Genomic DNA, 115,343 nt, shown 5'->3' with positions numbered 1-115,343 from the left:
ATATTCATTTTCATTAGAATTATACTCGGTTAAATGTACTATTATATCAAATATAGCAAGTCCTAAATTTGATTTTCCAACTCCATTATGACCATAAACTAGTGCATTATTAACTACATTGTTTTTAATACACTCTTTATTGAATTCATATCCATTTATTTCTCCAAGATTTAATGTGAAAGTTTCATTAAAACTTTTGAAATTTGTAACTGAAAATTTTGTTATCACAATATATGTTTTTTTCAAATATATAATAAATTAATGATTACCGTAATTTTTTTACGGGAATTAACATTAGTTTTTAATATGTGTAATGTCTTTATTACTAATTGATTGAGTTTGTTTTTTTTCTTCTTTTGATTATTTATAATAATGAATGATTGGAAAAAAGAGCTTTAGAAGGAAATTTTGATAGATTTTTTATATTTTTATTAGAAATATTGCTTTGAATTAAATATATTGACTACGAAAACAAACCTAAAACTACTTTTCTTAATCTCATTCATAACATTATCTAATTCCATTTTAGCAAAAACAGAAATAGATACAATTTCAAATTGGTAATTTTACAAAGATGCTGAGTTGTTATTAAAAGGAAATGAGTTTTCTTCTAGAAATCAGATTGTAACTATAAATTCTGAGGATAATTATAAAATAGATAAGCTTTTAAAAAAATATGTGGATAAAAAGATTGAAATTATATATTGGGAAGAAAGGTTTGTAAAAATAAATAGGATAGGGTATTTGATGTTGAAAAAATAAATATTAAAAAATAAAAGAGGAATGTTCTAACTAAAAAACATTCCTCTTTTACATGATTATCTAAATTGTTATATAAATTTAGTCCATGTGTTTCTTTAAAAGTTTAGCAATTCTTTTTTGACCTTTTTCTAAAGCCATATCGTAAGCCGTTTTACCTTCATTATTTTTCAAGTTAACATTTGCTCCGTTATCAATTAATAACTGAACCGTTTTTGTGCTACCTGTAATTGCTGCCATTGCCACAGGAAAATCTCCATCAGCATCTTGATTGTTTACATTAGCACCTTTTTCAATAAGATATTTTACAATCTCAAAATGTCCTTTTTGGGCAGCATGTTCAAGAGGAGTGGCACCATCCATTGCTCTAAAATCGATATCCGCTCCGTTTTCTGCTAAGTATTTTAAAATTTTAACATGACCTTGTTGCGCAGCAATTCTAATAGGAGTAAAATCTCTTCTTCCTTTACTATTTACATCTGCACCATTATCTACTAGGATTTTTACAATGTCAAAATAACCTTGTTGGCTTGAAAATGCAAGAGAAGAAATATTTGCTTCCAAACCTTTTGTTAATTGATTTACATTCGCACCATTTTCTATTAAAATATTGGTAATTTCAGAATCGTTATTAGCACAAGCAGACCATAATGGAAAAAAACCATTTTGACTGTATTCGTTTACATCCGAACCTCTTTTTAATAAAGATTTCACTTTTTTTGCTTTTCCTTTTTGTACAGCTGTATAAAGCTTTTGAGAATATCCAATTGTAGTACAGAAGATAAATAAAAGTAATAGTAATTTTTTCATTTTTAATTTAATTGTGTTTGTTATATTTCAATTTTTTGCTAAAACTAGTATTTTAACATAAAGTATACAAATGAAATTTCTTTATTTAGTAAAATTGAATTGAATCTGAGCTTTAAAATTAATAACAGATGGCAACAAAAGTTCTCAGGGTTTGTGGTTTTGTAGCGTCTCCTGTAATACAATCGATATAAAATATTTCAAAATCATATCTGATTTTATCTTGGAAAAGAATATTACGTACTTCCCAAACAAAAGTATTAGTTTTTTCATTAAAAATAACTTGTTTATATATTGGGGAATTAGTTTTTTTTAGTTTTTGAGATTGAATTATTTCATCAATTTTTGTTTCTTTCAACCAATTAGAAGACTTATTTTTTAAAATATATTTTGGAATTCGACTTAAATCAATAGGCTTTTTTAGATTTAATTTTTCATCCAATTCTATATAACAAGTTTTGAATAAATTATATTTTTTTAGATCAGGATGCATAAAAACAAATCGAACTTCTGCATTTATCAATTTATCTTTAGTTTTCTTATCCGCTTTAATTTTTTTGAATTTTGTTTTCTTATTTCTTTTCTGATACTCATAATAAGAATATTCATCAAATTTAAAATAGGAGAATAAATCTTCGCCAACAGCTTCTTTTAAATAAAATTCAGCTTTTTGTATAATTTCATTTGTATTATAAGTTTGAGAAAAAGATATTTGAAAAAGTAGAAAGAATAGGAGTAAAGTGATTTTTTTCATAGCGTTTAATTTTTATTTTTTTAAGATCTCCTAATATATAATTTTTTTAAACAAAAAACAGACTACCAAAAAGCAGTCTGTTTCTTCTAAAATTATTTTTAAAGATTTTTATTTCTTAAAAACAAATGAAATTAATCTTGGAAGTTGTTTGTTATCTTCATCAAACCATTCATTTAATTCAATCAAAGAAAAACCATTTTGTTTTGCTTGTTCTATATATTCTGAAATGTGGTGAATATAAACTTCTAATTCTTGGATTCCATCTTCTGTTTCATATTTTGCTTTACTTCCAGAATATTGTTTAAAAGGATGTAACTCAGAAATAAAAAAGATTCCTTCCTCTTTCATTTTTAAATTTGCTTGCGCAAAAATGTGATTTAAATCTTCGATATGTTCCAGCGTTAAACTTGAGGTAATTAAATCTGCAAAACCATTTTCTACATCCCAGTTTTTGGTCAAATCTGCTTTTTGAAAAATAATATTTTCATCATTAATTTTTTCTTTTGCTTTTTTAAGCATTTCATCAGAAAAATCTAAACCAATGATTTTCGAAGCTTTATTTAATAGCCATTGTGTATTTTTCCCTGTTCCACAACCTAGTTCTAAAACATTTTCGAAATTGTATTTTTCTAAAGTTTCAATTGTAGCTTTTTGATCTAAATCTCTTGTTTTATTTAGGTTAGAATCATATTGTTCTGCCCAACTATTATATGCTTTATCTATACTCATATTCATTATAATTTCTATTAAATATAATATTAAATTATTTATAGTTAATTACAATTGATTCTTTGTTTAAATATAAGATGTTCAATTAGGTTTTGTTTTTAAAGGAGATAAATCTTTATAATAGTTCTGATATTTTTTATTTTTAGACAAACTATCTAAAACGGATTGTAGATTTTCAATTAAAACTTCTGGAATATAATTTTTTGAAACCAAATATCTTCGTTTGTCCAATTCATTTTTTAAAACAGTTGAATCAGAGTTGTTTAAATGAAAATTTATAAGAAATATTTGTTCTTCTAAAATGTTGAATAACTCTTTAATTTCATTTTGATTTCTTGGATAATTCTCAATTTGCTTCAAAATGTCGTCAGGAAGAGCATATTGCCAATTATACAAACTATTATAGTTATAATATCTTGATTTTTTCTTTACATTACAAATAATCATTTTTTGCAACAGAATTGTGTCTAATGAAATTTTATAATTTTTTGAAAAGGAATATTTTATTTTTTGAATCTGTTTCCTAGATTCATTAGAATATTTTTTTTTCAAAGTTTTTATAGTTTCTTCACTAAGTAAAATACCATAATTGTTTTTAGCATTTAAAACTTCCAAATCAATATAATTATATTCATTTTCATATTTTTTGAAATAATTATTATTTAAAGTTTCAGGATTGATAGAAGATACATAATTAACACTTAAAGTTATGATTAAGAAAACTGGTAAAGAATAAAAGAACCATTTAATAATTCGATATTGAAGCTTTAAAATCAACCAGTTTTGATAAAAAAATACAATTGGAATTAAAATAAATAAATATTTGAATTCTTCAGATAAATTAAGATTCATATTGAATCCAAACAATCCATAAATAGTAGCAAGAGAATATCCTATAGTAAAAAAAGCCATTAGCGAAAGCCAAAAGAAATACAAGACTATACTATTCGATAATTGTTTGAAAAATCGAATTTTCATTCTTCCTTTAAAAGGTTTATATAACCAAATCCAGACTGTTAATGAAAACCCTAAAGAGATTGAAAAAGTTGAAACAAAAAGATTGTAGAAATTTTGTTCTTGTTCCGAAAAAACGATTAATTCTGAAGAAAAACTAGTTAAGTATCGATATGATTCTCTGAAATGATTTATAAATAAAGCAATAGAAAATGCTGAAAATACTCCCGATATAATTCCAAACCAAAATCTCAATTTCCCTATTTTTTGAATGGAAATAGGTTTCTTTTTAAAATTTATAGCGTTTTGATTGTAGCGCAAACTCTTTCTCATCTTTTTTACGCTAAACTACTTTATTAATTTTGACAATGCAAATATGTCTTTACACAAAAAAACAGACTACCAAAAAGGAAGTCTGTTTTTTTAAATATTTTAAAGGAAAATCAAAATTTATGTTTTATTGAAAACCAATTTCGATTTCGCTTAATTTCTAATTTTTTAACCAACCAAAGACTCTAAACTAGATTTTAAAGTTTCGATTTTAGCTAAAGCATCTGCTTCTTTTTTCTTTTCTAAAGCAACAACTTGTTCTGGTGCATTACTTACGAAACGCTCGTTAGATAATTTCTTTTGTACACCTTTTAAGAAACCTTCCGCACGAGTCAACTCCGCTTTGATTTTCTCAATTTCTTCTTCCACATTGATTGCTCCAGCAACAGGAATAAAGAATTCGTTTGCTTTCACACGGAAAGATAAACTTCCATCTAATTTCTCAGAAACTGTGTGAATCTCAGAAATATTTCCAAGTTTAGAAATAATCACATCAAAAGCTCTGTTGATTTTCTCATTTTCCATTACAGAAAGTTCGATAGCTTCTTTGAATGCGATGTTTTTGTCTTTACGAATTGTTCTAACTCCAGAAATAATATCTTTAATTTCTTCAAAATCAGAAACGATTTCTTTGTTGTAATTCTCGTCTAATTCTGGGTAAGAAGCGATAATTAAAGCTTCCTCAGCAGTTCTTTCAGAGAAATGTTGCCAAACTTCTTCCGTTAAGAAAGGCATGAATGGATGTAATACTTTTAAGCAATCTTCGAAAATCGCAACTGTTTCAGCATATGTTTTCGCATCGATTGGTTGTTGGTAAGCTGGTTTTACCATTTCTAAATACCAACCACATAATTCATCCCAAATTAATTTATAAATGCTCATTAAAGCATCTGAAATTCTATATTTAGAATAATGATCTTCAATAATTGCTAATTCACTTTGGAATTTCGCTTTGAACCACTCGATAGCTACTTTCGCAGATTCTGGTTGCTCAATTTCTTCAGAAACTTCCCATCCTGTTACTAAACGGAATGCATTCCAAATTTTTGTTGTGAATTTTTGTCCTTGAGAACATAAATCTTCATCAAAAGGTAAATCGTTTCCTGCAGGAGAACTTAATAACATTCCTACACGAACTCCATCCGCTCCGTATTGTTTCATTAATTCAATCGGATCAGGAGAGTTTCCTAAAGATTTAGACATCTTACGTCCTTGCTTATCACGAACGATTCCAGTTAAATATACATTTGTAAATGGTTTCGCATCTCCAAACTCATATCCAGCAATAATCATACGAGCAACCCAGAAGAATAAAATTTCAGGAGCCGTTACTAAATCATTCGTTGGATAGTAATATTTAAATTCTTCGTTATCAGGATTTCTTACACCATCAAAAACACTCATTGGCCATAACCAAGAAGAGAACCAAGTATCTAAAGCATCTGGATCTTGTTTTAAATCTGCTACTGTAATTTCTTTTCCTAATTTCTCAGAAGCCAAAGTTGCTGCTTCTTCAACTGTTTTCGCAACAACAAAATCGTTTACACCTTCACCATAGAAAAATGCTGGAATTTGGTGTCCCCACCATAATTGACGAGAAATATTCCAATCACGAACATTGTTCATCCAGTGATTATAAGTGTTTACGAATTTATTTGGAACTAAGTTTACCTCACCATCTTGCACTGCTTTGATAGCTGGTTTTACTAAATCTTCCATTTTTAAGAACCATTGCACAGAAACTTTAGGCTCAATTACAGCCTTTGTTCTTTCAGAAGTTCCTACTTTATGTACGTGATTTTCAACTTTTGCTAAGAATCCTTTTTCTTCTAATTCTTTAGCAATCTCTTTACGAACTACAAAACGATCTTTTCCTTCGTAGTGTAAACCATGAGAGTTTAAGCTTGCATCATCATTGAAAATATCAATAACTTCTAAGTTATGTCTTTCTCCAATTTCTTTATCATTTGGATCATGTGCAGGAGTAATTTTCAAACATCCTGTTCCGAATTCCACATCTACATATTCATCTTCAATTACAGGGATAGCTCTGTTTGCAATCGGAACGATTACTTTCTTTCCTTTTAAAGAAGCATATCTTTCATCATTTGGATTTACACAAATTGCGCTATCTCCAAGAATTGTTTCTGGTCTTGTTGTTGCAATTGTTACAAACTCTTCTGTTCCTTCAATTTGATAATTGATATGATAGAATTTTCCATTTCTTTCTTCATAAATTACCTCCTCATCAGAAAGTGTTGTTTTTGCTTCCGGATCCCAGTTTACCATTCTATATCCACGGTAAATTAATCCTTTATTATATAAGTCAACGAAAACTTTTGTTACAGATTCCGATAAATCAGGATCCATCGTAAATTTCGTACGATCCCAATCACATGAAGCTCCTAATTTTTTTAACTGACTTAAGATAATTCCACCATGTTTGTGTGTCCAATCCCAAGCGTGTCCTAAGAACTCCTCACGTGTCAAATCATCTTTTTGAATTCCTTCTTCACGTAATTTTGCAACAACTTTTGCTTCCGTAGCAATTGATGCATGGTCAGTTCCAGGAACCCAACAAGCATTGTAACCTCTAAGACGAGCTCTACGAATAAGTACATCTTGAATAGTGTTATTCAACATGTGCCCCATATGAAGTACTCCTGTGACGTTTGGTGGAGGAATTACAATAGTGTACGCTTCTTTCTCGTTTGGTGTCGATTTAAAATAACCGTTATCCATCCAGTAACTATACCACTTGTCTTCTACTTCTTGTGGGTTGTATTTTGTTGCAATATTCATTTTTAATAAAAAATTTATTTTAAAATATCCGCAAATGTACAACTTAAAAAAAAACTAAAGAATTTTGAATGCAGAAAAAAATAATTAATTTTACAACATAAAAAACTATTATCATGAAAAAATTTGTACCATTATTGGTGCTTTTTCTTACTTTCGTAGGTGTACAAGCACAACAAACTTCTACTGAAAAAACTGTAGATCCAAATGCCCCAATTATCACATTTGAAGAAACTGTGATTGATTATGGTAAAATTGAACATAAAGCAGACGGAAAAAGAGTTTTCAAGTTTAAAAATACTGGAAAGTCTCCTCTTATAATTTCAAAAGTAAAATCTTCTTGTGGATGTACAATTCCTAAGAAACCAGAAAAACCAGTTATGCCAGGTGAAGTAGGGGAAATTGAAGTGAAGTATGCTACAAACAGAATTGGAGGTTTCTCTAAAACAATTACTGTTACTTCAAATGCTAGCGAGCCTAGAGTGAAATTAAAAATCAAAGGTGTAGTAATGAAGCCAGAAACTACTTCTAAAGTAGAGAAAAAGAAAAGTATGATGGCAAACTAATTACTTTTTAAATAAAATATTTCAAATAGCAATCAATTTTTTGGTTGCTATTTTTTTGTTTAAAATTTACTTTCTAAAAAATAATCTATAAAATTTTATTTAAATCAAAAATGTTATTTTATTTGAAGTCTCTAAAAAATTATAGAGATTAATTAAAATAAAAATTAAATGAAACATAAAATTTTTCTATTTCTACTTTGTTTAAATGTGTTTTGGATTTATGCACAAGAGCAGGTTGTAGAAATTGGTAGAAAAGAATTAAAACCAAATGAATTGGTGTATTTGTTTGGAAATGATGTAAAACTTAGAGAACAACCAACTACAGATTCGGAAGTTTTGGCTTTGATGCCAATAAGTTCAGAACTACAATTTTTAGAAACAACTTCAGAGACGTATGAAATAAACGGAGTCGAGTATCCTTGGATAAAAGTGCAATACACAGATCAAATTGGGTATATCGTTTCTTACTTTTTGGCAAAAAAAGAAGTTTTGATTTATGGACATTCTTTTGTTGTAAACATCATTAAAGATAAATTGTATTTAAGAACTAAAAATGCACACAGCGAATTAATTGAAGAAGAGATTCCTTTAAAAGAGGATTATAAAAATTTAGTTATAAATCAATATGGAGATCGAAGATTAGAAAATGTAAAACATGTTTTTGAGATTGTTTATGAAGTGCAAAAAGGAGAAAAATTAAATATTTATAAAGAATATATTTTTTATAAAAGATCTACGTTTTTAAAGATTTCTTCAAGTAAAATAGAAAAAGAAAAAGATATCGAAATTCAAGAAGTTTATGCTTTTCCTGATGATGAAAATACAAGGTTTGGTTTTTTGACTTACTGTAAGTTTTATATTGATAGAAGTATGAAATACGGTTTTGAATCAGAAACTAGATATGAATATTATTATGCAATAGATTTTGATGAGCCAAACTATTTAGAAAAGTTAGCTAAAGCAAAAGAAAAAATTGAAAAACAATTAGAAAATAGATTAGAAGAATAGACTATGAAACAAAAATTACTTTTAATATTATTATTAATTCCAGCAATTCTTTTTGCACAAGGTGAAGATTCGGATGGATATTATTTTTTACCTAAAAGTGTGTTTAAAAAAGGAGATGAGGTACATCTTTTTGGAGATAATGTAAAACTTAGACAAGAACCAAATACAAATTGTGAGGTTGTAGATATGCTTCCGATTGGAGCTAAAGTAAAGATTATTGGTAAAACAAATTCTTTTTTGACTTTAGGTAAAGAAAAAACTCCTTGGTATTATATAGAGATTGATGGAAATAAAGGATATGTTGCAGGAGCATTTTTTGCCAATTATACTGCAGAATATAAGGATAATCAATTTTATTTTTCTTCTAAAATTCATGGAGATCCAAGTTCTATGTCATCTAAAAAAGAAATGTTGATCCGTGTAAAAGAAAAAGGAAGTACAGATTATTTAGAGTACTCTATAGAAGTAGAGGGGCAAAATTTTAGACCAAATGTTTATAATAATAAAGGATTGACAGGGATAGAAAATGTAATTTCTATAGAATATACTATGGAAGAATATTATTATGATTATACTGTTTTTATTGCTTTTACTGGTTCGAAGTTTTTTACTATTTATAAATGTACGTCAGGAGGTGATGAAGGATATTATTTTGTAGATGAATTAACTTTTCCGAATGATAGAAATGGGCAAGCTGGTAAAATTTTGTATTCCTATAAAGATATTGATCCAGAAGTGAATCCAAATGTGCTAGAAAAACACGAATATTTTAGAGATGTAAAATGGGAAAACTCTTCTTATCCATGGGAGGGAAAAACATTAATTATAAAAAAATGAAAAAGATTTTAATTGTATTGATTATTTTTTGTGTAAACATTGTAATTGCACAAGAGGATAAAAATTTTCATATAAGAGGTGTTGTTTCTAATGAGAAAAATCTCAAAGAAGATTCTTTTGTTTATTTGTTTGGAAATAATGTAAAACTAAGAGAGGAACCAAATACAGAAGCAAGCAATAAAATATTAGATACACTTCCAATGGGAGCCAAATTGGAAATTGTTGATATCTCTACTGAAAGCTTTACGTATAATGGAGTTGCTTATCCATGGGTGTTGGTTGAATATGATTATCAAGTAGGATATGTTTGTTCAGGATTGATTGCTGATCATAAAGTTACGAGTAATGGAAAGGATTATTTTGTTTTTTCAGGTAATTTTCCAAATGAAAAAGAACCTTATACACCTAAAGTAAAAGTTAGAACAAAAAATAGTAAAGATGAGGTGATTGAAAATGAAATTGACCTGCAGATTGAAAATGTAGAATATACTTTTACTTGGAGTAATGGTTCCGGAATTAATGGAGTTGAAAATATTTTATCTATAGATACTTCTGTAGAAGCTTGTGGTTATTCCTCTTCGTCTTATATTTTTCTAGATGATTCGAATTCATTTATAAAGTTTAAACCTTTAGAGTCTTATGCTGGTGTAGGTGGAGGAGAAGATATTGATCTTATTTTTCCAGGAGATGAAAATGGACTGAAAGATTATATTATTGTGTCAAAAAATAGAAACGCTATTGAAGAAGAGTTGAGTTATGATCCAGAAAATGAGGTGTTAATTGAAAATACTAAAGATTTGAAAGTGAAAATTCCTTGGCGAGGTATTTCTTCTGTAAAGGATGTGAATAAAGTGATTGAAGCAGAATTTTAATGATTTGCTTTAAACTTGGCTTAGGGATAGTAGCGGCATCCTTTTTTGCTTTTCTTCATAAAGTTGGTTTGCAAAAAAGATATAGCGGAAAGCCCGACCTTTTCTGAGTTTTTTTGAAACGAAGAAAAGGGAAGCTCCAAAAAAACATAAAAAGGGCAGTGAAAATTAATTTACCGCCCTTTTAAAGTAAAAATATAAATAGACTATTTTTTAGCTAATTTTCTTAAAGTTACCCATTGTTTAAGCATGTCTCTTGATTCACATGCAGGATAACCAAGTACTGTTTTTCCTGGAGCTACATCATTTAATACACCAGAACCAGCTCCAACTGTTACACCAGAATGAAGCGTTACGTGATCTTTGATAGAAGCACTTCCTCCGATAATTACTCCGTCACCTAAAGTAACAGATCCGGCAAGTCCACTATGACCAGCCATGATACAATAACGTCCCATTACAGAATTGTGACCAATTTGTACTAAATTGTCAATTTTACAACCATCTCCAATAACAGTAGCACTGAATTTTCCACGATCCACTGTTGAATTTGCACCAATTTCTACATTGTCACCAATTTCTACATTTCCGATTTGAGGAATTTTAACTAAATCTCCAGAAGACATATCAGGACGGAAACCAAATCCGTCAGCTCCGATACTTACATTGTTGTGGATGATACAGTTTTTTCCCATAATTGTTCTTTCACGAATAACTGCTCCAGACCAAATTGTTGTATTATCTCCAATTTCAGACTCATCTAAAACGGTTACATTTGGAAATAAAGTAACGTTTTCGCCTAAAATTACATCTTTTCCTACATAACAACCAGCACCTATTTTAGAACCAGCACCAATTTTTGCAGTAGTATCAATTACAGCAGTTGGGTGAATATCTGAAGAAAACTCTGGAAGTCTTGGAGCAAATATTTCCAAAACTTTAGCCATCGCTAGATCGGCATTTTTTACTTGAATTAATGCTTTGTTTTCTAGTTGTTCTACTTCTAAACCTTCATTAACAATGGCAACTGAAGCATCTGATTTTTTCCAAAGATTTGCATATTTAGCATTTCCAATGAAAGTAATATGATTTTCCTTTGCTTTTTCCATTTGCTCAGGTCCGTGGATTTCTTGATCTGTGTGACCAATTAAAGTACCATCTAATAAATCATTTAGTTGGTTGATCGTAAATGTATTCATTTAAAAGGGGTTATTTAAAAATTAATTAGTGTGTCTGTGTTAGTTTGATAACGAATAAAAAACTAACTTCTGCAATAATAAAGGAAAAAAATTGAATAATTCAAAAATATCTAACAAAATGTATTTTTTTGTGAGTTTTTGTCGAAAAACTATTCTGAATTTTAACATTTTAAAAAGTCTAATCTTTTGTTGAATAAGAGTTTAATAAGGGGATTGTTAAGATTTATGCAGATTTTGTAGATGATTTGTAAAAAGAAAAAAGTGATTTGAATCTCTCAAATCACTTTTCTATATTATTTTTTTAAGAAATAAAATGTTTACACACCCCTAGCCCCTCTCAAGAGGGGAACTTAAAATTTGCAAATCTTTTTATAAAAAGAATCGTAATGATGTTTATTATTTTTTTAAATTTTCTTCATAAAGAGAAATCCAATCTTGAACGGTCATTTTTGCTGTTAATTCACCTAAAAGTTCGTATGGAATTTTCTTTACATTTTTAAATCGGATACAGCTTTTTCCCATATCTAATTTGTTTGTACAGTGTTTTGGATATTCTTCTTGAAACCATTTTAAAAGTTCAGGGTTTGCATAAATCCCCATATGATAAAATCCTACAAAATTTTTCTGAGATGCAAAACTCATAAATGGAAGCGGTAATTTCGGATCACAGTGATATCCGTTTGGATAAATTGAGTGAGGAACCACATATCCGATCATTCCATAACTCATTGTTTCTTCAAAACCTTCTGGTAAGTTTTTCAAAATTACTGCACGCAGTTTTTCTAAGGCTTCTTTTCTTTCTTCTGGTAATTGTTCTAAATACTCTTCAGGATTCTTTGCTTCTATTTTCATTATTTTATTTGGTTGTTTTGGATTAAAATTCATTAAGAAATGTATAAAAATGAAGATGAATTTCTCTTCTTGAAACTTCAAATTTTATCTCTCATTGATTTTCCGAAAATAATAAAAAATAGTAGGAGCCTGTTTAAATTTATATCAAAAAAATTATATGCTTCTTAAAAACTCTTTTTTGTCTTTTTTAATCGTCCATAGCGATGCTATGCACTCAAAAAAAGTCGGCAAAATAGCATTTTAATAAGCTATAAAATAAATTCTGATACAATTTTAAACAGGCTCCAGAATTATTTTTGTTTTTTGTAGCGAGTTCTCTTTTCTAGTTTAAAAATTCTATCCTTAAAAATGATTTTAAGTTCTGAAATATAAGAGCTAGGATTTTTATAATTTTTCAAAACAAAATACAGATGAGAATCTTTTTCTTCCGCAAGCTGCGCTTCAATTTTCTCTTTTTTGTTTTTTAAATATTGCTCCAGAGCCTCAGGATTTTCACAAGATTTTTGTTCGCTAAAAGAAGTAAAAGCATTTCCGCTTAAAATATGATTGTATAGATTTTCTAGTTCTCGTAAATCTCCTTTTTGGTAAAGATCATTTAATTCTACCGTAAGATTTGCAGCTTTTTCCTGTACTTCTTTAGAATCGTTTGCATATTTGTCCGGATGAATTTTTACAATGGATTCTTTATAAAGTTGCTTCAAATTTTTGTCAGAAACTGTTTTAGTTTCCTTTTTTGAAGGTTTTGTTTTAGAAACAATACTTTCTTTAGGTTCTTTATAGTTTTTCCCTTTTTTCTTTTGAGCTAAACGCTTTGCTTTTTTAGCTAATTTTTGCTTTTTATAAAGCTTTTCTAATTTATTGATATGACGAATTTCATGAATCAATGCGACTCTAATTTCATTTTGAAATAGATTTAATTCCAAAGAAACTTTTTCCAATTCTTTTTCAAGAAGAGAAATTTCTAATTCCAGATTTTCTAGAATTTCCGATTTATTGCTGTCTACGATTTCTTTCATAAAATGGCTGCAAAAATACGGATAATTTGGAAGAATAAGATTGTTAAAATTGAATTGTTTAAAATGAAATTAATACAAAAGAAAATCAGGTTTTTTTAGTTTTTCATAATAATTTAAAAAGAGATAGGATTCCTTAGAAATAAAATTAGATTTGCGCTTTTTAAAACAAAAAATAGATGAAAGAAGAAGGTTTTGATTCTGGAAAAGATCAAAAATTAAGTTATAAAGAAGAAATTCAACAAGGGTTTGAAGATGCTTCTTTAGATGAAAAATTTACACCAGAGTTTCGTAAGAAAAAACTAATAATTTGGTTTGTAAGAGGAATTATTTCTGTGATTGTTTATTATTTTATCTGGGATTATTCTTGGACAAAATGGCTTTTGATGGTACATATTCCGCTTGCAGCAATCAATCTGTTTATGATTTTGTTTTTACATAAAATAATGAAAAATAAACTTGAAAAAGTAAAATCTAGATTAGACTAAAATAACAACCCCAATGATTAACTTAATTAAAAGAATAATTTACCGCTTTACGATTCCGAATGATAGAAATATTGGTTTTGGAATTGGTGAAATAGAAACCATAAAAAACTTATTATTAGAAGAAAATTATGAGAAAATAGGTCCGCTTTATGATCTATTAACCAATGCGGAAAAATCTATTCTTATTACAGAAATTGCACTTGATGAAGATTTTTCAGAACCTATCCAAAAATGGTTTTATGAAAATCAAGAAAGTTTTCATTCGAATCTTTTTGTAGGAGTAGTGTTTACTCGAATAGCTTGGGTAAAAAGAACAGGGAAATTTGCAAACGAATTGACAGATGAAGAAGTTCAAGGTTTTTTTCAATATTTAGAAAAAGCTTTTGAATGTTTGACTTTTGCAAATCAAGCGAAGCCTGAAGATTCGGAGCCATATGCAAGACTGATTCGAGTTTGTATGGGATTAAGCGAAAAAGAACAAGCTTGGAGATTTTATAATAAATTAAAAACTATGGATTCTCAGCATTTGCAAGCACATTTTTTTATGTGGGATATTTTGAAGGAAAAATGGTTAGGATCTGATGAGGAAGAAATGAAGTTTCTTCACATGTGTAGAGATTCGAAAAGTCAGACTTTGAGAGTGGTTTATTTAGATTATATATTTGATGAATTACTTGATATTCAAGAAAATTATTCTCTTACAAAAAGTTTAAATGTTTTCAAAGAAAGGTATCGTGAGGAAATAATTGATTTGTATAAGAAATATCGATTTGAATCCATAACTTCTAAAGACAGATATTATTTAGCAAATTATTTTTCTGTATTTTTTTATTTGATGGATGAAGATTATTTGAGAAATAAAGAAATTGATAAAATTGGGAAAAATATTTCCGAATACCCTTGGAGTTGTTTTGGTGCAGAAGGATTTAGAGATTTACAATTATTAAAATTATAGGTTTTGGCTTCGGTCATTTCAGTTATAAAAATTGCACGATTCAGTCGTGCTTTTTTGTTTAAAATATATTTGTGAAATCTTTGTGATAATATGTTTGAATGTCATGAAATTATGAAGAGATATTCGTAAATTTGCAATATGACAAATAATATGAAATCTTTTATCGCGCAACTACCAAAAGCAGAGTTGCACTTACATATTGAAGGAACTTTTGAGCCTTCTTTAATGTTCGAAATAGCCAAAAGAAATGGGCAGTTTATTCCTTTTGATTCTGTAGAAGAATTAGAAAAAGCTTACAAATTTGATTGTCTTCAAGATTTCTTAGATATTTATTATCAAGGTGCTGGAGTATTGATTCATGAGCAGGATTTTTACGATTTAACTTATAGTTATTTGGAAAAATGTGCAGCACAAAATGTCAGACATACAGAGATTATGTTTGATCCACAAACGCACACAGATCGTGGAGTTTCTTTCAAAACTGTGATCAATGGAATTACGAGAGCTTGTGATGATGCACGTGAAAAACTTGGAGTTTCTTCTTTATTGATTATGAGTTATCTTCGTCATCTTTCTGAGGAAGAAGCATTTGTTACTTTGGAAGATTCTTTACCTTTCAAACACAAAATTACTGCTATCGGGTTGGATTCTTCTGAGAAAGGAAATCCACCTTCAAAGTTCAAAAATGTGTTTGCAGCTTCTGTAAAAGAAGGATATATTCCATTAGCGCACGCAGGAGAAGAAGGAGATGCTGACTATGTTTGGGAAGCTATTGATGTTCTTGGAATTAAAAGAATTGATCACGGAAATAATTCATTGCAAGATGATAAATTAGTTGAAGAAATTGTAAAACGTGATTTAGCACTTACAGTTTGTCCGCTTTCAAATACTGCGCTTCAAGTTGTAAAAGACTTGAAAGATCATCCACTAAAAACGATGATGGAGAAAGGAATGAACGTAACTATCAATTCCGATGATCCAGCTTATTTTGGGGGACAAGTAAACAAAAATTACGAGGAAATTCAAGAAGCTTTAGGTCTTTCAAAAGAGGATTTATACAATTTAGCGAAGAATTCTTTCCAATATAGTTTATTAGACAATGTTTTAAAACAACAATATTTAAAAGAATTAGAGACTTTTTATCTAGCGAATAAATAATGCATTTTTTATTCCCCTCTTGAGAGGGGTTAGGGGTGTGTTATTTGTAGATTATTGATTTTTAAGTTATTTAAAAAAAATACTATTAGTGAAATGCACGATTATTTGTGTAAGATTACTTTTTAGTTTTAATAAAAAAATGAACGATTTCTTTTTGAGGTCGTTCATTTTTTTTGTTTTAATATTAAAAACATTACGATATTTTTGTAAAAAGATTCTATTTTTGGAATAAAATATAAAAATTGATATAGAAATGGGAATGTATTATTTTTTTGAAACGAACAATAATTATAAAAGTGAAAAACAATTTCCTTATGTTCTTTCTTATTTTTTTGAACAAATAGGAGGATATGATGATAAAAGTGTCATCGTTCAATTGGAAAAGATTTTAGAAATAGATTTTTCGATTTTTCAAAATACATATTTTGATGATGCTGATTTTGAATTTGATGAGTTTCTAGATGAAGAAACTAGAAAATCTATTGAGAATTCCAAAAATGTAAACTGGATTAAAATTGAAGAAATTCAAAATGTTGTTTTAGAATTTATAGAAAAAAGTAAAATAGCTAAAGATTATTTTTCAAAAGTAATTTTCAGTACAGATGAAGATGATGAAAAATTAAGAGGTATGAATTATTCAGAATCTTTAAAGTATGAAGAAGAAAATCCAAACTGTTTTTATCCTGTTAACAATAGTATTTTGTCAAAAGAAAACATTGAGAATGGTTTTCTAGAAATCAATGAAATAATGAATGAATTTAAAAATAATGAAGTAAAAGAATTGCGATTGAGATATGATTAAAATTAATATGACAGAAGAAAAATTTTGGGAGTTAATAAAATAGTTATGAAAAAATGAAAAAAACAACAATTTTTACTTTGATTAATATCGCTTTTTTTGTGATTTTTACTTTAGCTTATTTCAAATATGATAATTATACACTGTTTATGATGTTGGCTTTTATTCCTTATTTCATAAGTGGATTATTTCTTTTTAGAAAGTATTTGAAAAGTCTAGATGATAAAAATTTTGTCATGTTAACAAAAAGTAATTTTGATTATTTAAACATAGCTTTTTTACTTTTTATAATATCGTTAAGTTGGGCAGGTCAAGATATGTATCTGTATATTTTATCAAGTTTAGCTTTTATTTGTTTAGTATTAAATATTTTAATTTCAAAAAAGAGAATTTTAAACATCACAAAAGAAGGTGTTTTTGAATTAGGAAAAGGAAAACATCGAAAAATTGAAGAAATTACATCTTTAAATATTTTCCCGAATAATGTGGAAATTACATTTAATAAAAATGAAATTCTTCAAATAAATAAACACGAATTAGTGAAGCCAAAATGGGAAGAATTCTTAGAAAATATCCATGAAATGAATAATAAAAAAGAAAAAATAGCTGTAGAATAAGTCAAATTTATCTACACATTAAACTGAAATTCGCTTGATTATCTTTGACATAATTTTCTTCTGCATATTTTATGTTGAAAATCTCAATACATTTTAGTTCTGGATTGTTCGAAACATCGAAAAAATCGAAGTGTTTTCCATTATTTGCTTCCACAGTTTTTAGATCATTGTAAAAAGCATAAACATCTGTAAGCTTTTTGTTTTTCTCAAGATTCAAATCTGTAAGCTCATTATTATTGACAAAAAGTTTCGTCAATCCAGTTAATTTTGAAAGATCTAAAGAGGTTAGTTTGTTATTCGAAATTCCTAATTGCGAAAGTTTTACATTATTGGAAAAATTGGTTTTCGAAATCTGATTATTATGCGCATCAATGAAAGTAATATTTGGGTTTTTGCTCAAATCTAATTCTGTAAGTTGATTATCATGACAGTAAACAACTTTTACGTTTACAAAAGCTTCTATCCCTTGTAGAGATTTAATTTCTGAACCAGCCAATGAAAGTTTTGTAATACTTTTTACACTTTCATTATCAATCATTCCATTTTCAACATTGATATTAATTTCTTTTAGTTTTTTCTGGAAATTTACATCTGGAATTGCCGTCTTTTGAGCTAAAACAATACTTGGAATTAGCAACAAAATTGTATAGAAAATATTTTTCATCGTCTCACCTTTATTTAGCATATTGAACTCCTTTAAACTTTTTAACTCAAAATTCGTTTCAAGCATGTTCATTACTGGTTTGTGAAAAAATTTAACCATAACTAAGGCTATGCTGAAATTTTTTCACTTCACCATCAATAAACATCAGATAAAACTCTTAGTTTTGGCAAAAGAGTTTAAATGAGTTCATTAAAATTAAAGGTTTGTAATGTAAAATGTGGTTAAAAAAATCACAAACAAAAAAAGGAACCAAATGATTCCTTTTTTTGAGCATAGCCTGAAATGCCTCCCTATAACATTTAAAACAGGTTTTTAAACTTTTTCTTTTTCAATATTCTTTTCCCCTCAACTACTGATCGTAAAATTCAGTGGTTATTAAATATTGTTTTTCTTTTTCTTCACAGCAAAGATATTTCACTAAATCGCCAGTTAGTGTCGTAGTGAAATTAAATCAAAAAAAATCTCTTAATGAAAAGAGATTTTAATATTAGATATAAAGGTGTTGTTTAAAAAAAAGTAATTTTCAGACAGTTTCTTCATTCATTTTTTTCTTGATAAAAAAACGAATCAAAAAAATCAAGACTTTATTTTTAAAATCAAAAATCTACGAAATTTGAAAAAGACGAAACAAACTCGCTATCGCTCAAACAGTTTTTCGTCTATTTTTTTCAAAATTCTTGATTTTTACAATTTTAAAAATAGGTCGATTGAACTCCGGTAAACATAATAAACAAAAAAAAAACAGATTAATTCTTTCAAAACTACAGGACTACTCTTTAAATGATTTTAAAAATAAAATAGAAAAACTCTCCATATTACTCCAACAACCTTTCTTCTAAAGATTCTTCATAAAAAGTCTCTTTGAATTTACCTTTAGCATCAAGCTCGAATTTTTTGTTCATTATTTTATAAATCATAGGATCATTTTCCTCGGAAGGGAGTTTTTCTATAATTTCTTCATGAATTTCAATTTCAAAATTTTCAGAAATTTTTCCAGTTGAAAAATTACCTTCTTCAGTTTCATATTGAACAGAAATTTTATCGGTAATTGATAAATTATTTTTATTGATCATGATTAACTCAAAACCAGAACCTCCAGAACCATCTGAATAATCAAGGAAACCAATGAAATTTTCATTTTCATATACTTTTTTTACATCATAAAAAATTCCTTGTGCATCTGAATCAAATGTATAACTATTGATAAATTCAGTAAAAAAGATACTATCATTTTTGGTTAGAGGAATTTCTGAAGAAGTAATTCCAGAAATAGCAGAAAGTTTTCCAAAATCATTTTTATCTTTTCTAAAACTCAATGGAAGATTTAATGTTTCTGTTTTTTTAATTTTTTCATTAAAAACGGGCTTTAATTTTCTCATGAATTCATCCGTAAAGAAAGTTTCTTCTTTTTTTCCTTTCCAGATAAAATTACCGTCTTTTCCAACTTTTAAATTATAAGTTGTTTCGGTAGTTTTATCGTCGTTTGAAGTATCTACTTCTTTTGCATGAATAGAGGAATCAGAAAATACTATTTCATTAAAACTAGAGATGTGATCTATTTTTTCAAAATTATTTTTATTAAAATTCGCAATCTCTATTCTATTTTTAAAAATAAACAATGTAGACAAAATACTATCGATTTCCTGAATATAATACACTTTTAAAGGAGTACTTTGCTCGTATTTAAAAGCATTTTTGTCTAAAAAATGAACAACAAACAAAGAATCTTTTTCTGAAATTTCTTCTTTAGAATCTTTATTTTTTTCAATAATAAACTTTTGTGAGTTTATAATTCTTGGTAAATCTTTTGTGTAAGATGTTAAGAATTTACTTTTGTCAAACTTTTGTTCTTTAGCTGTGTTTTCTTTGATTTCTTTTTTTTCTGATTTATTATTACAAGCAAAAAGGAGTAGTGTAGAAAGTGCTAAAAGATTGTATTTTATTTTCATAAGGACTATTTTAATTCAAAACAAATCTAAGAAAATTCATAAAAATTATAGAATGTATAATGTTGTGAAATTGTAAGAATTTATCCAAAATCACTTTTTTATTTTAAGAAAATCCGAATTAGACTTTTGAATCTGAAAATTTCAAATCAGAAACTATTAAATGTTTTTAAGATTTTGTATCTTTGCAGAACATTTCAAAAACCCTTTGGATTATGGAACTATTTATCATAACAGCCGTTTTATTAGGAGTTGGAGTTGCAGGAATTGCAATCAAAATCTGGGCTAAAAAAGATGGAAAATTTGCTGGGACATGCGCTAGTCAAAGTCCTTTTTTAAATGAATCAAAAGAGCCTTGTGGATTTTGCGGTAAAATGCCAGAAGACTGCGAAAATAAATAAACCAATATTATATAGATTAAATGCTTGAATTCTTATTCATTACTTTTATAGTAATTGTAATCGTTCAACTTTTTTATTATCTATTTATTTTTGGAAGATTTACTTTTTCAACCCCCAACCAAAAGAAAAAGAGTCCAAACAAACCTCCGGTTTCCGTACTTGTTTGTGCCAAAAATGAAGCCGAAAATTTAAAAAAGTTTCTACCTTCAATAGCAAAACAAAATTATCCAGAATTTGAGATAGTTTTGATTAACGATGCTTCTTATGACGAAACCTTAGACATTATGGAAGAATTCCGTGATGAAAATGCTAAGGATTTTGAGAAAAAGAACATCAGTGTCAAAATTGTCAATGTATATGAAAATGAGCAATTTTGGGGAACAAAAAAATATGCACTTTCCTTAGGAATTAGAGCTGCTACACATGAGCATATGTTATTTACAGATGCCGATTGTGAGATTATTTCTGAGAATTGGATTTCAGAAATGCTTTCTAATTATCATGAAGAAAAATCAATCGTTTTAGGATATGGAGCATATAGAAGAATCCGAAATTCCTTTTTAAATAAATTAATTCGTTTTGAAACTGTTTTGACTGCAACGCAATATTTTGCTTATGCTAAAAACAGAATTCCTTATATGGGAGTTGGAAGAAATTTGTCATACACAGAAGAAACTTTTTTAAATGTAAATGGATTTGTAAACCATATGAAAATCAAGTCAGGAGACGATGATTTGTTTATCAATGAAGTTGCAAATAGAAATAATACAGCAATTTGCTTTACACCAGAAAGTTTTACAGTTTCTGAGCCAGAAACCAGCATGAAAAACTGGATTCGTCAGAAAAGAAGACATGTGAGTACTGCAAAACATTATAAATGGCTTCATAAAATTTTATTAGCTTTATTTTATATTTCTCAAGTAGGTTTTTGGTTTTTGGCAATTGTTTTGCTTTCAGAACAATACAAATGGGAAATAGTTGGAAGTTTAATTCTTTTTCGATTAAGTTTTCATTATCTTAGTTTAGGTTGTGCTGCTTTTAAGTTAAAAGAAAAAGATTTGATCCTTTTATTACCGTTTTTAGATTTTATTTTAATCGCGACACAATTATACGTTGCAGTAAGAAATTATTTATCAAAACCTAAATATTGGTGAATCCAGAAAATATAAATAAAGCAATAGAAGAAGCGAAGGAGGGAAGGCAAGCTGCTTTTAATTTACTTCTGAATACTTATTGGAAAGATGTTTATCATTTTCAGTTTTCTAAAACTAGAAATGAAGATGAAGCAGAAGATATTACCATCAAAACTTTTTCTAGAGCTTTTGACAAAATCGAGCTTTATAATTCTAAATTTGCTTTCAAAAATTGGCTACTTTCTATTTCTCATAATATTCTTATTGATCATACTAGAAAAAAGAAAACAGAAACTGTTTCTATCAATAATTCGCATGAGAAAAATGAGATTTATAGAATATCAGATGGTTCACCTTCGCCTGAAGATCGTTTAATTATCGAACAAAATCTTGCAGAATTACTTTCTTATGTGAAAAAATTAAAACCACATTATCAAGAAATGATTCAGTTGCGTTATTTCCAGGAGATGAGTTACAAAGAAATCTCTGAAACAATAAATGAGCCATTGAATAATGTAAAAGTAAAACTGCTTAGAGCTAAAAAATTACTTACAGAAATCATTAAAAAAGAGAAATAATCTTCTTTTATTTTGCTGCGATTTTGTTTTGATACGAAAGAAAATCATTCATGATATTATAACATTCTTCGATATAAATATCATGATTTAGTTTTTTGATATTATACTCAATTTTTACAATTTCACTTTGTGGTCTACTTGATTTTACTCCAGAATACTTTGGTGAATAAGAGTTTTGCGTATATTTTTTCAAAACATTGATTTTATCATACACATTTAATTTTACACGATAATCATTTTTAAATTTATTAAAGTTCAGATTATATGTATTTTGGTTTGTATACTGGTCATATTCTGGAATAATTTGTTCTATTAATTTAAAATTATTCGAATCATGTACTCGCCTTTTACTCAATAAAACCAAATGACTCATCGGAAAATTATATTTCTTTTTGAAGTAAGTTTTTTTATAAATCACATCGTTTACTAAAGCATTTGGTGCTTTACTTTCAGAATGTGCTGTATTTTGAAAATACATCGGAAGAGAGATATCTGGAGAAATCCCTTTTTTCTGAAAAGATTTTCCGTTAATTCTATAAAATTTCTCAACTGTAACTTTTACAAAATCATTTCCATCCGTTTCTTTTATTGGTAAAATAACTTGCATTGTACCTTTTCCGTAAGTTCTATTCCCTACAATAATTGCTCGATTATGATCTCTAAGTGCTGCGGCTAAAAACTCTGATGCCGAAGCGGTATAATTATTTACCAAAACAACAATTGGTTTATTAAAATAAGATCCAACAGAAACATCTTTCATGATTTGAACTTCACCTTTTTTGGTTTTAGTAATTCCGATAGGACCAATATTTGTAAATAAACTCACGATTTTACTGGCTTCTCGCATAGAACCACCACCGTTGAAACGTAAATCAATAATAAGTCCATCGATGTTATTATGTTTTAATCTTTTCAATTCTTTTTTGAAATCATAAGCAATTCCACTTTTTTTGTTCCCTTTACTTTGCGAATAAAAATTTGAAAAAGAAATGTAACCAACTTTCGGACTTAAATTGTTTTCTAAAACATAACTGTATAATCTATTCTCTTCGGTTTTTTCTAAAACTTTTGTAAGAGAAACGGAGATTTGTTCTTTATTTTTTTTCTGAACAATAATATTTAAATTTTGATTTTTATTTGAATCAATAATGTTCTCAATTCTTCCAGCATCAGGACATTGAATATCAATAATATCATCTGAATTGTTCCACTTTAAAGAAATAATTTTATCTCCCTTTTCTAAAGCAGAATTTCTTGCATTGCTATAATTTTTTATTTTTTGAATAATCAATTCATTATTATCATTTACTTTCAAATCCAAACCAAAAGTCTTTTTTTCTGAAGATAATTCTCCCTCAAAAGTTTCTTTTTCAGAGAAAGAAAAATAAGTTGAATTTGGATCAAACATATTGGTAATTGCCGTATAATAAATGTTTTCAACATAAGCATCCATACCGTTTGAAGGATTCATCAATCCATTGAAATAACAAATAATATTTGAATGCATTGTTTCCTGAACCATTTTCGCAATTTCTTCTTCGTAATTTAAATTTTCTAAGTCTGAAATATCATCTGTATTCATTTTAAAATAATTGACAAGCAAGCGATATTTCAAAAGACGATTCCATTTTTTCTTTAAAGCATCCATGTCTTTTGCATAAAGAACTTTTTCGTCTGTAGAAAAAGTATAAGTTTCTCCATTGTTTAATTTAAGGTCTGAAGCAAATATTTCATGAACCATTTTTTCTGTTTCTAAAACGTTTTTTTGGTAAATTGCCTTTACTTTATCAAGGAAAATACAAGAATTTTCTTTAATTTCATTATCCAATAAAGATTCGTATTTATAAAGTTCATCTACATCTTTTTGTGTGAAAATTAATCCATCAGAATCTAAATCTCTCAAGAAATTAGAAATTAGAGTTTTGGAGAAGTTATCATCAATATTTTTCTCTTTAAAATGAAAGTGATTAATCTGATCTACAATTTTTTTGGGTAGTTCACACGAGGGTAATTCTTCTTTTTTATCAAAGGAAAAAAGACCAACAGAAATATATAACAATAGGTATAAAATATGTAGATTCGCTTTCATAATTTCGGAGTTTTAAATGGAATTATTAAATTACAATTTTGTTTGTTAAGGATTTTGTAATTAAGAATTTAGGATGTTGTAATTAATTGTTAAAATATTGATTATCAGTTAATTTGATATAAAAATGTTAAAAAAATGAAAGTAACAGTACATAGAAAAGCTCATTTTAATGCCGCACATCGATTGCATAATCAAAATTGGAGCCAAGAAAGAAATACTGAAATATTTGGTCTTTGTAATAATCCAAACTATCACGGTCATAACTACGAATTGATTGTAAGTGTAAAAGGTGAAATTGATCCTTTGACTGGTTATGTGATTGATATGAAGATTTTAAAAGATATTATTTATGAGGAAGTGGAACAGCCTTTTGATCATAAAAATTTGAATTTAGACGTTCCAGAATTCAAAGATTTAAATCCAACTGCAGAGAATATTGTTGTTGTTATTTGGGATAAAATCAAAAAAAGATTGGATGCAAAATTTGACCTAGAAGTAACACTTTATGAAACTCCTAGAAATTTTGTAACCTATGATGGAAATTAAAATAAAAGATTAAAAAGATATAAATGAGCTTAAAAACGCCAAAAGATACCGCAATTGAAATTTCAGAATTGATGTTACCATCTTATTCAAATTTCAGTGGGAAAATTCACGGAGGATATATTTTAAATTTAATGGATCAAATTGCATTTGCTTGTGCTTCTAAATATTCTGGAAAATATTGTGTGACAGCATCTGTAAATACGGTTGATTTTTTAAATCCGATTGAAGTAGGAGAGTTGGTAACTCTTAAAGCTATGGTAAATTATGTAGGAAATACTTCAATGGTTGTAGGAATTCGTGTAGAATCAGAAAATATCCAAACAGGAATTGTAAAACACTGTAATTCATCTTATTTCTTAATGGTAGCAAAAGATGAAAATGGACATACAGCAAAAGTTCCGCCTATCAAATTAGAATCTAAAGAAGATGTTCGTAGATTTTTAAGAGCAGCACATAGGCTAGATGCAAAAAGAAAGCGTAAAATCGAGTTTTCAAAAGACGAAAAATTACCTGAAAATTATAAAGTTGCTTTAGAGCATTTTAATTGTGTGGTAGAAGAAAAATAATTCTTAATTTATTTAATATAAAAAATCCCAACTCGAGAGTTGGGATTTTCTTTTTGATGAAAACTTTATTATCGTCTAATTAAACTAAAGTGACCTTTCTTTGTATATCTTCTTGTGTTTGGAGTATCATCAACTGAACTACCTACAACTTTTACAATATCTAAAGTGAACCAATAATCTGATGAAGGAAGAGGATGTCCATTTTGTGTTAATCCATTCCAACCATTTTTAGGATCAAGTTTTGTAATTACTTTTCCATAACGATCATAAATATAGATTTCTACACTCACATAATCTCCACTTTCTAATCCTAAAATTTTCCACTCATCATGAATTCCATCATTATTTGGAGTGAAATATTTAGGGAAATCAATTACACCAAATGGAACAGAAGTAACTTCACATCCGCCATCCAATACATTTCGAATCATTAAAATATAATCACCACCAGGGACATCTGTAAATACTGGAGCAGTTTGCCAAGTTTGTCCTCCGTCAATTGAGAATTCATAATTTCCAAGATTTAATCCAGTTGTATTTACAGCAACTGTATTACTTCCAAATCCTTCTACATAACCTGAAACAGTAATATCTCTTTCTGTAAGATTTGCGATGTAAGAACCAATAACTTCAATAGTTTGAATTTCACTTTCACAATTATTTTCTCCAGTTTGGCTAATTGCTTTTACCGTATAAGTTCCTTCTTCTGTTATAGTAATTGACTCCTCTGTTTCTGCTAAAATAGTTCCATTATGTGTCCATTCATAAATATAATCTCCTTCTGCATTATAAACACTAATAATACTTTCAATTTGTGGGCTATCAGCAGTTACGATTTCTTTTAAACAAATGATTTCTTCAGCATTTGATTCGAAAACTGGAATTTCTTCCACTTCGATTTCAAAAGAGGTAACTACAGTACAACCTGTCAGATTATCTTCTACACTTGCCCAAATAGTTGTTGCAGTACTTTCGTAATTTGAAGCGTCAGTGATAGCTCCTTCTTCATTTTCAGCATCTATTTGACTTGTATAATAAGTTATCGAAACATCTCCAGGAGAAGTTGCGATATTTACATTTGAAAAATCGAAAGTTGCAACACCATCAAATCCACATTCAATATAATTAGAAATAGAAGCTTCAATTTCTGGATAACTTCCAACTTTTACTGTCAGCATAAGAACCGCAACACAACCTGTTTCTGTATTTTCAATTCGAACATATAAAACAGTTCCTGTAGAAGTAATATCGATAGGATTTACAATGAAATTTTGAGAATTAGCTTCTGCTTCCGTTTCTGAATAATAATATTTTACATCCATAGAAGAAGCATCTTCTAAAATTGAATCTGTCATATCATTCACATCAATAGTCATTGCTCCATCTCCGTCATCTTCACAGAAGTAATAAGTACTGTCTGTTAATTCTACAAATTCAGGAAGAGGATTCACAATGATTTCTAAAGGAATTGTCACAAAACACTTTTCTTCTGTATAATCATTTATAGCTTTTACATAAATTGTTTTAGAATTAGTAGCATAAGCTATTAAATCTGCATCGTCAATTAGTATTGTTAATTCTTCATCTTCATAATATTCTAGAACGATTCCAGCTGGATTTTGTCCATCTAAAATTTCTGCTTCTTTATCTTTTAAATTCACAATAATTACTCCATCCGTATCATCATCACAAGCCTCAAGTGGCGTAGGGTTCATCTCAACTTTAGGAAGTGGTTCTACTATTAGGGTTAAAGTAGAAATTGCATAACATCCTGTAGTTTGATTTTCAACACGAACATAAAGCTCTTGTGCGTCAATTATTGTATTTGAGAAATTTGTAAAATCTAAAATATCTTCAACATCATTTTCTGCATTATAAAGATTCGTGTGATAAGTTACAATTGTTCCTAATTGCCCAGCTAAATAATGAGTATCTTTTTGTGTTAAGTCAAAAGAAACATATCCATCATAATCATCATCACAAGTTCTTAAAGGATTACTTGCATCTCCAATATTTGGTATATTTTCTATAATTAATTCAAAACTAGTAATGATAAAACATTCTGCTCCATTTTCTACACGAACCCAAATAGTTTGTTGGTTTGCAACTGTGTTTAAGAATGGAGAATCAATATCAATTGGATATTCTTTGTCTTCTGCATTTTGTTCTGATAAATACATAGAGATTTCTAAATCAGGTTGCGAAGCTAAAATCCCATCTCTTACTGTGTCTAAGTAGAAAATTGCAAAACCATTATTAGTATCATCTTCACAAAGAACGTAATCTTCAATTGGATCAATTTCTGGAATTTCGTCAACTTCTAACTCTAATGGTTGTACAATATAACAACCTGTATCTTCATTTGTTACATTAATCCAAATTGTAGATGCTACAGAATAATATGGGCTAACAAGTTCGATTTGACCAGAATTTGCATTTTCTTCTGTAATATGATAAGAAATAGTGTATTCTCCAAATGGATCTAAAATTTCTGTAGCTTTATTTAAATCGAAGAAAGCATGCCCATCATAATCATCATCACAAGCTTCTAATTTGATTAATTCTTCTACAGCTGGAAGCGGATTCACGATTAAGTCTAAAATTACATAAGAATTACAACCTGTTTCCGAATTAGAAACAACTGCATAAACAGCTTGACTTCCAGCAGTGATATTTGTATAAGGAACAAGTTTGTTGATTACAGGCCCGTCGATAGCATTTTCATGATACACAACTTCACCAGTTGCCCCATTTAAGATTTCAAAATCCTTTTCATAAAGTAAGAAATTCTGATAAAAACCATTTGTATCATCTCCATCCACATCATCATCACAAGCTTCCAATGGAGTAGGTTGCGTTAAAATTGGATTTTCATTTACAATCAACTCTAATGGAACCACTTTTGCACAATTTGTATTAGGATATTCTGCTCTTACCCAAATTGTTTGTGGGTTTGTATCATTTACAAAAGCTGTAGGATTTAATATATATCCAACTCCTTGTGTAGTATTTGTAACATCTCCAGAAAGAGCAGCATCTTCTGTGAAATAATATTCAAAAGAAATACCTGTTTCCGCTACAATTTCTCCTTCACGTATAGTAAGGTCGAAAGTTGTAAATCCATCTGCATTATCGTCATCACAAAGCTCAATAGCTTCTGGAATAATTGCTGTTGGCGTTGGGTTTACGATTAATTCTAAAGGAACAATATCCGTACAACCTGTAATCACATTTTTAACTAAAACATAAATTACTTGATTGTTAATATCAACATTTGGATATGCTTCAGGATTACCAATTGAATTTTGATAAACTTCATCTTCAGCATCATCTAGTTCTTCAAAATAAGTTACTTCAACATCTCCAAGAGCATAAGTGATTTCTGTTTCTTTCAGAGTAAGATTAAATATTGTAAACCCGTCATTATTCGAATCACAAGCTTCTAAAGGTGTTGGAATGTTCGTTTCTGGAGATTCTAAAATTAAAACATCCATTGTTGAAACATCGTAACAATGTGTGATATTATTTTCTAAACGAACCCAAACTGAGAAACTATTTGGTGTTGCATTATTAATATAAGGCGAAGTAATATCATTATCTCCATTAATAGCATCTGTTTCTGTAAAGTGATATGAAACTATAATTTCAGGAGTAGATTCATTATAAAAATGATCTGCATCTGTAAGCATTACAGTTGTAATTCCATCGTTAATTTCATCCTCACACACTTCTAAAAGTTGAATATCTGTTGGAAACTCAGGTTGAGGTAAAACTTCAATATTAAAAGGTGTAACAGCTCCACAACCAGTGATATCATTTTTCAATACAGCATAAATTGTTTGCACAGGAGTTATTGTATTTTCAAAATTATCTGGTGTAGAAATGTAAGCAAAAGAACTTGTATTTCCGTTTACCATATCAGCCACAGCAACATTTGCTTCATTTAAATCCGTGAAATAAGATATGCTAATATCAAATTGGTTGTTTAAAATTTCTGAAGTTGTTTGAGCATTTGTCAAATCAAAAGGAATAATTCCATCACCATCATCACATAATTGGATTGTATTTACATCATAAGTTATAGGTTTTGGGTGAACAATTACATAAAAACTTGTCAATGCAAAACAATCATTTAATCCATAAAAAGCTTTTACCCAAACTTGATGTACATTTTGTGTTGCATTTTGATAGTTTACAATATTTGGAGCAATGATTTGATCTTGGCCTAAAATTGCATCGTTTTCATTATTATAATATTCAATAGTTATCTGATCAGGATTTGCTGTTGGAGCTAAAATCTCTGTTTCTTTAATTGATAAATTGAATAATGTAAATCCATCATAGTCTTCATCACATAATTCGTAATCTGCAATACTCATATTTAAAATTGGTGCAGAAATTACTTCTAAATGTATTTCTGTAACTGTAGAACAATTGGTGCCAATATCTGCTACTTCTGCAAAAATTACTTTCGTTGGTGAATTATAATTTACAATATCAATAATTGGATTACTAAACGTTTCCGTAGTTGGATCATAATTTTCAAAATAATCAATACTTAAATCTGTATTTCCTTGTGTAATAGTTTCTTTAAATTCTTCTAGATCAAAAATAGAATTATTATCAATTGGTAAATCATCACAAATTTTGAACTCATAATTTGGGTCTACAACAGGAAAAGGAGTAACTTCTAAATCAAATGAGCCAACATTTACACAATTATTTTGTGGATTAGTTAATACATAATGTATTGTTGAAGTTCCACTTTGATAAGAATTAAAGTTAGTGATAATTGCATCATCCAATCCATTTGCAGATTCTTGTGTTTGGTGATAAACGATTGTATACAATCCAGCATCTGTAAGAGTATCTTCAAAAAGAGTAAAGTCCCAAATTAAAAGACCATCAAGATCATCATCACAAACAGAATTTGTTGGGATAGCTGTGATGACAGGAGTTTGCTCAACAATAATATCAAAAGATAGTTCTAAAGGACAAGGACTAAATTGCTGCGAAACTTTTAAGTAGATAGTTTGTTGGTTTGCAATTGTATTTTGATAATTTTCAGGATTTGAAATAATTGAACCAGAATTATAATCAGCGTCTGTGAAATATTCAAATTCAAAAACATCAGGATTATTTAAATAAGTATTATTTGCTAAGATTTCATCTTTTTTTGCAGTCAAATCAAATTCTTCAATTCCATCAAAATTAGTTCCTACATCATTCGTGTCACAAGTTAAAATGTCTGCAATGTCTGTATTTACAATTTCTTCAAAAACTTCAATAGTAAATGGAACCACTGAGATACATTCAAAATCATCATCAAAATCAACTTGATCATTATTGTCATCATTTACAGCAACTCGAATCCAGATTGTTTCTTGAGAAAAAGCAGCATTATTGGTATAGTTTCCACTAATTTCAAATTTATCGTTATAAGCTCCATCTTCTGAGGCGTGGAAAGAAATATCATAAAGATCTGGATCTAAACTAGAGTGTAAACCATTTAACAAATTTTGCGTAATTGTATTTTCTAAATCAAAAGTTCCAAATCCTGAATTATTACAAATTCCTTGATTTGTAACACCAGAAAATACAGCTTTACTATAGATATATAAATTGTACAAAAACTCACCAACCTGATCTCCATCTTCATTCAATACTTCTAATTTATAAACTCCAGAATCTGTAGCTGTAATAGAACTTGTATTTGCTCCTGTTATTTCGGTAAATGTATATGTATCAGTTGGTGTATCATGAGGTTTGGAATACCAAATGTAAGTTAGATTATCAATTCCAACATAATATCCTTCTGGAAGTTCTAGTTCTTGAGAAAGATCGTCTAAATCACTAACCGTGAAAAAATATGTATCAATTAAATTTCCGTTGATATCATAAACTTCAGCTTTATAATCTCCTTCTGTATCAGCTATAAATTCGTGCGTAATTTCTCCTGTAATTTCTATAAAATTTCCATTATCATCTTGAAACCATTTGATATTTACACCATCCATACCTTCATAAGGATCTGTAGAGAAACTCAATAATTCTAGGTTTTCTTCACAAAGAGCAATAGTTTGCTCAGCTTCACATTGTGAACTACCTCCTCCTTTGATTTGAGAAACATTTGTCCAAGCATCCGGATTTTGAGCATAATTTGTTACCATTAAATGATAAAACATATATTCTTCACCATAAAAACTAAAAGTTTCAATAGCAGAAGCAGAGTAGCTACATTCCACGACATTTAAAGTTTCACAACCACCAGGAGCTTGATAATGTGTAAATGGTCCCCATAAAATAAAATCAACATCTTCAGGAGTTCCAGTCTGATCTGCATTTTGGTATTGTGTAATTTCAATTTCAATCATCCCTGGTTCATCTATTTCGATTGTATAGAATGAAGGCATTGGTTGTGACCATAGACAATCATAATCAACATTTGGAGGAACTGAAATTGTTGCATCATTTTGAAATAATAAAGGAGAATCTAAACATAATGGTTGAGGTGATACAAAATCTTGCATCTCATCAGGAATTGGGGTAATTGTGTTTGTGAATTCTACAACTTGATAACAATCAGAGATTATATTTCGAACTCTTAAATAAACAGTTTGTCCATCAGAAATTAATTGATATTTTCCTGGTACACCAAGATTATTTAAGTCATTTGCTTCATCAATAGTATAATGAAAAGTATATTCGTAGCTAGTATTTGAATCACCGAAAATTAAAGAAGTTTCTTCTCTGATGAATCTATTTAAATCAACTAAAGTTACGCCATCTACAGTACTATCATCACAAGTTGCTAAAGAATCTCCAAATGTAAAAGGTTCAAATTCTTGGAAAACAACTTTAATTTCAATTATTTTTTCACAACCAGTAGAAGTGTTTTTAGTCTTGGCATAATATGTTTTAAAATTATCAGGATCCGGATCAAAATCTCCTACAAAATATTCTAAAGTTCCATTTGTCAAGGCATTTGTTTCATTTTCAGCATCATTAAAAGTATCATAAAAAGTATGTTGGAAGATACTAGAACTTAGAATTTCATTGATTTCTTCTTCAAGATCTAATTCATAATGATCTGTTCCTCCGTTAAATTCTGGAAAATCATTCTCACAGATATATAATTCTAAATCGTCGATAAGAGGTTTTGGAGCAGAATTTAAAATAATTTCAATAAAAGACTCACAACCATTATCTGTATTTGTAGCTTTAACATAAACTAAAAATTGATTAGATGTATTGAAATTAGATTCTGGAAAATTAGACGGATTTAAAATTTCTGTAGTATAAGTGTTGTCGATATAATAATTAAAAATAATATTTGTAGTATTATTTACGATTGTTTCATTTATTTCAGTAATGTCAACTTCATAATTACTAGTTCCATTTTCAAAACAAACCAAAAGTTCATCACCATTATTCACTTCAAAAACTGGAGCAGGAAGAATATTTAGATTGAACTCTTTTTGTAAAACAACACTTCCATCTGCAACAAGTTTTACTTCCACATACACAATTTGTGTGTTAGGAGTAGTTGTTGTGAAATTTGTTGGATCAATTATTTGCGTAGAGTAAGTATTGTCAGAAAAATAAGTAAACGTATAATCAGAGAGAGTGGAGTTTAAAAGTAATAAAGGTTCAATTTCTGTTAAATCAAAGTCTCCAAACTCGGTTTCAGAACAAGTTTCTAAAGTTATTGGATCATTCAGAAGATGAATAATTGAAAAACTAGTTTTAGAAATACAACCTGAAGAATTTGCTGTGACTTTTGCCCAAACTTTACTATAATATGAAACATTAGAAAAATCTAAATCCGTAATTTCATTAGAATTGTTATCAAGATCATTTTCAGTTAAATAATATTGAATAGTTTCAGTTGCATTAATTAGGGTTGATAAATTAGAAGGAAGATTGTAGATATTTCCTGTCAAATCAGCATTTGTAATTTCAACTATTTGTAAATCATTGAATGTTGGAAAGGCATCTACAGTAAGATTAAATTGATCTGTTGTGAAAGTTCCAGCTAAATTATCAAATATTTTTACATAAATAATTTCTGAATTAGAAGATGGAGTATAATTAGAAGTGTTTGGAATCACTATCGAATTATTCAAATCATTCATACTTGTATGATATGTAACTGTAATATTTGCGTTTCCACCAGAATAAGCAGCGTCATTTTGGTTTAAGTTGAAAACAGCAGTTGTGAAATCATCATTACAAGTTTGTAGGTCATTGTTAAAAGTTGTGTAATTGCTTAAATTATTGGAGAAACCAATAAAAGAAAACAAGGAAAGTAGGATTAAAACATATTTTTTTTTCATAAAGCATTGGATGTTATACGTTTATTTGTTTTAAAGATATATATTATAACCGTTTTTTATGCTTTCTTTTTTTATGAATTTCTTGTTTTTTATAAAACACAAGTAGTTTTTTTGTAAAATCAGAGCTTATTTTTATAAATATTAGATTAGTATTATTCTTTTAACATTAGTATTTATAAGGGTTGAAGCTAATAAATAGAATCTATTTTGTAAAGATATGTTTTTGAAGGGGTTTTGTTTTATAAATTGAATCTGCTTTATAGGAATACTTTATTTTCTCAATGTTTTTTTAGTTGTAGCAATGAATTTTACAAAATAATAAAACAATTTTAATGCTAATATTTTTATGTCGAATAACATGAGTTTTAAACTAAATGTTAAATAGTATAAAAATTGTTAAAAAATAATTTGCTGATAAATTCTTCATTCAAAATTGGTTAACTTTAGGTAAATCGAAAAAAAACGACCATAAGATGATGAAAAAAAAAATTTATTTGATGATGATTGCTGTGATGGTTTTTACAACTTCGTGTAATGATGACGATGATTTTAATCCTAGGCCATTACCACCAACACCAACACCAATAGGATATGTAGGATTTTTATATACTTCCAATAGTGCTCCTGAAGGAAATGGGGTAATTTGTATGGGAAGATATGCAAATGGAGCAGTAGAAGAATTAACAGGATCTCCAATAGGAACTGGAGGAAAAGGAGCTGCAGACTACGGAATGATTGATTCTCAAAATGGAATGAAAATTATTGGAGATTATCTTTTAGTGGTAAATACAGGAGATAATCCAATTAATGGTTCTATTTCTGTTTTTAAAATGAATAATAATACTGGTGAGTTAATGAGAATTGACCAAGATCCAACAACGACTGAAGTTGATAATATTGATTCTCAAGGAATTCACCCTGTAAGTATAGCATATACTAGTCGTGGAAATGATATTTGGGTAGTTGTTGCAAATCAACATTCAAGTCCTTTATATATTGAAGGACAAGAAGTAAACTTTCCAATTCAAAATTCAGATTTAAGAAACATAGCGATGTTTAAGTTTGATATTGATACAGGAGTTTTATCTTTTGATAATATTGCTGTAACATACAATTCAGGAGATTATGGTGGGCCAGCTTGTGTTACCTTTAATACTGCTGAAACTAAGGTTGCTGTAACAACATGGGGAGTTCCAGATTTATTATCAGATACTGTAGATCCTACGAGATTACAACCTTCAAGAGTTTATTTCTATGATTTTGCTGATGGATTGCTTACAAATGAAATGTATAACGAAACTTCAGGAGTTGCAGGTGCTGTTGGAACAGCTTGGGCACCAAACGATAGATATGTTTACATCACAAGTATGAATTTAACAAGTAATCAATTAAGTAAAGGTTTAAGAACGATTGATAGCACAACAGGATTGGAAATTGAAAGTATCATGACTGGAAATGGAGGTGATTATGTTGGTTGGGCTATTTGTAGTAATGATTATTCTAAAGTTTTTACTTCTAGTTTTAAAAATAATACCGTGAGTGTATTTAACATTGCAACAGATAATACTTTGTACAAATCTTTAGATCCAAACTATTTTTTCAGAAGAGGAGAGGAAGCATTAGATAATAAAGACTTATTTGAATCACAAGATGGTTTCTTATATGTTTCAGGAGCTTATTCTGGATTAGATATTGGAGGTTACTATATAAATGCTGATGGAAGTTTGGTTGAAATTAGTAATTCACCATATAATGTTCCTTCTGCTAACGGAGTTACACCGACACAACAAACTTTTGTAGGTTTAGTAGGGGTGCAAAAGCCTTTAAAAAAATAAAATAATAATACATAATTTCAGTGAAACACTTAACTTAACCGTTAAGTGTTTTTTTGTACATTATTTTTCGGTTAAGCATATTGTTTAATTGTTAAAAAAGTATATTTTCGCCACAAAATTACATTTATGGCGAAAATCCTACTTAAATTACTTTGCTTTTTAATTTTTTTTAATTTTTTAAAAATTAATGCTCAATCACCTCGGAACGCAGTTAGTTTTGATGGTGTTAATGATTATATTCAAACAGAACGAATAAAAGGAGAATATCACACGATAGAGTTTTGGGTGAAATTTGATACACATGTTGATGGAGTTAATAATACATGGGGGAACCCTGTGATAACTTTTGATTCTGATCAAGGGAGACATAAATGGATCTGGGATAATAAATGTTGTTCAGGTTCATGGAGTAATGAAGAAAAATTAACCATTGCAAATGGAAATCATAATGGTGCTAATGGAGGAAATGGTGGTTTAACATATTATAAAGGAGAAACAATTTCTTCAGAATGGCATCATATAGCTATTGTAAGTGATAAAGACCCAAATCTTCCAATTGAAAATGTAAATGCAGACGGGAATTCTTATGTGAGCCCTTATATCTATTCTAAAATGTATATTGATGGAGTTGAGGTAGAACTTTTTAAGAGAAGTGGAGGAGCATCTGTTTATAAAGGAAGGGAAGTTTTTTTTGCTAAAAGAGGTGTGCCAGCAGATGATTATCATGAATTGAAATTTGATGAATTTAGAATTTGGTCAGTACCAAGAACACAAGAACAGATTCGTGAAAATATGACTAAAAAGCTTCAAGGTTCAGAAACAGGTCTTTTAGCATATTATCAATTTGATGAACCTACAGGAACTTCAATAATACCAGATGTAACAGGAAATTATGATGCTACACTTTATAATTCTAATGATGGGACTTTTGGGATAATTTCTTCTGGAGCACCAATTGGAGATGAATCAACATATCTATACACTTCTAATTTTTCAGGACAGTCACTTCAATTAGCATCAGCAACAGGAAATATTAAAATAGATGATTTTTCTGGTTCTTTTTCAGGAGTTCATTTGTATAAAGTTTCAGATATTCCTACTTCCTATGATGGAATGTATTCTTATTATACAGATAATGTAAATTATTATGGAGTATTTTTGGTTGGAAATAATTCTGGAGCTAGCTATGATATTGAATATGATTATTCCATGTATGCAACTGCTTTAAATAATCAATCTTTAATAGATCTTTATATAAAACCAGATAATTCAATAAGCTATTGGGGAATCACTAATTCTTTTACAGATATTGGGATTAATACACTGAAAAAAGACGTTTTATATGGTCGTTCAGAAATTATTTTAGGAGGAAGATTATCATCAACATCCTTTGTGGGAAAAGGACCAGGAGGAGTTGGAAATATTAATGGATCTTCTTCTTTAAGAATGTGGTTAGATGCTTTTAATAGATTAGGAATAAATCAAGAATCTAACCAAGAACAAGAAGCCGAATTTTGGAGAGATAAAAGTGGATTTTTAAGTGATTATATTCAGCCAGATGCTGACTTTAAGCCAAATTATAAATTAAATAACTCCTTTAATGGTTATCCTTATTTAAGGTTTGATGGTGATGATATTTTAAGAACTGTACAAGATGTTTCTTTTAATGAAGGACAGATTTATGTAGTATTAAGAGGAGAAGATAACTCAGGAGATATCTCAAAAATTATCAGTAATGATGTGACTTCTTTAAATTTTTATAAAGAAGGGTTTTTAACTGGAATTAAAAGACCTTCATTCACCTCAAATGGAACCAATTATTATGCAACAAGCTCAACTACAGAATTGAATACTAAAACGATTATTTCTTTCAGTAAAACTACAACTAGTAGTTATCGTTTTAAGTATGCACGAAATGATAATACAGAAGATACTGTATCTTTTAGTTATTTAGCTTCAAATGAATCGATACCTCTTCAAAATATTGGAGAATTATTTAAAGGAAATATTGCAGAAATTTTATTATATGATTCTCCTTTAAATGATACACAAGATATCATTGTTAAAAATTATTTATCAGGAAAATATGCTTATAGTTTAGATTCTGAAGATTTTTATTTGATGGATAATCCATCAAAAGGTAATTTTGATCATCATATTGCAGGTATTGGAAGAGTTTCAAATTCTGACAATCATACATTATCTGTAGGAACAGGTATTTTACAAGTTAGTAACCCATCAAGTTTAGGGAATAATGAATTTTTATTTTGGGGTTCAAATAAGCAAAGTATAAATGATTTAAAGCTTGAATTAGATACAAATGATTATAAAACTAATTTAAATTCAATATGGAGAGTTAGTGAAATAGGAAATGTAGGAACAGTGGATTTGAGTTTCGATTTTTCTACTATAGATTTATCAGATTTTGATAGCTCTTGCCAAGAGATGAAGCTTTTGGTTTCAGAGAATAGTGACTTTTCAGGAGGAACAGTTTATAATTTAACAAAAAATGAATCATCATTTAATGTTTCAAATGTAAGTTTTATTGATGAAGATTATTTCAAAGTTTATTTTGTGAATTTAATAGCTTGGAACGGAAATTCTTTCAAAAATGGTTCTGCTATAAATGGAGCTCCAAATATGTCTGATTCATGTTATAAGTTTATGGTTGATTCTCAAAGCCCCTCAGGAATGACTGCTACACTTACTGAAAATGCAACAATAAAAGAATTAGAAGTCAAAGAAGATAATATTTTAGTGATTGAAGATGGAGTGGTTTTATATATTGAGGAAGGTTTAATTTTAGAAGGTGAAATTAGACTTATAGGAGATGCACAGATTATACAAAAACATGATGGAACTTCTAAAGTTTCAGGAAATGGAGTTTTATATAGACAAAGAAGTTTAGAGCATCCAACAAAGTTTACAGTTCAGTATTTAAGTTCTCCAGTTGTAGATGTGGTTAATAATAATCATGATGTGAAAAATATTTTAAAAACAGGAGGGGATTACTCAATTTTGAATGGTTATGAGGGAATTACGGCAACTTCTACACATCCTGATTATGCTTATACTACAAGTCCGTATAATGCAGATACTTCACCAACTTTAAGTGATTATTGGTTTTGGAAATTTATAAATGGTTCGACTTATAATGATTGGCAATTTATCCGAAATGCTGGAATTAATGTGAATCCAGGGGAAGGATTTTCTATAAAAGGAACTGGAAGAGAAGAATTGTTTGTTTTTGTTGGAAAACCAAATGATGGAACATATTCGACTATAATTTCAGCAGATAACGAAAGTTTACTTGGAAATCCGTATCCTTCTGCAATTGATGCTTATGCTTTTATTCGAGCAAATACAGATATTACTTCTAATCCAGATAATAATTTAAGTAAAAAATCTATTAATGGAACTATCTATTTTTGGGATCATGTGAGTGCAACTTCGCATGAACTTTCAGATTATGAAGGAGGATATGCTACATTGAATTTATTAGGAGGAGTAGTAGCAACTCATATCAATAATAGTTCTGAAAATCTAACAGGTGGAAAAGTACCAAAACGATATATTCCAGTAGGGCAAGGATTTTTCGTTAAGGGATCAGCTACAGGAGGAAATATTGTTTTTAATAACTCACAAAGAATTTTCAAAACAGAATCTAGCAATGAATCAACTCTTTTAAGGAATTCTGAAAACGAAACTTCATTATTAAAGTTAAGTTTTGGACATTTTAAAGAAAATGGAAATATTGGTTTAAGACAAATAGCAGTTGGATTTAAAGAAGGATTAACTTTTGGTGAAGATTTAGGTTATGATAGTGAACTTATTGATGAAAAATCAAATGATTTTTATTGGAAATTTAATCAGAGTGAAAAAAAGTTTGTTATTGCAGGTGTTGAAGAATTTTATTTGGATATAGAACTTCCACTAACTGTAAAAGCTGAGAAAAATGGAGTTTATCAGTTTATTTTGGATGAAAAAAATAATATAGATGCAAAAGTATTTTTAAAAGATGTAGAAACAGGAATGTCTTACGAATTAGAAAACGAACCTTTCGAATATATTATTGATGAAGGAGTATATGAAGATAGATTTTCAATTATTTTTAAACCAAAAGAAAATCTAGATATAGATGATGAGGTGAAGTCTGAAATAAAGATGTATTATGCTGATTCTACGAATGAAATTGTTATTAGATCAAAAGAAAAAATAGATCATTTAAAAATATATAACACAATGGGGCAATTAGTTTTTGAAAAATCAAATACCATGGTTCAAGATGAAATTCGTGTAAAAATTCCAGCAACAATTTCTAGCGGAGTTTATATTTTAAATGTTTTCACAAATAACAAAGTTGAAAATTTAAAGTTTAGAATAAAATAGGACTAAAAAATAGTATTTGAAAGTAACAAATTGCTTTTAAATACTATTTTTGCTTTAAATAATAAAAAAGATAAAAATGAAAATTGTTAAAACAGCTATTTTAGCTTCTGTATTAGTTTTAGCTTCATGTTCTTCAAGTATGAAAGCACTTTCTGAGGACAAAAGAGATGCCAGTTCTGTAAGAAAAGCAGTAATTGTGAATAATGAAGACCAAGAATTTACGTATGCGAATAATATTTGTTCTGGTTGTGAATTTGTAAGTAAATCTATTATCTATAAAGATAGCAAACCTTATGATGTTTTAAAATACAAGAAACCAAATGGCGCAACTGTAAAATACTATTTTGATATTTCTAGATTTTACGGAAAGAACTTCTAAAATATTTTAGATAATTAATTTTTCCTCTTGAGAAGACTTAGCGGGTGTTACAAATTCTAAATGTTTTAGAATTAATGCTTAGAAATGTTTGTTAAAATAATAAGATTTGACTCCTATCTTTTTAATATATTTGAATTTATTTATGAAAAATGAGATAAGATGGAGAAAAAAGAAAAAGAAATTATTGAAGCTAAATCATCTTTTATAGCTTTATTGTTCAATGGTCAACCAATGGCAATATTGAGACCTTGGAGAATAAAAGTAGATACGAAGAGAAAATTACTAACAGTTAAAAGACGAAACTGGCATTTATTTTCTCATGATGAAGAAACACATGCTTTTCGTTCGATTAGAAATGTAAAAATTGACACCCACTTATTCGGTGCAGATTTATCTATACGAGTTTATGCCGGAAAATCAGAAGTTTTTTATTTAAGAAAGAAGAAAGCAAAAATGATCAAGGAAATTCTTCTAGAAAATGATTGGAATTTATCAGATGCAGATATTTTTGTAGACATGAATTAAAAATTCTCAATTTGAGTTTTTGACAATAAATTCAATTCTTTTTTGAAGAAAAAAATATTATAATAATATAATTTATTGAAGTCTAATGAAATGATTAATTAGGTTGCGTTTAAAATTGATTAAGTTCTTTAAACTTTATAAAAAAATAATTTTTTTCTGATTTTTTTCTCATTTCTGATAATTGATTATTACATTTGCTCATACGATTATTAAACAAAAATTAGTAATGAACTTACACGAATATCAAGGAAAGGAAATTCTTAGCAGTTTTGGCGTTAGAGTTCAACGCGGAATAGTTGCCGATAACCATAAAGGAGCTGTAGAAGCAGCAAAACAATTAACAGCAGAAACTGGAACAGAGTGGTATGTTGTTAAAGCTCAAGTTCACGCAGGAGGACGTGGAAAAGGTGGTGGAGTTAAGTTAGCAAAAAACTTACAAGAAGTTGAAACTATCTCTGACGAAATTATTGGAATGCATTTAGTAACTCCTCAAACTTCAGCAGAAGGGAAGTTAGTAAACCAAGTATTAATTGCAGAGGATGTTTATTATCCAGGAGAATCTGATCCAGAAGAATACTACATGGGAGTATTATTAAACCGTGCTACAGGAAGAAACATGATTATGTATTCTACTGAAGGTGGTATGGATATTGAAACTGTTGCAGAAGAGACTCCTCATTTAATTTTTACAGAAGAAATTGACCCATTAGCAGGATTACAAGGTTTTCAAGCAAGAAAAATTGCATTTAACCTAGGACTTTCTGGAGTTGCTTTCAAAGAGATGGTAAAGTTTGTTACAGCATTATATAACGCTTATGTTGGTACTGACTCTTCAATGTTTGAAATTAACCCAGTATTAAAGACTTCAGACAATAAAATTTTAGCTGTTGATGCTAAAGTTTCTTTAGATGATAACGCTTTATACCGTCACAAAGATCTTGCAGAAATGAGAGATTACCGTGAGGAAAACCCAATCGAAGTGGAAGCTAACGCTGCAGGATTAAACTATGTTGCATTAGACGGAAACGTTGGATGTATGGTAAACGGAGCTGGATTAGCAATGGGAACTATGGATTTAATTAAGCAAGCAGGTGGAGATCCAGCTAACTTCTTAGATGTTGGAGGAACTGCAGACGCTAAACGTGTAGAAACAGCTTTCAGAATTATCTTAAAAGATCCTAAAGTAAAAGCTATCTTAGTAAACATCTTCGGAGGAATCGTACGTTGTGATAGAGTTGCTCAAGGAATTGTAGATGCATACAAGAACATGGGAGACGATATCAATGTACCATTAATCGTTCGTTTACAAGGAACAAATGCTAAAGAAGCAAAAGAATTAATCGACGCTAGTGGATTAGCTGTACATTCAGTTGTAGAGTTCCAAGAAGCTGCTGATAAAGTACAAGAAGTATTAAGCTAATTAATATTTTTAAAATACATGAAAAAAGCTATTCATTTTTGAATAGCTTTTTTTGTTTTTATATTATATTGAATTAAAAAGATTTCATTTCGAATTCAATATTTTCTTTCGCCTTTTCTCCATAATTTTCTTGGAAATATTTTGTCTTATAAATACTCTCTTTTTCTAAGAAATTTTTCAATATTTTTTTTCTACCTCTTTTGTATAAAAAATCTGGATATCTGCTATATTCTTTTCGAATGTTAGTAGCGTATTCTTGATATTTTTCATCTGGAGTACCTAAAATAGCCAAATCAAGATCTATTAAATAAGAAGTATCACTACAATTTTCATTTTCATGGTATTTTGTAGCTATTATTTGTTCTCTACATTTTTCTATAATTAATTCGGGAACATTTAACTGTTTAAGATACTCTGAGGCCATTTCTGCACTTTTTTTCTCATTATCATTTCTTGAAACCACATAAACGATATCATGGAAGAAAATCGAAAATAAAAATGCATCAAAATCTTTAATTTCATTTTTAAAAAACATAGCCGAGTTTAACATAGACTCTATATGTTTTAAATTATGATAATGACGTTGTTTTTCAGAATAATTCTCTTCAATTTTTTTCCAAATATTTTGAATTAATTCCTTATCATCAGAATATTTTTCAGCTGTTTTATTCCATAGATTTTCCATCGTTTTTGGTTTTTTAAGGTTAATTGGACAATAAATTTAAGGAAAAGATTAAAATGAAAATAATATATTTTTATTTAATGTTTCGCGGATGTTGTATTTAAAAGTGTAATGTTAATATTTAAGATTATTTATTTTTAATACTTCTTTTGTTTATTAAATGTCTAGTAAAAACTTGTTTTATTTAAAAAAATCTTATTATGGGTTGGACTATATTCTACAAAGAAAAAATATAAATTATTAAAAAAATAAAATTATGATGACAGGAGGAGGACACATGCAGGACATGTTAAATAGAGTAAAACAAAATAGAGGATTAGGTTCTTCAAAAAAAAGAAAATTTAAAGGTAATAATAGAGAGCTTTTAACTTTAAAAGAAGAGCAAATTTATTCTTCTTATAGAGATAAAAAAGTTTCTCCAGAAAAATTAAAAGCTATAAAGCAAAAAATACGAGAAAGAGCAAATAAAGAAAATAGAATTGAATTAAGTTTATATATTATTGTTTTTATTCTTATTTGTATTGGAATATTTTATTTGGTCAAAAATTAATAGAAATAGATTTTAGTTTAAAAGTTGAAAAATAGAACAATAGCAATTTCTTTAGAAATATTAACGAATTCAAGAAAAAATATTAGTTAGAAAAGTGTACATTTGCAAAAAATGTGAGCCGTCTTATCGCTTCTTTATAGAAGAGGAAAGTCTGGACACCATAGAACAAGCATAGCGGATAACATCCGTCCAGCGAAAGTTGAGGACCAGTGCAACAGAAAGAATGTACAGTTCGGCTGTAGTGAAACCAGGTAAACTCTATGCGGTGCAATGTCATGTACATTGAAGTTTGAGGGCTGTTCGTCCGATTTCAAGGGGTAGGCAGATGGAGCTATTGAGTAATTGATAGCCTAGATAAATGATAAGAAATTAGATTTATATCTAATTACAGAATCCAGCTTATAGGCATACGTAATTTTAAAATGTGTTTTTGATAAAAAAACACATTTTTTTTTGTTAATACGTGAAATGCGGTGTGTTTAATAAATGTTTTGATAAAAATAAACTAAGGAAATTAACCTCTCGCTAAGAATCTTTTAAAAATCCTCAATATTTCGTACCTTCGCATCTTATAACTGAAAAACTAAAACAATTTTTTATTATGGCATTTGATATTGAAATGATAAAGGGTGTCTATGCTAGGATGGCCGAGAGAGTAGATGCTGCTCGTGAGGTTGTAGGTAGACCATTAACTCTTGCTGAGAAGACATTATATAATCACCTTTGGGATGGAAAAGCTTCAACAGCTTTTAAAAGAGGAGCAGACTATGTAGATTTTGCGCCAGATAGAATTGCTTGTCAAGATGCGACTGCGCAGATGGCATTATTACAGTTTATGCAAGCTGGAAAAGAAAAAGTTGCAGTTCCAACTACTGTTCACTGTGATCACTTGATCCAAGCAAAAGTAGGAGCTAAAACAGATTTAGAGAATGCTAAGCACACAAGCCACGAGGTTTTTGACTTTTTATCTTCTGTATCAAATAAATATGGAATTGGATTCTGGAAGCCAGGAGCTGGAATTATTCACCAAGTAGTATTAGAGAACTATGCATTCCCAGGAGGAATGATGATCGGAACGGATTCTCACACAGTAAATGCTGGAGGATTAGGAATGGTTGCTATTGGTGTTGGAGGAGCTGATGCTGTAGATGTAATGGCAGGTATGCCTTGGGAGCTTAAATTCCCTAAGTTAATTGGAGTTAAATTAACAGGAAAATTAAACGGATGGACTGCACCTAAAGATATTATCTTAAAAGTAGCAGGAATCTTGACTGTAAAAGGAGGAACTGGAGCAATCATCGAGTATTTCGGAGAAGGAGCTAAGTCTTTATCTTGTACAGGAAAAGGAACAATCTGTAATATGGGAGCTGAAGTAGGAGCTACAACTTCAACTTTCGGATATGATGAGTCTATGGAGCGTTATTTACGTGCTACTGGACGTGATGGTGTTGCGGATGCTGCAAACGAAATCGCTTCTTACTTAACAGGAGATGATGAAGTGTATGCTGAACCAGAAAAATACTTTGATGAAGTAATCGAGATCAACTTAGATACTTTAGAGCCACACATCAATGGACCTTTTACTCCGGATAGAGCTACACCAGTTTCTGAAATGAAAAATGTTGCTATTGATAACGAATGGCCATTAGCTGTAGAGTGGGGATTAATCGGATCTTGTACAAACTCTTCTTATGAGGATATTTCAAGAGCTGCTTCTATTGCAAAGCAAGCTGTTGAGAAAAACTTAAAGACAAAAGCTGAGTTTGGAATCAACCCAGGTTCTGAGCAAGTAAGATATACTATTGAAAGAGATGGATTCATCAAGACTTTCGAAGATTTAAATGCTAAAATCTTTACAAATGCTTGCGGACCATGTATTGGACAATGGGCTAGAGAAGGAGCAGATAAGCAAGAGAAAAACTCTATTATCCACTCATTCAACAGAAACTTCTCTAAGAGAGCTGATGGAAACCCAAATACACACGCATTCGTAGCGTCTCCAGAAATGGTAGCTGCAATTGCTATCTCTGGTCGTTTAGATTTCAATCCAATGACGGACACTATCTTAAACGAAAATGGAGAAGAAGTAAAATTAGACGAGCCAACAGGATGGGAATTACCTCCAAAAGGATTTGATGTTGAAGACCCAGGATACCAAGCACCAGAAGCAGATGGTTCTAGTGTGGAAGTAAGTGTTTCTCCAACTTCTGAGCGTTTACAATTATTAACTCCATTCAAACCTTGGGACGGTGAGAATATTACAGGAGCTAAATTATTAATTAAAGCGCAAGGTAAGTGTACTACTGACCACATTTCTATGGCTGGACCATGGTTACGTTTTAGAGGTCACTTAGATAATATTTCTAACAACTGTTTAATCGGAGCTGTAAATGCTTTCGGTGGAGCTACAAACAAAGTTAAGAATCAGTTAACTGGAGAATTAGGGGAAGTTCCTGCTACAGCTAGAGCATATAAAGCTGCTGGAGTACCTTCAGTTGTAATTGGAGATCAAAACTATGGTGAGGGTTCTTCAAGAGAGCACGCTGCAATGGAGCCTCGTCACTTAGGTGTTGCTGCTGTAATCGTAAAATCTTTCGCAAGAATTCACGAAACTAACTTAAAGAAACAAGGTATGTTAGGTCTTACATTTGCTAACGAAGCAGATTATGATTTAATTAAAGAAGATGATACTTTCAACTTTGTTGATTTAGTTGATTTTGCTCCAAACAAGCAATTAACTTTAGAAGTTGAGCATGCTGATGGATCAAAAGATACAATCATGTTAAACCACACTTACAACGCTCAACAAATTGAGTGGTTTAAAGCTGGTTCTGCATTAAACTTAATTAAAGCTCAAAATAACTAATATTTAGAGTTTTTAATCATAAAATAAAAAGCCAGAAGTTTTTACACTTCTGGCTTTTTTGTTTAGATAAATATATAATTTAAAATGCTTGTAAAGAAAAGTTTAAAAAGGGGGCATTATAAAAATAAGAATTTATCTAATTCTAATATAAAAGATAATTATAATTACATTCAATTATTGTTATAGTACACATCAAGAAGAAATTATTCTTCATAAGAATTTATACTTCTATTTAAAATTAAAGAGATTTGAAAGTGTATTGGATATGGATATTTTTTTATTTTTATTTCTCAAACTAGTGGATTTGAAATCAAATAATTGTAATTTCTTATACGCTTGAGCATACTTCTCCTTTTGTACAAATAAGTGATACTTATATACATTAGAACTATCATAGGTTTTAACTAAAGTTAAAATCCCACTAGCTTCAATTTCATTTTGAAGACAAATTAGTTTTTCTTTGCTTTTAAATGTTTTTAATAAGATCATCTTTATTTTATTTTTTGATGTGTTATTAATAATCTTAAAAAAAAACAACCAAGTATAACAACTTGTTTAATAAATCTAAAGGGGTTGATTATTTCGCACACTAAACTAGATAAATATTTTATTTTATCAAAACATTTTCCTAAAAAAGTGTTAAATATTTTAAAAAGTGTAAAATTTTGTATAAAATACTGAATTATCTTTTTTCTTTTTTTTCCCAACCTTTAAAAGGCATCAGCCAATCTTCATGGCCAAAATAATTCCATTTAACTTTTGTCAAATCAATTTCAGGATTAACCAATCTTTGGAAAGGTCTACCGTTTAAGCTCACTTTTCCGTCAGCATAAATAGATATATTTTCACCTTTATGCTCTTTTTTTAATCGTTGTACAAATTGCCATATAACATCTGGTTTTGTTGCAATCATTCTGCGTTGTTTTTTAGATAGGTAATCATCAAGATTTACTTTAGTTTCTTCTCCAGTATCGTTATTTTTTATTTTAAACTTTATGTAACCAGATTTTGATCTAAGCATCATTCTCCAACTCATTCTATGTCCCTCTTCTGTCCAGAAAACAGAATCTTGAATTGCTAAATTTCTCACAGGAAGTAATACTTGAACAACTAAATAAGTAACAAATATAGATTTTATCATTCCGCCATTTGATGGAACAGAAACAGTGTCTTCAGTATATAATTCTTTTTTCTTTAAGAAGATGTTGCGAACAGTTTTTGCATCAAAGAAAAATAACGAAAATGCTAACGATAAATATGGGAAAATTCCTACATGAAACACAAATGAATTGAATAAATGGAAAATAAAAGAAGCTCCAAAAGCATAAATTCTTGTTCTTCTCCAAAGTAAAAGCGGGATAATTAATAAGTCATAGAAAATCCCAGAATAAGCAATAAATAAATGAAAAGAATGATCTTTTAATAAATCAGCCATAAATGGTAGCTGTCTAGCTTTTCCTGATAATAGTAAACCTGTAAATGTTCCGTCTAACCAATCTGGATATAATTTTTGTAAAGCTCCATAGGTGTAAACAATCCACATTTGAAGAATTAAAATCCATTTTGCCCAATTAGGAATTGAAATAGATTTTTTGACTCTTCCGTGTTTTGCATCCAACGAAGCATAATTATTTGCTGGTAAAAAACACATAATTGCACTTAAAAGAACTAATAGGAAATAGTGATTGTTATAAGATGCTTTTTGCATAAAATATACTCCAGACCACATTACAGTGAAAGCTATTATTCCTAAACGATATCTATAACCCAACATTACAAAAAGTCCGAAAACTCCCATAACACAGTAGTAAACATACATCCAGTAACCATCTAGAGGCTGTAAGAAATCTAAACCAATGAAGTTGAAAGTGAATTTAGGCTCTATCATCGTTCTTTGAATCCAACCTGTAAAACAGGAACCAACAGATTCTAAGAAAATCAATAGACCGAAAATAATTCTGAAAACAACAAGTGCACTGTTGTCTATATTTTTAAATAAAAAATTATTCAATTTCATTTTAATTTATTTGGTTTAAATCTTATTAATTATCGAATCGTAAAAATAGTTAAACTTTTCATTTTATCAGAAAACAATTATCATGCAAATGCAAAAAAATAAGAATGTTAAAATTATTTATTTTGAAAAGTTTTTTAATTCTTTATTGCCAGAGTTTTAAGGTTGTTGTTTACTTTTTTCAAGGATTTCTATAACTTTTTAATAATGTTAAAATAAAAATCGCTTCAATTCTTGGCATCCTTTTTTCTATACTTTGCAAAGAAATAAAATAATTATTATTTAGATTGATTTAAAATAAAGAAATATATTTGCAAACCTAACCCCGATAAAACATGAAGACAGTAACAGATTTGAAAACAAAATTTTTAGGAGAATTATACAAAGTAAACGGAACAAAATTATTAAGATATAGTATTGGATTTATTTTTATTTGGTTTGGAGCTTTAAAGTTTTTTGACGGAATGAGTCCAGCACAAGATTTAGCAATAAATACAATTGATAAATTGACTTTTCATCTGTTTTCAGCAAATTCTATTCGTTACGGATTGGCTATTTTAGAAGTTGTTATTGGGTTAGGAATGTTTATACCAAAATATTTAAAACAAACTCTGGTTTTACTTAATATTCAAATGCTTGGAACACTGACTCCAATTTTCCTTTTTCCATCTATTGTTTTCACACGTTTTCCATATGCACTTTCGCTAGAAGGACAGTATATTTTTAAGAATTTTGTAATTATCAGTGCTGCAATTGTGATTGCAAAGACTTCTTTCAAGAAAAATTAGTTTTGTATTTTTAATGTATGAAAATACAATTAGAAACGAAAGATATTATCATTTTTGAAAGTAGTTTATATCGAACAACTTCAACATTAATTGATTCAGACGAAACAATATTTTTAGTAGATCCAAATTATCTTCCAGAAGAAATAAATTTTATTCATAAAAAAGTAGAAGAGAGGAGAGGTGGCAAGAAACTAGTTATCCTGATAACACATGCAGATTATGATCATATTGTGGGTGTGAATGCTTTTAATTATGATGAATTAATTACCACAGAAGCTTTTTTAACCAAAAGAAATATAAAGAAAGCTTTGTATGATTTAGAAGCTTTTGAGCAAAGTTTTTACATTCAAAGAAACTACGAACTGTCATATCCTGTTCCATCAAATTTGATTAAAGAAAATGAACAAATTTTTGATTTTAAAAGTTCAAAAATAAATGGATTACTAACTCCAGGACATACGATAGATAGCGGAGCTTTCCTTTTAAAATCATTTAAAGTTTTAATTACAGGAGATTATTTGAGTAACATAGAAATTCCTGTAATTGATGATAATTTAGAAGATTATAAAAAATCAATGTCTTTGTTTGAAATGATTATTGGAAATGAAGATTTAAATTATATCATAGTCGGACACGGAGACTATTCTACAAGCAAAGAAGAAATTTTAGAACGAATAAAACTTCAAAATGAATACTTAGAAATGTTGGAACAAAATGTTTATCATGGGAAGAATTTTGATCTCAAATTTTTAGAAAAATTTCCTAATCCTATTGCGATGAGAGATATTCATTTAGGGAATATTAAAAACTTAAAGAGATAAAAAAACAAAAGCCATTTCAGATTTGAAATGGCTTTTGTTTTCTTATTTTTTAAATTTGTTTTCTTGTAAAATAAAACTTTCTCCAAGATAAACTTTTCGAACAGTTTCATCATCTGCAAGTTCTTGTGGAGTTCCTTCTTTTAAGATTCCTCCTTCGAACATTAAGTAAGTTTTATCTGTAATTGCTAGAGTCGCCTGAACATCGTGGTCTGTAATTAAGATTCCAATGTTTTTATCTTTCAATTTGGCTACAATATGCTGAATATCCTCTACGGCAATTGGATCTACACCCGCAAAAGGCTCATCTAATAAGATAAAATTAGGATTTGAAGCCAAACATCTTGCAATCTCGGTTCTTCTTCTTTCTCCTCCAGATAATAAATCTCCTCTATTTTTTCTAACATGACCAAGACTAAATTCACTGATCAATTCTTCTAGTTTTTCTTTTTGTTCTTTTTTAGTTTTATAAGTAAACTGAAGCACTGACATGATATTATCTTCCACACTTAATTTTCTGAATACAGATGCTTCTTGTGCTAAGTAACCAATTCCTTGCTGTGCTCTTTTGTACATCGGGAATTTTGTAATTTCTGTATCATCAAGATAAATGTGACCATCATTTGGTTCAATCATTCCAACAATCATATAGAATGAAGTTGTTTTTCCAGCACCATTAGGCCCTAAAAGACCAATAATTTCACCTTGTCTTACTTCTACAGAAATTCCTTTAACAACAGTTCGACTTCCGTATTTTTTTATTATGTTGTCTGCTCTTAATATCATATATTCACGCTAACGTTGAAAAACTAATTTTATTCTGATTTTTTTGCATTTTCTTCTAAAATCTCCCAAAATTCATAGGCTCTTCTTAGATGTGGAATTACAATACTACCACCAATTAAAGTAGCAATAGATAATGCTTCCATAATTTGTTCTTTATAAAAACCTTCTTTATGACAAGATTCTAGATGATATTTTACACAATCATCACATCTTAATACTACAGATGCAACTAAACCAAGTAATTCTTTGGTTTTTACATCTAAATGACCTTCTTTAAAGGCATTTGTATCAAGGTTAAAAAATCTTTTAAATACTTTATTATCTTCACTCAAAATTTTATCGTTCATTTTCTGACGATAATCATTAAATTCTTTTACTGCATCTGCCATATTTAATATTTTTGATTTTTAACTACAACTTTTGAAATATAAATACTCAATTCATATAAAATTAAAATAGGAATTGAAACGATAATTTGACTTGCAATATCTGGCGGTGTAATCACTGCTGATAAAACTAATACCAAAACAATTGCAATTTTTCTATATTTTCTTAAAAATTCAGGAGTAACAAGTCCAATTTTACTTAAGAAATAAATAACTACAGGAAGTTCAAACATAAGTGAAACTCCTAGAAGTGTACTTGTAATTAAGCTAATATGCGACTGGAAGCTGAATTTATTTTCAATAAAATCCGTAATTTGGAAACTATAAAAGAAATATACTGAAAGAGGTGCTACAATAAAATAGCTAAATAATACCCCGATAAAGAAAAGTACAGAAGCTGAAAAAATAAATAATCTTGATCTTTTTCTTTCATTTTCATGTAACCCTGGGCTAATGAATTTCCACATTTCCCAAAGAATATATGGGAAAGAAACAATGAATCCTAAAATTAGAGAAGTCCAGATTACATTCATGATTTGCCCCGAAGGGTTTAAACTTTGTAAACTATCTGCTCCAAAACTCAGATTGCACATTTCACTTTCAATATTAAAGAATTGACTCAATTTGCATAACCAAGTGTAAGTTGGAAAATCATTGTGTAAATGAGCAAATAAAAATTGCTCATAAACTTCTGTTCTGAAAATAAAAATTACAGTAGCAACAATGAAAATTGCTATTGTAGAACGGATTAAATGCCATCTTAATTCTTCTAGATGATCTAGAAATGACATGTTTTTTTTAGCTTGATCTGACATTATTAAAATATTCCCTCTTTAATTAAATCATGTAAGTGAACAACTCCTACATATTCTTCATTTTCCTTTACTAAAATCTGCGTGATATTATTAGATTCCATCTCTTCTAAAGCTTGAATTGCCATCGCATCCTTCTCAATTGTTCTAGGATTTTCACTCATGATATCCCTAGCCGTTAAATTAGTAAAGTCTGAAGTTTTCTCTAACATTCTTCTGATATCACCATCTGTTATGATTCCAATTAATTGATCATTTTCAATAACAGCAGTAGTACCAAGTCTTTTTTGAGAAATTTCTACAATTACTTTTTGAATAGAATCTTCAGGAGAAACTTTTGGAGCTTCGTTCTTCGCAATTAAGTCACTAACTCTTAAATATAATTTTTTTCCTAAAGCTCCTCCTGGATGATATTTTGCAAAATCTTGACTAGAAAATTCTTTTAAATTTAAAAGACAAACTGCAAGAGCATCTCCCATAACTAACTGAGCTGTAGTACTTGTTGTAGGCGCAAGATTATTTGGACAAGCTTCTTTTTCAACATAAGTATTCAGTGTGAAATCAGCATTTGTACCTAAAAAAGAATCTTTATTTCCTGTAATTGCAATAATTTTATTTCCGTAGTTTTTAATCAAAGGAATTAAAACTTTTATTTCTGGTGTATTTCCACTTTTAGAAAGGCAAATAACTACATCGTCTTCTTGTATATTTCCTAAATCACCGTGAATTGCATCTGCTGCATGCATAAAAATTGCAGGAGTTCCAGTCGAATTTAAAGTCGCAACTATCTTAGTAGCAATGTTTGCGCTTTTTCCGATACCTGACACAATAACTCTACCCTTTGATGCGTATATAAATTTAACAGCCTTTTCGAAGTCAGAGTTAATAAAATTACTTAAATTCGCAATGGCTTTGCTTTCTATAGCAATTGTTTGCTTAGCATTCGCAATAATGTTATTTTTGTTATCCAAAAGGTTAAAATTTTAGTTTATAATTAAATTATATATTTTCTTTCATTGATGCAAAGGTATCTAAAATTAGATTAAAAACAGTAATGAATAGACAGGAAATTGATATACATAAGGCTTTAAAAAAATATTTTGGTTTTTCTAAATTTAAAGGTCTTCAAGAAGAAGTAATTAGAAGTATTTTGAATAAAGAGAATACTTTTGTTATAATGCCAACTGGGGGTGGTAAATCTATGTGTTACCAATTACCCGCACTGATGCAAGAAGGAACTGCAATTGTAGTTTCTCCATTGATTGCTTTGATGAAAAATCAGGTAGATGCAATCAGAGGTGTTTCAGAAGAAAATGGTATTGCTCATGTTTTAAACTCTTCTTTGAATAAAGGAGAAATTGCACAGGTAAAACATGATGTAGAAAGAGGTGTTACTAAATTACTGTATGTTGCCCCCGAATCTTTAACGAAAGAAGAATATGTAGAATTCTTAAAGTCACAAAAAATTTCATTCGTTGCGATTGATGAAGCACACTGTATTTCAGAGTGGGGACACGATTTTAGACCTGAGTATAGAAATTTAAGAAGTATCATCAAGAAAATTGGTGATGTGCCAATTATTGGATTAACGGCAACAGCAACTCCAAAAGTACAAGAAGATATCCTGAAAACTTTAGGGATGTCTGATGCTATTACTTTTAAAGCTTCATTTAATAGAGCAAATCTTTTCTACGAAGTTCGTCCAAAAACGAATGATGTGAATAAAGACATCATTAAATTCGTAAAAAGAAATGATGGAAAGTCAGGAGTTATTTACTGTTTAAGTAGAAAAAAAGTAGAAGAAATAGCACAAGTTTTACAAGTAAACGGTGTAAAAGCAGTACCTTATCATGCAGGTTTGGATGCTAAAACACGTGTAAAACATCAAGATATGTTCCTGATGGAAGATGTAGATGTTGTAGTTGCAACAATCGCTTTCGGAATGGGAATCGATAAACCAGATGTTCGTTTTGTAATTCACCACGATATTCCTAAGAGTTTAGAAAGTTATTACCAAGAAACTGGTAGAGCTGGACGTGATGGAGGAGAAGGACATTGTTTGGCTTTTTACTCTTATAAAGATATTGAAAAGCTAGAAAAATTCATGGCAAATAAGCCAGTTGCAGAACAAGAAATTGGTCATGCATTGCTTCAAGAAGTTGTTGGTTTTGCTGAAACTTCGATGTCACGTAGAAAATATTTACTTCACTATTTCGGAGAAGAATTTGATCATGTGAATGGTGAGGGAGCTGATATGGATGATAATGTTCGTAATCCAAAGAAAAAGCATGAAGCAAAAGAAGAAGTGAAAACTTTATTGGAGATAGTTCGTGATACAAACCAAAAATATAAAGCAAAAGATGTTGTAAATACTTTGGTTGGACAACAAAATGCGGTATTAAAATCTCATAAAACAATCAATCAACCATATTTTGGGATAGGAAAAGATAAAGATGCTAAATATTGGATGGCTTTAATTCGTCAAGTATTAGTTTCAGGTTTTATCCGAAAAGAAATTGAGCAATATGGAGTGATAAAACTTACAGAAGCTGGTATGGATTATATCAAAAATCCTGAAAGTTTTATGATGACAGAAGATCATGTTTATGAAGATGGAGATGATACTGGAATTATTACAAATTCTAAAGGTTCTGGCGCAGCAGTTGATGAGCAATTAATGAAAATGCTTAAAGATCTTCGTAAGAAAGTTGGAAAGCAAAAAGGTGTACCACCATTCGCAGTTTTCCAAGATCCTTCTTTAGAAGATATGACTTTAAAATATCCAATTACGATTCAAGAACTTGGAAATGTACATGGAGTTGGAGATGGAAAAGCGAAGAAATTTGGTAAACCTTTCATTGAATTAATCGAAAAATATGTTGAGGATAATGATATCGTTCGTCCAGATGATTTGGTAGTGAAAAGTACAGGAGAAAATTCTTCTTTAAAATTATTCATTATTCAAAATACGGATCGTAAAATTCCTTTAGAAGATATTGCAAAATCAAAAGGGTTGCAATTTGATGCTCTTATAAACGAGATGCAACGAATCGTTTATATGGGAACAAAATTGAATATCGATTATTATTTGGATGATATTTTGGATGATGAGCAACAAGAAGAAATTTTTGATTACTTCATGGAAGCAGAAACAGATAAAATTGAAGATGCTCTTGAAGAATTTGATGGAGATTATGATTTTGAAGAATTAAGATTAATGCGAATCAAATTTATTAGTGATGTAGCAAACTAATTTTTAGTTTTTCGTTTAAGATATTAGAAAGCAACTCTTATTTGAGTTGCTTTTTTGTTTTAAGAACTCGTTTAAACTTTTTTGCCAAAACAAGGAGTTTCATCTGATGTTTATTGATGGTGAAGAGAAAAATTTTCAGCATAGCCTTAGCTATGGTTAAAATTTTTCACAAGCCAGTAATGAACATGTTTGAAACGAATTTTGAGTTTAAAAGTTTAAATGAGTTCTAAGTAAAGAATTTATTTTTAAAATTTAATAGTCATTTTGTTGGCTATTTTTTTGTTTTTATAAACTGTTTTTGTTTGAAAATGAGTTGAATAAGCTTGAAGTTGTTTAGTGTAATTTAAAAATCATAAATAGTTTAAAAAATGTAGTTAAAAAACTTTATATAGTAATGAAAATAAATTTTAATTAACTTTGTTTCTTATAAATATTAAAAGTTGTAAGAATAGCTTTTTATAAAGCATTGTAAATTAATTTATGTTCAAATTTTCATCAAAAAAAACAAAAAGAAAACGAAAAGTAAAGAGAGAAATATTTAAATGGGTAAGAAGAAATTCCTTTTTAGTATCCAATCATAAAAGATGGTATGTAGGAATTACAAATAACAGTGCACGGAGAAAAAGAGAGCATGAAGCAAAAAACAAAGCGGAATGTAAATATTGGAAAGCTTGGGATTTAGAATCTATTCAAATGTCTCTAGATTTGGAAACAGAATTGCACAGAATAGGAATGTTGGACAAAGATTATAAAGGAGGGTATACAAACCGATCTACTTTTATTTATGTTTACAAAAAGAAACCTACAATAATCGATTAAAAAAAGTCTCAATTAAGAGACTTTTTTTATTATTTCCATTTGATACTACAACCAATACTCGGTGTCTGGTTTGAATCAATTTTTTTTCCGTTTAAATGTGCATCAAATGCGTGAATTAAATCTTTTCCTGTAACTGCAATTCCGTTTCCAGGTCTAGAATCGTCAAACTGACCACGATAAACCAATTCAAGATTTTCATCAAAGAAAAATAAATCTGGAGTACAAGCAGCTTTATAATCTTTAGCAATCAATTGTGTATTATCATAAAGATAAGGGAATCCAAATCCGTTTTCTTTTGCGTTTTCAGTCATTTTATCTGGACTATCCATTGGATAATTCACAACATCATTTGAAGAAATTCCGACAAAAGAAATTCCTTTTACCTGATATTCATTAGAAATTTCCACTAGTTTTTTGATAATATGAATCACGTATGGACAATGATTACAAATAAAAAATATAAAAGTTCCTTTTTCTCCTTGTACATCTTTTAGTCCCAGATATTTTCCTGAAACTGTATCTAATAAATGAAAATTAGGAGCTTTGGTTCCTAATGCTAACATTTCAGATTCTACTGCTGGCATAAGTGTTTAGATTAAATTAATAATTAGTATTAGAGCCTATTTAAATTCATATCAAAAAGTTTTCTACGCTTCTTAAAAGCTCTTTAATTGTCTTTTTCTTAGTTCATAGCGATGCTATGCACTCAAAAAAAACTTCAAAAGATCAATTTAATAAGCTACAAAACAATTCTGATACAATTTTAAACAGGCTCTTAAAGTTACAAAAATCGTAAAGTTTTTGCTTAAAAAAATAAAGTCTTAATATTTTTTTATCAAAACAAAATAGATTATTTGGTATAAAACTTGGTTAAATAAAAGTATATTTAATAAATTTCGCAACCGAAAAAAACATAATCAATTATGAAAAAATATTTTATCTATATGATGGCTGTAGGTCTTACAACTGTTACAACAATTTCATGTAAGAGTACAAGAAGCCAAACAAAATCTGAACAAGTAGAAAACAATCTTTCTTATAATGTCATTTTAGATGATCAACTTAGTTTAATCAAAGAACAAAAAGTATATCAGATTAAAACTCAAAATGATCTAGCTAATATTTATGGAAAACTAAATTCAACTCGAAAACCTGGAGTTCCAGTTCCAAAAATTGATTTTGATAAAAAAGCAGTTTTTGCTTTTGCTTTAGGGCAAAGAAATACGGGAGGATATCATGTTGAGATTAAAAGCATTGAAAAGAAAGGGGATGAAACTACAATTAATTATAAAATTTTAGAACCTTCAGGAATGGCAATGCAAGCTATTACTACTCCAATTTACGTAATCGATATTGAGAACTCTTCAAAAAAATATAAATTGAACGAGGTTAAATAGTTTTTAGGAATTAAAAATTATAATAATTCAAAAACAGAATAATGATAGACTATCTTTTTAAGATGGTCTATTTTTTTGTTTAAAAAGTATAATTTATTGGGTTTAGGTTAACAAATATCATGTTTTTATTCAGGTTAAAAATCTAATATTGCCAATTCGTTTAAAAATTCGAAAATATCATTCAAATGTAAAAAAATAGATAATTCAATATTAATATTGATATATTTGTAAAATATTTTCTCTTTTCAAGCTTGATTTGGTTAAAATGTTAATTTATAATTTATGTTTTGTTAAAAAATGTAAATAGAATTAAATCGAATATGGAAGGTTTTGAATGAAAAAATATGAAAAGTTTAATTTAAATATAAAATAGTGAGAAATTTAGTTTTAGCCCTAGGATTATTATTTGTAAGTTTGGGCGCATTTTCGCAAGAAGACGCTCCAAAAACTCAAGAGAAAAAAGGAAATAAAGGGAAGATGTTCTTTTATTGGGGTTGGAATGTAAGTACATATTCTAATTCAGATATTACATTCAAAGGAAATGGTTACAACTTTACATTGGAAAATGTAAAAGCAAACGATAGACCAACAGAATTTGGTTTGGATCCATATTTTCATCCAGGTAGAATTACAATACCACAAACAAACTTTAGAATTGGATATTTTTTCCATGATAACTGGAATGTTTCTTTAGGTATTGACCACATGAAATATGTGATGCCACAAAATCAAACTGTAAAGATTGATGGAACAATAGATATTGGTTCAAGATTCGATGGTGTTTATAATGGTGATGATATTTTGTTAACAGAAGATTTTCTGAAATTTGAACATACAGATGGGTTAAATTACGTGAATATTGAGGTAAACAGATTTGATAACTTCAATAAATTATTAGGAATTCACACAGAAAACTTCGAAGTAAACTTAACAGAAGGATTAGGAGTTGGTGTTTTATACCCAAAAACGAACACTACTCTTATGGGGAAAGAAAGACATGATGATTTTCATATTTCAGGATATGGATTGTCAGCGAAAGTTGGACTAAACCTTACTTTTTTCAAATGGTTCTTTATTCAGACAGAGATGAAGGGAGGATTTATCGATATGCCAAATATCAGAACTACAAACAGTACTGCTGATAAAGCATCTCAAAACTTCTTCTTCTTTGAGAAAAACATTGTATTTGGAGCAAGATTTAGAGTATTCAACTAAATAAACCAACTATAAAATGAAATCATTAGAACAGTATTTTACCAAATTTAGAGATCAAATTGTAGGTATAGATCATACCTTTAGCTCTCCATACGGAGAAAAAAATATTATTTATACGGATTGGACAGCAAGTGGACGATTGTACAAGGAGATTGAAGAGAAGATGCTGAATGATTTCGGTCCTTTTGTTGCAAATACACATACAGAAACATCAATTACTGGTTCTTTGATGACAATGGCTTATCATGAAGCAAGAGAAATCATCAAAAGACATGTAAATGCAAATGCAAATGATGCTTTAATAACTTCTGGAACAGGAATGACTGGAGTTGTAAATAAATTTCAAAGAATTTTAGGTTTACGTATTCCAGAACAATTCAAAGATTTTACAAAAATTCCAGATGAGATTAGACCAGTAATTTTTATCTCACATATGGAGCACCATTCTAACCAAACAACTTGGTTGGAAACAATTTCGGATGTAGAAATTATTCCTTGTGATGAAAAAGGGTTAATCTGTTTAGACAGACTTGAGGAAGTTCTTGAAAAACATAAAGACAGAAAAAATAAAATCGCTTCTATAACAGCTTGTTCAAATGTAACAGGAATTAAAACAGATTATCATGGAGTTGCAAAAGTAATGCATAAACATGGTGGACTTTGTTTTGTAGATTTTGCTTGCTCTGCTCCTTATGTAAAAATCGATATGCATCCAGATGACGAGTCATATTTAGATGCTATTTTCTTTTCTCCACACAAATTTTTGGGAGGTCCTGGAACTTCTGGTGTATTAATTTTTAATAAAGAATTATATACAAATAATGTACCTGATTGTCCTGGAGGAGGAACTGTAACTTTCACTAATCCTTGGGGAGATCACGATTATTTTGATGATATCGAAACAAGAGAAGATGGAGGAACGCCTGGATTTTTACAAACGATTCGTATCGCACTTTCAGTTCAGTTGAAAGATGAAATGGGTACGGAAAATATTGCAAAAAGAGAAGATGAAATCAATGCGTATGTATTTAATGAATTAGAGCAAATTCCTAATTTACATATTTTAGCAGGTCATATTAAAGAAAGACTTGGAATTTTCTCTTTTTATATTGATGATTTACATTTCAATCTTGCAGTAAAATTATTGAATGATCGTTATGGAATTCAAACAAGAGGAGGTTGCTCTTGTGCAGGAACTTATGGACACTTTTTATTACATGTAGATGCGCCAACTTCAGCAGCGATTGTAGATCAAATTAATCAAGGATGCTTGATAGAAAAACCAGGATGGGTTCGTATGTCAATTCACCCAACAACTACAGATGCTGAAATTCAATATGTTTGTAAAGCAATCAAAGAATTAGCTGAAAACTTTAAAGAATGGGCTAAAGATTATGAGTATGACCCATCACATAATGAGTTTAAACATAAAGAAGGAAATAACTACGAAAAACAACAAGTTTTAGACTGGTTTTCAAAATAAGATTTAAAAAAAGTGATTCAATTTGAATCACTTTTTTTGTTTTTGATTAACTTTTCTCATTATCAAAATCTTTTGCTAATAATTCAATTACAGCTCGATAGGTGTTTTTATCTTTATGGTCGTTCAAAACTGATTTTTCAAATCCAAAAAATTTGATTCTCAATTCTAGATTTTCGATAATGTAATCTTTCTTCTCTTTTGAGTAATCTAGATTTAGGACTTCTTCTTTTACTTTAGCAATTTTATTCTTATCACTATTTTGTATAGATTCATCTAAGATATTTTTAGAAGAACAAGCAATTACAAATAAATTAGCAGATAAGATGATGGAAAATAATATTCTTTTCATTGTTTTAATTTTTTTCAAATATATTATATTTAGTTGTTTTGTAATTTAATTTTTCCTGAATAATAGTTTCTACAGGTTTGTTGTAAATTTTACTTTCCAGCCAAGAAAGAATGTCTAGATATAGAAAAGATCTTTTTTCATAAGGATGATTTTCAAATTCTTTTAATTCTTTATGTAGTTCTACAAAAGCTCCTTTTAGTTCATGAGGATATAAATTTCTCAGATTTCTCAAGAACAAAATCATCTTTTTTTGCACTTGATGTAAATCATTCATTTTGATAAGAAACTTGTAAGTGGTTTTAATCAAATTTTCAATATTATAATCAATTCCAGCTTCATAATGCGCCACTAAATTCAGTACACGAGTAAAACACAAAAGATCTTCTCGCATTTTTAGTTTTTTGTTAGAAATAATTTTTTGCAGATAAAAAATCGAATTTTTGGTATCTCCAGCACCAAAATACATACAAGCAATTTTATAATAAAAAAGCATCGTATGATGTGCGTCTAACTTTGATTTTTGTTGTTCAAGATTTTCTAATAATTCAGGAATAAAAGCAACTCCTTTTTTGAAATCTCCTTTTAGAAAAAAACTATTAAACTGATGCTGAAATTGATATAAAAAAGAAAGTGTTGCTGTATTTTGTGAGTTAGCAAATTCATAATTTAAGATATCATTATTTAGTTTTGAAAGTATTTTTTTGTGTCGTTTTTGTTTTTGAACAAAAAATAAAGCTTCCAATAAATAATTCATTCCTTTCAGATAAAAAACAGGGTGTTCTTTTTTCATTTCTGGATATTCGTCAAAAAGCATTACCCATTTTTTGGCATATTTATAAGAACCAAGAAAATCCTGCACGATAAAACAATACCATAAAAAAGCTTTGTGTAGAAAGAGTTTTTCTTTAAAATTTAATTCATGAAAATAATAATTTGGAAGTCTTTTTTCAAAATAATCTTTCACAAAAAGATGATCGTTTTCGTTTCTGGCATAACCAGTTTTTAGGAGAAAACTATAAAGTTGAAGCGATAAATTGGAAAGTTTACTACTGAAAACATTTTGCAAACTCAGATCTTTTGCTTCAATTGCTAAAGCATCAGCACGATTGCTCATACTTCGTGTGATGTATTGCGATTCGATGATTTTTTCAAATTCTACAATTTCATAAGCCAAATTAGTTTCCTGATGTTTTAGAGCCAAATTTTTAGCTTTTTCTAAGATTTTTAAACTCTGTTGATACAAACCTTTATTGTATAAAACATTAGAAAAATCAAGCTGTTCACGGATTTGTGAAGGAATATTTTGATGTTTCGGATTTGATTTAAGACTAATTAGTAATTGTCTGTATAAATGTGCTTTCGTGTTAGAAAGTTGCTGTTTTTTAATATTTGTTTTCTTTAAAATAAGATCTTCATCATACTTTTTTGACTTTAAAATTATATCAAAAAGTGTGATGAAATTTGCTGAATTATTTCTAGGTAATCTTCCTACATAAAGTCGAAATTGTCTTTTTTCAGACTTTGTAAGCGAATGAATTAACTCAAATAAAATATCATTTTTATCATTGGACATCGTAATTATATTTTCTTTAAAACCCTGAAATATATGATTTTTTAATAAAAAAATAGAGTTTAGAAATAGTAAAGTTTAAGAAAAAGAGAATTGTTTTGAATTATTTCTTGCGTAGATTCGAAACATCAATCGGATATGATATGAAAAATGTCAAGAAAAATATTCAGAATCGTAAAAAAGTTTCTAATGAAAAAAGAAAACAGACGAATAAAGAAAATGACAAAACTGCAGATGAATATCTGATTCAAATGGAAATTCAGCAGTTAATAATAAAGAACTCTTTTTTAATTTAATAAGTATAGAAGTGGCTCAAGTATCTCTTTTGAGTCACTTTGTTTTTTTAGCAAGATGTCCAATAGGAGATAGAAGTTAGTTTTCCTTTTTTTAATTCAACAATAATTCCTTCATCATTTTGATTTTGGATTAATGTTTTTCCGTTCGTTTTTAGTTTTACTTTAAAAAGTTTTTCGAGTTCTTTTTGTGTAGAATCTGCATTGAGAATTACTTTATTATATTTAATTTTTATAATGGAAAAAAGCTTATTAAAGTCTACATTTTCTAAAAGATAACCATCTTTTTTATTTCCAATAAAATTGAAATTCTCATAAACAAGAGAATAAAAAGGAATGTTTTGCCAATGAGCTGACAAGCCTCCACAATCATAATTTGGCTCGAAAATTTTTGTTGGTTCTCCAAATTTTTCAATAATTGATTTTTTTGACGAATAGAATTTTAAACCATTAATTTCAAACTTTTCAAAATCTAAATTTTGACTGAAACTTATGGAAGTTAAGCTTAAAAAAATAAAAAGACAGATATTTAATTTTTTATTGTTCATCGTTGAAAGATTTTTATAGATTATTCCAAGTATTTAAGCTGTTTTCCGCCATCATAAAAACCATAAACCAATAAAAAATTTTTAATAAAGAGGCTAAAATTAGATATGAAACCAAAACTATTTGAATAATTCTCCACCAATTTTGTAATCTTAAGGATTTGTATTTTTTGCTAACAAAAAACTGAATAATAGAGAAAGGAATAATTAATCCTAAAGAAAAACCGAATAAAATCTGAATTAAAGCGAAAGACTTTCCAGGCTGTTGATTTCCTATGATTAGAGAACCCATAAGTGGTCCGAGGTTAGAAAATGAAGAAATGATCAAACTTAAAGATAAAATCAAAATTCCAAGAATAGAAATGATTTTAGGGAGCTTTATTTTTTTAATGAAATAAATTAGTAAAAAGATAAAAAAGAACAGACTTATAATATCTATTCCAAAACTATACCATCCGATTTGTTTTAAACTATTGAATGAATCACCTAAAATAAAACTAAAAGAAATACTTACTAAAATCACAATTAAACTAAAAAATAATAGGTTTAGATTGTTTCTCTTTTGTGTGTCAGCAAATTTTTCAAATAAAACGATATTTGCGATTATAGATTGAAATGATGTGGGAATTATAATAGAAGTAAGTCTAACAATAAAAGCATTTAGAATCATCAATTTTTAGTTTTTTAGTTTAACAATTTTTTTCAAATATACTTGCTTTTATTTTTTGAGCAAAAAAACATTTTTTGGTAGAATAGAATCTGCTTTTCTTGAATAAGAAACTTTAATTAAGATTTATAAAATAAAAAACCTTATTCAAAACTTCGTATCTTCGCAACATGATTAAAATAGTTATTCTTGGTGCAGGAAATGTAGCTTCACACATGATTCGAAGGTTTCAGAATGTGGAGCAAATCGAAATCATCCAATTATATAATAGAACGAAAGAAAAGTTAAACGAATTTGCGCATCTTGCTCCAATCACCGATTCGGATGCAGAAATAGCAGATGCAGATGTTTATATTATTTCTGTGAGTGATGATTATATTGAGGAAGTTGCACAAAAATTAGTTTCTAAAAAAGGAATTGTCGTTCATACTTCCGGAAGTGCGAGTATGGAGAGATTATTACCAAATGAAAATATTGGTGTATTTTATCCTTTGCAAACTTTTTCAAAAGATAAAGAAATCGATTTTTCTAAAATTCCTTTTTGTTTGGAAGCAAAGCAAGAAGTATCTTATAAAATTTTAGAAGTTTTAGCGAAAGCAATTTCAAATTCTGTTTTTGCAATTGACTCTGAGCAAAGAAAAATATTACATGTTGCAGCAGTTTTTGTAAATAATTTTACGAATTATATTTACCAAATGGGAAGCGATATTTGTGAAACGTATGATATTCCTTTTGAGATTTTGATTCCGTTAATTCAAGAAACTTCTAGTAAAATAGAAACTTTACACCCGAAAGAAGCGCAAACAGGGCCTGCAAAAAGAAATGATAAGACAACTATTACAAATCATTTAAAATTACTGAACGAAAAACAACAAGAAATATATAGTTTACTAACAAAAGCTATTCAAGAATCACATGGAGAAAAGTTATAAAGAAATTATGCCATCAATTGATACATTTATTTTTGATGTAGATGGTGTTTTAACAGATGGAATTGTTAATGTTTTTACGAATGGAGAATTGGTAAGAAACATGAATATTAAAGATGGATATGCTCTAAAAAGTGCTGTAGATGCTGGGTATAGAGTATGTATTATTTCAGGTGGAAAAAATGAAGGAGTTCGTGATCGCTTGAGAGGACTAGGTGTAACCGATATATATCTTGGAGCACATAATAAAATGGATCAATTTGAAGAATATTGTGATATTTATGATATTGATAAAGAAAAAGTGCTTTATATGGGAGATGATATTCCAGATTACTGGGTGATGAAAGAAGTAGGATTACCAACTTCTCCGAAGGATGCAGCTCCAGAAATTCAAGAAGTTTCGAAGTATATTTCTCAGAAAAAAGGAGGAAAAGGATGTGTTCGTGATGTTATCGAGCAAGTGATGAAAGTTCAAGGAAAATGGCACAATAATTTTAGTGCGAAATTTGACTAAGAAATAAATAAAATAAAGGGTTCTCCAAAAAGAGAATCCTTTTTTATTGGTTTTTATTAAAAAATATTTCGTTTCTTGTTTGAAATTAACATTAATTGCTATCATATAATGTGTACTACATTTTCAATAAGAACTAAAAAAAACACTCCAATTGTTGGTAGGACTATGGAATTAGGTCCTAATTTAATTTCAAAATTATATTTCAGACCAGAAGGTTTTGATTTTTCTCAAAAAATTAGAGATTCCTTTTTTAAAAAATTGAGACTCATGACTGGAGGTGCAATAGAATTTAAAAAAGATATCGAAAATCTTCCTAATTTATATTCTTGGAAAGCAAAATATGGTTTTGTAGCCATGAATGCTTTTGCAGAAATGATTGCTGCAGATGGAATGAATACGCAAGGTTTAACCACAGGAATGATGGTTTTAGGATCAAGTGAATTTCAGTCTATTCCAAAAAATGAAGAAGGACAAGAAACTGGTGAAAACGTTATTTTTTATCCGAATTTGACGAATTGGATTTTGTCAAATTGTGCGGATTGTAATGATGTAATCAATAAACTTCAAGTAGATGAATTAAGATTAGAAAAAGAATCGAATCTAGAAATTCTTGAAACAGAAGAAGAAAAATTAAGGGTTGTAAATCCTTTTGAAAAAGTAATTTCTGGAATGAAATTTCACTTTCCTGTACATGATGCAAAAGGAAATTCTATTGTTTTAGAATATTTGAACGGAAAATTAATTGTTACTGATTTAGCGCCGATTTATGTTTTGACAAATGATCCTGAAATAGCTTGGCAAAAAACAAATGTGATTAATAATTATATCGGAATTTCTCCGTTGAATGTTCAGAATTTAGAAGGACATTCGGATTTTGCTGCTTTAGGAAATAACTTTAAATGTTATACAAATAGTCAAGGAACAGGATTTAAAGGAATTCCAGGAAGTTCTACACCAGTAGATCGTTTTGTTCGCACAGCGATGATGATCAATTTTGCAGAACCTGTGAAGAAAGAAAAGGATGCGGTGAATTTAGGTTTTCATATTATCAATACGGTTGATATTCCGAAAGGAATAAGTAGAGAGCATGAAGCAGGAACAACTTATTTAGATACGCTAACTTTTGATCATACTCAGTGGGGAACTATTTGTGATACGAAAAACAAAAATTATTATGTGAGAATGTATAATTCTCCAGAAGTTTTTAAAGTTAATTTGAATAAATTGGATCTTGAAAAATTATCAGATGTTGAAATGAAAATTCCAGTTAAGCAAAAGTTTGTGGATTTGATAGCAGAAATTCAAGAAATGCAGAAGGAAGTGGAGATGGTTTAAGGCAAAATAAACCTTAAAAATAGTAGAGCTATAATCTGAAAAATGAGTTTTTTTAGGTTATAGTTTTTTTGTAATAATTTGTTTAACAATGGCTTAATGTGAAATTGTGAATTTGTAACTAACTTAATATTAATTACTAATCAAAAATTAATATTAAAAATGTGTACAAATTTTTCAATTAAAACAACCTCGGGTTCACCAATTATTGGACGTTCAATGGAATTAGGTCCAAATTTAAATTCAAAACTATATTTCAGACCAAAAGGTTTTGAATTTGATCAAAGAGTTCCAGCTTCTTTTTTCGAAACTTTAAGCAATAAATCAAATGGAGAGTTCGTGGTATTATCAGGAATGGAATCTATACAGAATATTTATTCTTGGACTGGAGAGTACGGATTTATGGCAATGAATGCTTTTGGAGAAATGATTGCTGGAGATGGAATGAATACAGAAGGTTTAGTTACAGGATGTATGGTTTTGACCGCAAGTGTTTATCAAGAAATTCCAAAAGATGAAAATGGAAATTATGATGGAGAAAACGCTGTTTTTTATCCAAATTTATCTAATTGGATTTTATCAAATTGTGCGGATTGTAATGATGTGATAAATAAATTAGATGTTAGTGAATTAGTGCTAAGCGAAAATTCATTTTTAAAAAATACTGCACCAAAAGAGGGGAGAATAAGAGTAATAAATCCTTTTGAGAAAGTGCCAAATGCAATGAAATTTCATTTCCCAGTACATGATGCAAAAGGAAATAATATTGTATTGGAATATACAGATGGAAAACTTACGATTACAGATTTATCTCCAGTAAATGTTTTGACAAATGACCCTTTGATATCTTGGCAGCAAACAAATGTAATTAATAATTATGTTGGAATTTCTCCTTGTAATACTCAAAATGATAAAGGTTATTCGGATGCGTCAATTGTTAAGAATTATTTTGATTGTCATACTTTTGCACAAGGAACAGGATTTGTCGGTCTACCTGGAAGCTCAACACCTGTAGATCGTTTTGTAAGAGCTGCAATGATGACTAATTTTGCTTTCCCTCAAAAATCGGAAGAAGAAGCAATAAATTTAGGGTTTCATATTTTAAATACTGTAGATATTCCTTTAGGAACTAGTAGAGATTATGGAAATGGAAATGTTCATGATTTTACGCAGTGGGTGACGATGTCGGATTTGAAAAATAAGATTTATCATGTTCGTATGTATGGTTCTCCACAAGTTTTTAAAGTTGAAATGGATAAGTTGAATTTAGATGATTTATCAGAGGTTGTTTATGAGTTTCCTGTAATGAATAATCAAGCTATTGATGTTTCTAGCAACATTACTTTAAAAGAGTTGAGCTCCAAAACCGTTGAAAATTAGTTTTTAAAAAATAGATTTTTAAGAAGTCCAAGTGTAAATCGCTTGGATTTTTTATTTTTGCTGAAAAATTAATTAAAAATATGCGAGAGAAAAGAAAGAGAACGAAGATTTTGCTATGTCTAGTGTTTTTATTTTTTCATTTTATTGGTTTTTCACAAAATATACAAGAGAATAATATTTGTATAACTGAAAAACCTTCTTGGGTAAAAGAATATCTTTTTCCTGAGATTACAAAATATGATAATGATTTACCTATAATACATTATGAAAACCAATATAATTCTGTAACTAAAGAACATTATCGAAAAATGTTTTATTATGTAAATAATGTTAAAGGGAAAAAAGATTTTAAAAGTTTTTATTTTAATTATGATCCAGAATATGAGTCTGTTTTTTTGAATTCCTATAAAATTTATAGAGAGGGAAAAGAAATAGAATTAACAGATAAAACTAAAACAAATCAATTAATTAAAGAAGAAATTGTTTCTGGAAAAGAATATGATCTTGAAGGAGGAATAACAATTATAAATGAAAAAGTAAAAACAGGAGATCTTATAGAAATCTCATATACTGTAAAAGGTTATCAACCAGATAAACATGGTTTCTTTTCATTTAAACAAGATTTATATCTAGATGATTTAAGAGGGAAATCTTATTCCTTAATAATAGAAAATGAAAAAGAAGAAATAAAACATAAAGTTTTAAATTCGGAAATCGAAGTCAAGAAATATAAAAAGAATGGATGGAATTATCATGAATATAATTTTCTTCAAAATAAGTCTACCATTTTTTATAATCAAGTATTGTGGCATTCTGTTATTCCAAAAATTTATTTTTATGCGGATAAACAATGGAAAGATATTGTAGAAATCAATTTAAAGAATCATAAATTAGAGATTCCACCATCTGAAAAAGTGATTAATAAAGTTCAAAAACTAACAAAGAACAGTAAAACTTTAGAAGAAAAAATCCTAAACATCTTAGATTTTACTCAAAAAAGAATTGAGTATTTAGATTATGGATTAATTGAGCCAAAAAAGACAGATGTAACCTTAGATTTGGAATATGGAGATTGTAAATCTAAATCACTTTTAACAATTAAAATGTTGGAAGTTTTAGGAGTTAAAGCTTGGCCTATAATAGTTAATTCTAAAGGATTTGATGAGCGATTTATTGATACTCCTACTTTCTCAACTTTTAATCATGAAGTAATAGAATATGTATATGAAAAGGATACTTTGATTTTTGACTCTACAACATTCCCTCAATATGGAACTTTAAAAGATAGGCAAGAGCATCATTTTAGGTATGGTCTAAGAACTATTCCAGGAACAAATAAAATGACAAAACTGGATATTGTAAATGATAATGAGATTTCAATTGAAATTACATACAAAACTTTAAAAGAATTAGATTCTATTCCAGATAGATATGATTTTGTTCATATGAATTTTATTTTAGGAATTTCTTCTAAAATAAAAGGAAATATTGTAAATCAATTTGAACATATTAACCATAATAATGGGAAAAAGAATTTTTTCAGTAATTACTATTGTAATAATTTTATTGAACATTATCAAAATATATTTAAGTACAACTTTTCAGATTTTGAATCAAGTTTTTTATTTCATGAAAAAGAACGAGAGATTAATACAAGTTTTGTTTACAATAATTTTGAGGCTGAAAGTACTACATTAAATAGGATTAATTTAGATTATAAAAAAGGTGGTTCTGCACTAGTACATCCTTTTCAATTTTTGAATATTAGAAAAAAAGATGAAATTGGAGTTTATTTTAATCTTTCTAAATTTAAAAAACAAGAAGTTTTAATCAAATTAAAGAGACCTGTTTGGGTAAATAAATTCAAGGAGGATTCTTTGACTATTAATACAGATTGGATGGATTATAAAATGAAAACTTGGGAAAAAAATGATACTATTTATTCTTTAGTTTCTACGAATTTTTTAAAACTAACATTAGATTCTACAAGATATGATGAGGTAAAAGAAATTCAAGAACAAATTTTAAAATCAAATAATCTTCTTCTTTTTAAAGAAAAAAGTAAAATAGAAAGAAAGGGATTTTGGAAATATTATGGTGGTAAAATAATAGCTTGGAGTATTCTAATTTCTATAATAGGTTTATTCATTTTACCAATCATTCTTTATATAAAAACTCGAAAAAAAATTAAAAGATTAAATTCTTAAATTATTTTGAAATCCGCTATGATAACAAAAATTATAAAGACTGTTTCGATATTATTATTTATGATATTGAATTTATCAGGAAATAAAAGTTTCGCTCAAAATAAAATTGATCAAAAAATACAATTTACAAAAACACCATCTTGGGTTAAAAAATATCCAAAACCAAAAAAACAGGAATATGATGGGAGTTTTTCATTAATGCAAAGAGAAATTCAGAACAATCATATTTTGAAGGAGAAATATATAAAAGATTTGTATCATATAAATTCTCCAAGAGGTTTTGAACGTTTTAGCTATAATAATATAAGTTTCAATCAAAAAAAAGACTCTCTACTTTTTTGCACCATAAGTATACATAGAAAAGGGAAAATTATAGATCTTATAGAAAAAGTATATATAGAAAGATATAACAATGCTAAAAGTTTAGGTGAGAAAAAATATGAAAAAACAACAGACATTGAAGTTCATTTTGATAATTTGAAGTTTGAGGATGTGATTGAAGTTTCTTATGTTTTAAAAAATAAAGATAATACGAAAACAAAACCTTTTTATTTTGAGGATGTATTACAGGTTGAAAATTTGAGAGGAACAAAATATGTACTTTTAATTGAAGATCTAGGAAGCATAGACTACACAGTTTCGAATGCGAAACAGAAAGTGAAAAAATATCGAAAGAATGGGGCTAATGTTTTTGAATACAAATATTCTCAAAAAAATGTTGGAGATGAAGTAGAACAAAATTCTAGTGATGCAAAAATTTATTTTTATCCACGGAATAATTGGAATACAATAGTTTTAGAAGAACTAAAAAAAATGGAATTGGATACGTTTCCTTCCAAAAAAGTTCATGAAAAAGTTCATGAATTAACCAAAGGATTATTAAGTTTAGAATCTAAAATTACCAAAGTTTTGGATTTTACACAAAAAGAAATTTCGAACTTAAATTCGAGTTACTCAAATTCTAATTTTGCTGATACGGCTTTGGATTTGACTTATGCAGATGATAAATCAAAAGCTATTTTAACCATAAAAATGTTAGAAGTTTTAGGAGTAAAGTCTTGGCCAGTTTTAATCAGAACAAATGAATTTAAAAATGAGATTGAAAAAATTACATCAACTTCCGTTTTTGATCGAAAAATTATTGAATATATTTTTGAAAAAGATACATTAATTTTTGATCCATTTTCTTTTGCAAATTATGGAAAATTAAGACATCGTCAATTCAAAGATTTTAATTTAGGATTAAGAATGTTACCGAATGCTATAAAGTTTATTCAACCTAAAGAATTAATAGAAAATGAACTTTTATTAACAGCAATTTATGCTCCTACTGAAAAATCTGAGAATTTTGATGAATTTGGTTATTTTGATGATTTTAATGCGTTTAAATATGATATAAATCTTAAAATAAAAGGCCCAATTGCTAATAATTTAAATAGTGTTTATGAAAAATTAGATTCAAAAAAAATAAAAAAGCAGTATATAGAATTTCTAAATGAGAAATATATAAATATTTATGGACAATTAGCTTCAAAACAAATTCAATTTGATTTTGAAATGAATTCAGAAAATGGTGTAATTAATTCAAATTTTAAACTAAAAGATACTTCTAAAGTGAATTTTCGAACAGGACACGAATTGTTGGAGGAAATAGAAGGAGATCGACGTACTTCTCAATTTTCGAATCCTATGAAGATTTTCAATGTCTATGATAAAGAAAATCTTTGGAAATCGTATAATGAATCGAAGTTTAAAAAGAGAGAAGCTTTTTTTAAAATCAAAAAAGCCGATTGGATGAATATTTTTAAACCAGATACACTTATTATCGAAAATGATTGGATAAAGTATCATAAGAAAACTTGGGAATCACAAGATACAATTTATGCTTCTTATGCTGCGGAGTTTTTAAAACCAACTATGATTGAAGAAAATAATGATGAAATGGTGGAAGTATATGATAAAATTCAAAAAGCAAATAGTATAGATCTGAGATATGAGTTTGATTATTCAGAAAGAAAAGGATTTTGGTTTTACAATAGATTTCTTCCTTATTTAGGATTAACAAGCCTTGTTGTTCTATTTTTTGTTCCGTGGGTACTTTTTATTAGAGCTAGGAGGAAATTAAAAAAACTTAAAAAACAGAAGAGAATATAAAATTGCTTAGAAAATAGAAATATTTAATTGTTAATTGATTAGGTTTTTTATTTTTGTTCAAAATTCAATTAAAAATATGCTAGAAATGAGAAATAAAAAAAGATTTATACTTTGTATTATACTCTTACTTTTTCAGATATTTTGTTTTTCTCAAAATTTATTAGAACAGAAAGTAAATTTTGCTGAGAAACCATCGTGGGTTAAAGAATATCCTTTTCCAGAATTAAAAGAATATGATAATGATTTAGTTCTTATTCAAAAAGAATATCAATATAACCATATTACAAAAGAGAGGTTTCATAAATTAATTTATTATGTGAAAAATGTTTATGGTAAAAAAGCAGTGAATAAACTAGAACTTGAGTTAGATCCAGAATATTATTCTTTTACCATGCATTCTAATAAAATATATAGAAATGGAGAAGTAATAGATCTAATAGGTGAAACTAATATTAGTAAAGGATATTTTGAAATTACTGCTTCTAATGAAGTTTATGATATAAATGGGAAATTACTAATTCAGTTTGACAAAGTTGAGGTAGGTGATATTTTTGAAATTTCTTATACTATTAAAGGTATTCAGCCTGATATTGATGATACATTTTTTTTAAGACAAGATTTATATATTGAAAATCTTCGAGGAAGTTATTTTACTTTAGTAGTTGAAAATGAAAAAAATGGAATTGAGCATAAAATTTTAAATGCAAATATTCCCATTGAAACTCAGAAAAAAAATGGAGTAAATTATCATGAATTTGAATATTCTCAAGATAAATCTAAAGTTTTTTACAATCAAGTTGGTTGGCATTCTGAAGTTCCGACAATTTATTTATTTACACGAAATGAATGGAAAGATATAGTTGATTTAAATTTAAAAAACCATCAACTGGATACGCCAGTTTCTCCTTTAATAAAAACGAAAGTGGAAGAACTAACTAAAAACAGTAAAACGCTTGAAGAAAAAATATTGAAGGTATTAGATTATACACAAAAAGAAATTCATTATTTAGCTTATGGTTTAATTGATCCGAAAAAACCGGATGCTACTTTAAAACAAAACCTAGGAGATTGTAAATCAAAATCATTATTGACTATAAAAATGCTTGAGGTTCTAGGGGTAGAAGCTTGGCCAGTTATAGTTAATTCAAGAGGATTTGATGAGCGTTTATTAGATATGCCTTCACTAGTTGGATTTGATCATGAAGTTATTCAGTACGTTTTTGAAGATGATGTTTTATTATTTGATTCTACAACTATTCCGCAACATGGAAGCCTGCAAGATAGACAAGTTCATAAGTATAGATATGGACTTAGAATTATTCCTGGTGAAAATAAAATGATAAAACTTCCCGATAATCAAAAAAATGAACTATCTCTCACAGTAAATTATATTCCTATTAAAGATACTATTCAAGATAAAAATAGTACGGAATTAAAACGTTTTCATCATGAAATGGATATGGAGGTAAAAGGGAATATGGTAGACTTTATACAGAGTCAATACTTGCAAAATAGATCAAATTTTTGGTTGCCTAATGATAGTTATTATTTTATGTCTGCATTTTCAAGAGTTTATGAAAGTTACAATGAAGTTACTTATGATTTTAATGAAAAGGATAGGATAATTAATATAAGTACTAAAAAGCATGATAAAGAATTAGTTTATGACAGTAGATATTTATATTCTCAAGATAATGATGAATATTATATACCACATCCTGTTACCATTTTAAATATTGAAGAAAAAGAAAAAATAGGTAAGTATTTTGTTCTAACGAATCATAAAAATGTTGAAGTTTTATTAAAAATTAAAAAGGCACCATGGATTAATAATTTTGATGCGAATTCTCATAAAATAAAGACAGATTGGATAGATTATAAAAATAAAACTTGGGAAGAAAATGATACAATTTACTCGCTTGTAACAGCCAATTTTTTAAAATCTAGTTTAGAATCTTCTAGATACGAGGAAGTAAAGAAAGTTCAAGATGAAATATTAAAATTGAATAATGTACATCTTTTTAAAAAATATGAAGTTTATGAATATAAAGGTGAAAAATATTACTACGATTCGTTTTATTTAAAACTATTTATTTCCGTATTAATTATACTAATTGTTATTCCTATTGTTTTAATATTTAGAATCAGAAAAAAAAATTCATAATTTAGAATTATTACCAGCTATGATTAGACATTTAAAAATATATTCAATTCTTTTTCTTTTAATATTTATAACTGTTTCGAATAATGTTTTTTCACAAAATAAAAAACAAAAGATAGATTATTTAAAAATAACAGAAAAACCTATTTGGATTAAAAATTATCCTTTGCCAAAAATTTATGAAAATTTATTTAAGAATAATCCTAAAATTCAAGAAGAAGTACAATATAATAATGTTCTGAAAGAAACTTTTTATAGAGAATATTATTATATAAATTATGAGAATGATTTAAGTAAAGAGTTTCTTCTTAAAATTAATCGAGATGAAGAGATAATTGAGTTACATTCTTTAAGAATTTATCGAGATGATGAAGAATTAAATATTTTAGAAATAAACGATTTTGATAAAAATGAATTGAAACAAAATATTGGTGAAGAGGTTCTTTTGGATTTTGTGACATTTAAAATTGAAAATAGTTCTTTTAAAATAGGAGATGTAGTTGAGTTTTCATACACATTAAAAAAACGTAGAACAAACAAACAAAATTCTTTTTATCATGAAGAATTCATGACGCCATATGATCTGAATGGTTTAAAATATTTTTTAATTATAGAAAATGGAGGAGATATAATTACACAAAATTTAGATACAGTTAATCTAAAAAAATATCGAAAAGGAGGAATGAATTATTTAGAATCTTATTTTGATAATTCAAAAACTATTAATCAAAAAAAATCAAGAAAAAGTATTGTTTTTTATCAAGATCAATCATGGGAATCGGTAGTTTCAAAAGAGTTTGTGAATTTAGAGCTTGATAAAAGTCCTTCTGAGAATTTGAAGAAAAAAGTTGTTGAACTAACTAAAAATAGCCAATCAACTGAAGAGAAAATTAAAGCAGTTTTTGATTTCATCCAAAAAGATATTGATAATTTAGAAAAATCAAATGTAAATTCTAACTATGCTGATAAAACATTAGAATTAACTTATGGTTCGAAATTAGCAAAAACGATTTTAACCGTTAAAATGTTAGAAGTTTTAGGAGTGAAATCTTGGCCAATATTAGGGAATTTAAAAAACTCAAGAGAAGAATTTCAGAAGATTATAAGTGCTTCAAGTTTTGATGAATCCGCAATAGAATATGTTTTTGAGAATGATACTTTAACTTTTAATCCTTTTACAGAGCCTACAATTGGACGACTTAAATATCGTCAGTTTGATAAGTTTTATTATGGATTAAGAGTTCATCCAGAAGATGCAAAAATTATATTTCCTCAAGAAAATTCGCAAGAAAATAATTTAAAAATTACAGCTGTTTTCGATCCTTTAGATAAATCTGCGATGCGAAAAGAGTATCCTGAGGACGGGAGATATAAATTTGATTTGGATATTAACTTTAGAGGTTCTATAATTAATAAATTTAATTTGATTTATCAAAAAGGAAATGATTTAGATTTAAAAATTAATTTTTTTAATCTAATTTTAGATAGTTCACTTTCTTTTTATAATCAGCGTATTTCTAATAATATTCAAATATTTACTATTGATAAAGAGAAAGAAGAAGTGAATGTAAATATTAAACTAAATGATACTTCTGGGACTTTTAATGTTTTTAAAACATTTGTAAATCCTATAAAAATGTGTGAAGAATTGAATGAAACAGAATCTTGGTATAAAGTCGAAGCTCTATTTTTTAAGAAAAAAGAAGTTTTATTAAAAATAAAGAAAACAGATAGTATTCATATTTTATCACCTAAGGTTACAGAAATAAAAAGAGATTGGGTTAAGTATAATAAAGAAGTTTGGGAAACAAAGGATACTATTTTTGCAGCTTTTACTTTAGAATATTTAAAACCTCTGAAAAACATAAAAGAAAATGCTGAAATCCCTGAATTTATTCAGGAAGTAACAAAAGCAAATAATATTTTTGATGTTTATAATACAGATTTAGAAGAGGAAGAAAATGAATATGATTATACTTTCGAGAAGCAAGAAAAATTGGAACAGAAAATTTTGATTTTACTAGTTTTAGTTATTTTATCATGGATTGTTTATATTGTTATTAGATTGAAATACCGAAAATTAAATAATTAAAATAAACGTTGATTAATTCTACTTTTTAACAAAATAATTCAAACATTATGAAAAAATAAATACAGAATCAATAAACCTTTTTCTAATTTCATAGTCATAGAACAAGCTAACCAATTTATGACGACGTATGAAGAAAATTAGTTTTATGATTTTTTTGTTGAGTTTTTCTATGATTTATATTTCATGTAATGATGATGACTCACAAGAATATATTCAGATAGAAGAAGAGCAAGAAGAAGAAAATAATGATCCCTATGCTGCAATTAAGCAAAACTTCGGAAATACGATTGATTTAGACAATTTATATGATTACGCAAATCAGCAAATTCCGAATTACATCACAAAAGATAATTCAGGTTCTAATCAAATTACTGACATCAAAGCTACTTTAGGAAGAGTTTTGTTTTATGATAAAAATTTATCTAAAGACAATACAATAGCTTGTGCAAGCTGCCATAAACAAGAGTTTGCTTTTAGTGATAATCTATTAGCAAGTCCTGGCGTGAATGGAAATACGGAAAGACATTCAATGCGTCTAGTAAACGCAAGATTCAGTGAAGAAACTCATTTTTTTTGGGATGAAAGAGCAAATACTCTAGAAGATCAAGTGATTTTGCCAATTCAAAGTCATGTAGAAATGGGATTCAGTGGTGAAGATGGTTTTCCTTCGTTTGAAGAATTATTCCCAAAATTAGAAGCAATTGATTATTATCAAGAGTTTTTTAAATTGGTTTATGGTGATGAAAATGTCACTCCAGTGAGAATTCAGGAATGTTTAGCGCAATTTGTAAGAAGTATTCAATCCTTTGATTCTAAGTATGACGAGGGTAGAGCGCAAGTTCAAGAAGAATTTCAACCATTTCCTAATTTTACTATGCAAGAAAATCAAGGAAAATTACTATTTTTGCAACCACCTCCTAATGGAGGAGCAGGATGTATGGGGTGTCATAGAGCTCCAGAGTTCGATATAGACCCAGAATCATTGAATAATGGAATTATAGGAGTAATTGGTGACGAAACAGAATTAGATCTAATTGTTACAAAATCTCCTTCTCTAAGAGATTTATTCAATGCTAATGGAGAATTGAACGGACCGATGATGCATAATGGAAAGTTTACTACTTTAGAAGAAGTGATTGAACATTATAATACGGTTTCAGCAAGTCCTGAAAATACAAATTTAGATCCTAGATTGACGGGAGGAGGAAATAATCAAGGTTTAAATTTGACAGCTGAAGATAAAGCTGCTTTAATTGCATTTTTGAAAACACTAGGAGGAACGGACATGTATACAAATCCAAAATGGTCGGATCCTTTTGAAAATAATTAAGATTAAACTTTTAAAATAGAACCTGGAAGGGAAGTGAGGACTCCTTTCAAAGTAGATTTTAAAGTATATGAGAGGCTTTTTATAAGCCTCTTTTTTTATTTAAATAATAATATTGCTCCAATTATTTTCGTACAAATTATAAGAATTACCATTGCAAAAGGATAAACTGTTGCATAAGCTACAGGAGGTGCATTTGTTTTGGTTAAAGAAGTAATAGCGCTCAGTCCAGGCGTACTTGTCATACCTCCAGTAAGTGCTCCTAGCAAAGAAAGGAAATTTATTTTTAGAATATATCTTCCAATAATTACTGCTAAAAACATCGGAATAATGGTAACCATAATTCCCATTAAAAATAATTCAATTCCTTGTTTTTCTATGGTTGAAATAAAATTAGTTCCTGCTGAGGTTCCAATGGAAGCAAGGAAAAATAAAAGCCCCATTTGCCTTAAAAGTTGATTTGCATGTCCAGAAACATTCCAAATGATATTTCCAGTTTTTCCTATTCTTGAAAGCATTAAAGAAATTAATAAAACTCCACCTGTAATTCCTAATTTAAAATTAATTCCAAAAAGAGGAACAGAAATATTTCCAAGTACAATTCCAAGAATAATTGCAATAGAAATTGGCAGGAAATCAATTTCCATAAGTTTTTTAGAAGAATCTCCTATTAGTTTGATTACAGCATCTCTATTATAAGTTCCACTTACAATCATCAATTTATCTCCAAAGCGAAGTCTTGAATTTGAGTTTGGTGTCATATCAATTCCTGCTCTACGAATTCTTGTAACAGTTGCATTATAGTTTTTCCCTAGAGATAATTCACTTAAAGACTTATTTACAATTTTTTTATTCGTAACCAAAACCCAATCTACAATACAACGATCACTTGTCGGAATTTCTTCATCCGTTTCTTCTCCGACTAAAAAAGCGACTTTTTTCAAAGATTTTTTGCTACCTACAGCTCTGATGATATCTCCTTTTTCTAGAATTAAATCTTTATTTGGCATAAAAACATCTTGACCTTTTTTTAAAATTCTAGAAATATTTGCACCAGTCATCGAATTGATTTTTAGCTCAACAAAACTTTTATCAAAAATATTTTCATTAGAAACGATAAAATTTTTTGCAGCTAATTTTGGAAAGTTTTTATTTGTTTTTTCGTAATAATCTTGTTCTTCTTTTTCTACGTCAATTCTAAAAATTTTTGGAATCAGTCGAATTACAAGAATTACACCCAAAACACCAAAAGGATAAACAACACCATAACCAATAGAAGTTTCAACAGCTCCGCCCGTTGCATCAATAGCAGAAGCAAGACCAGGTGTGCTAGTTAGAGCTCCGGTATAAATTCCAATGGCATAGAGTAAATTGACATTAAAGAAATAAGAAGCAACTACAGCAGTAATTCCACCAGCTACTACAACAATTGCAGAAATAATTATCAATTTTAAACCATCAGAACGAAACGAATCAAAAAAACCAGGCCCAGCTTGGATTCCAATAGTGAAAATAAAAAAGATTAAACCGATTGTTTTAAAAATAGGAGGGACTACAACTCCATAATGTCCGAAGATAAGTGCTACAAATAAAACAGCTGAAGTTCCTAGAGAAACACCTTTGATTTTGAATTTTCCAAGGAAGATTCCTAGTGCAATAATAACAAATACAGCTACATAGTCTCTTGTCAATACATCCATAGTATTTGGTTATTTTTAGATGAATTTTATCTCTGTTTTAAAGAGATTTTGTATAACAAAAGTAAAGCTTGTTTTTGTATAAAAGAAGAAAAAAAGCCGCTAATTAGCGGCTTTTTCTATAAAATATGATTTTATTTAGTATGTAGAATAATCCACGATTTCAAGACCATAACCAGTCATTCCAACTCTTTTTTTATCATGAGAACTATTTGAAATTACATTTAATTTCTCAATTCCTAAATCATGTAAAATTTGAGCTCCAATTCCAAAGTCTTTTTCATCCATAACTAAACTAGGTGCTTTTGCATTTTTATCTTCAGCAATAGCTTTTTTGAATAAACCTAAACGTTGGATTAAATCGAAAGATTGATTTTCTTGATTGATAAATACTACAACACCTTTTCCTTCTTTATTAATTAAATCAAAAACTCCTTTAAGTTTTTCATCAGGATTGTTTGTAAGTGTCCCAAGAATATCATTATTTACTAAAGTAGAATTTACTCTAACTAATACTTCTTCATCTTTTGTCCATTCACCTTTACTTAAAGCTAAATGAACCTGATTATTATTTGTTTGCTTATACGCTCTTAATCTGAAGTTACCAAAACGAGATTCAATTTCGAAATCTTCGATTTTATTAATTAAAGAATCGTGTTGCATTCTGTAAGCAACTAAATCTTCAATTGAAATGATTTTTAAATCAAATTTCTCAGCTACTTTTAATAACTGAGGTAAACGAGCCATTGTTCCATCTTCATTAAGAATCTCTACTAAGATTCCAGCTGGTTTGAATCCAGCTAATCTAGCTAAATCTACAGCAGCTTCTGTATGTCCAGTTCTTCTTAGAACTCCACCTTCTTTAGCTTTTAATGGAAAAATATGCCCAGGTCTTCCTAAATCTGCTGGCTTCGTCTCTTCTTTAGTTAAAGCCATGATTGTTTTTGATCTATCGTGTGCAGAAATACCAGTAGTACATCCTTGTCCGATTAAATCAACTGAAACCGTAAATTGTGTATTGTGAAGAACAGTATTATCTGTTACCATCATATTCAATTCTAACTCCTCACATCTTTCTTCTACAAGCGGAGCACAAATAAGTCCTCTTCCATGAGTAGCCATAAAATTGATCATTTCTGGTGTAACTGTTTCAGCAGCAGCGATGAAATCACCTTCATTCTCTCTATCCTCATCATCTACAACAATTACCATTTTACCATTTCTAATGTCTTCTATAGCTTCTGGTATTGTATTCAGTGCTTTTTTTTCCATTTTATCGATTGTTGTGTTGTTTTTCCTTTTTTAAACCTAACTTATTGAAAAAGTTTTTGATAGGTTGAATTACGTTATTAATATCAAATACTCCCATTCCTTTTGTTGCTTTATATGTTAAAAACATTCCGAAAGGGAATAAAACTATGGTTGCAAGCCAACTTGCAAAAGATGCTGGCAATGCACTTTCTTCTGATAAGTTTTTACCAAATGTGTCAATGAAGAAATAAATGACAAAGACAACGATTGCTAATACCATCGGAACTCCAAATCCTCCTTTTCTAATAATAGAACCTAAAGGTACACCAATAAAGAATAAAATAAGTGGAGCTAATGAGAAAGCAACTCTGTGGTAAAACTCAAAATCATATTGATTTAATCTTTTTCTGTCTAGTTTGAAACTACTAGTTGTACTTTTTACATTCATGTTAGTTCTTTTCATTGAAGAAATAGCATTATCAAGTACAATTAATTGACCTTCTAAATTAAAGTTTTCTAGAACATTTTCTGACAAACCTTTTACTTTTAAAGAATCATTAATAGGTTGTAATTCGTTGATTTTTGTTCGAATTAAAAGGTTTTTAAGTTTCAAACCAATATTTTTATCATATACCTGTTTTAGACTATCAATTTTCGGTTCTAATTGATTTAAACGAAGCATAACAGCTGCTTGACTGATATTTTCTTTATCTAATCCTTCGTTACCAAAATCAGAAATATCAATGTTTACAGTATATTTTTCAAAACTTGCCCTAGAGTTAGGAAGTCTATTTTTTTCTTTTAAAGTAGTTCTATGTCCAATTTCGTCAGTATAATAATATCCATCGTTTAAAACAATCGTCATGTATCTACTTCCTTCCTTAGATACAATTTCTCCATTCTTCGCTGTAATCACAGTGATTTTTCCTCTATTTTTAGAAAGATCGGCAATTTGAACATTTCTTAGCATGTTTTCATTTTTACCATATCTTTCATCAAATTTAATAGTGAAATTAGGAATCTCTGTATTAAATGTTCCTGGAATTAAAAGTAAAGATGGTTTTTTCTTTTTTACATTAACTAATAAATTTCTTTGTTTAAAAGAAGCATAAGGAAAGACATTATTTGCAAAAACAAAGTTTAGTGCGCTTAATGCTAAGGTGAAAATTAAAAGAGGAGCCATCATTCTTTTCAAAGAAATACCAACAGATTTGATAGCAGCAAATTCATAATTTTCAGATAAATTTCCTAAAGCCATTATGGAAGATAAAAGTACTGCAATTGGTACTGCAATAGGTACTAAAGTAAGAGATAAGTACCAAATAAATTTAAGTATAAATATAAGGTTAACTCCTTTCCCTGCAAGATCATCGAAGTATAACCAAACTGCTTGCATTATTAGTACAAAAAGGATGATTAAGAATGTTGCAAAAAAAGGAGTTAAAAAACTTTTAAGTATATATTGATCTAATTTTTTCAATTTATATATGTTATAATTCAGATATTAAATAATTTTTATCATCTTGATATTTCTTCAGGTCAAAATTAAAAAGTTTATCTGAAATAACAGTGTTTGTTTTCATATTTGTGATAACAATTGATGTATTTGTTCCGTTTTTTCCTACTTCAATTAAATCATTGATATTTTTCGTTTTTACATCAATTCCTAATAAAATATACTTAACCTCTGCATTTGAGTCAATTGGAATTAATTTTACGTATTGAATTTTTCTTCCAGTAGTATTTTTTTGAATATCCATTTTATAAGTGTATCCTTTCTTATAAAATGTCAACATTTTTGATGGAGACAATAATCCCTCTTCATCTTCCTCTGGAGTTTCAATAATTACTTCTTCATCTTCGTGGTTGATTGTATATTTTTTTGCTCCATCAAACATTAAATCTACTTCAAATAAGTTTAAAAAATACTTATCTCCTTTTAATGAAACATTTCCTTTTTTCTGACTATGGATGTTTTCTTCCATATTATCAAGTTTGTATAAAAACTCAATTTCAATTGTTTTATAAGAAGCAGTTTTTTTAGAAACCTCGTCTAAAAGTTGTTCTGCATTATTTTGTCCAAATCCTAAAGTTGCGATTGCAAAAAATAACAATAATAATCCTTTTCTCATTTCAAATTTTGTGTTAGTTCTTTTCATTTTCTAATAATTGATTTAAAGCCATTTCATCTGGGACTAAAACTTGTCGAGCTTTACTTCCCTCAAACGGACCTACAATACCTGCAGCTTCTAATTGATCAATTAATCTCCCTGCTCGGTTGTATCCTAATTTTAATTTTCTTTGTAAAAGTGAAGCAGATCCTTGTTGTGCATGAACGATAAGAATTGCTGCTTCTTTAAATAATTTATCTCTATCTTCAATGTCGATATCAAGACTTGTGCCATTCTCTTCAGAACTATATTCTGGAAGTAAATGAGCGTCCGGATATGCTCTTTGCATTCCAATAAAATCTGTGATTCTTTCTACCTCTGGAGTATCAACGAAAGCACACTGTAAACGTGTCAAATCATTTCCTCCAGAATACAACATATCTCCTCGTCCAATTAACTGATCTGCACCAGGACTATCTAAAATCGTACGTGAGTCAATTTTAGAAGTTACTCTAAAAGCAATTCTCGCAGGGAAGTTTGCTTTAATAATACCTGTAATAACATTTACAGAAGGTCTTTGTGTTGCAACAATTAAGTGAATTCCTACTGCTCTGGCTAACTGTGCCAATCTTGCAATTGGAGTTTCAACTTCTTTTCCTGCCGTCATGATTAAATCTGCAAACTCATCAATAACTAAAACGATATATGGTAAAAACTTATGACCATTTTCAGGATTAAGTTTTCTAGCTTTAAATTTTGCATTATACTCTTTAATATTTCGAGTCATTGCATTTTTAAGCATATCATATCGAGCATCCATTTCAATACAAAGAGAATTTAAAGTATCGATAACTTTTGTTGTATCTGTAATAATTGCTTCTTCTGTATCTGGAAGTTTTGCTAAATAATGTCTTTCAATTTTGTTGAATAAAGTTAATTCTACTTTTTTCGGATCTACCAAAACAAATTTAACTTCCGCAGGGTGTTTTTTATAAAGTAAGGAAGTAAGGATTGCATTTAATCCAACAGACTTTCCTTGTCCTGTTGCTCCGGCCATTAATAAGTGAGGCATTTTAGCCAAATCTGCTACAAAAGTTTCGTTAGAAATTGATTTTCCAAGAGCAATTGGTAATTCCATTTCTGATGTTTGAAATTTCGTAGAAGCAATAACCGATCGCATAGAAACAATCGAAGGTTTTTTGTTTGGAACTTCAATACCAATAGTACCTTTCCCAGGAATTGGTGCAATAATACGAATTCCTAAAGCAGAAAGAGAAAGTGCAATATCATCCTCTAAGTTTTTAATTTTAGAAATACGAACTCCAGCTTCAGGAATGATTTCATATAGAGTTACTGTTGGTCCAACAGTGGCTTTGATATGTTCAATTCCAATTTTATAATGTTTTAGAGTTTCGATAATTCGATTATTGTTCGCTTCCAGCTCTTCTTGATCAATAGAAATAGATTCATCATATTTTTTTAATAAATCAATAGAAGGGAAGGAGAAATTACCTAATTCTAAAGTTGGATCGAATTCACCAAAATCATTTACTAATCTATCTGCTAAATTTTCTTCAACAGTTTTTTCTTCTTTTTCTACTGCAACTTCAATTTCCAATTTCGGACTATCATCCTCTTGAGCTGAAGCTTCATTTGTAGAATAATTTTGAATTGTAGGAGAAAGGTTGTCAAAAGAATTAGTGAAATTAGATTTCGATTCTTCTTTTGGCTTTACGTTTTCTACTTTATTTGTTGATATTTGTTCTTCTGGTTTTGTTTCTTGGTTTAATTCAAATGTAACTTTTGGTTCTGGTTTCTGAACCTCTTTTTTAATAGTAGTTTTTTGTACTGTTTGAGGTTTTTGTTCCTTTTTAAGTTTTTCCTTATCTGTAGCCTGAACTTTTGCCTTAAGTTCAGCTTCTTTAGCTTTTTGTTTTTTGATAACTTCAATTTCCTCTTTTCTTTTCTCAATATGTTTTTTAGAAACATTAAAAATAGCTAAGAAGAATCTTTTAATATGTTCTGTAGTGATTTTAAAACGAATAGCTAAATAAGATAATAACGTAAAAAGAATAAGTAAGAAAACTCCTATTTTACCTAAAAAATGCTGAAGAAAATCTTTAATTTCAAAACCAATAATTCCTGAAGCTATGGTACTTTTTGGAAAGAAAAAGCTTACAGTAAGCGAAAGCCATACCATTCCTAACATAGCCCAACGCCAATTTTTTCTAAGTTTTTTATGATCTGCTTGCACCATTCTGTATAAACCAGAAAGGAAAAGAAGTGTTGAAAAAACAAACGAAGCGATACCAAATCCTTTATAGATGAAAATATAGGAAATATAAGCTCCTATTTTTCCCATCATATTTTTTACTTCTATACTTCTATCCGTAAGAGACCCAATCACGCTTTGGTCTTCTCCCCAGTTTGAAAAATAGGAAATAAAAGATATCGTTAAAAAAAAAGAAAATAAAACTAAAAACAAACCAACCACAGCTTGGTTTTGAAATGGCTTATTTAAATTTTCTAGTTTTTTTATAGAAATACCTATTTTTTTCATGTTTTAAATTTTTGGTTAGATTAAGTAATTTTATAGAATATAAATATGATAGTTATAAAGGATATTCTAGGTAAATATATTGTATCTTTTAAAATTAATAATAGTTTTGGTTAAAATTTATATTAAATTTAAAATTTTTGGGACATAAATAATAAGTCCAATGATTAAAGCTCCTAAGGCAACAAAAGTTACAGCTCCTGCAGCAACATCTTTAATAATTCCAATTTTTTTGTGATAATCTGGGTGAATGAAATCTGCTACACGTTCAATTCCTGTGTTTAAAGCTTCTGTAGCCAAAACTACTGAAATTGCTAAAATTTGAATCATCCATTCTACGGGACTAATATTGAAATAAAAACCTGCAATAATCATGATAACTCCTAGCGAAGATTGTACCATAATACTGTGCTCGGTTGTTAATAACAACCAAGCACCTTGAAATGCAAATTTAAAACTTCTAATACGTCCTCTTATAAATCCGTCATTAGGGTTTTTCATATGCGTATTTTATAAAGCTTTTAAAGCATTGTCATAATTAGGTTCATCAACGATTTCTGAAACTTGCTCTGTATATAACACGTTTCCTTCTTCGTTTAAAACAATAACAACTCTAGAGTGTAAGTTAGCTAAAGGCCCATCGATGATTTCTAGACCGTAATCTTTTCCAAAAGATCCGTTTGCAAAATCAGATGCAGTTTCTACATTTTCGATTCCTTCAGCTCCACAAAATCTTGTTTGAGCAAATGGTAAATCTCTAGAAACACAAACAACTTTAGTGTTTTCTAATTCGCTAGCTTGTTTGTTAAAAGCTCTTACAGAAGCAGCACAAGTTCCTGTGTCAATACTTGGGAAGATGTTTAAAATTACTCGAGAACCTTTATAGTCGTTTAAAGTAACTTTTGATAAATCATTTTTTGTTAATTCAAAATTTGGAGCTTTTTCTCCTACTTTTGGTAATTCTCCGTTTGTGTGGATTTCATTACCTTTTAATGTAATTGTAGCCATGATATTTTATTTCATTTTTAAAGTTCAAAAATAGTCTAAAATGCAAAAACTCCCGAATTTCTTCGAGAGTTTTTAACTAAATATTATCTAGATTATTAGTTTTTAGATAAATAATCAGCAATTCCTTCGTGAGTTGCTTGTAATCCTTCTTTCTCAGAGTTCCAGTTTGCCGGACAAGCTTCACCGTGCTCTTCGTTGAATTTCAATGCATCAACCATACGGATAGCCTCATCAACGTTTCTTCCTAATGGTAAGTCGTTCACGATTTGGTGACGAACGATTCCTTCTTTGTCAATTAAGAATAATCCTCTGTAAGCGATTAATTCTCCATCAGCTTGTAATTCTCCGTTCTCATCGTAGAAATAATCTCCAGCTAAAACGTCATAGTTTTTAGAGATTGTTTTGTTAGTATCTGCAACGATTGGGTAAGTAATTCCTTTGATTCCTCCTGCAGCTTTCTCCATTTGTAACCATCCCCAGTGAGATTGCTCAGTATCTGTAGAAACAGCTACTACTGCAACACCTCTTTCTTCGAACTCAGCTAATTTAGCTTGGAAAGCGTGTAATTCTGTTGGACAAACAAATGTGAAATCTTTTGGATAGAAAAATAAGATAACATACTTATCTCCTTTGAATTGTTCTAATGTGAAATCAGATGCAAATTCTCCTCCGTTAATTACAGCTTGTGCGCTAAATTGAGGTGCTTTTTTACCTACTAATACAGCCATTTTATATTTTTTTAATGATTATTAATTTAATTTTCTTACTGCAAATATATAGAAACTCGATACGGATTAATCAAAACGAAATTTTAATATTTTATTTTATTATAGATTTTTTTTATTTCGTTAACCCATGTCTTCATAAGTTTTTTCTATATTCATTAATTATAGAATACCACTTATTTATTTTAACATAAATATAAATGAATTTTCCTGAAACAAAGAAGAAAATTTGAATACATTTGCAGGCTTTTTGAATTAATAGAATCATGTTGAAGAATATCTCAAATTATACTAAAGAATTTCCATACAATTTAAGATTGTCATTACCTGTAATGCTAGGATCTTTAGGGCATTTAATGGTGAGTTTTGTGGATAATATAATGATTGGTAGTTTAGGACCAGTTGAATTAGCGGCAGCTTCTTTAGGAAATAGTATTTTCTTTATTGCGCTTTCTCTAGGAATTGGTTTTTCTTTTGCCATTACTCCATTAATTGCTGAAGCTGACGGAAAAGATAATACTCAAAAGGGAAGAAAGATCTTTCAACATTCTTTTCTTCTTATGACTTTAATAGGATTTATATTAGCTATTGGTTTATATATTTTTCAAAATTTCTTAGATCAATTGGATCAACAACCTGAAGTAGTTGAGTTAACAAAACCATATTTCTCAATAGTAATTTTTACGATTATTCCCATAATGATGTTTCAGAGTTTACGACAGTTCGCTGATGGGCTATCACAGACAAAATATGCAATGTATGCTATTGTGATCACGAATGTGGTAAATATTATTGTGAATTATATGCTAATTTATGGAGTTTGGATTTTTCCAAGACTGGAATTGGTTGGAGCTGCTATCGGAACACTTGTTTCTAGGTTAGTAATGTTTTTCTTTATGTTAGCTATTTTAAGAAGTAAGAAAAAATTTAAACCTTTTTTAGAAAGAATCAAAAGAAAAGATTTACACAAAATATATTATAAGAAAATCATTAGTTTAGGACTTCCAACTTCGCTTCAAATGCTTTTTGAAGTTGGTTTATTTTCTGGTTCTATCTGGTTAGCAGGGAAAATCGGAACATTTCCGCAAGCTGCAAATCAAATAGCAATTCAGTTAGCTTCCGCAACTTTCATGATTGCTTCTGGACTTTCTGTAGCAACAACTATTCGTGTAGGAAACCAAAAAGGATTACATCAATATAAAGATTTACGTAGAATTGCATTTTCAAACTTTTTATTGATATTTTTGATAATGTTTGTTTTTGCAATATTATTTGCATTAATGAAAGATATGCTTCCTTGGATTTTTACTCAAAATATTGAAGTAGTCCAAATTGCTTCAGGATTATTAATTTTAGCAGCTTTATTCCAACTTTCAGACGGTTTACAAGTGGTAATTATTGGTTCGTTAAGAGGTATGCAAGACGTAAAAGTACCGACAATTCTTACTTTTATAGCATATTGGCTTATTGGTTTTCCTGTAAGTTATTATTTCGGACTGCATACAAGTTTAGGAACAAAAGGAATTTGGGTAGGATTGTTGACAGGTCTTTCAGCCTCAGCACTTTTACTATATATAAGATTTAATAGATTAACAAAGAAACTAATTCAATCAAAATAAAATGGAAATACCAAGGTTTTTATTAGGAGACAATACAGATCATCAAGATGCAATTTTTGTAATTCATACAGAATTTCCAAGATTTATCATCAATTTAGTAAATGATGAAATCGAATGGTTTGAAGATATTCCAGAAGGAGATGTGGAAGAATTAACAAGTCAAGTTAGTACTTTAATTGAAGAAGCAAGTACTTTCTATGATAGAGAAATGGAGCGTTACGAACAGGCTTAATGTCTAATATTAAGTTTTATAAAAATGGTTTTTATTTAAACATTTTTTTTATATATTCGTGAAAGAGATGAAAAAGAAGCTATTGTTGTAAATACGGTTCAAATAACTAAATCTCATAAAAAAAAGAGGATGTACTGACCTATTTTACATCCTCTTTCAAATTAATTCAAATTCAAATAACTATTTAATGAAAAGATTACTATTATTCTTTATTGTATAATAATTAATTCTTGTTAATATTAAATTTACTAAATAATTATTAAAAAAAATAAATTATTTGTAAATATTTATTCTTTTTTCATGTCTTTTGCTTGCTTTGCCCAGTGATTACCTTGTATTTTATGAAAAGGATAATTTATAAGAACAGAAATAAGTTGTAAATCATTTTTCTTTAAATTTTCTATCTGAGAAAAGCTAGTAATCCCTATTTCATTGAGTTTTTTCTCTAAAACAGGACCAATACCTTTTAATTCTTTCAAATCATCTTTATTTTCAGAATCAGATTTACCAATACGTTCAAAATTCAATTTTGGAGCATTTATAGATTCTAAATATTCTTTAGTTTCAGATTTTTCTTCTGCCTCGTTTTTTTCAATTTCAACTTCCTCTTTTTTATTTTCTTCATTTGCATCTTCAACAATAGCGTCATCAAAAGGAATATTTTTATCTTTATTTAAAACCGACTTTTTTTTTGCTAAAACATAAAGGATTATAATGATGGCTAAAATCCATAATATAATTTCAAAAGTACTTCCTACACTCAAAAAAATAATTGATTTCATAATTATCTTATTAATTTATCACTTAAAGTTACAATTGATATAAATAAACTTGATGTAATAAAGTGTTAAATCATATGTATGCCAGTTGTTTGATTTTGAAATTATAATTTTAAGTTAAAAAAGAAATAATCCTTTGTGAAAATATCGAAGTTAAAGAAGAATTCTTATTTTTGGTTTCATGAAAAAAGGATTATTAATACTGGCAATTGCTTTCACAGCTATTTCTTGTGGTTCGGATAAAACTGATACAAGTAAACGCTTTAGAACAGGTACTTTTGAAGTTCCAGCTGGAGAAAATCATGATAAATTTACTTTTGTAAGAAAAGATTCTTTACAAATTGAAAACTACAATGGTGTAATTGATACTTTGGTGATTCACTGGGAAGATGATTTTAATTATACAGCGAAATATTTACATCCAAAGAAATCAATTGAAAAAGAAACTTTTCATTTTAGAATTACTGGAGTAAAGAAAGATTCTTATACGTATAGATTTAAAATCGGTAATTCGAATTTTAACCAAGAAGGAACAGTAATGAAAATTAAGAATTAATTTTCTTAAATTAAATTTCAAGAAAAAACTCAAATAACTAAAAAGCTATTTGAGTTTTTATTGTTTTATTTTATAATTATTTTCTTGGAAAGACTTCCTTTTTTCGAATCTATTTTTATGAAATAGATTCCTGAAGGTATATTAGAAACATTTACTTCTGCTTGACTTAAGTTATTTTCAAAAGAAATATTTTTGATGTTTTCTCCTAAGATATTGAATATTTTAAGGTTATTTAAACCATATTTTCCTTCGATTTTTAGAACATCACTCACTGGATTTGGAAAAATCGTAATTGAAAGATCAGTATTTTCAAAATCTTCTGTAGAAAGAAATTCTGACTTTGCAATATTTGTTATTATTTCTTCTTCATAATCAAATTTTATAGAAACCGAATTATTGATAACATCATCTAATTCAGTTCCTGGAGCAATTTTTATTTTAAAAATAATATAACCTTCATTAAATCCTTCCTCATTTGATAAAATAATATCTTCAAAAATAAATTGAAAGCTATCATATTCTCTTTTTATTAAATAATCATGAGTAGATTCGATAACTTTTAAAGAACTTCCAATTAAATGAGATGAATCAAGTAAAACATTTTCAATAATTAAATTTACTACAGGGGTACTTGTAGTGTTTTTAAAGTTGATTTTATAAGTCAAATAATCTCCGATAAGATGATTAGAAATTTCAGAACCATCTAAACAAATCATATTGTTCCCATCCGATGGTAAAGTAGATATAGGTTGTTTTAATTTGAAATTCTCAGTTTCATTCTCAGTTTCATCACTAAAGCTTATAGACGTTGTTATTTCGTTTGTAATATCTGTTGGAGCTTCATATTTAGTATTAAAATTTAATACAATACTTCTGGAATCAAAAGGTTTTAAATCTTCATAATTCCATGAAATTATTCCATTTTCATGGGTGTTTTCAAGAGGGATTGCATCTGTAAATTCTAGTAAAGAAGTATTATAATTAAAAGTCAATTCTCCCGAAGTAGTTTTACTTCCAATATTTTGATAAATTAATTTATAAGCAGTAGATTTTCCAGGAATAGCATCCGTTAAAGGAATAATAGTTAAATCAAAAGCAGCATCTTCTTCAATTGTTGTAATACAGAAATCTTGTTTAATTTCTAAAGGGTTACTATAGTTAAAAGTTACATCTACCGATTCTGGTGAAACTGAGAATAAGTGTGCGTTCTCAATGATAGGTTGTATAGTGTAATCTCCATATTCTAAAGGTAATTCATATCCATTTTTATTTGGCACTAGAAGATTACCATTGAAATCCGCACTTTCAATATCAAATTTTAAATTCTGAAGAGAATTATCATTTTCATCACAAATGTCATTATTGTCATTATATTTTACATCCCCAAAAACAACAGTTGTTGAATTTAATGGGTCTTCTTTACAAAAATCATTAATTAGACAATCAGGTTGAGTTTCATGAATTAAATTTTTATAATAAAATACGTATTCATTACTAATACAGATATAGTTAAATAAAGTGTTTTGATAAGTAAAAAGAAAACCATAATAGACTTCATTTAATAAAAGTTTATTTATAGTACTTTCATTATTTTTAATAGATAAATTTATTATTAGATGATTGTTAGTTAAATCTAATTCTTCAAAATTATTATCATCTGCAATTAAATTTTCTAGTTCGCTATTAGTAGAAAGATCTAGAGAATTAATATTAGTATTACTACAATTAAAGACTTTCAAATCAAGATTATTTAAAAGATCAATCTCAGATATATTTGTGTTAGAAATATTAAGATAATAAATACTTGTTAAGTATTCAATATTTACTTCCTCTATTGGGTTTTGCGCTAAATTTAATTGTTCAATTTTATTGGAAGTGTCTAGATTAATACTATTTAAATTGTTTTGATTAACTAAAAGATTTTCTAAGTTTGGAAAATTAGACACTTCTAGATTAGTTAGTTGATTCTGAGCAGCGTCAAGTCTAAGTAAAAAAGCATTAAAACTAGAGCTTATATCCGTAATATTATTTAATTTAAAACTTAAGGTTCTTAGTATATTACAGTTTGATATATCTAAAGAAGTTAAGTTGTTTCTATCAAGAAAAAGATATTTTAGTTCAGGATTCGCTAGAGTAATGGTTGATAAACTGTTATCATTAACATTAGCTTCATTTAGTTTTAAGTTATTTGAAAGATCTAGTGAAGTTAGATTATTTTCATTTAAATCAATAATTTTCAGTTCAAGATTATTACTAAAATCAAGAGAGTTTAAATTATTTTCTTGAACATTTAGATTTTCAAGGTTTGGGAGATTACTTAAATCTAAAGAATTTAGATTACAATTGTTAGCCTTTAGTAATTTTAATGAAGTTGCATTATCAATTAATAAAGAATTTAAATCATTATTTCCTGCATATAATATTTGAAGATTAATATTATTTGAAAGGTCAAGATTCTCTAAATTATTATTTTCTATATAAAGATTTTTAAGGTTTATATTATTAGATAAATCAATTGTGTTTAATCCTAAATCTGAAACACTAAGAGTTTCTAATTGTGTAAGGTTAGAAAAGTCTAAACCATTTTCAGAATAATCATTACCTGAGAGAATAATTTGTTTTAAATTTAAGTTGTTCTCAAAAATTATATTATCAATATTAAAAAAAATGATTTCTTCTAACAAAGTATTTGAAGAAAGGTCTATAGAGTTTAAAGAGTTTACTGAAGAAATATCTATTTTTTTTAAATTTTCAAAATAAGATATTTCAGAAAAATTTTCAGATGGAAAGTAATCAAAGTATAATGAATGTACAGCATTTGCTTCATCAAAAGAAATTTCACCATCTCCATCTGAATCTACAGGAGTGAAATTTGCATTTTCATCTCCAATTTTTGCACAGTCTTGATTTATTAGATAATTTTTTAAGGAATCATCTTCGAATTCAATGTTTTGAGCATAAAATAAATTTGTTACTAATAAAGCTAGGGATAAAAAGTATTTTTTATTCATATTGTTAATTTTTTTATAAATATATATATTTTTATGAATAAATATTGATATGTTTTTTTGTTTTCTATTTGTTAAAGTGAATAGTTGATATGTTTGTTTTGTTATTTTTTTAAAGTTTTTAATTAAATTAAACGGATTATATAAAATTAAATAGTTTTATTAGCTTATTTGTGTGTATTTTATAGAATTTATGAGAGGAAAATATAAAAATGGCATGGGGTAAAAAAAACTCTTTAAGTGAAAATGAAGTTGAAAAATAAAATTGTTCATGAAAAGACTGATAATTTCAGATTATTCAGCTTCTATATAACTCTTAAAAATTAATAAAGAAAAGCTAATTTTCTGATTTTAAATTGAATATTGTTTATATTTATTTGATTGTAAATGAAACAATAAGATTATCATGGAAATATTCCTCATCCCAGATACTTGGATGGCACTTTTAACTCTTACCTTTTTGGAAATAGTTTTAGGAATAGATAATATTATATTTATCTCCATTCTTGTAGGAAAATTACCTGAAAGATTACACCGAAAAGCAACCAATCTTGGTCTGCTATTAGCAATGATGTTCCGAATCATTATGATATTTGGTGTTTCACTTTTATTTAAACTCAAAAAACCATTTTGGTCTGTTGATGTCGGATGGTTTGAGATAGATTTGAGCGGACAAGGATTGATTATGATGTTAGGAGGGATGTTTCTTCTGTATAAAAGTACCAAAGAAATCCATGAAAAAATGGAAGGTCAGGAAGAAGAACATGAAGGAGGAAAACGAAAAGGAACAACATTATCTAAGATTTTAGTTCAAATTATTTTGATTGATGTAGTGTTTTCTTTCGACTCTATTCTAACAGCTGTTGGGATGACAAATGGAGTAGAAGGCGCATTTTTAATAATGGTAATCGCTGTTGTAATTTCAATTTTGATCATGATGACATTTGCAAATCCTATTCGAAGATTTATTAGTAAACACCCAACACTTCAGATTTTAGGACTTTCTTTTTTATTATTAATAGGTTTTATGTTAATCGCCGAAGGAGCCCACCTTTCAGATGCCGAGGTTTTCAATAAAGATGTAGGTGTAATTCCGAAAGGATATTTATATTTCTCTATTTTCTTCTCTCTTTTAATAGAAGTTATCAATATGAAAATTCAAAAAAGAAAGATGAGAAAAAAATAAGATTTAAAATATAGAAAAATATATATTTGAAAAGCTGTTATTTCTAGCAGTTTTTTTTAAGATTTTAACAAAATAAAGAACTTCATTTTATGCTTTTAAGTCCTTTAAAATACAAGGATGTTAAAAAAAAACGACGATAAATTTAACAAATTTTAGACTTTTTTAACATTTAAATTAAGAAGGAATCTAAATAAAACCTATATTTGCAATCTATTCAAGAGATAGAAATGAAATCAAATTTGTTTAACATACTTGGCTCAATTTTCATGGTAGCGTTGGTTCTTTTGCCAATTTCTACACAGTTGGTGCATGCTTTGGAAGAAGAGCACCATCACGAAATTTGTGATGCCAAAGAAGTAAAACATATCCACGCAGATGAGCAAGAATGTGCTATTTGCCACATGACAATTGATTTCGCTTCCTTTGATGAAACACCAACGTTTGAAATCATTCCATTTTCGGAATTTCAAACAACTTTTTATACAACATACAAAAAGGCATCAAGTCCTTTTACAACTTTTCGAAGTACCAGAGCGCCACCAGCTTTGATTTCTTAGTTTTTCAGTTTCGCTGAACACAATTTTCAAAAGAATTTTATTTTTTAGGAGCTTTCCCATACGGGTCGGGCTTTTCGTTACAAGTTTTGCTTTTCAAAATAAGAACTTCTAACCAATACGTGGGCTTCTTAGGTCGCTTCCGTTTGCCAAGAATTTCTAATATTTTTCAAAACAAAAGCTTTACACTACAATCCCTAAGCCAGAGAAAGATTCTCCATAAAATTCTACTTTAAATTCACTTCAAAGTAACTGAACTACATTTTACAATTTATTTTTTCTAACAAAAGTTTTAGAATTCCCTGCAAAAGTGGGGTCGGGGGAATGTAATTAATTACAGAATTTTTTAACAAAAACGATTTAAAATATCGTCCAGTTTAGAAAAATAAATTCAAGAATGTATCACAACATCACATTTAGGTTTTCATTATAAAATAAGTTTTAAGTAATTCTTGTAAGTGAGAATAAGTATATGACATGTAAGTTTTCGTAGAATCCTACCATTAATCATCTAAATGTGAATTTTAACCAAGAAATCAATTTTAAAAGCTTTTAGGCGCTTTTTTATGAACGTAATTAAGAACAATATAATATTTCATGTATTCTTCGCTGTAGTGGTTTTTATGCCAAGTTCTATACAGCTTTTACATGCATTGGATAAAGAACATCTTCATGAAGTCTGCACAGCTAAGGATATAAAACATATCCATAATGAAGATGTAGATTGTTCTGTTTTTCATACAATCATAGATTTTCTAGAGTTTCCTGATTTCAATTTTGAATTAGAAGAAATAGCAATCATTTTTAACAAGCAAAAGTTCTATTTCAATCAGGAAAATTTTAGAATTTTTTACATAACTAAGAAATCCAGAGCACCGCCGATGACATAAATAAATTTTGAAAGAAAATTGTCTTTTTTTCAAAAAATATTTTAAAACATGTTTATATAAAAATAGATTCCTTCTCTATGATTTTTAAGGATTATAAAAAGTTATTTATACAGGGGTTAATTAATAATTTTTAAAAGAATAGGGAAGGAGTTTTAATCGATATTGATTAGAAAAACATATTGAGAAAACTATAAAAAGATATAAAATGAAATATCAATTTTAATAATATTTTCTAACTAATAATTTGTTTATATGACTAACTTTAAATAATTGTTTGATAATTTATTAAGTTATTTTATTTAAAGTTTAAAATTAATAATTAGAGTATAAATGATAATAAATAAATTATTTAAAGAATGTTATTGAATTTGATTGTTTAGACTGAAAATGAATCATAATCAACTAACAAATAATAAATTAAGAAGGGTTTAGCGACTCATCAACTTTAAGTGATTGCTTTTAATTCTTTATAAGACAAAATTTAGAGGTGATTCAATTAAAATTAATAGAAATGAAGAAATATCTTATTATCCTATTTTTAGGAATTCAGCAAGTACTGTTTGCACAGGAAAAAATCACAGGAAATGTGAACGATGAAAATGGAAATCCTGTAGAGAGTGCAGACGTATATTTGGTAGATTTGGAAAGAGGGACGACAACAAATCTTGAAGGTTTTTTTGAAATCGAAAATGTACCAGCAGGAGCGCACACGCTTTCAATTAGTTTTGTAGGTTACGAAACGCAAACACTAAATGTAAAAGCTGGAGACAATGTAAATGTGACTTTAAAAGAAGCAATTTTTAATATTGATGAAGTGATTGTATCTACACCATTTCAGAAATTGCAAAGAGAAAATGTTTTAAAAATAGACAGAATTGGATTACAAGAAATTCAAAAAAATGGAGCTCCAACTTTAATTGAAGGAATTACTGCACTTCCTGGAGTTTCACAAATTTCTACAGGAAACGGAATTGGGAAACCAGTAATCCGTGGATTGAGTGGAAATAGAGTAATTGTTTACACACAAGGAATTCGTTTAGAAAACCAGCAATTTGGTGGAGAACACGGTTTGGGTGTAAATGATGCAGGTATTGCAGATGTAGAGGTAATCAAAGGACCAGCTTCTTTACTTTACGGATCTGATGCACTTGGAGGAGTTTTATATTTAAAACCAGAAAAATTCGCTCCAGAGAACAAAACACAATTTAATTTTCAACAACAACTTTTTTCAAATACGCAAGGAAGTAGTTCTTCTTTAGCTGCAAAAACTTCTACGAAGCATTTTAAATTTTTAGCTCGTGGAACGTATGATGTTCACCACGATTATAAACTTCCTTCGGGAGATTATGTTTTAAATTCAAGATTCAACGAAAAAGATTTTAAGACAGGTTTAGGTATATCATACGAGAATTTTTCAAGTACAATTCGTTATAACTTTAACGAAACTACTTTAGGATTGCCTTCTGAGATTGTAGGAAGCTCTTCAGGGACGACTCCGTTTTCTCCTTATCAAAAGATAAATAATCATATCATTAGTGCCTTAAACACGTTCTATTTCGATAAATCAAAACTTTTTGTGAATTTAGGTTATACAATTAACAAAAGAAAAGAAATCGAGGCAGAGCATGATCACGGACACGAAGAGCATGAGGAACATGATGGACACGCTCATGAAGAAGAACAAGACGAAGAGCATGAGGAACACGAAGAAGAAATTGCTGCGATAGATTTAGATTTAAGAACTTTTACTTACGAGGCGAAATACCAATATTCTTTTGAGAATAAGATTGAAGCAATTGTTGGAGTTCAAGGTTTAAACCAAGAAAATAAAAATTACGGACCTGAAATTTTAATTCCAGATGCTACTGTTAACGATTTAGGTGCTTTTTCTACTGTTTTAATTCCTCTTGGAAAACATTCATTACAAGCAGGGGTTCGTTTTGATTCTAGAAATATTAAAACAAAAGAACACCATATCGAGCATGAAGACGGTCATGATGAGCATGAAGAACACACAGAAGAAGAAGGACACGAAGAGGAAGAAGAAGTATTAGCTGCAATTGATAAGAGTTTTACAAGTTTTACAGCTTCGCTTGGAGCAAAGTTTGCTTTAAGTCCAAAAACTACAATTCGTGTTAATGTTGCTTCAGGATTTAGAGCGCCAAACTTAGCAGAACTGACTTCAAACGGTGTGCATCACGGAGCAAATCGTTATGAGATTGGAAATGCGAACTTAAAAACGGAGAAAAATATTCAGACAGATCTTTCTTTTGAATATGGAAATAAACACATCGAGTTTTATGCGAATGGATTTATCAATTTAGTGAATGACTATATTCATTTAGATCCAACGAATGAAGAATTAGATGGAGCTCCAGTTTTTGAATATGTACAAAATAATGCTAGACTTTATGGAGGAGAAGTAGGTTTCCATTTACATCCGCATCCGTTAGATTGGTTACACTTATATTCTAGCTACGAAACAGTTTTAGGACAAAGAAAAAATGATGAGTGGTTAGCTTTAATTCCAGCGAATAAATGGCAAAATCAGATAAAAGTGGATATTCCAGCAATGAAATTTTTAGAAGAAAATTATATTTCGTTGAATGTAAATCACAGTTTTGCTCAAAACAAAGTAAGTCAATTTGAAACTTCAACTTCTGATTATACTTTGGTAAACTTTGGTTTAGGAACAAATATCAAACAAGAAAAATGGAATGTAAATGTATTCTTCTCGATCAATAATTTATTTGATAAAGAATATATTCCACATTTATCAAGATTAAAAACAGAAAATATTCCAAATCCAGGAAGAAACTTTGTTCTTGGGTTGAATTTCAATATTTAAGATATCCAATTTTAGAGATGATTGGGTGATTCTGAGAATCAGGATGTTTAATTAATAATTGTTTGCCTCACTTCTTTTGAAGTGGGGCTTTTTTTATATTTTCGTAAAAAAAATAAATTAACATGAATAATAAAAATTCTGCTCAAAGTAAAATATTCATTTTTTTAGGAATAATTTTTTCAATCATTGCTTTAATATTGGCAAATAAAGAAGGTAAAATAGAAGAATATCAGATGGTAGATTATTTGGCAATAGAAAGTAAAAAGAATATAATCATTAGCCAGTCTTTAGACATGGGAACAATAGGTTTTGCACTAATTAGTGCTAGTTGTTTTATTTGTAGTGCAATTGTTTTTAATAAAGAATAAAATCATGAAAACTAAACTAACACTTTTATTACTTTTTATTTTTAATCTTAGTTTTTCTCAGACAAAGGAGGAAGTAATGGAGGCAATACTAGAGAAGGATCATTTAATGTATAAATCTCCTGACGGATTTAATAATATTTCGGATATTCTAAAAGAAAAATTTTCTGAAGAAGAACTTTTTGAATTTACAACACATGAAAAAAGCAATTTAAGATTAGCAGCAAAACTGGTATTAATAGAAATGAATAAAGGAAATGTCATAGATTTTCTGACTTCTGAAATTAAAACAAATGAAGAAATAAAATATATTGATGGGGCTTATGTGGATAATTTGAATACGGTTTCTCTGATCTATTATTTTTATACACAAAATAGAATTATGAAAACACTAGGCTACCTTGGTCAAAAAGCAGCGGAAAGACTTGTTTTTAATTCTGCGGAAGTGAAACAGATGAATAAAATCATTATGGATTCTGAGGTTGCTTTAAGTGCATATGTGAGGGAGAAAATATTTAAGTACGAAAAATCAGATAAAAACTAAAAACAGATTTCATTTCAATATTTGAAACTTTTTAATAATGTCTTTATGTTTTCCGCTTAGAATTACTTTATGATTGTTTTTTAATAAAATTAAATTGTCTTGAAGGCAGATTTTTTGAATAGCGTCATTATTAACTATGAATTTACGATGGGTTTGAAAGAATTTTTTATCATCTAAAAGTTCTTTCATTTTCCCTAAAGAAATTTGAATTAAAAAAGATTCTTGTTCAGTAATAATATTACAATATCGATTTTCAACTTCAATATAAATTATAGATTTTAGAGAAACTTTATGTAAAACATTTTTCTTTTTGATGAATAAGAATTCATTACTTATAATAGTGTTTTCATTTTCACTTTGAAAAACATTTTGCTGCTCATAAAACTTTTCTAAAGCCATTTCTAACGCATACAAAACTTCAAGTTCATTAAATGGCTTCAATAAAAAACTAAATGGTTTTGTGAGTTTTGCTCTTTCAAAAATACTTCTATCCTTAGAACTTGTAAGAAAAACAAAAGGTTTGATAGAATTAGGTACAATAGAGATAGTTTCTGCGAAAGTGATTCCATCAGGATTTTCTCCTAAATAAACATCAATAACTACAATATCCACAGAAAGTTCATAGAAAAGCTTTAATGCATGTTGAAGATTGTTTGCGATACCAATAACATTGTATTTATTTTTTTTTAAAACTGTTTTTAGTTTTTGAGCTTGTTCTTCTGAATCTTCTATAATTAATACATTTATTTCAGCCATTTTTTACTTTTTTAAATCCAACAATCATTTTAGTTCCTTCATTTTCTACACTTTCTATTTTGAAAATACCTTGATTTTTTTTGGTCATAGATTTACATAATTGAATTCCTAAACCTGTACCAATTCCTTTTTGATTTCCTTTTTTTTGAAGTGAGTTTGTGTCTTTTAATAATTGATCAATTTTTTCTTCTGAAATCCCAACTCCAGAATCTTCAATAACCAAATATTGAAAATTATCATTTTCAGAGCTGTATGTTTTTATTGTAATTTTTCCATATGTATTGGTGAATTTTAGAGCATTATCTAATAAATTTCTTAATATGATTTTCAAAGAATCCAAATCAGCATAAATGAAATTAGCTTTTGGAATCAAATTTTCAAAAGAAATATTTTTATTAGTAAAAAAAGGAGTATAATAATATTCAATTTGTTTCGTAACACTATATAAATCTACAGAGTCAATATGAAAATAAAGTTGATCATTTTGAAGGCTTATCCAGTGAAGTAAATTATCTAAAAGACTATATGTACTTGAAGAAATTGCAGAATTTTTTAAGGCAATTTCCTTAACAATTTGATAGTTTTTTTCATTTAAGTTTTCAAGAAGTTTTGAATTTTCTTCTTGTAATGTGTTTACTGAAGTTCTTAAATCATGACTTAAAACAGAAAGTAATTTATCTTTAGTATTGTTGGATTTGTTTAGAGCTTCTTTTTGAATAGAAATTATTTTATTGATTTTACTCTTTTGAATATAAAATATTAAAATTGTAGTTAGTACGATTAAAAGTAAAATAGAAATTAGAATCAATTTATTTTTTTCAGAATTCTTGATTTGATTTTCAAGTTCTAGAAGTTGTATTTCTTTTTGTTTTTCAGCGATAGCATGTTTTTTTTCTAGCGAAGCAATTTCCCAAACTTTGTTTTGATCATTGATAGAATCTTTCCAAATCTCGAATTTTTTTCTATAAAAAATCGCTTTTTGAAAGTCCTTTCTGTTTTCCTCTACAACTGCCATGTTTAGAGCAGTATTCATTTTTAAATTTAAATTATGAAAGTTTTTAGCTAAATTATATGCTTTAAGAAAATATGGTATTGCTAAATTATCTTTGTATTGCTCGTAATACAAATTTCCTAAATCAGTAGAAGTTCGAATTAAAACCGAGGTATCTTGTTTTTGGTTTTGAATGGAATGACTTTTTAAAAGATATTTTTCAGCATTCGTAAATTCTGATAAATGGAAATAACTTAAACCTAAATCATGAATAAAAGAACTTTCAACAGACTTGTAATATTTAGGGTTTTGTTTTTTAGCTAGGCTTTCAAATTTTAAATAATAAGAAATTGCTTTTTTATATTTATTTTGCTCAAGAGCAATTCCTCCTAAATTCAATAATATTTTAGAATACTCAGGGAAATTTTCAGAGACTAAATTATATTCAAGGATAGCTTCATTAAATAGTTTTTTTCTCATGAAAGAATAACCTCTCATGAAATGTAAACTATCTAATTTTTGTTGATTAATGTGCTTTGTTAAAATGGATTTATGAGAATAAACTAATGTTGAATCCCATTGTTTTTCAATAAAAAATTCTTTTGTTTTATGAAAATCAGATTTAATAGAATCATTATTAATTTGAAAAAAATAATCCTTTTTTAAAGGGTATGAAAAGCAATTCAAACAAATTAGAAATAAAAATATTCGAATTAATAAAGTCAATTCTAAAGGTTTTAGACTGTGTTTTACAAGATTTCAATTAAGATTTAATTATTTTGTAGTTTCTACAATAGTTACAGTTCCTCTAGAGGTTCTAGGATCCACATTCCATAAATAAGTTTGAATCGTTTTAATATCACTTAGATTAATATTTTCTGGAAAGTTTTCAGTGTTTGAAGTTTTAAAATTTAAAGTAAAAGCATTATAAACTCCATCTTCTGTTTTCGAATCAATGATTCTTTTGGTTTCATCTTCATTACTATATAGAAAAAATTGAAGATTACATTCTCCGTAAGTTCCAATAGAAAAATGTTGATTGATTTTTATTTCAGGATTTTCAACTGTCGAATTGATGAAAAATAAAATACTAATTGACATTTCATTTGTTTCTTCATCAAAACTAGCATTTGCAACAGTTGGGAAAGGTGCTTTAAAATTATTTTGAAATGAAATTTCTCCAGAAGTGCTTGGAACTATACTTTCAATATTATTTCCAGGAGGGAAAATAATTTTTTTATCCGAGTTTAAATTATTCATGATTTTAGAAATATATATTAATAATTAGTACTTTCTTATTAAAGATATTTCAAAATAAATTAAAAAACAACCTAAAATAGTTATAAAATTTAAAACTAATTTAGGTTGTTTTTACATGTTTACTTTTCAAAAATACCAATTTCAACAAAACTACCAGATGCCATATATCTTATAATAAACGGTAATTCTTCAGAAGATAAGTTACCTGAACAAAAAAGAGGAATCCATTTTTCTTTATTTGGATATAAATTATCTCCTTCTACAACTTTAATCTCAATTTCTCCTTCATTCATTTTTTTCCATTCATAATTAATATGAATTGCATATGTTTTGGAGTTGATTTTTATACTATAAAATAAATTTAGTATTCCTTTGAAAACTTTACTTGCATTAAAAATCCCATCTCCATATTTATCTTTTTCAATAAAAAGAGGAGGAGAAGTAGCTGCTGAAAAATCTTTTGAAGGACCAATTTTTTCGGTCATTAATCTTTCAGAAGTATAATTATGAATACGAACAGTACAACTGATACCTTCATCATAATACTTTTTTGCGTTAATCATTGCTTCAATAATACTTGACATAATATTATAGTTTAGATTAGAATTTACTTTATAAAAAAAGCTAAAGGTTTTTTTTACCTCTAGCTTTTTTCAGATTTTAAACTGGAATTTGCTCCACAATAAATGGTTCAAGTCTTAGTGAAACATATAAATTTGGATCATCATCTTCATCAGAAGGACACATTGCTAATCCACCTTTATGGATTCTTGGAACTAATTTATTGTCTTCAATTTTCCAAGAATTTGCAGTTGACTCATGTTGACTTCCGAAAACATCTCCTGCTCCAGTGTGATAATCTAATCGTAAACCGTGTTTCTTGTGCTTATATTCTTCTAAATAAAAAATATAATAAGAAGCTCCATCTTTATAAGGTTTTAAACTAAAAACTAAAGCTTCTTCTTCAGATACACATCTCAATAACCACTTTTTACTTCCTTTCCATCCTAAATAACTTACTTCTCCTGTTCTTTGATTGGTAAGTTTAATTTTAACTTGTTCCATAATTTTGATTATTAAATATTAATTCTTGATTTTATATTTTAAAAAGTGAAAGTTTTTACCAAAATTTCTTCTTTCAATACTTTTTTGAAATCTTCAGTTGCTGAAGCAGAAATAATTGGACTATTAAAACCAACAAAATCATAATTCTCTTTTAATAGAGAATATTGTAAGACAACAGGTTTAATGTAAACACAAACTTTGTCTTTTGATTTATCTGAAAAAACATTTTCTTCGATATCAACAACAAGAGGATTTTCGAATAATCCCATTTTTGTGTATTGAAAAAGATCATTTGGTGGGACATTGAATGGGTTTTCATCATAAACTTTTACATCAATAACCAATTGATCTACACCTTCCTTATAATTATTTCTAAGGATATTGTCTAATCCAGCTTTTTGAAATGGAGATTCCACGATTACTTCAATTTTTAAAGTATTTCCATTTGGATTATTGAATTTTGGTTTGATTATGTCCGAGATAAATACATTTGAAGTTTTTCCAATAGTATTTGCTAATCTTTGACGAATTAAGCTCATGTTTTCGTATCCTTTTGATACTTCAGTTTGCTTAATTCCATTTTCCGAATTTTGAGAATTGTTTTGAGAATTTTCCATGATTTCACGTTTTAATTTCTGATGTAAAATTACTTTGAACGTTGAATCAAAAATCCTCAAATGATGTGAATGAGATATTTTATGTTGTGAATGAACTGAAATATGTTATGAAGAATTAATGGAAATTTTAAGAAATAGAAGTTTGAAGTAAAGTGTGAGTTGTAAGTGACAAAAGTAAATATTTTGTTTTTATGATTCTAAAAAAGAAGTGTAGGAATTAAAGGAGTGGAGAGAAGAATTTATATATTATTCATTTTCAGAATAAATAGCAAAAAGCTCTCCTGATTTTTCAATACAATTTACAACAAAACCATCTTTAAATTCACCCAAAAGATAGTTTTCGTATTTTTCGATTATTTTAAATTTTCCATTAGTAAGTTCTTCTGCTTCTACAGTTTTCCAATTTCCATGAATGTCCTTCACATTAATTGAAGTGATTGTAGAAAAACCTTCTTTCCAATGATCTTCATTGATTTTATATTTTTCAATATTAAAACCTTCTACTTTATTCTTAAAACCATTTTTATCACGAAGTCTTTCAATAGCATTTTTAGCTTCCTGCTCGCTAGAATAAATACCTATTAGTTTCGATTTTTCAATATTTCCCAATTCGTATGTATGATGTAAAATATATACGTATTCCATTTTAGCGGTTTTTTCTTTGGAATTTTTCAAACCTGATTCTATAAGTTTTAATTACATTTTCTAAGCTTACAGGAGTATATTCAAGTTCGCTAAGATCAATTTCTTCATAGATATGATATTCTTCGTCATTTAAAACTAGATAATATTTTGAATTTTTACTAGAACCTTTTAGTTTAATATCAATTTCATCAATATTATTCCAAGGAATAATATTTTTATCTATAATTTTTATTCCTTTTTCGTTTAAAATTATTTGAGGTTCGTTATTACGTGTTTTTTTGAAATTTTTATAAAGCGTAAAAGCTCCAATAATAAATAGAAGAAAACTAATAACTTTTAGAGATGATTTATTTTCGTTAAAAAATAGGAACACAGCAACTCCTAAAATAAATAATGAAACTATAATTTGAATATAAATGTATGACTTGGAAAAATAAATTTCTGTAGTCTTTGGAACAGAATAATCTTCTTTATGTACATCTTTTCGTGAAAGTTTATTTTCTAATTGCTTTAATTTTTCTTTATCTGCTTTTGTCCAAATTTCTGTTTTTTCAAAAATATGTCCTTCTGGATGAATTAATTTTTGTTCTACAGCTTTCTTTCGAAGTTCTTTTGTGTTTCTTACGTTTTCATATGCCCAAAGTTTCCATTTTACAATTGCAAAACTCCAATAAATCCATGTTAGAATAAATGAAAATGGGAAAGAAATTAATGTAATATAATTTGGAAGGTCATATACTGAAGAAATTACAAATGCCGTAGTAGGAACTATTATGAATATAATTGTTAAAGGAAGATTGATAATCAATAGGCCTCTTTTTATAGCTTTCTCTACTGTAATATATTCTTGCATTTATGTTTAAATTTTTCGTAAAAATAAATAAAATAGTTGTGAAATATAACTGTTAAATCTATTGGTTTATTCTATTTCAATTAAATTAAAACTATCTAAAGCATAATCATAGATTCCCTTATAACGTGTAATTTTCTCTTCTTCAGTCATGAAGGTTAAGCAAAAAGATTTCGAATCACTATTAAAAAAAGTATTATACATCATAAATTTTAGTTGTTGAACTTCTAGTTTCGTAACAATTTCGATGTATTCTATTCCATTTTTATTTTGTTTAATTTTTAACTCCCCATCAACAATAGTTACATCCTTATTTTTAAGTTGATCTAAATTCAGTTTTGCTATTTCTTTTAAAGTAAAACCTTTTTTATCAGCAGCTGTCAGATTGTATAGTTCACTAAATACATCATCTTTTTCATTAGTTTCTCCTTCCTTTACGACAAAAAGAAGTCGCTTGTCAACATCAACAATTTCCCAGTTTGCAGGATAATCAATCGAATAACCACAAACTTTATTTTTATGTGTGTTATAATTTATTTCTGATGATTTATCTGTTTGCGCAAAGGTTGTAAAACCGATTAAACTTCCAATAAATAGTAATTTTCTTAATTTCATTTTTGATTTTTACTAAATTAATTTGGATCAAAATTAAATGAAAAATCCTTCTGAAATCTAGTTTGTCTAAAGATTTTTATTGAATTAAATCAGTAATATTATTAATTGTTTAAAGATGAGGTTTTAATCTGTTTTTTGTTTAATAATAAATCGTATACTTTTTATTCCAAATTTTCAGATAAATAGAAATATGGAGAAAAATAATTGTTGCAGGAGCAAAAGCAGGAATAAAACTAAAAGGGAATTTTGTTAAAATAGCAACTCCTGGACTTCCTGTTTCTATTTGTAATTTGGTTAAATAAATTGCAGTTATTGAAGTTAGAAGAATATCAATAAAACCAAAAGTATTCCAAAGCAGCGCGATAAATCTAGAAGATTTTGTTTTCTTTTCAACCAAATATGCAACCCAAAGACTAGAAATTGCGATAAAAATATCACCAAAACCAGCTAGGTAAGCAAAACTTTTAGGTAATTGATCAAAAGCATATAAGATCAAGAAAAAAGTTCCGATTAATCTAAAAGAATGAACTCTAATTAGTTTTGAAAGTTTGACTTGTTTTAAAAATGATTTATAAAAATTGGTATTGAATACAAAAAGAAAATAAAAAAGTAAAAGCGGGAGTGTAGTGAATAATATAATTCTTGGAGGAAATGAATCAACATTAAAAACTCCTGTAAAAGTCAAAATTGAAACTAGAATTAAATACAAAAAATAAAATCCAATAATCAAAAGTCGTTTATGATTTTGTTTGGTATTACTTACCAAATTGGCAATCATAAAAATTGGAAAAAGAATTGCGATGAGAAAAGCAATCGAGATATAAGTAGGGGCTAAATTTGTAAACATAGTTAGAGAGTAAATTCTTTTGGTATTCGACTCAAAGAATTACCCGAAAATCCGAGGGAAGTTATATCATATTTCAAAGAAACTTTTTGAGTCCGTTTTAGTTTTTCAAAAGCAACTCTTTTTTTTATAAAATCCAATTCTTTAAATATAGTTAGGTTTAAACCACCAGAAAGGAAGTTTTTTACTTTAAAAAAGGAAAATATAAAATGAGAATTATGCATTCTTTTCTAAAACTTTTTAGATTAATTAAGTTTAGAAATGTAATGAAAAAAATAATACGAAAGAAATTATCTTATTGTAAAGTGAAGAAATTGAGAAGTTTGTGAAGGTGTAAAAGAAAAAATGTTGCCGCAAGAAGTTTCTTTTGGCAACATTTTCATTTTTGAAGATTTAAAGTTTAGTTCCTTTAAAACGAATCTCCTTACTCTTTTTAATGTTTTCAGGATTTTTCGTTATAATATTTATGATGTTAATCTCATTGTCTTTTTTTGAAAGTTTTGCAGTTTCTTTAGTCACTTTTAAAATATAATTTTCATCCACTAGAAAATTCATATAATCTGGACTAATTACTTTTCCATCTATCTGGTATAACACCGATTTTTCGTCTAATGGAACTTTCTTTTTAATTAATTTCTCTAAGGAAATCAGTCTTGGTTTGTAACCACGCCTTAGTTCAACGAACATTTTTCCAAAATATTCTATTCCATTTTCAACAAAAGGCTCTTTTTCTATTTTTATAGATTTTATTTTATCAGAATTAATTGTTGATGCAACTTCTCCATTTCCTATAAAGATCTCATTTACAAATATTGCGACTGGTTTGTTTTTGATTTCATCAACATAATCATTGAAGAAAGAATTTGTTGACTTTTTTTTCTTTTTTTCAAAAGAACTATCTGCTTTTTGTTGAGCAAAAGTTGTAATACAACTTAAGATTAGGATAAAAGTAAAAATACGTTTCATTTTGTTGATTTTTATCAAATTAAACTCTTAATATTTTAACAATAAATGTGCCAAAGGAAGAAGTTTTAGATTAAAAGTTGTTTTTTTAAGTGTATTTATGAAAAAGTGTTAAAAAAGATTGTCGTAGGGTATAAACTTCTCTTTTTAAATAGTTTAAATAATACAGTTTTTTAGTATTTGAACTTTCCAAGAATAGGATAATGATCTGAAATAAAAGGAACTCCAAAATCATCGTTAATAGTTTGAAAAGTAATTGCTTTTGCATTTTTATAGAATACAAAATCAATATTTCTGCTTATAAGCCAATTTCCAAAAAAGTTGAACGATTTTTTATTATCAGATTTTTCAGCAGTTTTTCTAGAATCTTTGAATTTTTTAAGTAGAGGTTTTAAAGCTTTATTACTGCTCAACATGTTAAAATCTCCAGTAATTAAAACAGTTTCGTTTTTAGGAACTATTTCTTGAATTTTCTTCATCAAAAGTAGAACAGATTCTTTTCTTGCAATTTTCCCTATATGATCTAAATGGGTGTTAAAAACAAAAATAGATTTTTGATTTGTTTTATCTTTAAAATGAGCCCAAGTTACAATCCGAATATTATTAGCATCCCAACCAAGAGAAGGTTGATTTGGAGTTTCACTCAACCAAAAATTATTAGTTTCAATCAGATTAAATTTCTTTTCATCATAAAAAATCGCACTGTATTCTCCTCCTGTAAATCCATCATCTCGTCCGACTCCTACATATTTATAGTTCGGTAAATTTGTATCTAAATATTGAACTTGATGGTACAATCCTTCTTGAATTCCAAAAATAGAAGGTTTTGTTTTTTCAAGTGCTTTTATACATGCTTCCTTTCGATTATCCCATTTATTTTCTCCATCTTCTTCTGTATCAAATCTTAAATTGAAAGATATAATACTGATATCAAATTGTTCATTCCAATTATTTGTATCGATTTTAGCACAATTGATGAACAATGTAAGAATCGTAATTCCAAAAATGAATTTTAATTTATTAGTCATGTTTCTATATTTTGTTATTTTGAACAAAACTAAAAATACATGATATGAAAATTATTGATGTGAAGTCAAGAAAACTATTTAGAAATAATAATATTTTTAGAGATAGTATTGTTTTCAAATTCAATCTTTACGATATATTGACCATTATTTAAATTATTTAGATCTAAAGTTTTTGATTTAAAATCTTTTTTATGTAGAACTATTTTTCCTTTAATATCTATTATTGAAATACTTTTGATAGGAGATTTTGTTTCAATTTCTAAATTGTTAGTAGTTGGATTAGGGTATAATTTTAAACCAATATCATCATACTTAGAAATATCTAATTTTTCTTCAATATTTAGGTTAAAAACACAATAAGAACTATTATTATTTTCATCCGTAAATTTTATATTAATCTGAGTTGTTTCTGTAATAAAAGTTCCAGATTCTGGAGTTTGTTGAATATTTATACTTTCAGCACAATTATCATTCAAATCAAAGTTGAAAACCGTATAATCTGGAATTTCATATTCCTCACCTTCCTCAAGTAAAATTGTTTGACTTGGAATACAATTCATAAAAGTAGGGCTTTCATTATCTTGAATAGTTACTTCTTGATTAGCTAGAAATATTTCCCCATTTTCATCAACAAATTCCCAATTTAAGGTATAAGTTCCATATCCACTAAAGTTGAAATCATTTAAAATTTTAGCATCGATAGAATTACATATTAAATCGAGCTCAGGAAAATTATCGTAAGTAGGCGAGTAGGAGCAATCTACAATTATTGCTGGTAATTCAATATAAGATTCATTACAATTTGAAAGCATTAATGTTTCTGTTTCACAATTTGCAAGATTATTTTGAATCAAAATAGATCCGGAAATAGCATTATTTGTATTCATAATTTCACATAAATGATAACAATCATCAAGGTTTTCATTTTCATGAATACTTAAATTTCCTCCAACAGAATCAAGATTTAAACCATATAAAGAATTTAAAGAGGTATTATTATAAATTTCAAAATCATTTCCTATTTCCAAAATATTGCCTAAAGCTTCTAAACAGTTTAAACTAGAGTTTGAATTAATTCTTAAACTTCCAGAAATTGTATTCAAATTTGCTAAAGGTGTTAAATCCGAAATTTCTCCATCAGAATTTTCAATGATACTTAAATCTCCATTTATTTCTGTACAATGAGGATACATCGTTTTAAAATTATCAAGTTCACTTTGAGTAGTGAAATTCATAGAACCAGGAGGGCATTCGGGATCACAATTAGAAGTGATTTCTGATTTGGAATCACATCCAGTTTTATTTCCAGAAATACTTAAACCAGAATAAGTTTGATCATTTAATGGTTTGCATAAAGTTTTACAAAGATCTAAATTGGAATTATTTGTTATAGAAATAGTACCATTTACGAGAGTTAAACTTTCTAAACCATTTAAATTTTCAAGATTAGAATTATTAGAAATAGTCAAGTTTTCAATAGTTTTTATTTTTTTTAAACCATTTAGGTTTGTAATATTTCCAGGAATATTTTCCGTAATAGTTATGCTTTTATTTAAATATTCGCAATTTGGATGATTTAGAATAAAATCATCAATTTGACTTTGGGTGTTAAATACGATGTCTGTAACAGGACAATTATTCTGACAATTGGATTTTATATTATTAATATCCGAACAATTTGGGCCATTAAAACCAATGTAAGAAGTTTCATAAGTATGAAATACAAGTGCTGGGCAGATATTATTACAAATATTTAAATTTGAATTAAATGAAATTACTAAATCTTCAGTAATAAATTCTAAATTTTCAAGACCTTCAAGAGAGGAAAGATTCGGAATAAACTCAATTACCAAATCTTCAACAGAAATCAAATTCTTCAAACCATTTAGATTATGAATACTTCCCGAATTATCATTTTGAATAAGTATCGCTCCGTCAAAATTTGTACAATTTGGATAATTAATAATAAAATTATCAATGTCATCTTGAGAACTAAGAGTAATATCTTCTGGAGGACAATCTGTAAAATATACTTTTGAACTTTTTTTATTTAATAAATCTTCTTTTAAAGTAAAACTATTAGCTGTTTTTGTGGAGTGAAATTCATTTTTCAAAGTTCTAAAAATCCCCTTGTTTTTATCATTAGAGTACATTGGGTTTGAAAGAAAAAATAGGAATAAAACAGTAAAATAAATAGTATAAAAAGTAGTTTTAAGTGTCATAACTTTAAAAGTTTGGTTGTTTAAAGTTACCTACAACTAAAAAAGTAATGTCTGTAAAAATTGTTAATTAAGTTTTCATTTAGAAGCTATCTCTCGTTCTTTTCCCGAAACTCTTTTGCCGTAAAAGAAGTATGTTTTTTGAAAAATCTCATGAAATAAGACTTTTCTTGAAAACCAAGTTCGTAAGCAATTTCCGAAATAGAATTATCTGTAAAAAGCAACAACCTTTTAGCTTCAATAATTATTCTTTCATGAATAAGGTTTATAACGGTTTTATTCAAATTGTTTTTACAAATATTATTTAAAGCTTTGGAAGTCATAAATAACATCTCAGCATAATCTTCCGTGAGTTTATATTCTTTAAAATGATTATCAATCAAAACCTCTAAAGTTCGGAGTTGCTTTGTAGTTTGAGAAGAGGTGGAAATCGAAGCATCATAATTATAAATACGAGCAGCTTTCAGAAGTATTAGTTCCAAAAGCGCTCGTAAAATATTTTCATCATTATTTATAGAATCAGAAGAATATTCTTCATACAAATCTTCGAAATATGATGCTAATTTTAAATTTTGTTTTGTTAAATAAATGTATGGAAGATTATTTATAGAATGAAAAAAAGGATAATCTGTAATTTTTTTTAAGCTTTGATTTAAATGAAAAAAATCAGCATTAAAAGTAACTACAAAACCTTCGACTTCCGAATTGATTTCAAGAGAATGTACTTGACCTGGAGAAACAAAAAATATAGAATTTGGTATAATATCATAAACCTTAAAATCTATATAGTGTTTTCCTTTTCCATTTTTTATAAAAAGAATATGAAAATAATCATGACGATGAGGTGCTACTTTAATTCCAGTTTCATTTTCTGGTTTTAAAATAGTCATTTCAAACATAATCGAATGCTTATTTTTTTCTTTGTCTTGAAAACTTCGAATAGGTAAAGGATGAAATTCTTTTTTTCTCATAAAAATCTAATTTAATTTTCTTCCAATAAATCGAATCACTGAACTTTTTCCGTTATGTCCGAATCCTTCTTCTAAATGTACGATTTCTTTTCTCAATTCTATGATTTCATAATTCTTGAAATATTCTTCAATTTCCTTTTCCGAATACATATGTTTTTCATCTGGCGGACCTCCAGCAGCAGGATTTACCATACTTAAAACTCGATGTTCTTTGCTAAATGCTTCAAAAATAATATGTCCATCTTTTTTTAAATATTTATCCAATCTTTCAAACATTTTCTTTTTGATTTCAGGTTCAAAATGTACATAAGAAAAACAAATAGCATCAAACTCAGCTTCGCTATACTTTTCTTCCAGCATTGCATTTATTTGATAATCAATTTTCACATTTTTTGAATTAGCTAATAAAGTTGCTTTTGCTTTTCCAGTTGTGCTAATATCAAATGCGGAAACTTCCCAACCTAATTCCGCTGCATAAGTTGCATTTCTTCCTTCACCTTCTGCAGGAAACAAGATTTTTCCTGTTTTAAAAGTTGGTAATTTTTCTTTAATAAAAACATTTGGTTCTTCACCATAAGCAAATTCTGTATTACTAAATTTTTCGTCCCAATATTCTTTCATTTTTCTAAAGGTTTAATTTATACTTTTTTGTTTGAAGCAAAATTATTTCAGTATCAGAATTTAATTGGTATAAAAAAAGTACCTTTTGAGGTACTTTTAGATGATTTTTTTTAAGAAATAAAATGTTATTCATGTTTTATAAATATGATAGAATTTAAATTTTCACCTTTCAATTGAGAAGGGTTGACCTTACCTTTATAAATATTAGAATATAATGAAATATTATTTTTATTGAGGTTAAATCTTACTCTAAGTTCCGTTTCATAAGTACCCTCGAAAAGAGGGATTACAAATCCATAAGAAGATTTTGCAGGTAGCTCTCTTATATTTAGGTAGCTATTAGCACAGGTAGATTCAATAGGTTTTTGTAAATCTTTCCAGTTACCATTTTTGTCTTTTGCTTGAATTGTTAAATATATTCTATCATCAATAGAATATAATTTTTCAATATTTTCGGTGTCATTTGATAAATAAAGCTTTAAGCCTTTGTATTTATTATTAAATCTAATAATCTCATTAGTATCAACAAACAAGTTTATTTCATTAGGTTTAAATAATTTATGCTTTTTCATAATTTTTTCTTCAGAAGAATTTAATAATCTTTTAGTTAACCTATATTCACTATTCATTTGTCCTTCAATATTATAAAGTCCTAATGATTGAGCTTTACCTTTATCAAATTTTTCGTTCCAAATGTATTCTCCCTCAGAATTAATATAACCCTCAGAATTAAATTCTTCAACATGGAATATTTTTTTATCAGGATGAATATCTAACTTGTCGAATTTTGGAGGAACTATTGTATTGGTTTTTAAATTCCAAAACCCTGTTAATTCTGTTTTAGAATTGTAATAACGAATGAAAAGTACATAATTTTTGATTAGTTTAACTTTATTGAATATAAAATCAAATCTACGTGGCTCTTTAACAAAATTACCTTTTGAATCAATTGCTCCCCAACCATTTTCTGTTAAAACAAATTCCATTTTATTTTCGAAAAAATTATGACTATTTATATCTGAAAAATCTTTTGCAATATTTAAAAAACTTTCTTTGTTTAATTTCTCGCCTTTATTATTAATAAGATCAAATGTAGAATCATTTTTCTTTACAAAAGCGACTCCATTTTTAAAAACAGAAATATCTTTCCATAAATTATTTTTAAATATTATTTTTCCATTTCCATCAACAACACCTATGCTTTCATAAAAAATATCATCAATTTCTTCAAAAATAATTACTGAAGCTAAGTTTTCACTGAAATTCATATTAAAAGGATTAAACATCCATTCATCGAGATTTTCAATAAGCATAATTTCATCTTTTTGATTTATTATGACCTTATTAAAATCTTCGTTTTTACCATTATCAGATAAGACAGCAGAATAAAAGTCTCCTGCATATGAAATGTCTAAATATTTACCTAGAGGTGAAACAAAATTTCCATTTGTATCCATTATTCCTTCTTCCTTTTTTGATCGAACTATGGATTGACCATCGATGAAATAACCGATGAAATCATGAATGTTCTTAACTTTAATATTCCCTTGATAATCGATTAATCCGAATTTGTTAGTTTTAGATTGGGTAATCAAAACATTTTTTTCTCCTGAGTAAAAGATATTTTTAAAATCATGCTCAAAAAGAATAGTACCAGTTTTATCTATAAAATATAGTTGATTGGATTTATAAATTTTAGCAATTCCATTACGAAAGCTATAAGCATCTTCGAATTCTGGTTCTATGACAAATTTTCCGTTTTTATCAATAAAACCGTATAATCCATCAAGATTTGCAACAGCTAAACCTTCTGAAAAATTTTTTGCATTCAAAAATTTAGGTTTTATAGCTTCTCTACCAGTTTCATCAATGTATCCTTTTAAATCATTTTCAGTAAAAAGAAATAATTCTTCATCACTTTGATGTTGACTGTAAATATTTGATATGTAACCAAAAGTTAGTATTGTAAATAAGAGTAAGTAATTTTTTTTCATATTAGATTTTGATAATAAGTATTATTTCATAACGAATGTATGAAAATAGATGTTTTTTTTATTTTAAATACTAAACATTATCACGATTAAAATTGTATAAGATAAAAAAAGACTTCAAAAGGTTATAGTTTTGTTTCTACCAAAAAATAATCCTAAACCTCTGAAGTCTTGAGCAAATTTAATTCATTATTAAGTCTAAATACAAAAGAAATAGAAATATTATTACCTGTATTTGAAAAATATGTAACGAAAAAAATAACATATTATACCTTGAAAGGAAAATTA

General features: G+C 28.1%; 97 protein-coding genes and 1 other RNA gene (1 of these 98 running past the window's edge). 48 read left to right on the top strand and 50 right to left on the bottom strand.

Going from position 1 to position 115,343, the window contains the following annotated elements; translation table 11 throughout:
- The 6 genes from I0K12_RS11425 to I0K12_RS11400 form a co-directional block, all read right to left on the bottom strand.
- Positions 1-228: the 5' portion of an AAA family ATPase gene (locus tag I0K12_RS11425; RefSeq protein WP_196888169.1), read on the bottom strand. Its footprint begins 891 nt before the window's first position; only the first 228 of its 1,119 coding nucleotides appear in the window; the start codon lies at positions 226-228; its stop codon lies off the left edge, out of view.
- A gap of 612 nt (positions 229-840) precedes the next feature.
- Positions 841-1,569: an ankyrin repeat domain-containing protein gene (locus I0K12_RS11420; RefSeq protein WP_196888167.1), complete on the bottom strand. Its 729-nt coding sequence runs from the start codon at positions 1,567-1,569 to the stop codon at positions 841-843.
- A gap of 118 nt (positions 1,570-1,687) precedes the next feature.
- Positions 1,688-2,320, bottom strand: coding sequence for a hypothetical protein (locus tag I0K12_RS11415; protein ID WP_196888165.1), 633 nt, complete (start codon positions 2,318-2,320; stop codon positions 1,688-1,690).
- 108 nt (positions 2,321-2,428) lie between these two features.
- Entirely contained in the window at positions 2,429-3,049 is a 621-nt protein-coding gene (locus I0K12_RS11410) for a class I SAM-dependent DNA methyltransferase (RefSeq protein ID WP_196888164.1), read from the bottom strand.
- Between the two features lie 81 nt (positions 3,050-3,130).
- Positions 3,131-4,336, bottom strand: a complete 1,206-nt coding sequence (locus tag I0K12_RS11405; RefSeq protein ID WP_196888163.1) for a hypothetical protein — start codon at positions 4,334-4,336, stop codon at positions 3,131-3,133.
- Between the two features lie 165 nt (positions 4,337-4,501).
- Positions 4,502-7,135, bottom strand: coding sequence for a valine--tRNA ligase (locus I0K12_RS11400; RefSeq protein ID WP_196888162.1), 2,634 nt, complete (start codon positions 7,133-7,135; stop codon positions 4,502-4,504).
- Between the two features lie 113 nt (positions 7,136-7,248).
- Between I0K12_RS11400 and I0K12_RS11395 the strand changes: the two genes are divergently transcribed.
- The 4 genes from I0K12_RS11395 to I0K12_RS11380 all read left to right on the top strand — a co-directional run bounded on the left by I0K12_RS11395 (position 7,249) and on the right by I0K12_RS11380 (position 10,415).
- On the top strand, positions 7,249-7,698 hold the full coding sequence (locus I0K12_RS11395) for a DUF1573 domain-containing protein (protein ID WP_196888154.1): 450 nt from the start codon (positions 7,249-7,251) through the stop codon (positions 7,696-7,698).
- 168 nt (positions 7,699-7,866) lie between these two features.
- Positions 7,867-8,706 carry an SH3 domain-containing protein gene (locus I0K12_RS11390; protein ID WP_196888152.1) on the top strand — a complete coding sequence of 280 codons (840 nt, stop codon included), beginning with the start codon at positions 7,867-7,869 and terminating at the stop codon, positions 8,704-8,706.
- A gap of 3 nt (positions 8,707-8,709) precedes the next feature.
- Entirely contained in the window at positions 8,710-9,543 is an 834-nt protein-coding gene (locus I0K12_RS11385; RefSeq protein WP_196888150.1) for an SH3 domain-containing protein, read from the top strand.
- Positions 9,540-10,415, top strand: coding sequence for an SH3 domain-containing protein (locus I0K12_RS11380; RefSeq protein WP_196888148.1), 876 nt, complete (start codon positions 9,540-9,542; stop codon positions 10,413-10,415). Before I0K12_RS11385 ends, I0K12_RS11380 begins: the two co-directional genes overlap by 4 nt.
- A gap of 203 nt (positions 10,416-10,618) precedes the next feature.
- On the opposite strand, the gene lpxD is transcribed toward I0K12_RS11380, so the two are convergent.
- From lpxD to I0K12_RS11365, 3 genes are all read right to left on the bottom strand, one after another.
- The gene (gene lpxD, locus I0K12_RS11375; RefSeq protein WP_196888146.1) at positions 10,619-11,611 is read right to left on the bottom strand and encodes a UDP-3-O-(3-hydroxymyristoyl)glucosamine N-acyltransferase; all 993 of its coding nucleotides are present in this window, start codon (positions 11,609-11,611) and stop codon (positions 10,619-10,621) included.
- A 396-nt stretch (positions 11,612-12,007) separates the two neighbouring features.
- Positions 12,008-12,463: a DUF1801 domain-containing protein gene (locus I0K12_RS11370; RefSeq protein ID WP_196888144.1), complete on the bottom strand. Its 456-nt coding sequence runs from the start codon at positions 12,461-12,463 to the stop codon at positions 12,008-12,010.
- 290 nt (positions 12,464-12,753) lie between these two features.
- A complete protein-coding gene (locus I0K12_RS11365; protein WP_196888142.1) occupies positions 12,754-13,479 on the bottom strand; it encodes a hypothetical protein in 726 nt (241 codons plus the stop codon).
- A gap of 176 nt (positions 13,480-13,655) precedes the next feature.
- Between I0K12_RS11365 and I0K12_RS11360 the strand changes: the two genes are divergently transcribed.
- From I0K12_RS11360 to I0K12_RS11340, 5 genes are all read left to right on the top strand, one after another.
- Positions 13,656-13,964, top strand: coding sequence for a hypothetical protein (locus tag I0K12_RS11360; RefSeq protein ID WP_196888140.1), 309 nt, complete (start codon positions 13,656-13,658; stop codon positions 13,962-13,964).
- 13 nt (positions 13,965-13,977) lie between these two features.
- Positions 13,978-14,919: a hypothetical protein gene (locus tag I0K12_RS11355; RefSeq protein WP_196888138.1), complete on the top strand. Its 942-nt coding sequence runs from the start codon at positions 13,978-13,980 to the stop codon at positions 14,917-14,919.
- A 138-nt stretch (positions 14,920-15,057) separates the two neighbouring features.
- Positions 15,058-16,077, top strand: coding sequence for an adenosine deaminase (locus I0K12_RS11350; RefSeq protein WP_196888136.1), 1,020 nt, complete (start codon positions 15,058-15,060; stop codon positions 16,075-16,077).
- Between the two features lie 253 nt (positions 16,078-16,330).
- Complete coding sequence (locus tag I0K12_RS11345; protein ID WP_196888134.1) at positions 16,331-16,879, top strand: hypothetical protein; 549 nt, start codon at positions 16,331-16,333, stop codon at positions 16,877-16,879.
- A 53-nt stretch (positions 16,880-16,932) separates the two neighbouring features.
- The gene (locus I0K12_RS11340; RefSeq protein WP_196888132.1) at positions 16,933-17,493 is read left to right on the top strand and encodes a hypothetical protein; all 561 of its coding nucleotides are present in this window, start codon (positions 16,933-16,935) and stop codon (positions 17,491-17,493) included.
- Between the two features lie 7 nt (positions 17,494-17,500).
- On the opposite strand, the gene I0K12_RS11335 is transcribed toward I0K12_RS11340, so the two are convergent.
- Positions 17,501-18,178: a hypothetical protein gene (locus I0K12_RS11335; RefSeq protein ID WP_196888129.1), complete on the bottom strand. Its 678-nt coding sequence runs from the start codon at positions 18,176-18,178 to the stop codon at positions 17,501-17,503.
- Between the two features lie 794 nt (positions 18,179-18,972).
- Positions 18,973-20,106: a hypothetical protein gene (locus I0K12_RS11330; RefSeq protein ID WP_196888127.1), complete on the bottom strand. Its 1,134-nt coding sequence runs from the start codon at positions 20,104-20,106 to the stop codon at positions 18,973-18,975.
- A 212-nt stretch (positions 20,107-20,318) separates the two neighbouring features.
- Here I0K12_RS11330 and I0K12_RS11325 point away from each other — a divergent pair, with 212 nt between their 5' ends.
- From I0K12_RS11325 to I0K12_RS11315, 3 genes are read left to right on the top strand one after another with little or no spacing between them, the layout of a single operon-like run.
- Positions 20,319-20,504 carry a membrane or secreted protein gene (locus tag I0K12_RS11325; RefSeq protein WP_196888125.1) on the top strand — a complete coding sequence of 62 codons (186 nt, stop codon included), beginning with the start codon at positions 20,319-20,321 and terminating at the stop codon, positions 20,502-20,504.
- Between the two features lie 20 nt (positions 20,505-20,524).
- A complete protein-coding gene (locus tag I0K12_RS11320; protein WP_196888123.1) occupies positions 20,525-21,658 on the top strand; it encodes a glycosyltransferase in 1,134 nt (377 codons plus the stop codon).
- Positions 21,655-22,215, top strand: a complete 561-nt coding sequence (locus I0K12_RS11315; RefSeq protein ID WP_317194433.1) for an RNA polymerase sigma factor — start codon at positions 21,655-21,657, stop codon at positions 22,213-22,215. Before I0K12_RS11320 ends, I0K12_RS11315 begins: the two co-directional genes overlap by 4 nt.
- A gap of 7 nt (positions 22,216-22,222) precedes the next feature.
- Here the strand turns inward: I0K12_RS11315 and I0K12_RS11310 are convergent, their stop codons facing one another.
- Positions 22,223-24,304: a carboxy terminal-processing peptidase gene (locus I0K12_RS11310; protein WP_196888121.1), complete on the bottom strand. Its 2,082-nt coding sequence runs from the start codon at positions 24,302-24,304 to the stop codon at positions 22,223-22,225.
- A 135-nt stretch (positions 24,305-24,439) separates the two neighbouring features.
- Between I0K12_RS11310 and I0K12_RS11305 the strand changes: the two genes are divergently transcribed.
- Positions 24,440-24,850, top strand: coding sequence for a 6-pyruvoyl trahydropterin synthase family protein (locus I0K12_RS11305; RefSeq protein ID WP_196888119.1), 411 nt, complete (start codon positions 24,440-24,442; stop codon positions 24,848-24,850).
- Between the two features lie 23 nt (positions 24,851-24,873).
- On the top strand, positions 24,874-25,416 hold the full coding sequence (locus I0K12_RS11300) for an acyl-CoA thioesterase (protein WP_196888116.1): 543 nt from the start codon (positions 24,874-24,876) through the stop codon (positions 25,414-25,416).
- Positions 25,417-25,484: 68 nt separating this feature from the next.
- Here the strand turns inward: I0K12_RS11300 and I0K12_RS11295 are convergent, their stop codons facing one another.
- Entirely contained in the window at positions 25,485-33,752 is an 8,268-nt protein-coding gene (locus I0K12_RS11295; RefSeq protein ID WP_196888114.1) for a T9SS type B sorting domain-containing protein, read from the bottom strand.
- Between the two features lie 473 nt (positions 33,753-34,225).
- Here I0K12_RS11295 and I0K12_RS11290 point away from each other — a divergent pair, with 473 nt between their 5' ends.
- The 5 genes from I0K12_RS11290 (at position 34,226) to sucC (ending at position 42,300) form a co-directional block, all read left to right on the top strand.
- The gene (locus tag I0K12_RS11290) at positions 34,226-35,587 is read left to right on the top strand and encodes a hypothetical protein (protein WP_196888112.1); all 1,362 of its coding nucleotides are present in this window, start codon (positions 34,226-34,228) and stop codon (positions 35,585-35,587) included.
- Positions 35,588-35,713: 126 nt separating this feature from the next.
- Positions 35,714-39,976, top strand: a complete 4,263-nt coding sequence (locus tag I0K12_RS11285; protein ID WP_196888110.1) for a T9SS type A sorting domain-containing protein — start codon at positions 35,714-35,716, stop codon at positions 39,974-39,976.
- Positions 39,977-40,052: 76 nt separating this feature from the next.
- Positions 40,053-40,355: a hypothetical protein gene (locus I0K12_RS11280; RefSeq protein ID WP_196888108.1), complete on the top strand. Its 303-nt coding sequence runs from the start codon at positions 40,053-40,055 to the stop codon at positions 40,353-40,355.
- Positions 40,356-40,514: 159 nt separating this feature from the next.
- A complete protein-coding gene (locus I0K12_RS11275; protein ID WP_196888106.1) occupies positions 40,515-40,880 on the top strand; it encodes a hypothetical protein in 366 nt (121 codons plus the stop codon).
- A 226-nt stretch (positions 40,881-41,106) separates the two neighbouring features.
- Entirely contained in the window at positions 41,107-42,300 is a 1,194-nt protein-coding gene (gene sucC / locus I0K12_RS11270; protein ID WP_196888105.1) for an ADP-forming succinate--CoA ligase subunit beta, read from the top strand.
- Positions 42,301-42,373: 73 nt separating this feature from the next.
- On the opposite strand, the gene I0K12_RS11265 is transcribed toward sucC, so the two are convergent.
- Positions 42,374-42,985, bottom strand: coding sequence for a hypothetical protein (locus tag I0K12_RS11265; RefSeq protein WP_196888103.1), 612 nt, complete (start codon positions 42,983-42,985; stop codon positions 42,374-42,376).
- 253 nt (positions 42,986-43,238) lie between these two features.
- On the opposite strand from I0K12_RS11265, the gene I0K12_RS11260 reads away from it, so the two are divergent.
- The 3 genes from I0K12_RS11260 (at position 43,239) to I0K12_RS11250 (ending at position 46,398) form a co-directional block, all read left to right on the top strand.
- On the top strand, positions 43,239-43,532 hold the full coding sequence (locus I0K12_RS11260; RefSeq protein WP_196888101.1) for a hypothetical protein: 294 nt from the start codon (positions 43,239-43,241) through the stop codon (positions 43,530-43,532).
- 110 nt (positions 43,533-43,642) lie between these two features.
- Positions 43,643-43,950, top strand: an RNA gene (gene rnpB, locus I0K12_RS11255) — RNase P RNA component class A.
- A 183-nt stretch (positions 43,951-44,133) separates the two neighbouring features.
- Positions 44,134-46,398 carry an aconitate hydratase gene (locus tag I0K12_RS11250; protein ID WP_196888099.1) on the top strand — a complete coding sequence of 755 codons (2,265 nt, stop codon included), beginning with the start codon at positions 44,134-44,136 and terminating at the stop codon, positions 46,396-46,398.
- 682 nt (positions 46,399-47,080) lie between these two features.
- Here I0K12_RS11250 and I0K12_RS11245 read toward each other — a convergent pair.
- Positions 47,081-48,415, bottom strand: coding sequence for an HTTM domain-containing protein (locus I0K12_RS11245; protein ID WP_196888097.1), 1,335 nt, complete (start codon positions 48,413-48,415; stop codon positions 47,081-47,083).
- 332 nt (positions 48,416-48,747) lie between these two features.
- On the opposite strand from I0K12_RS11245, the gene I0K12_RS11240 reads away from it, so the two are divergent.
- Together I0K12_RS11240 and I0K12_RS11235 are read left to right on the top strand one after the other, a co-directional pair.
- Positions 48,748-49,200 carry a doxx family protein gene (locus I0K12_RS11240; RefSeq protein WP_196888095.1) on the top strand — a complete coding sequence of 151 codons (453 nt, stop codon included), beginning with the start codon at positions 48,748-48,750 and terminating at the stop codon, positions 49,198-49,200.
- A gap of 17 nt (positions 49,201-49,217) precedes the next feature.
- The gene (locus I0K12_RS11235) at positions 49,218-50,021 is read left to right on the top strand and encodes an MBL fold metallo-hydrolase (RefSeq protein ID WP_196888093.1); all 804 of its coding nucleotides are present in this window, start codon (positions 49,218-49,220) and stop codon (positions 50,019-50,021) included.
- A 42-nt stretch (positions 50,022-50,063) separates the two neighbouring features.
- Here I0K12_RS11235 and lptB read toward each other — a convergent pair whose 3' ends face one another.
- From lptB to I0K12_RS11215, 4 genes are read right to left on the bottom strand one after another with little or no spacing between them, the layout of a single operon-like run.
- Positions 50,064-50,804, bottom strand: a complete 741-nt coding sequence (gene lptB / locus I0K12_RS11230) for an LPS export ABC transporter ATP-binding protein (RefSeq protein ID WP_196888091.1) — start codon at positions 50,802-50,804, stop codon at positions 50,064-50,066.
- 29 nt (positions 50,805-50,833) lie between these two features.
- Complete coding sequence (locus tag I0K12_RS11225) at positions 50,834-51,193, bottom strand: carboxymuconolactone decarboxylase family protein (RefSeq protein ID WP_196888089.1); 360 nt, start codon at positions 51,191-51,193, stop codon at positions 50,834-50,836.
- 2 nt (positions 51,194-51,195) lie between these two features.
- A complete protein-coding gene (gene tatC, locus I0K12_RS11220) occupies positions 51,196-51,981 on the bottom strand; it encodes a twin-arginine translocase subunit TatC (protein ID WP_231372746.1) in 786 nt (261 codons plus the stop codon).
- 26 nt (positions 51,982-52,007) lie between these two features.
- Positions 52,008-52,973, bottom strand: a complete 966-nt coding sequence (locus I0K12_RS11215; RefSeq protein WP_196888085.1) for an SIS domain-containing protein — start codon at positions 52,971-52,973, stop codon at positions 52,008-52,010.
- A gap of 83 nt (positions 52,974-53,056) precedes the next feature.
- On the opposite strand from I0K12_RS11215, the gene recQ reads away from it, so the two are divergent.
- Positions 53,057-55,255: a DNA helicase RecQ gene (recQ, locus tag I0K12_RS11210; protein ID WP_196888083.1), complete on the top strand. Its 2,199-nt coding sequence runs from the start codon at positions 53,057-53,059 to the stop codon at positions 55,253-55,255.
- A gap of 480 nt (positions 55,256-55,735) precedes the next feature.
- The gene (locus tag I0K12_RS11205) at positions 55,736-56,074 is read left to right on the top strand and encodes a GIY-YIG nuclease family protein (RefSeq protein WP_196888082.1); all 339 of its coding nucleotides are present in this window, start codon (positions 55,736-55,738) and stop codon (positions 56,072-56,074) included.
- 29 nt (positions 56,075-56,103) lie between these two features.
- Here I0K12_RS11205 and I0K12_RS11200 read toward each other — a convergent pair whose 3' ends face one another.
- The gene (locus I0K12_RS11200; protein ID WP_196888081.1) at positions 56,104-56,658 is read right to left on the bottom strand and encodes a thioredoxin family protein; all 555 of its coding nucleotides are present in this window, start codon (positions 56,656-56,658) and stop codon (positions 56,104-56,106) included.
- Between the two features lie 339 nt (positions 56,659-56,997).
- On the opposite strand from I0K12_RS11200, the gene I0K12_RS11195 reads away from it, so the two are divergent.
- The 3 genes from I0K12_RS11195 to I0K12_RS11185 all read left to right on the top strand — a co-directional run bounded on the left by I0K12_RS11195 (position 56,998) and on the right by I0K12_RS11185 (position 60,169).
- Complete coding sequence (locus I0K12_RS11195; RefSeq protein WP_196888080.1) at positions 56,998-57,471, top strand: protease complex subunit PrcB family protein; 474 nt, start codon at positions 56,998-57,000, stop codon at positions 57,469-57,471.
- Positions 57,472-57,843: 372 nt separating this feature from the next.
- A complete protein-coding gene (locus I0K12_RS11190) occupies positions 57,844-58,686 on the top strand; it encodes a hypothetical protein (RefSeq protein ID WP_196888079.1) in 843 nt (280 codons plus the stop codon).
- 16 nt (positions 58,687-58,702) lie between these two features.
- Positions 58,703-60,169, top strand: a complete 1,467-nt coding sequence (locus tag I0K12_RS11185; RefSeq protein ID WP_196888078.1) for an aminotransferase class V-fold PLP-dependent enzyme — start codon at positions 58,703-58,705, stop codon at positions 60,167-60,169.
- Positions 60,170-60,215: 46 nt separating this feature from the next.
- Here the strand turns inward: I0K12_RS11185 and I0K12_RS11180 are convergent, their stop codons facing one another.
- Entirely contained in the window at positions 60,216-60,518 is a 303-nt protein-coding gene (locus I0K12_RS11180) for a hypothetical protein (RefSeq protein ID WP_196888076.1), read from the bottom strand.
- Between the two features lie 4 nt (positions 60,519-60,522).
- Positions 60,523-62,091 carry a hypothetical protein gene (locus tag I0K12_RS11175; RefSeq protein ID WP_196888074.1) on the bottom strand — a complete coding sequence of 523 codons (1,569 nt, stop codon included), beginning with the start codon at positions 62,089-62,091 and terminating at the stop codon, positions 60,523-60,525.
- 95 nt (positions 62,092-62,186) lie between these two features.
- Between I0K12_RS11175 and I0K12_RS11170 the strand changes: the two genes are divergently transcribed.
- Entirely contained in the window at positions 62,187-62,384 is a 198-nt protein-coding gene (locus tag I0K12_RS11170; protein WP_196888072.1) for a hypothetical protein, read from the top strand.
- A gap of 47 nt (positions 62,385-62,431) precedes the next feature.
- Here the strand turns inward: I0K12_RS11170 and I0K12_RS11165 are convergent, their stop codons facing one another.
- Both I0K12_RS11165 and I0K12_RS11160 read right to left on the bottom strand, forming a co-directional pair.
- Positions 62,432-62,929 (bottom strand): hypothetical protein, encoded by a 498-nt coding sequence (locus I0K12_RS11165; RefSeq protein WP_196888071.1) that lies wholly within the window; start codon positions 62,927-62,929, stop codon positions 62,432-62,434.
- Positions 62,930-62,942: 13 nt separating this feature from the next.
- The gene (locus I0K12_RS11160; protein ID WP_196888070.1) at positions 62,943-63,599 is read right to left on the bottom strand and encodes a hypothetical protein; all 657 of its coding nucleotides are present in this window, start codon (positions 63,597-63,599) and stop codon (positions 62,943-62,945) included.
- A 164-nt stretch (positions 63,600-63,763) separates the two neighbouring features.
- On the opposite strand from I0K12_RS11160, the gene I0K12_RS11155 reads away from it, so the two are divergent.
- The 9 genes from I0K12_RS11155 (at position 63,764) to I0K12_RS11115 (ending at position 77,692) form a co-directional block, all read left to right on the top strand.
- A complete protein-coding gene (locus I0K12_RS11155) occupies positions 63,764-64,525 on the top strand; it encodes a Rossmann-like and DUF2520 domain-containing protein (protein WP_196888069.1) in 762 nt (253 codons plus the stop codon).
- Positions 64,509-65,036 (top strand): KdsC family phosphatase, encoded by a 528-nt coding sequence (locus I0K12_RS11150; RefSeq protein WP_196888068.1) that lies wholly within the window; start codon positions 64,509-64,511, stop codon positions 65,034-65,036. The genes I0K12_RS11155 and I0K12_RS11150 overlap by 17 nt, the downstream gene beginning before the upstream one ends.
- Positions 65,037-65,144: 108 nt before the next feature.
- On the top strand, positions 65,145-66,371 hold the full coding sequence (locus tag I0K12_RS11145) for a linear amide C-N hydrolase (protein ID WP_196888067.1): 1,227 nt from the start codon (positions 65,145-65,147) through the stop codon (positions 66,369-66,371).
- Positions 66,372-66,530: 159 nt separating this feature from the next.
- A complete protein-coding gene (locus I0K12_RS11140; protein WP_196888066.1) occupies positions 66,531-67,748 on the top strand; it encodes a linear amide C-N hydrolase in 1,218 nt (405 codons plus the stop codon).
- 80 nt (positions 67,749-67,828) lie between these two features.
- Positions 67,829-69,955: a DUF3857 domain-containing protein gene (locus tag I0K12_RS11135; RefSeq protein ID WP_196888065.1), complete on the top strand. Its 2,127-nt coding sequence runs from the start codon at positions 67,829-67,831 to the stop codon at positions 69,953-69,955.
- A 60-nt stretch (positions 69,956-70,015) separates the two neighbouring features.
- Positions 70,016-72,109: a DUF3857 domain-containing protein gene (locus I0K12_RS11130; RefSeq protein ID WP_196888064.1), complete on the top strand. Its 2,094-nt coding sequence runs from the start codon at positions 70,016-70,018 to the stop codon at positions 72,107-72,109.
- 85 nt (positions 72,110-72,194) lie between these two features.
- Positions 72,195-74,273: a DUF3857 domain-containing protein gene (locus tag I0K12_RS11125; protein WP_196888062.1), complete on the top strand. Its 2,079-nt coding sequence runs from the start codon at positions 72,195-72,197 to the stop codon at positions 74,271-74,273.
- Positions 74,274-74,292: 19 nt separating this feature from the next.
- Positions 74,293-76,362, top strand: a complete 2,070-nt coding sequence (locus tag I0K12_RS11120; protein WP_196888061.1) for a hypothetical protein — start codon at positions 74,293-74,295, stop codon at positions 76,360-76,362.
- 145 nt (positions 76,363-76,507) lie between these two features.
- Positions 76,508-77,692, top strand: a complete 1,185-nt coding sequence (locus I0K12_RS11115) for a cytochrome-c peroxidase (protein ID WP_231372745.1) — start codon at positions 76,508-76,510, stop codon at positions 77,690-77,692.
- A 95-nt stretch (positions 77,693-77,787) separates the two neighbouring features.
- On the opposite strand, the gene I0K12_RS11110 is transcribed toward I0K12_RS11115, so the two are convergent.
- From I0K12_RS11110 to I0K12_RS11075, 8 genes are all read right to left on the bottom strand, one after another.
- A complete protein-coding gene (locus I0K12_RS11110) occupies positions 77,788-79,389 on the bottom strand; it encodes an aspartate:alanine exchanger family transporter (protein ID WP_196888057.1) in 1,602 nt (533 codons plus the stop codon).
- A 135-nt stretch (positions 79,390-79,524) separates the two neighbouring features.
- A complete protein-coding gene (ribB, locus tag I0K12_RS11105; RefSeq protein WP_196888056.1) occupies positions 79,525-80,658 on the bottom strand; it encodes a 3,4-dihydroxy-2-butanone-4-phosphate synthase in 1,134 nt (377 codons plus the stop codon).
- A gap of 1 nt (position 80,659) precedes the next feature.
- Positions 80,660-82,117: an LptF/LptG family permease gene (locus tag I0K12_RS11100; protein WP_196888054.1), complete on the bottom strand. Its 1,458-nt coding sequence runs from the start codon at positions 82,115-82,117 to the stop codon at positions 80,660-80,662.
- 10 nt (positions 82,118-82,127) lie between these two features.
- On the bottom strand, positions 82,128-82,796 hold the full coding sequence (locus tag I0K12_RS11095; RefSeq protein ID WP_231372744.1) for a LolA family protein: 669 nt from the start codon (positions 82,794-82,796) through the stop codon (positions 82,128-82,130).
- The gene (locus I0K12_RS11090; RefSeq protein ID WP_196888052.1) at positions 82,783-85,308 is read right to left on the bottom strand and encodes an FtsK/SpoIIIE family DNA translocase; all 2,526 of its coding nucleotides are present in this window, start codon (positions 85,306-85,308) and stop codon (positions 82,783-82,785) included. The genes I0K12_RS11095 and I0K12_RS11090 overlap by 14 nt, the downstream gene beginning before the upstream one ends.
- A 117-nt stretch (positions 85,309-85,425) precedes the next feature.
- A complete protein-coding gene (locus tag I0K12_RS11085) occupies positions 85,426-85,806 on the bottom strand; it encodes a diacylglycerol kinase family protein (RefSeq protein ID WP_196888050.1) in 381 nt (126 codons plus the stop codon).
- A gap of 9 nt (positions 85,807-85,815) precedes the next feature.
- The gene (tpx, locus tag I0K12_RS11080) at positions 85,816-86,313 is read right to left on the bottom strand and encodes a thiol peroxidase (protein WP_196888047.1); all 498 of its coding nucleotides are present in this window, start codon (positions 86,311-86,313) and stop codon (positions 85,816-85,818) included.
- Positions 86,314-86,408: 95 nt separating this feature from the next.
- Positions 86,409-87,041 (bottom strand): peroxiredoxin, encoded by a 633-nt coding sequence (locus I0K12_RS11075; protein WP_196888045.1) that lies wholly within the window; start codon positions 87,039-87,041, stop codon positions 86,409-86,411.
- 263 nt (positions 87,042-87,304) lie between these two features.
- Between I0K12_RS11075 and I0K12_RS11070 the strand changes: the two genes are divergently transcribed.
- Both I0K12_RS11070 and I0K12_RS11065 read left to right on the top strand, forming a co-directional pair.
- The gene (locus I0K12_RS11070) at positions 87,305-88,657 is read left to right on the top strand and encodes an MATE family efflux transporter (protein ID WP_196888044.1); all 1,353 of its coding nucleotides are present in this window, start codon (positions 87,305-87,307) and stop codon (positions 88,655-88,657) included.
- A gap of 1 nt (position 88,658) precedes the next feature.
- Positions 88,659-88,889 carry a hypothetical protein gene (locus tag I0K12_RS11065; protein WP_196888043.1) on the top strand — a complete coding sequence of 77 codons (231 nt, stop codon included), beginning with the start codon at positions 88,659-88,661 and terminating at the stop codon, positions 88,887-88,889.
- A 287-nt stretch (positions 88,890-89,176) separates the two neighbouring features.
- Here the strand turns inward: I0K12_RS11065 and I0K12_RS11060 are convergent, their stop codons facing one another.
- Positions 89,177-89,671: a hypothetical protein gene (locus tag I0K12_RS11060; protein WP_196888042.1), complete on the bottom strand. Its 495-nt coding sequence runs from the start codon at positions 89,669-89,671 to the stop codon at positions 89,177-89,179.
- Between the two features lie 178 nt (positions 89,672-89,849).
- Here I0K12_RS11060 and I0K12_RS11055 point away from each other — a divergent pair, with 178 nt between their 5' ends.
- Positions 89,850-90,224, top strand: a complete 375-nt coding sequence (locus I0K12_RS11055; RefSeq protein WP_196888041.1) for a hypothetical protein — start codon at positions 89,850-89,852, stop codon at positions 90,222-90,224.
- 65 nt (positions 90,225-90,289) lie between these two features.
- On the opposite strand, the gene I0K12_RS11050 is transcribed toward I0K12_RS11055, so the two are convergent.
- Positions 90,290-93,235, bottom strand: coding sequence for a T9SS type A sorting domain-containing protein (locus I0K12_RS11050; protein WP_196888040.1), 2,946 nt, complete (start codon positions 93,233-93,235; stop codon positions 90,290-90,292).
- Positions 93,236-93,638: 403 nt separating this feature from the next.
- Here I0K12_RS11050 and I0K12_RS11045 point away from each other — a divergent pair, with 403 nt between their 5' ends.
- From I0K12_RS11045 to I0K12_RS11020, 6 genes are all read left to right on the top strand, one after another.
- Entirely contained in the window at positions 93,639-94,418 is a 780-nt protein-coding gene (locus I0K12_RS11045) for a TerC family protein (RefSeq protein WP_196888039.1), read from the top strand.
- A gap of 227 nt (positions 94,419-94,645) precedes the next feature.
- Entirely contained in the window at positions 94,646-94,975 is a 330-nt protein-coding gene (locus tag I0K12_RS11040; protein ID WP_196888037.1) for a hypothetical protein, read from the top strand.
- Between the two features lie 563 nt (positions 94,976-95,538).
- A complete protein-coding gene (locus tag I0K12_RS11035; protein WP_196888035.1) occupies positions 95,539-95,862 on the top strand; it encodes a hypothetical protein in 324 nt (107 codons plus the stop codon).
- A 511-nt stretch (positions 95,863-96,373) separates the two neighbouring features.
- Positions 96,374-98,710 (top strand): TonB-dependent receptor, encoded by a 2,337-nt coding sequence (locus I0K12_RS11030; protein ID WP_196888033.1) that lies wholly within the window; start codon positions 96,374-96,376, stop codon positions 98,708-98,710.
- A gap of 122 nt (positions 98,711-98,832) precedes the next feature.
- The gene (locus I0K12_RS11025; protein ID WP_196888031.1) at positions 98,833-99,078 is read left to right on the top strand and encodes a hypothetical protein; all 246 of its coding nucleotides are present in this window, start codon (positions 98,833-98,835) and stop codon (positions 99,076-99,078) included.
- A 4-nt stretch (positions 99,079-99,082) separates the two neighbouring features.
- Positions 99,083-99,619: a hypothetical protein gene (locus I0K12_RS11020; RefSeq protein ID WP_196888030.1), complete on the top strand. Its 537-nt coding sequence runs from the start codon at positions 99,083-99,085 to the stop codon at positions 99,617-99,619.
- A gap of 9 nt (positions 99,620-99,628) precedes the next feature.
- Here I0K12_RS11020 and I0K12_RS11015 read toward each other — a convergent pair whose 3' ends face one another.
- The 16 genes from I0K12_RS11015 to I0K12_RS10940 form a co-directional block, all read right to left on the bottom strand.
- Positions 99,629-100,375 (bottom strand): LytR/AlgR family response regulator transcription factor, encoded by a 747-nt coding sequence (locus tag I0K12_RS11015; RefSeq protein ID WP_196888028.1) that lies wholly within the window; start codon positions 100,373-100,375, stop codon positions 99,629-99,631.
- Positions 100,368-101,846 (bottom strand): tetratricopeptide repeat-containing sensor histidine kinase, encoded by a 1,479-nt coding sequence (locus tag I0K12_RS11010; protein WP_196888026.1) that lies wholly within the window; start codon positions 101,844-101,846, stop codon positions 100,368-100,370. Before I0K12_RS11010 ends, I0K12_RS11015 begins: the two co-directional genes overlap by 8 nt.
- Positions 101,847-102,140: 294 nt before the next feature.
- On the bottom strand, positions 102,141-102,626 hold the full coding sequence (locus I0K12_RS11005) for a hypothetical protein (protein WP_196888024.1): 486 nt from the start codon (positions 102,624-102,626) through the stop codon (positions 102,141-102,143).
- Between the two features lie 119 nt (positions 102,627-102,745).
- Entirely contained in the window at positions 102,746-103,210 is a 465-nt protein-coding gene (locus I0K12_RS11000) for a hypothetical protein (protein WP_196888022.1), read from the bottom strand.
- Between the two features lie 76 nt (positions 103,211-103,286).
- On the bottom strand, positions 103,287-103,691 hold the full coding sequence (locus I0K12_RS10995) for a hypothetical protein (RefSeq protein ID WP_196888020.1): 405 nt from the start codon (positions 103,689-103,691) through the stop codon (positions 103,287-103,289).
- Positions 103,692-103,729: 38 nt separating this feature from the next.
- Positions 103,730-104,308, bottom strand: coding sequence for a hypothetical protein (locus I0K12_RS10990; protein ID WP_196888018.1), 579 nt, complete (start codon positions 104,306-104,308; stop codon positions 103,730-103,732).
- A 246-nt stretch (positions 104,309-104,554) separates the two neighbouring features.
- Positions 104,555-104,953 (bottom strand): hypothetical protein, encoded by a 399-nt coding sequence (locus I0K12_RS10985; protein WP_196888016.1) that lies wholly within the window; start codon positions 104,951-104,953, stop codon positions 104,555-104,557.
- Between the two features lies 1 nt (position 104,954).
- Positions 104,955-105,806 (bottom strand): hypothetical protein, encoded by an 852-nt coding sequence (locus I0K12_RS10980; protein ID WP_196888014.1) that lies wholly within the window; start codon positions 105,804-105,806, stop codon positions 104,955-104,957.
- Between the two features lie 66 nt (positions 105,807-105,872).
- Positions 105,873-106,418, bottom strand: coding sequence for a hypothetical protein (locus I0K12_RS10975; protein ID WP_196888012.1), 546 nt, complete (start codon positions 106,416-106,418; stop codon positions 105,873-105,875).
- A 139-nt stretch (positions 106,419-106,557) separates the two neighbouring features.
- Positions 106,558-107,265 (bottom strand): hypothetical protein, encoded by a 708-nt coding sequence (locus I0K12_RS10970; protein WP_196888010.1) that lies wholly within the window; start codon positions 107,263-107,265, stop codon positions 106,558-106,560.
- 390 nt (positions 107,266-107,655) lie between these two features.
- Positions 107,656-108,228: a hypothetical protein gene (locus I0K12_RS10965; protein ID WP_196888008.1), complete on the bottom strand. Its 573-nt coding sequence runs from the start codon at positions 108,226-108,228 to the stop codon at positions 107,656-107,658.
- A 170-nt stretch (positions 108,229-108,398) separates the two neighbouring features.
- On the bottom strand, positions 108,399-109,253 hold the full coding sequence (locus I0K12_RS10960) for an endonuclease/exonuclease/phosphatase family protein (RefSeq protein WP_196888007.1): 855 nt from the start codon (positions 109,251-109,253) through the stop codon (positions 108,399-108,401).
- A 74-nt stretch (positions 109,254-109,327) separates the two neighbouring features.
- On the bottom strand, positions 109,328-111,475 hold the full coding sequence (locus tag I0K12_RS10955; RefSeq protein ID WP_196888006.1) for a T9SS type A sorting domain-containing protein: 2,148 nt from the start codon (positions 111,473-111,475) through the stop codon (positions 109,328-109,330).
- A gap of 86 nt (positions 111,476-111,561) precedes the next feature.
- Positions 111,562-112,443, bottom strand: a complete 882-nt coding sequence (locus I0K12_RS10950; RefSeq protein ID WP_196888005.1) for an AraC family transcriptional regulator — start codon at positions 112,441-112,443, stop codon at positions 111,562-111,564.
- 6 nt (positions 112,444-112,449) lie between these two features.
- Positions 112,450-113,064 (bottom strand): class I SAM-dependent methyltransferase, encoded by a 615-nt coding sequence (locus I0K12_RS10945; protein ID WP_196888004.1) that lies wholly within the window; start codon positions 113,062-113,064, stop codon positions 112,450-112,452.
- 125 nt (positions 113,065-113,189) lie between these two features.
- The gene (locus I0K12_RS10940; protein ID WP_196888003.1) at positions 113,190-115,058 is read right to left on the bottom strand and encodes a WG repeat-containing protein; all 1,869 of its coding nucleotides are present in this window, start codon (positions 115,056-115,058) and stop codon (positions 113,190-113,192) included.
- Positions 115,059-115,343 lie beyond the last annotated feature (285 nt).

This window comes from Aureivirga sp. CE67, assembly GCF_015767245.1.
In the GTDB taxonomy this organism is placed as follows: Bacteria; Bacteroidota; Bacteroidia; order Flavobacteriales; family Flavobacteriaceae; genus Aureivirga.
The sequence above is the reverse complement of the archived record's forward strand: the minus strand, read 5'-3'. Positions and strand labels throughout refer to the sequence as shown.

Bases quoted from the DNA above. Each gene is read 5' to 3' on its own strand.
- I0K12_RS11355 (WP_196888138.1), top strand. From the start codon at position 13,978: ATGATTAACTTAATTAAAAGAATAATTTACCGCTTTACGATTCCGAAT.
- I0K12_RS11045 (WP_196888039.1), top strand. From the start codon at position 93,639: ATGGAAATATTCCTCATCCCAGATACTTGGATGGCACTTTTAACTCTT.
- I0K12_RS11285 (WP_196888110.1), top strand. From the start codon at position 35,714: ATGGCGAAAATCCTACTTAAATTACTTTGCTTTTTAATTTTTTTTAAT.
- I0K12_RS10970 (WP_196888010.1), bottom strand. From the start codon at position 107,265: ATGTTTACAAATTTAGCCCCTACTTATATCTCGATTGCTTTTCTCATC.
- I0K12_RS11385 (WP_196888150.1), top strand. From the start codon at position 8,710: ATGAAACAAAAATTACTTTTAATATTATTATTAATTCCAGCAATTCTT.
- I0K12_RS11290 (WP_196888112.1), top strand. From the start codon at position 34,226: ATGATGAAAAAAAAAATTTATTTGATGATGATTGCTGTGATGGTTTTT.
- I0K12_RS11065 (WP_196888043.1), top strand. From the start codon at position 88,659: ATGGAAATACCAAGGTTTTTATTAGGAGACAATACAGATCATCAAGAT.
- I0K12_RS10950 (WP_196888005.1), bottom strand. From the start codon at position 112,443: ATGAGAAAAAAAGAATTTCATCCTTTACCTATTCGAAGTTTTCAAGAC.
- I0K12_RS11345 (WP_196888134.1), top strand. From the start codon at position 16,331: ATGGGAATGTATTATTTTTTTGAAACGAACAATAATTATAAAAGTGAA.
- I0K12_RS11280 (WP_196888108.1), top strand. From the start codon at position 40,053: ATGAAAATTGTTAAAACAGCTATTTTAGCTTCTGTATTAGTTTTAGCT.
- I0K12_RS10940 (WP_196888003.1), bottom strand. From the start codon at position 115,058: ATGAAAAAAAATTACTTACTCTTATTTACAATACTAACTTTTGGTTAC.
- I0K12_RS11115 (WP_231372745.1), top strand. From the start codon at position 76,508: ATGATTTTTTTGTTGAGTTTTTCTATGATTTATATTTCATGTAATGAT.
- I0K12_RS11205 (WP_196888082.1), top strand. From the start codon at position 55,736: ATGTTCAAATTTTCATCAAAAAAAACAAAAAGAAAACGAAAAGTAAAG.
- I0K12_RS11145 (WP_196888067.1), top strand. From the start codon at position 65,145: ATGTGTACTACATTTTCAATAAGAACTAAAAAAAACACTCCAATTGTT.
- I0K12_RS10960 (WP_196888007.1), bottom strand. From the start codon at position 109,253: ATGACTAATAAATTAAAATTCATTTTTGGAATTACGATTCTTACATTG.
- I0K12_RS11095 (WP_231372744.1), bottom strand. From the start codon at position 82,796: ATGAAAAGAACTAACACAAAATTTGAAATGAGAAAAGGATTATTATTG.
- sucC (WP_196888105.1), top strand. From the start codon at position 41,107: ATGAACTTACACGAATATCAAGGAAAGGAAATTCTTAGCAGTTTTGGC.
- I0K12_RS11060 (WP_196888042.1), bottom strand. From the start codon at position 89,671: ATGAAATCAATTATTTTTTTGAGTGTAGGAAGTACTTTTGAAATTATA.
- I0K12_RS11295 (WP_196888114.1), bottom strand. From the start codon at position 33,752: ATGAAAAAAAAATATGTTTTAATCCTACTTTCCTTGTTTTCTTTTATT.
- I0K12_RS11335 (WP_196888129.1), bottom strand. From the start codon at position 18,178: ATGCTAAATAAAGGTGAGACGATGAAAAATATTTTCTATACAATTTTG.
- I0K12_RS11225 (WP_196888089.1), bottom strand. From the start codon at position 51,193: ATGGCAGATGCAGTAAAAGAATTTAATGATTATCGTCAGAAAATGAAC.
- I0K12_RS11130 (WP_196888064.1), top strand. From the start codon at position 70,016: ATGATATTGAATTTATCAGGAAATAAAAGTTTCGCTCAAAATAAAATT.
- I0K12_RS11000 (WP_196888022.1), bottom strand. From the start codon at position 103,210: ATGTCAAGTATTATTGAAGCAATGATTAACGCAAAAAAGTATTATGAT.
- I0K12_RS11320 (WP_196888123.1), top strand. From the start codon at position 20,525: ATGCTTGAATTCTTATTCATTACTTTTATAGTAATTGTAATCGTTCAA.
- I0K12_RS11125 (WP_196888062.1), top strand. From the start codon at position 72,195: ATGAGAAATAAAAAAAGATTTATACTTTGTATTATACTCTTACTTTTT.
- I0K12_RS11050 (WP_196888040.1), bottom strand. From the start codon at position 93,235: ATGAATAAAAAATACTTTTTATCCCTAGCTTTATTAGTAACAAATTTA.
- I0K12_RS11030 (WP_196888033.1), top strand. From the start codon at position 96,374: ATGAAGAAATATCTTATTATCCTATTTTTAGGAATTCAGCAAGTACTG.
- I0K12_RS11260 (WP_196888101.1), top strand. From the start codon at position 43,239: ATGATGACAGGAGGAGGACACATGCAGGACATGTTAAATAGAGTAAAA.
- I0K12_RS11410 (WP_196888164.1), bottom strand. From the start codon at position 3,049: ATGAGTATAGATAAAGCATATAATAGTTGGGCAGAACAATATGATTCT.
- I0K12_RS11055 (WP_196888041.1), top strand. From the start codon at position 89,850: ATGAAAAAAGGATTATTAATACTGGCAATTGCTTTCACAGCTATTTCT.
- I0K12_RS11040 (WP_196888037.1), top strand. From the start codon at position 94,646: ATGAAATCAAATTTGTTTAACATACTTGGCTCAATTTTCATGGTAGCG.
- I0K12_RS11360 (WP_196888140.1), top strand. From the start codon at position 13,656: ATGAAAGAAGAAGGTTTTGATTCTGGAAAAGATCAAAAATTAAGTTAT.
- I0K12_RS11265 (WP_196888103.1), bottom strand. From the start codon at position 42,985: ATGGAAAATCTATGGAATAAAACAGCTGAAAAATATTCTGATGATAAG.
- I0K12_RS11020 (WP_196888030.1), top strand. From the start codon at position 99,083: ATGAAAACTAAACTAACACTTTTATTACTTTTTATTTTTAATCTTAGT.
- I0K12_RS10965 (WP_196888008.1), bottom strand. From the start codon at position 108,228: ATGAAACGTATTTTTACTTTTATCCTAATCTTAAGTTGTATTACAACT.
- I0K12_RS11175 (WP_196888074.1), bottom strand. From the start codon at position 62,091: ATGTCCAATGATAAAAATGATATTTTATTTGAGTTAATTCATTCGCTT.
- I0K12_RS11415 (WP_196888165.1), bottom strand. From the start codon at position 2,320: ATGAAAAAAATCACTTTACTCCTATTCTTTCTACTTTTTCAAATATCT.
- I0K12_RS11300 (WP_196888116.1), top strand. From the start codon at position 24,874: ATGAGCTTAAAAACGCCAAAAGATACCGCAATTGAAATTTCAGAATTG.
- I0K12_RS11395 (WP_196888154.1), top strand. From the start codon at position 7,249: ATGAAAAAATTTGTACCATTATTGGTGCTTTTTCTTACTTTCGTAGGT.
- recQ (WP_196888083.1), top strand. From the start codon at position 53,057: ATGAATAGACAGGAAATTGATATACATAAGGCTTTAAAAAAATATTTT.
- I0K12_RS11250 (WP_196888099.1), top strand. From the start codon at position 44,134: ATGGCATTTGATATTGAAATGATAAAGGGTGTCTATGCTAGGATGGCC.
- I0K12_RS11390 (WP_196888152.1), top strand. From the start codon at position 7,867: ATGAAACATAAAATTTTTCTATTTCTACTTTGTTTAAATGTGTTTTGG.
- I0K12_RS11195 (WP_196888080.1), top strand. From the start codon at position 56,998: ATGAAAAAATATTTTATCTATATGATGGCTGTAGGTCTTACAACTGTT.
- I0K12_RS11135 (WP_196888065.1), top strand. From the start codon at position 67,829: ATGCGAGAGAAAAGAAAGAGAACGAAGATTTTGCTATGTCTAGTGTTT.
- I0K12_RS11075 (WP_196888045.1), bottom strand. From the start codon at position 87,041: ATGGCTGTATTAGTAGGTAAAAAAGCACCTCAATTTAGCGCACAAGCT.
- I0K12_RS11325 (WP_196888125.1), top strand. From the start codon at position 20,319: ATGGAACTATTTATCATAACAGCCGTTTTATTAGGAGTTGGAGTTGCA.
- I0K12_RS11235 (WP_196888093.1), top strand. From the start codon at position 49,218: ATGAAAATACAATTAGAAACGAAAGATATTATCATTTTTGAAAGTAGT.
- I0K12_RS11350 (WP_196888136.1), top strand. From the start codon at position 15,058: ATGACAAATAATATGAAATCTTTTATCGCGCAACTACCAAAAGCAGAG.
- I0K12_RS11005 (WP_196888024.1), bottom strand. From the start codon at position 102,626: ATGAATAATTTAAACTCGGATAAAAAAATTATTTTCCCTCCTGGAAAT.
- I0K12_RS11165 (WP_196888071.1), bottom strand. From the start codon at position 62,929: ATGAACAATAAAAAATTAAATATCTGTCTTTTTATTTTTTTAAGCTTA.
- I0K12_RS11010 (WP_196888026.1), bottom strand. From the start codon at position 101,846: ATGAGAAAAAAACTATTTAATGAAGCTATCCTTGAATATAATTTAGTC.
- ribB (WP_196888056.1), bottom strand. From the start codon at position 80,658: ATGGAAAAAAAAGCACTGAATACAATACCAGAAGCTATAGAAGACATT.
- I0K12_RS11120 (WP_196888061.1), top strand. From the start codon at position 74,293: ATGATTAGACATTTAAAAATATATTCAATTCTTTTTCTTTTAATATTT.
- I0K12_RS11405 (WP_196888163.1), bottom strand. From the start codon at position 4,336: ATGAGAAAGAGTTTGCGCTACAATCAAAACGCTATAAATTTTAAAAAG.
- I0K12_RS11240 (WP_196888095.1), top strand. From the start codon at position 48,748: ATGAAGACAGTAACAGATTTGAAAACAAAATTTTTAGGAGAATTATAC.
- I0K12_RS10980 (WP_196888014.1), bottom strand. From the start codon at position 105,806: ATGCAAGAATATATTACAGTAGAGAAAGCTATAAAAAGAGGCCTATTG.
- I0K12_RS11090 (WP_196888052.1), bottom strand. From the start codon at position 85,308: ATGAAAAAAATAGGTATTTCTATAAAAAAACTAGAAAATTTAAATAAG.
- I0K12_RS11275 (WP_196888106.1), top strand. From the start codon at position 40,515: ATGGAGAAAAAAGAAAAAGAAATTATTGAAGCTAAATCATCTTTTATA.
- lpxD (WP_196888146.1), bottom strand. From the start codon at position 11,611: ATGAATACATTTACGATCAACCAACTAAATGATTTATTAGATGGTACT.
- I0K12_RS10995 (WP_196888020.1), bottom strand. From the start codon at position 103,691: ATGGAACAAGTTAAAATTAAACTTACCAATCAAAGAACAGGAGAAGTA.
- tpx (WP_196888047.1), bottom strand. From the start codon at position 86,313: ATGGCTACAATTACATTAAAAGGTAATGAAATCCACACAAACGGAGAA.
- I0K12_RS11330 (WP_196888127.1), bottom strand. From the start codon at position 20,106: ATGAAAATAAAATACAATCTTTTAGCACTTTCTACACTACTCCTTTTT.
- I0K12_RS11150 (WP_196888068.1), top strand. From the start codon at position 64,509: ATGGAGAAAAGTTATAAAGAAATTATGCCATCAATTGATACATTTATT.
- I0K12_RS11180 (WP_196888076.1), bottom strand. From the start codon at position 60,518: ATGAAAAGAATATTATTTTCCATCATCTTATCTGCTAATTTATTTGTA.
- I0K12_RS11420 (WP_196888167.1), bottom strand. From the start codon at position 1,569: ATGAAAAAATTACTATTACTTTTATTTATCTTCTGTACTACAATTGGA.
- I0K12_RS10990 (WP_196888018.1), bottom strand. From the start codon at position 104,308: ATGGAAAATTCTCAAAACAATTCTCAAAATTCGGAAAATGGAATTAAG.
- I0K12_RS11185 (WP_196888078.1), top strand. From the start codon at position 58,703: ATGAAATCATTAGAACAGTATTTTACCAAATTTAGAGATCAAATTGTA.
- I0K12_RS11245 (WP_196888097.1), bottom strand. From the start codon at position 48,415: ATGAAATTGAATAATTTTTTATTTAAAAATATAGACAACAGTGCACTT.
- I0K12_RS10945 (WP_196888004.1), bottom strand. From the start codon at position 113,064: ATGAAAGAATATTGGGACGAAAAATTTAGTAATACAGAATTTGCTTAT.
- I0K12_RS11110 (WP_196888057.1), bottom strand. From the start codon at position 79,389: ATGGATGTATTGACAAGAGACTATGTAGCTGTATTTGTTATTATTGCA.
- I0K12_RS11155 (WP_196888069.1), top strand. From the start codon at position 63,764: ATGATTAAAATAGTTATTCTTGGTGCAGGAAATGTAGCTTCACACATG.
- I0K12_RS11025 (WP_196888031.1), top strand. From the start codon at position 98,833: ATGAATAATAAAAATTCTGCTCAAAGTAAAATATTCATTTTTTTAGGA.
- I0K12_RS11015 (WP_196888028.1), bottom strand. From the start codon at position 100,375: ATGGCTGAAATAAATGTATTAATTATAGAAGATTCAGAAGAACAAGCT.
- I0K12_RS11035 (WP_196888035.1), top strand. From the start codon at position 95,539: ATGAACGTAATTAAGAACAATATAATATTTCATGTATTCTTCGCTGTA.
- I0K12_RS11365 (WP_196888142.1), bottom strand. From the start codon at position 13,479: ATGAAAGAAATCGTAGACAGCAATAAATCGGAAATTCTAGAAAATCTG.
- I0K12_RS11370 (WP_196888144.1), bottom strand. From the start codon at position 12,463: ATGAAAATAGAAGCAAAGAATCCTGAAGAGTATTTAGAACAATTACCA.
- I0K12_RS11305 (WP_196888119.1), top strand. From the start codon at position 24,440: ATGAAAGTAACAGTACATAGAAAAGCTCATTTTAATGCCGCACATCGA.
- I0K12_RS11200 (WP_196888081.1), bottom strand. From the start codon at position 56,658: ATGCCAGCAGTAGAATCTGAAATGTTAGCATTAGGAACCAAAGCTCCT.
- I0K12_RS11085 (WP_196888050.1), bottom strand. From the start codon at position 85,806: ATGAAAAACCCTAATGACGGATTTATAAGAGGACGTATTAGAAGTTTT.
- tatC (WP_231372746.1), bottom strand. From the start codon at position 51,981: ATGTCATTTCTAGATCATCTAGAAGAATTAAGATGGCATTTAATCCGT.
- I0K12_RS11380 (WP_196888148.1), top strand. From the start codon at position 9,540: ATGAAAAAGATTTTAATTGTATTGATTATTTTTTGTGTAAACATTGTA.
- I0K12_RS11140 (WP_196888066.1), top strand. From the start codon at position 66,531: ATGTGTACAAATTTTTCAATTAAAACAACCTCGGGTTCACCAATTATT.
- I0K12_RS11340 (WP_196888132.1), top strand. From the start codon at position 16,933: ATGAAAAAAACAACAATTTTTACTTTGATTAATATCGCTTTTTTTGTG.
- I0K12_RS11070 (WP_196888044.1), top strand. From the start codon at position 87,305: ATGTTGAAGAATATCTCAAATTATACTAAAGAATTTCCATACAATTTA.
- lptB (WP_196888091.1), bottom strand. From the start codon at position 50,804: ATGATATTAAGAGCAGACAACATAATAAAAAAATACGGAAGTCGAACT.
- I0K12_RS10955 (WP_196888006.1), bottom strand. From the start codon at position 111,475: ATGACACTTAAAACTACTTTTTATACTATTTATTTTACTGTTTTATTC.
- I0K12_RS10975 (WP_196888012.1), bottom strand. From the start codon at position 106,418: ATGAAATTAAGAAAATTACTATTTATTGGAAGTTTAATCGGTTTTACA.
- I0K12_RS10985 (WP_196888016.1), bottom strand. From the start codon at position 104,953: ATGGAATACGTATATATTTTACATCATACATACGAATTGGGAAATATT.
- I0K12_RS11400 (WP_196888162.1), bottom strand. From the start codon at position 7,135: ATGAATATTGCAACAAAATACAACCCACAAGAAGTAGAAGACAAGTGG.
- I0K12_RS11310 (WP_196888121.1), bottom strand. From the start codon at position 24,304: ATGAAAGCGAATCTACATATTTTATACCTATTGTTATATATTTCTGTT.